Raw genomic sequence first — 115,106 nt, 5'->3', positions numbered from 1 at the left:
TCTGCTGGCGCTGTCATCACGATCCCCACGACAGCTGATCTTTCTCCGCTAGCGCGGCGGGAACTCGATATCTTCCCCCGCGCTGGCATCGTGATAGATCGCCAGGTCCAGCTCGTTTTCGCTGCGGGCGATCAGCACCGACACCAGAATATCCCCCGATACATTGACCGTGGTGCGCGCCATGTCGAGGATCCGGTCAATGCCAGCAATCAGTGCCACACCTTCCAGCGGCAAGCCCACCGCAGTCAGTGTCAGGGTCAGCAGCATGAGCCCGGTGCCCGGGGTACCCGCGGTGCCGATACTGGCCAGGGTGGCGATGCTGATGATGGTCAGGTAATCGACCATGTGCAGATCCACCCCGAATGCCTGAGCCACAAACAGCGCGGTGACCCCCTGATAGAGAGCCGTGCCATCCATGTTGATGGTGGCACCGATGGGCAGCACCTTGGCGGTGATGGCGGGTGAGACTCCCAGCCGTTTCTCGGCGCAGGCCAGACTGATAGGTAGGGTAGAGCTGCTGGAGCTGCTGGTGAAAGCCACCGCCTGGGCATCGACGATGCTCTTGAAGTAGTGCAACGGATTGAGCCGTGCCAGCAGGAGCAGCAGGGTGCTGTAGACCCCGAGCACGTGCAGCAGGCAGCCGAGGTAGACGGCGCCGATCACCTTCAGCAGCGGTAGCAGCAGGTCGAGGCCGTACTTGCCGGTCATCCAGGCCATCAGGGCGCAGACACCGTAAGGGGCGAGCGCCATCACCATCTGGGTCAGCTTGAACATTCCCTCGGCCAGCGAGGTGAAGAAGAGGATGGCGGGACGACCGCGGCGACCGCTGGCGTTGAGGGCCACCGCCAGCGCGACCGCAAAGACGATCACTTGCAGGATCTTGCCATCCACCATCGCCTGCACCGGGTTGCTCGGCACCAGATGGCTCAGCACGCTGGCCAGGGTGGGCGGTTCCGACATGCCGATCCGCTCATAGGGGCCCATGTCGGCGCCCATACCGGGCTCCAGCAGCCAGCCCATCATCAGGCCGATGCAGATGGCGATGGCGGTCGAGCAGAAGTAGAGGCAGATCGCCTTGCTGCCGATGCGATCGAGGGCCTTGCCCTTGAGCAGCGAGGTAAGACCGGCGATGACCGAACAGAAAATGAGGGGCACCATCAGCATCTGGATGGTGTTGACGAACAAGACGCCAAGGGGCTTGAGCAGCAGGGCCTGCTGCTCAAAACCGACGCCCAGACCAATCCCTGTCAGCATGCCGATCAGGGTCTTGAGCCAGAGGGGGCGGCGGGTCCAGATCTGCCAGGGCTTGAGAGCCTCTCCATGGAACAGCATGACGCCAATATCCTTATACATTGTCTGCGATGGCCAAAAAGGGGCGCCAGTGTAGCGATCCCTGACGCGGGTTGCCACATTATCGACAAAGCGGCGGCGGTGACCACTCCCCTGGCCAGGTAATGCGCAATTTATTGGCCTATATCAAGATCCCTCCGGGCGGGGCGATATTTAATTGGCATTAAATATGTTCATTATTGAGGTGAAAGATGTCGCAATCGGTTCATGGTCACGAAGTGATGGAGATGATGCTGGCGCAAGGGGGGCAATTTACCCGTGCCAGCCTGAAACAGGCGATGGCGGAGCGGTTCGGTGCCGAGGCCCGTTTTCATACCTGCAGTGCCAGCGAGATGGATGCGGAGGCGCTGATCGACTTCCTGGCCGCTCGCGGCAAATTTATCGACTCGGCAGAGGGCTTCCAGACCCACGCCGACAAGATCTGCAACCACGGTTAACCCCACAGCGAGCGCATCTGGCGCTCGCTCAATTCTTCGCCCTTTGCTATATTTCGCCCCCTCTCTTTTCCCTATTCAGGGCATAGCCCGGGCGTTGTATGGATACTTTTTCTGCCGCAGTCATGCTGTTTCTGATCATGGACCCGCTGGGCAACCTGCCGGTCTTCCTCTCTATCCTGCGTCATATCGATCCCAAGCGGCGCCGCAAGGTGATGATCCGCGAGCTGCTCTTCTCGCTGGCCATCATGATGCTGTTCCTGTTTGTCGGTCAGCAGATCCTCGGCTTTCTCAATCTGCGGCAGGAGGCGGTCAGCATTGCGGGGGGCATCATCCTGTTCCTGATCGCCATCAAGATGATCTTCCCGAGTGAAGGGGGCGTGACCGGACTGGCGGCGGGCGAGGAGCCCTTCCTGGTGCCGATGGCGATCCCGATGATTGCCGGTCCGTCGATCCTCGCCTCCTTGATGCTGCTGGCCAATCAGGAGCCAGCACGGATGGTGGACTGGTCGCTGGCGCTCTTCATGGCCTGGGCCGCCAGCGCGGTGATCCTGATGTTCTACGAGGTATTCAACAAGCTGCTGGGTGAGCGGGGACTCACTGCGGTGGAACGGCTGATGGGCATGCTGCTGGTGATGATCTCGGTGCAGATGCTGCTTGATGGCGTACATCACTATCTGGCGGTGACCGGTCAGGGCTGACCGGTTTACATGCCGAAATAAATGAAACGGGGCTACGCAGAGCCCCGTTTTTTGTGCCGCCGAGCAGGTGCGCCGTCACCCGTGTGTGGTCGCTGCGGGTTCCAGTTTGCTCATGATGAGGGAGAGCAGCAGCTCCCGCAGCCAGCGGTGGCCCGGATCCTCGCTATGACGTTGATGCCAGATCAGCAGATGGGAGATGCTGTCCAACCCGATGGGCAGCGGCAGTTGCAACAGCGGATAGACCTGGGTGGCGTGGCGGGCATAGAGCTTGGAGAGCGTCACTATCATGTCGGAGTGCATCCCCATCCGCAGCGCCGCCTCGAAGGAGGGCACGGTCGCCTCGATACGTCGGTAGAGATCCTGCTCCGCCAGCTTGTGATCCAGCATCCAGCGATCCCGCCCTTCGCAATAGGTCTGCACATGGGGGTAGCTGAGGTAGTGATCCAGATTCCAGCCGGGCTCCCGCAGCGCGGGGTGGTGCTGCTGCACCAGACAGGTGAGATCATCGACCGCCAGCACCCGCTGGCAGATGCTGTCGGGCAGGGTGTCGAGCCGGTAATCGGAGCTGATGCAGTTCTCCCGCACCGCGAAGGCGATGTCCACCTGTCCCTGACTCATCTCGGTCAGACTGTTTTCGGTCCACTCCTCGTAACGCAAGCGGATCCGTGGTGCCTGCCGCTTCAGCTCGCTCAGGTAGAGCGGGGCAAACAGGGTAAAGGCGCTGTCCATGCTGGCGATGACGAACTCTCGCTCCGAGCTGGCGGGGTCGAACTCGGGCGGCTGGATCAGGTTGTCCAGCGACAACAGAATGGGTTGCAACTGTTGTTGCAGCGCAAGGGCTCGGCCGGTGGGTTCCAGCCCGTAGGCGGAGCGGATGAAGAGGGGATCATTGAAGGTATCGCGCAGACGGCCGAGGGCTTTACTGACCGCGGACTGGCTCAGATGAAGGCGGCGTGCCGCCTTGCTGCCGTTGCGCTCTTCCAGCAGTACCTGCAGGATAATCAGCAAATTGAGGTCGATGCGACCCAGTTGTTCCAGCAGCATGATATGAATCCTCTTCAATTCTAAGATGAATTTATACCATTTGTTTTCATATCTTGGCGATCTTATCCTCGAATGGTCTCAGGTTCGCATGAACCACTGGTACAGGATGTAGCGGTTGAGGGGACATGTAGCACAATCAATATGGCGACCTCAGGGTCGCCCTATTTTTTGGCTATGATTTATTTGCTCACTTGCACCTGCCTTGATTTTGCCCAACAATCCCTGCGCTCTATTTTGATACAAGTAACAGATATCTCTTTGTGAGGGAGTATCCCTATGGGACTCGGTGGAATTCATATCTGGCATATGCTGATCCTCTTGCTGGTCGTTGTGCTGGTCTTCGGCAGCAAGCGTCTTGCCAGTGCAGGTGAGGATCTGGGTACCGCCATCAAAGATTTTCGCAAGGCGATGCGTGACGACGCAAATCATCCGAAATAAGCAGTAGGAGTAGAAAATGTCTGTAGACGAGAAAGTTGAACTGAACGAAACCTGTGACAGCTGTGGCTGTTTTGCCGAGATCGGCACCATCATCGGCGAAGGCGACGATGTGATGGATCTGGTGATTGAAGCCGCTGCCGAGGCTGATGCCCGCGCCAAGCTGGCTGCCTATGAAGCACTGGCCAAACAGGTCACTGCCGAAGCTCAAGTGAGCAGCGAACTGACCCAGGGCGCCAACGGCGTGATCCTGAAAGCCCGCCTGCAATTCACCTGCACTGCTGAAAAACTGATTTTCGAAATGCGGGCCCGCTCTATCTGAGTTGTCTGATAACGCGGCAGGTTTGCCTGCCGTGTTGACCCTTCTGCTGTGGGTCGGCGTTCTATAGTTACTCTATCCCACAGACGTTTTTGCCCGGCGCGAGTCGGCCAACAGAAGGCGTAAACATCATGACGCAGCGATGGATCTCTGCCCCCAATCCCACCTTCTATCGTGATCCGTGCTGCCAACAGGCAGCAGACGTGACCTCAGCACAGGGGCAGCCATCGTGATGCGACGCTGGATTTGGGCTCTGCTGGCCCTCTGCTGTTTTCCCCTGCTCGCGGCTGAACTCAAGCCACAGCGTTTGCCCCAACCCGGGGATCTCGAAAGCATTCTGCAAAAGCGCGAACTCAGGGCTCTGGTGGTCTATGAGCGCGGCTTCTACTTTCTCGATCGCGGCGCCCAGTACGGCATTCTGGTCAATCAGCTGCAAGGGTTCGAGCGCTGGCTGAACAAGACCTATCTCGCCAAAGAGAAGGTCAAACTCAAGGTGGTCTACATCCCGGTGCGCCAAGACAAGCTGCTGGACTATCTGACCGAGGGGCGCGGCGATCTGGTGGCGGCAACCATGACGGTGACTCCGACCCGGCGTGAACAGGTGGCCTTCTCCCGGCCGCTCATTTCATCCATAGAGGAGTGGGTGGTGAGCCAGCAGAGCCTGCCCGCCTTCAGCCGCATTACCCAGCTCTCCGGCAGGCGGGTCTGGGTGCGCGCCAGCTCCAGCTACTACGAGAGTCTGCGCCAGCTCAACTGGCTGTTTCGCGAGCTGGGGCTGCCCCCCGTCTATATCGAGACTGTGCCCGAATATCTGCAGGATGGCGATCTGCTGGAGATGGTGGCCGCCGGCATTATTCCCCTGACGGTGACCGACAGCTACAAGGGGCGGATCTGGCTGGGTGGCATGATCTCCGGCCTCAAGGCCCACAAGTTGATCCCCCTGCGCAGCAACGGCACCAGCGCCTGGGCGCTGCGCAAGAACAGCCCAGAGCTGCTCAAGGCGGTCAATGGCTATCTGGCGAGTGTCAGCCGCAACAGCCTTTACAGCGACATGACCCTGCGCCGCTTGCTGGTTCGCAGCGATCAGATGAGCAATATCCTGGCGCCGGATCCCATAGGGCGCCTCGCGACCATTCGCAAAGTGCTGGAGAAGTACGCCAATCAATACGATCTCGACTGGCTGATGCTGGCGGCGCTTGGTTACAAGGAGTCCGGCCTCAATCCCAAGGCGCGCTCGCCCAAGGGGGCCGTGGGCCTCATGCAACTGCTGCCCAGTACGGGGCGGGAAGTCGGCATCAACGGCGCCAGACTCACCACGCTGGAGGGAAATGTGGAGGCCGCCTGCCGCTACATGCGGTTGATCCTCGATACCTACTTCAATGATCCCAAGCTGGATCGGCTCAACCGCCACCTGTTTGCCCTCGCCGCCTACAACGCCGGACCGAACCGGGTGCAGGCGCTGCGAGGCAAGGCGGAGAAACTGGGGCTCGATCCCAACGTCTGGTTCGGCAACGTGGATCAGCTGGTAGCCAACGAAGTCGGACAGGGGCCGATCAACTATGTCGGCACCATCTACAAGTACTACGTAGCCTATCGTTTCAGCCTGCCCCAGATCGAGGGCAAGGCTGCCGCTATCGAAGCGGCTCAGCCCTGAGCCGGTTGACCGGCAGGGTCGCCTGCACGGTCGGCAATTGCCAGCCACCGTCCCTGTGTTGCAAAAACCAGTGGGCGGGGCCGGTGGCCGGGATGAGATCTGGCTGGCTGAGCTGGCCCAGATAGCGCAACATCGGGGTATCATGCAGTTCCATCAGCAACTCCTTTTGAGTATGTGAGAGGCTCGCCAGCGTTATGACACCCGGCCATGACAGCAGGATGACACCATGATCCCCGGATCCTTTGCCCTGATCGATGATCCCCTGCTGGCGCTCAAGGTGCGTTGCCACTGGATCCGCCATGCCCGAGAGCGGATCCAGGCGCAGTACTACAGCTGGGAGGAGGACAGCAGCGGCAAGCTGCTGCTGAGCGAGCTGCTTCACGCCGCCCGGCGTGGCGTCAAGGTGCAGCTGCTGGTGGATGATCTCTATGCCGGTGACAACCGCTTTCTGGAGATGGTGGCTCACTACCCGGGGATCGAGGTGCGGCTGTTCAACCCCTTCTGGCTGCGGGGCTGGCGCCCGCTGGCATTGTTTCTGGAGGGGATGCTCAGCTTTCGCCGCATCAACCACCGGATGCATAACAAACTGCTGCTGGTGGATGGCAAGCTGGCGCTGATTGGCGGGCGCAACATCGGTGATCGCTACTTCGGTCTGGATCCGCAAGCTCCCTTCGTGGATCTCGATCTCGCCTGTCAGGGGGGGCTGTGCCAGCAGATGGAGCAGGGGTTCGAGCAGTTCTGGCACAGCCGCTGGAGTCACCCCATCCGCCATCTGCTGCGCCGCGAGCTGCTGCCCGCCGAAATAGAGGTGGTCAACGACTTCCTGTTCACCATGACGGATCCGGCTGTAGCGACGGTCTACGATCTGCCCGCGGCGCTGTTTGACGAGCGCGATGTGCCGCTGCAGTGGCATGAGGGGCGGGCCGAGGTGTGGTTCGACCGTCCCGGCAAGGGGCTGATCACCCGTCCCACCACCGCCCGTCAGCTCTGGCGCCAGCTGGCTGACAATCCCGGCTCGCTGGGGTTGGTGACCCCTTACCTCATCCTTACTCGCGGGTTTCGGCACCGTCTGGCGCGGCTGCGCCAGCAGGGGGTCGCCATCGACATTCTCACCAACTCGCTGGCCAGCACCGATGTGCCACTGGTCTATGGCGCCTATCAGCGTTATCTCGGTTGGTTGCTGCGCTGCGGGATCCGGGTCGCCGAGTTTGACCACGGCCACGGCAGCCTGCACGCCAAGCTGATCCTGCTGGGGGAGGAGCGGGCGCTGTTTGGCAGCCTCAACCTCGATCCCCGCTCGCTGTTTCTCAATACCGAACTGATGCTGCATCTGCACTGCCCGCCGATCTGCGAGGCGCTGCGAATGTGGCTGGCTCGCTGGCAGGAGCAGGCGGGTGGATTGCCGCGCAAACCCGAGGGGTGGTCAAGGTGGCTGATAGCCCGCCTGAGCGACTGGTTGCCACTGCGGCGTTGGCTGTGAGGCGGCCATTTTTTGTGCGAGATCTCGCAAAGCCTTGTAAGCCATTGCTGATGCCCTTTGCGGGTGAATAACCACGCATTAATCTATCTTACTGTTTTATAACAATTTAGCGGTGATGATAAGGCTGTTTTTTGTACTCTGATGTGAATGGAATTAGCATAAAAACGTTTTTTATTTTGTTTTTATGCGTAATATTTCAGTTGCAAGGACAAACACGGCGGCTTGTCTGCCGTGTGGACGAAGGTTGTAACGGGTAGCTGGCCAGTTGCATCGCTGCAATTGGCGCTCACTTCAGATGGGGCGCGAACTATCGGGAAGTGAAACAGAGACCCGGCGTGGCCGGACTCCAATATGGAACATGCTATTTGCGAGGGGGTGACATGGACATGTCACCCCACTTTTTTGGCCGCTCGCCACCGTTTACCTTTTTCCATGACTGTTGCTCATTGCAAGAGCCGCAGAGGGCAAGGCAATAAAAAGAGGGCCGCAATAGCGGCCCTCGGTCTCATCTGCCCGGTGGGTTAACCGGCCTTGACGCTGCGGCGACGCTGCAGCCAGACGATCGCCCCGAACAGCAGGAAGCCCGGGATCCACATCCACTCCTTGGTCCAGCGCTCGGTCGGCGCCTTGACGGTGAGGATCTCCTGATCGAACTCCAGTCCCATGGTGGCGGCCGGGCTGCCAAAGGCGACGTTGTCGATCAGCGTCTTGCCATCCTGCTCATAGAGGCTCAGCCCCAGATTGGCCAGCCGCTCTTCGCCATTTGCCCCATCCGGTACGGCGACCAGCAGGGTGAACTTGCGTGGCTTGCCCACTGCATCTTCACCGAGGATCCGCAGCCGCAGGGTGCTCTCCGCCTCCACTTCACCCATGGTTTGGGCCAGCTGGGCAGGCGGGGTCTCGCGATAGGGGTCGTGCACCATGTCCATCCAGAAACCCGGGCGGAACAGGGTAAAGGCGACCAGTAACAGCAGCACGCTCTCGTACCAGCGGCTCTTCACCAGGAACCAGCCCTGGGTGGCGGCGGCGAAGATCAGCATGGCGATGGTCGCCACGATAAAGATCAGCACCCCGTGGGCGAAGTCCACGTCGATCAGCAGCAGGTCGGTGTTGAAGATAAACAGGAACGGCAGCGCCGCGGTACGCAGGCTGTAGTAAAACGCCGTGATCCCGGTCTTGATGGGATCGCCCTTGGAGACAGCGGCAGCCGCGAAGGAAGCCAGCCCCACCGGCGGCGTCACATCCGCCATGATGCCGAAGTAGAAGACGAACAGGTGCACCGCGATCAGCGGCACGATCAGCCCGTTTTGCTGTCCCAGCGTCACCACCACTGGTGCCAGCAGGCTGGAGACGACGATGTAGTTGGCAGTGGTGGGCAGCCCCATGCCAAGGATCAGGCTCAGCAGGGCGGTCAGCAGCAGCATCAGCAGCAGGTTGCCCATGGAGAGGAACTCCACCAGATCCGCCAGCACCAGACCGACCCCGGTCTGGGAGACCGCACCCACGATAATCCCCGCGGTGGCGGTGGCAATGCCGATACCGATCATGTTGCGGGCACCGGCAACCAGCCCTTCCCGCAGATCCACCACGCCATCAGCGACGGTGCCGTAGTCGTGCTTGCCGTCCTTGCGCAGCCAGTTGAGCAGCGGGCGCTGGGTCAGCAGGATGATCACCAGCATCACGGTACCCCAGAAGGCCGACAGCCCCGGCGAGAGGCGTTCCACCATCAGGCACCATACCAGTACCACCACCGGCAGCAGGAAGTGCAGGCCGGAGAGCAGCACGGCGCGGGTGTTGGGCAGCTCGGTGAGCGGCTTGTCGGGATCTTCGGCAGGCAGCGGTTCATTGCTGGCGGCGATCTTCAACAGGGCCACATAGGTGGCAGCCAGCAGTACCGAGATCCCCGGCAGGGCGTAGTCACCCAAAGCAGGTTTGAGCCAGCCGAGGCCATAGTAGACCGCCAGTGACAGGCCGCTGATGAGGGCCGCGCCAAAGGCAAAGCCGGTCAGGCGGCGCAGCCAGGGTTTGGGCTGATGGTTGCCGATGGGCTGCATGCCCAGTTTCAACGCCTCCAGATGGACGATGTAGAGCAGCGCTATGTAGGAGATGGCGGCAGGCAGGAAGGCGTGCTTGATGATCTCCACATAGGGGATACCCACGTATTCGACCATCAGGAAAGCCGCAGCCCCCATCACCGGCGGCATGATCTGGCCGTTGACCGAGGAGGCCACTTCGACCGCCCCCGCTTTCTCTGAACTGAAGCCTACCTTCTTCATCATCGGGATGGTGAAGGTGCCGGTGGTCACCACGTTGGCAATCGACGAGCCGGAGATCAGGCCGGTCAGGCCGGAGGCGACCACTGCCGCCTTGGCCGGGCCGCCGCGCAGGTGACCGAGCAGGCTGAAGGCGAGCTGGATAAAGTAGTGACCGGCACCGGCCCGCTCCAGCAGGGCGCCGAACAGCACGAACAGAAACACGAAGCTGGTGGAGACGCCAAGCGCGATGCCGAACACCCCTTCGGTGGTGATCCACTGGTGGTTGGCCAGCGCGGTAAAGCCTACCCCGCGATGTGCCAGCAGTCCCGGCATCCAGGGGCCCGCCAGGCTGTAGATCAGAAAGACGATAGCGATGACCGCCAGTGCTGGCCCCAGGGCGCGGCGCGCCGCTTCCAGCAGCAGCGGAATGCCGATGCAGGCGGTCACCAGATCGGCGGTGGTGAGGGTGCCGGGACGCAGCGCCAGTGCTTCATACATCACAAACAGGTAAGAGGCGGCGCCAGCAGCGATCAGGCCGAGGGCGATATCACCGAGGGGAACCCGATCCCGCGGCGAGGAGCGAAATGCAGGGAACACCAGAAAAGCCAGCAACAGAGCAAAGGTGAGGTGAATGGAGCGGGTTTCGGTGTCATTGAGTACGCCAAACCCCACCATGAAGGGGAGTGGCGAGGCGATCCAGAGCTGGAACAGGGACCAGGCCAGCGCCAGTGCTGTGATGAGCCAGCCCATGATGCCCAGCGGCAGGCGAGCGCCCACATCCTGGGCGATCAGTTCCTCGGTAGAGAGTTGTTTATCTTGCATAGGGTTAACTTGTGCCAACGAGTACAACAAGAGCGACACCCGCCCCCGCAATCAGGCGGCAGACGGGTGTCGAAGAGAGTGACAAAGGCCCCGGGGCCTTCAATCAGAGCCAGCCGCGCTCTTTGTAGTAGCGGGCAGCCCCTTCATGCAGCGGTGCAGAGAGACCCACCTTGATCATGTCGGCCTCTTTCAGGTCGGCAAAGGCAGGGTGCAGGCGCTTGAAGCGATCCAGGTTGTCGAACACCGACTTGACTAGCTGATAGACCACTTCCGGATCGGTTTTGGCGCTGGTGGAGAGCACAGCTTTGCCACCGATTGAAGGAGTCGGCTTGTCGCTGCCCTTGTAGATGCCGCCCGGGATCTCGGCCTTGCTGTAGTAGCTCTTCTCGGCCAGCAGCTTGTCGATGTCGGCGCCGGTCACAGGTACCAGTACTGCATCTGTGGTGGTGGAGGCTTCCTGAATGGCACCGTTCGGGTGACCCACGAAGTAGCTCATGGCGTCGATGTTGTTGTCACCGAGGGCGGAGGCCTGTTCTGCCGGCTTCAGCTCGGAGACCAGACCAAAGTCACCCTTCTTCCAGCCTTTGACCGCCATGATCTCTTCCATGGTGTCACGCTGGCCGGAGCCCGGGTTGCCGATGTTGACGCGCTTGCCCTTCAGATCGTCGAAGCTGGCGATCTTGGCATCGCGGCGAGCCAGGATGGTGAACACCTCGCTCTGCAGGGAGAAGACGGCGCGCATATCGTCCATGGCCCCTTCGGCCTGGAACGGTGGCAGCCCCTTCATCGCCTTGAACTGGTGGTCGGATTGCATGATGCCGAAGTTGAATTCACCGCTGCGGATGCCGTTGACGTTGGCTACACCGCCGCCACTGGCCGGGGCGTTGCACTTGATCTGGTGATCGGCGGCGCCGCGATTGAGGAAGCGGCAGATGGACTGGCCAGCGACATAGTAGACGCCGGTCTGACCGCCGGTGCCTATGGTCACGAAGCGCTCCTGCGCTTGTACCGGACCACCGAATGAAACACCGACCAGAGCCGCCGACAGGGCGCATGCCAAAGTTAATCCTTTCATTTTTTCTCCCTTTTCTTTGATTTTGTTTATCCGATCCCCGGATAAATTGATGGCAATCCCGTTCTGCGCCGGGCTTGCCCGCTCTTCTCGTTGCGCGAAAGCGGGGGAGTCGATCACCCCCTTTCCGGCAGTCACCCTCATCCTGTGGTGAGGCTACCGACCTCCTGTCGGTCGAAGATAAATTGGCCCCTGAGGGGCCAAATAAAAAGTTGCAAGCACTCCGATTAAGCACATTCACCCAACATAAATCAAACGAAATGGCAAAATAGCGGAGTTAAATCTTGAGAAACATGACCTCGATCATTCATTTTCTTGCCGAAGATTAATTTGATATGGAGGGAAATGGAAGAGGGAAAAACTACGAGAGGATTCTTATGCGGCCCTTGAATGACAAGGGCCGGAGTCATGAGAGATCAGTTGGCCGGGGTGGCCAGATCCAGGATAAAGGCGTATTCCAGCGCGATATCCTCGTAGGCTTTGAAGCGGCCCGACTTGCCGCCGTGGCCGGCGTCCATGTCGGTATTCAGTAACAACTTGTTATCATCTGTCTTCAGTTCGCGCAGCTTGGCGACCCACTTGGCGGGCTCCCAATACTGCACTTGCGAGTCGTGCAGTCCGGTGGTGACCAGCAGGTTGGGATAGGCTTGCGCCTTGACCTGATCGTAGGGGCTGTAGCTCTTCATGTAGTCGTAGTAGCGCTTCTGGTTCGGGTTGCCCCACTCGTCATACTCCCCGGTGGTGAGGGGAATGGACTCGTCCAGCATGGTGGTGACCACATCGACGAACGGCACCTGCGCCACCACGCCGCGATAGAGTTGGGGCGCCTGATTGATGACCGCCCCCATCAGCAGGCCGCCGGCGCTGCCGCCCATGGCGTAGACCTGATCCCTGGCACCGTAGCCTTGCTCAACCAGCGCCTTGGTGACATCGATAAAGTCATTGAAGGTGTTCTGCTTTTTCAGCAACTTGCCATCTTCGTACCAGTGACGGCCCAGCTCTTCGCCACCCCGGATATGGGCGATGGCGTAGACGAAGCCGCGATCGAGCAGGCTCAGGCGCGAGCTGCTGAAGTCGGGATCCATGCTGGCGCCGTATGAGCCGTAGCCATAGACCAGCAGCGGATTCTTGGGCGCATCGGCCTGCTCTTTCTTGAACTTGTCCTTGCGATAGACCAGCGACACCGGCACCGATACGCCGTCGCGGGCAGTCACCCAGAGCCGCTCGCTGGCGTACTGGTCGGCCTTGAAGCCGGCCACCGGTTGCTGCTTGAGCAGGGTGCGCTTGCCACTCGCCATATCCAGCTCATAGGTAGAAGCGGGGGTGGTCATGGAGGAGTAGCCATAACGCAGGGCGCTGGTATCCGGCTCCGGGTTGTAGGCGAGCCAGGTGACATAGGCGGGATCGTCGAAGGCGATCTCCTTCTCGTCACCGCTCTGCCAGTTGATCTGGCGCAGTCGGGTCAGCCCCTTGTTGCGCTCTTCCAATACCAGCCAATCCTTGAACAGGGCGTAGCTCTCCAGCAGCACGTCCGGATTGGGGGCAATCACCGCCTTCCAGCGATCCACCGGGCTCTCTTTGGTCTCGTAGAGGCCGAAGTTCTTGCCGTCCTTGTTGGAACGCACATAGAAGCGGCCGCGGTAGTGATCCAGGCTGTATTCGTGATCCACCTGACGGGGCAGGAACAGGCGGGGGGCGTGCTCCGGCTGGTTGGCATCGATCAGCCGTGCTTCGCCTGTGGTGGTGCTGGAGAGGGCGATGACGATGAAATCTTCCGAGGTGGTGGCGTAGAGGCTGATGTAGAAGGAGTCATCCTTCTCCTCGTAGACCAGCTTGTCCGTGGCCGGATCCGTCCCTAGCGTGTGGCGATAGACCTGATACGGAAGCAGGGTCTGCGGGTGCTTGCGCACATAGAAAACGGTCTTGTTGTCGTTGGCCCATACCAGATTGCCAGAGGTATTTTCCAACTTGTCGGTGGCCCACTGGCCGCTCTCCAGATCGAGGAACTGGATCTGGTACTGACGGCGGGAGAGGAAATCTTCCGCCACCGCCAGCCAGCGGTTGTTACGGCTCACCTCAAGGGCGCCGAGGGCATAGAACTCGTGCCCTTCTGCCCGCTGGTTGCTGTCGAGCAACAGGCTCGACTGCTCTTCACCGAGCTTGGTGCGCGAGTAGATCCCGTACTCCTTGCCCGGCTCATAGCGGGTCTGGTAGCGGTAGCCGTTCTTCACATAGGGTACCGACTCATCCTGCTGGGGGATGCGGGCGACCATCTCTTTGTAGAGCTGTTCGCGCAGGGGTTGGGTCGGCTTGAGGATGGCCTCGGTATAGGCGTTCTCGGCCTTGAGATAGTCCAATACCTCGGGCTTCTGCCGCTCGTCGTCACGCAGCCAGTAGTAGTTGTCGATGCGGGTATCCCCGTGTTTTTTCAGCGTGCGGGGATGTTTGGCGGCCACGGGCGGCTGGATTGGATGTTCGCTTGTCAGCATGGCGGGCTCTTCATTGGCATAAGTGGGGGGGAGAACTGTCAGAAAGGCTAGCAGCAGAACTCCTCGGGAAAAGGTAAACATGTCGCATCCTTGGCGCTGGAAAGGGTTGGTAGACCTGAGCATCGGCTCCATGAATTGGCGTTAAATCTGCCCCTTGTTGCCGGTGGTTGCAAGCAATCCCTTGTTATTGCAGGAAATGTAATCAAAAAAAGCCGCTATCTCGCGATAGCGGCCCTCTTTCTGGCCATGAGCGGCAAGAGTCCGCTCAGGTGTGCCTCACATGATATGGGAGTGCCCTCTCATGGCCAGTTTTCGTCAGCCGGGGTAGCTCGACCAGCGGTTGGTCGCGCCCTCGTTGCTGATACTCAGTACCTCATAGGGATGGCCCGGAATATCCATGCCCGGTGCACTCTGGGGCATGCCCGGAATGGTCAGGCCACGGATCGCCGGTTTTTCCCTGAGCAGCTTCTGCACATCGGCGGCCGGTACATGCCCCTCGATCACATAGCCATTTACGATACCGGTATGGCAGGAAGCCAGTTCCGGCGCGATACCGTATTGCTGCTTCACTGCGCCGAGCTGTTCGGTTTCGATGACCTCCAGTTCGAAGCCATTCTGCTCCATGTGCTCGTTCCAGCTTTGGCAGCAGCCACAATATTTGGATTTGTAGACGGTCATCTTCTCGGCCGCGAGAGCCGAAAAGCTGACGGTACCGGCCAGCATGGCCAGTAACAGGGGTTTGTACATCACTCACCTCAGATTGAAAGAAAAGATGCCCGATACGGGATGGGTTTCAGATCCGGGGGCGTGGGGGACGTTCGAGCCGCTCGCACGGAGCGTCCGGCATAAAGAGAGAGGGGGAGGCGAAGTCGGGGGTATCCGGTTCCAGTACGGCGACCGTCAGGCTGTCGCTGCCTACCAGCGTCATCGAGAGGGCGGTGGTAAAGCTGCCGCAGGGCATCGCTTTTTCCAGGGTACGCTCGCTCTGGCTGCAGTGGGTGGTCAGGGTACAGAGGTCGGTTGCGGCCCGGCTGCCAAACGACATCAACACCAGCACCAGACTCCACAAGGGGAGCCAGCGACGGGCGTGAGCGAGTTGGCGACGGGTGAGAACCATGGAATGACTCGGAAAAAATAAGGGGCACATGGTAACCCTGTGCCCCGGGGGAGGGTCAAGCCCTCCCCATGGTGTCAGTCAGCCAGGATTAAGGTTGCTGACGGGTCGCCGCCAGCACGATCTCGCGCACACAGACGTTGGCAGGCTGGTTCCAGGCGTAGAGCACGGCATCGGCGATCACTTCCGGCGCAATGACGCCACCCATCTGATCTTTCCAGTCGTGGTAACCGGCCTTGATGCTCTCGTCAGTGGTGTGGCTGAGCAGCTCGGTCTCGACCGCACCCGGGGCAATGGTCACCATCCGCACGCCGACATCGGCCACCTCTTCCCGGATGTTCTCGGTCAGGGCGTGCACGGCGAACTTGGTGGCACAGTAGGCAGCATGGTTCGGGAAGGTCTTGCGACCGGCGATGGAGCTGATGTTGATGATGGTGCCGCTGCGGCGCTCCTTCATGCCTGCCAGCACTGCGTGGACGCCGTTCAGCACCCCCATCACGTTGATGTTGAGCATCTGCTGCCATTCGGCGGGATTCTGCACATCGGCCTGACCCAGCAGCATGACTCCGGCGTTGTTGACCATGCAGCCGACCGGGCCAAATTTGGCTTCTGCCTGCTGGACGGCGGCCTTCATGGCAGCGGTGTCGGTGACATCGACCCCGATGCAGAGGGTATCGGGCAGGTTCAGTGCCTGCATCGGCTCGACCCGGCGGGCCAGCAGTAGCAGCGGATGACCGGCGGCAGAGAAGGCACGGGCGATGGCGGCACCGATCCCGGCGGAGGCGCCGGTGATCACGACGAGAGATTTGGACATGGGTCTTTCCTTCTGATTCAAGAGTCGGTTTGAGCAAACAGGTGGCTGGCCAGCACGGAACCCAATCACTATAGTCACTGTATCTATAAGTGATAAATATTGTTTTCCGCTGGTTATCATCTGAAAAAACTATGGTTGGTTTATGCTGGACTTGAGATTGCTGCGTTTCTTCATCGCCATCTATGAAGAGAAGAACATCACGGCGGCGGCCGAGCGCTGCCACGTCAGCCAGCCCTCCCTCTCGGCGGGGCTGCGCCAGCTGGAAGAGGCGCTCGGTGACAGCCTGTTTGCCCGGGGCAAGAAAGGGGTGGTGGCGAAAGATCCGGCCCACTATCTCTATCCTCACGCAGTCAAGCTGGTGGAGGAGGCGCGCCGTCTGCCGGAGCTGTTTCGCCAGAAGGCGACGCGTGCGAGGCTCAATATCGCCATCATGTCGGACTTGAGTCGCCGTCGGGTGGCCGGGCTGCTGCAGCAAGTACAGCGCGTGTTGCCGCAGCTGGATCTCACCCTTTCCGACTACACCACACCCGCCGACTGCCGCTTGACGCTGGATGCCTTGCGCCGGGAGGACGAGATCTTTCTGCCGCTGTGGGAGGAGGATTACGTGCTCTGCGTGCCGGTCGACCATCCCCTTGCCAGTCGCGAAAGGATCGAGCTGGCCGAGCTGCAACATTATGATTTTATTGAGTGCCCGCCCTGCGAAGCCCATCAGCAGACTATCGGCCTGCTGGCCTGTGACCGCCTTACCCTCAATCTGGTGGCCAAGGCCGAGAGCAAGGGGCTGGTGATGGCGCTGGTGCTGGCGGGGGTCGGCATCAGTTTTCTGCCGGACGGGCTGGTCGAGGATGAGGCGGGGCTCTGTACCCTGCCGGTGAGCGGGCCGCGGATGTTTCGCCGGATTGGGCTCTGCTATCCCGCCCACCAGACCCTCAATCCGGCGCTGCGGGAGCTGATACCCGAGTTGGCAGGCTATGGCGCTTCCTGATAAGGTCGCTCTCCTGTGCACCTTTACGATGCAGCTCCCCAGACTCCCCTTTTCTGTTTACCTCGCCTTGCACCGCAAGGCTTTGTTCGGGTGATGTGGTCATGAAACGCATTTTGGTTATTTTTTCCCATCCCGCGCTGCAGAGCTCGCGGGCCAACAAGCAGCTGTTGCAGGCGATTGAGGGGCTGGAGGGGGTCACGGTTCACGACCTCTATCAGCACTATCCCGACATGTTTATCGATGTGAAGCGGGAGCAGGCGCTGCTCTGTGAGCACGACATCATCGTCTTCCAGCACCCGTTTTACTGGTACTCCTGCCCAGCCATCATGAAAGAGTGGATGGATCTGGTGCTGGAGTATGGCTACGCCTACGGCCCCGAAGCCCACGCCCTCAAGGGCAAGCAGTGGCTGAGCGCCATCACCACTGGCGGGGCGCCGGAGTCCTACTGCAGCGAGGGGTACAACAGCCGACCGCTGCTCGATTTTCTGCTGCCATTTCAGCAGGCTGCCACCTTGTGCGGCATGAACTGGCTGCCCCCTTTCGTGCTGCACTCCTTTCACAAGATCAAGGATCCCGCCGCCCTGCGCCGCTGTGGGCAGGACTACCGCCAGCTGCTTTGCGCCCTGCGTGACGATCAGCTGACCCCGGAGCAGCTGGCCGGGCGTCCTTATCTGCGCGACTTGCTGGAGGTGCTCTGATGACACACGGGCAGCTTGTTGGCCGTGCTTATGAGCTGGATCTGATGTTCACACGGAGGGCTGACTGATGGGCCACGGGATCCTGTTTGATGCCTTTATCTATCTCTCCGCCGCCGTTATCGCGGTGCCGCTCGCCAAGCGCTGGGGGCTGGGCTCGGTGCTCGGCTACCTGCTGGCGGGGATCATCATAGGCCCCTTTCTGCTGGGGCTGGTGGGGGAGCAGAAGGATGTGATGCACTTCGCCGAGTTTGGCGTGGTGCTGATGCTGTTTCTGGTTGGGCTGGAGTTGCGTCCGGCCCTCTTGTGGCAGCTGAAGGGGCCGATCCTCGGCACCGGTGGCCTGCAGGTGCTGCTCACTACGGCGGCACTGACCGGCGTGGCGCACCTGATTGGGCTGCCGTTGCAACAGGGGCTGGCCATCGGCCTCATTCTGGCGCTCTCTTCCACCGCCATCGTGTTGCAGAGCCTGCAGGAGCGCAAGCTGATGCAGAGCGAGAGCGCTCGCTCCGCCTTTGCGGTGCTGCTGTTTCAGGATATTGCGGTCATTCCGATCCTGGCGTTGCTGCCGCTGCTGGCCATGGCGCCGGTCGCCAGCAATGGCGGCTCCGAGCTGGCGGGGTGGCAGCACGGTCTGCTGGTGGTCGCGGCCATCTCCGGCATAGTGCTGGGTGGCCACTATCTGATGCGGCCGGTGTTTCGTGCCATCGCCCAGTCCCACATGCGGGAGATCTTCGTCGCCGCCGCCCTGCTGCTGGTGATCGCTATCGCCGTGTTGATGGAGTCGGTGGGGCTCTCGCCCGCTCTTGGCTCTTTCCTCGCCGGTGTGGTGCTGGCCGACAGCGAATATCGCCATGAGCTGGAAGCGGACATAGAGCCGTTCAAGGGGCTGCTGCTCGGCCTGTTCTTTATGTCGGTGGGGGCGGGGATCGACTTTGGGCTGTTTGCCGAGCACCCCTTCCTGATACCAACCCTGGTGGTTGGCCTGATGGTGCTCAAATGGCTGGTGTTGATGGCGCTCGGCTTCATCATCCGTATCTCGCCGAGTCAGCGCTGGACTTTCGCGCTGGCGTTGGCGCAGGGCGGTGAGTTTGCCTTCGTGCTCTTTTCGTTTGCCGCGCAAAATCGGGTGCTGCCCGGCGAGACCATCTCGCTGCTGACGCTGGTGGTGGCACTCTCGATGGCGCTCACCCCGCTGCTGCTGATCCTCAACGATCGGGTGATCCAGCCCTGGTTCGATTACCGTAACCAGAGCGACGCACCGCAGCATGAACAACCCGAGCTGGTGGAGCATCCGGTGATCATCGCGGGCTTCGGCCGCTTCGGTCAGATCGTGGGACGTCTGCTGCATGGTCACGGCATCGGTACCACCATCCTCGAGCAGGATGCCAGCCAGATAGAGACCCTGCGCAAGTACGGCTATCAGGTCTTCTATGGCGATGCCAGCCGGATCGACCTGCTCCATGCCGCAGGGGCGCACAAGGCGAAGCTGCTGGTGCTCTCCATCAACGATCCGGCTACCTCGCTGGCGGTGATCGAGATGGTGCAGAAGCACTTCCCGCACCTGAAGATCCTGGCGCGAGCGCTGGATCGACCCCATGCCCACGAGATCCTGCGCCACGGGGTCGAGAGCGTTCACCGGGAAACCCTGGGCTCTGCGGTCGATCTGGGGGTGGAAGCCCTGACCCAGCTCGGTTTTCGGGCCAACCAGGCCTGGCGGGCGGGGCAGACCTTCAAGCAGCACGATAACTGGCTGTTGCGCGAGCAGGTCAACTATCTGGACGACGAACACACTTATATCAACAAGAGCCTGCAATACCGGGAGATCCTCTCCGATCTGTTGCAAGACGACGAGGAGGGGCAGGAGCGTATCCATGCCCACAACTGGAACAGCGGGCTACCCGACGACGACAAGGAAGCAAAATGATTGCCTATTACCCCATGTTCAAACACCTGCATATGACGCTGGCGCTGGTCAGTCTGCTGCTCTTTATCTATCGCTGGAGTCTGGCGCTGGCCGGCAGCGCTCGGTTGCAGCAGAAGTGGCTGAAGATCCTCCCGCATATCAACGACACCTTCCTGCTGCTGTTTGGTGTGTTGCTGGCGGTGGCCTTGCAGTTGAGCCCGGGGCAACAACCCTGGCTGATGGCCAAGCTGATTGCACTGGTGCTCTATATCGGTCTGGGTGTCATGGCGCTCAAGCGCCCGGCCCGCGGTCAGAAGCTGGTAGCCGGTGTGGCGGCACTGGCGGTGTTTGGCTACATGGTCGGTGCGGCCATCACCAAGTCAGCCTGGTCGTGGCTGATGTGAGCAAAAGGGGAGAGCTATGCTCTCCCCTGAAATCATATTCTGCGATGAATTAATTAATCGGAGTTTTATGCTGACAATAAATCGCAACATAGAACTTTCATTTGAGGGATTTTTGGCTAATTTTAGCCTCTAGCGGCTCCTTTTTTGAGTGCATTGTCTTTGAAAATCAATTGGTTAATGTGTTTTGTATGAAAATGGCGACAGTTGTCGCAGCAAAACTTGCGACATAGACTGTCGCAAGTCACGACTAGCATACAGTCAACGCTAAACCAGTGAAGGCAAGCACCATGAGCAAGAAGCTGTTACGACAACTGACCTTGGCGCGTTGCATCCCGCACCGCCCTTACAAGCTGACCGCCAGCCAACTCCAGGTAAAACTGGAAGAGGAAGGCATCCACGTCAGTCTGCGTACCGTGCAACGGGACCTGGAGGAGATGTCCGGCATGGGACTGTTCGACCTCACCTCGGACGAACGCAGCAAACCCCATGGCTGGTGCTTCGAGCGCCACGGCCTCAACGACTTTGCCAATATCATGCCGCTCTCGCTGGCGGTGGCCCTGAAAACCTGGAGTGATCAGGCGAGCCAACTGTTGCCGGCGAGTGTACTGACCGAATTGAACCCGCTGGTCGACAAAGCGAGCCAGGTGATCCGCGACAGTCAGAGTGAACTGGCCGAACGCTGGCTGGAGAGTGTCCACCAGTCACCGCGTCCGTTTGCCGGCAACCCGGAGATCCGCCGCAGCACCCTGATCCGCGATGCGCTCTGGCGTGGTCGCAAGTTCAGTGCCGAGATCCAGCGCGTGATCAAAGAGCGCACCGTGTGGCTCTGCTACGACCGTATCAACCCGCTCGGCATTCTCAATCAGCCGGACGGTCCGATCCTGCTCTGCACTCTGTCCGAGCTGGATCCCAAGGTTTATGGCATCCCGTTTGACCATATCAAGAACGTGGAGCTGACCAACTTCAGCGCCACCCAGCCGAAGGATTTCAATATCCAGAAGCTGATCCGCGATCAGGGCTATCAGGATGTGAGCGGCCCAATCCGCTTCGTCGGCCGGATCGATGCCAACAGCCAGTCGCTGGTGGATAACCAGATCCCCGGCAACAATCCGCGCATGACCCGCTATGACAAGCGCAGCGTGGTGGTGGAGACTGAAGTGCAGGACACCCCGGAGTTTCGCAGCTGGTTGAACAACATCGGCGGTGAACTGGAGGTGCTGGCACCGGAATCGCTGCGCAAGGCCTATCTCAATCCGGCCAACCGCTTGAGCTGATTAAAAAATTGGAATGTTGAAGAGTCGAGCCTGGTCTCGGCTCTTTTTTTGCGGTTTTTTTAAGCATATTTATTCAACTAATTTTTAAGTCTTAACGTCAGGATTGAACCGTTTTCCTGCCCCGTTTTTGGGGGCGAAACCTGTGTAAGAGATCTGCCATAGCAACTGTAAGAGGCTGGCGCTTTGAGCCGTACGCGAAGCCATGCCAGAATGATCGAGCTTTCCCGTGAAACTAAATAACTGACTGATATTAAAGGGTTAGTTTTTAAGTTCGTTTTTTGAGATGGGAGCTGCATCGGATCTTTATCATCGGATGGCCCTTGTTCGGGGGGCGCATTTCCTTAGTATGGGTCTCACAAGGACGGAGCTGGTCCGGCAGGATGCAGGGCAGCGCATAAAGATGGAATAGTCCGCAGGATGTGGACAAGGGACACCTCAGGATGAGCTCGATAATCAGGATGATTATCGTCACGGATGAATAAAGGAACACCGCGGGATGCGGCAGGACACTCTCGGGATGGGAGCAGAACGAACGGAACCTCGTTCTTCAGGATGAACAGGACCTCGCCGGATGCGAGAGGAATACTTCAGGATGAAGTGAGATAACCCGGATGGTTATCTGTCAGGAAGACGTAAGGAACCCCACAGGATGTGGTAATGGACACCTCCAGGATGGAGACAGTGAAGCAGTTCAGGATGAATTGCCAGGCCAGGAACGCCGCAGGACACGCCAACGGATTGTAAAGGGGATATTCCAAAGGATTAGGATAACGTCAGGGATTGCAGGGAGCATTGCAGTTCTACGGACAGGACGACACGACTCTAGGGGACGGCTACCGCCGTCCCCTTTTCTTTTATGGTTTGTCCGAGAGATTGCCGCGCTGGGCGGCGTTGACGATCTCTTGCAGGCGCTGACGAATGTCGACCATGCCAAACACACCAAAGATCAGCACAGTGACAAATTCGGCCTTGGTGACAGCGAAGTAGCGTTTGCAAGCCGCCTTGATCATGCTGGCCTGCAGCCAGTGCAGCAGGGCGACGATCACGCCGCAGACCGGCAGAAAGCCGTTGAGTTTGCCGGGCAGCGGGGCAATCAGGCTCACCAGCACGCCAAACCAGAAGAACAATATCAGCCCCATCGCCAACAGATTAAAGACTCGCTTCATTGTTTACCTCTCTTAGATAGAGTTGATAGCAGACCTGACCTGCTTGTTTGTCCTTGAGTAACTGCCAGTTGGCGGGCAGCGCCAGATCGGCCATCTCTTTTTCCCGCTCCAGATAGATGAGGGCGTCCGGCGCCAGCCAGCCGCGCTGCTCCAGCAGTTCGCACACTTGCGGCAGCAGCTCGCGGCGAAACGGCGGATCGAGGAATACCAGATCAAACGGCGTGGCCGGGCCTTGCAGCCAGCTCACTGCATCTGACTGGATCACCTGACCCTGACTGCTGCCGAGGGCGGTCAGGTTCTTCTTGATCTGGTCGGCGGCCCCTTTGTCCATCTCGATCAGGGTCACCTGCTCGGCATAGCGCGACAGCGCCTCCAGTCCGAGTCCGCCGCTACCGGCAAACAGATCAAGGCAGTGGGTGCCGCGAATGTGGGGGGCCAGCCAGTTGAAGATGGTCTCCTTGACGCGATCCGTGGTGGGTCTGAGCCCCTCCACATCCTTGACCGGCAATTTGCGGCCTCGCCACTGGCCGCTGATGATTCTTACAAAGCCCGATTTTCCTTGCGGGGCGGGACTCTTGCTCGGGTTGCTACGGCTGGATTTCACTCTGGGCATCGCGTTTCATCGTCAGAAAATAAAGTGGTAGTATAAGGCGGTTCATTTTTATGCCGACCCGCCAAGGGACGGCTATCTTAGCAGTCAGCCTTTGATGTGAGTATTTTTAGATGGCAAAAGGTTTGTTTTCCTGGCTGGGTTTCGGCCGCAAGAAAGAAGAGGCTGAGGCTGTCCAACCACAGACACCCCAAGCCACCCCCGTTACCGTTGAGCCCGAGGTCACTGCTACCCCCGCTCCCGTTTCCGATACCACTGTTTCCGATAGTACGCCGGCTGTTGCCCCCGAAGTGCCTGCTAGCGCACAGAATCCCGTTTTGCAAGATGATTGCTGCCTGCCGACCGAGCTGGACGACCACGGCCCGCTGGTGGTGGAGGAGTGCGCCTCCGATCTGGAGCCGGTGATCGTCAACGAAACGCTGATCGCCGAAGAGGAGCGTGCCGCTGACGCCGCTCGCACTGCCGCAGAGGCGCAAGCTGCTGAGGTCAAGGCAGCCGAAGAGGCTCGTATTGCTGCCGAGGCTCGCGCCGCGGAAGAATCTCGCATTGCCGCCGAGGCTCGCGCTGCGGAAGAGGCCCGCATCGCTGCCGAAGCCCGCGCAGTGGAAGAGGCCCGCATCGCTGCCGAAGCCCGCGCTGCAGAAGATGCTCGTATCGCCGCCGAAGCTCGCGCTGCAGAAGATGCTCGTATCGCCGCCGAGGTTCGCGCCGCAGAAGAGGCCCGCATCGCCGCCGAAGCTCGCGCCGCGGAAGAATCTCGCATTGCCGCCGAAGCCCGCGCCGCGGAAGAGGCTCGTATTGCTGCCGAGGCTCGCGCCGCGGAAGAGGCTCGCATTGCTGCTGAAGCTCGCGCTGCGGAGGAGGCTCGTATTGCCGCCGAAGCTCAGGCAGCTGAAGAAGCCCGTATCGCCAAAGAGGCCCAGCGCGCGGAAGATATGCGCCTGGTCGCCGCGATGGAGGCTGAGGCCGCCGCCCTGGCAGCTCTGCCGCTGGCCGCCAAGGTGGACGACGACACCCAGGACAAACCGCAGCGGGAGGGCTTCTTTGCTCGCCTCAAGCGCAGTCTGGTGCGCACCAAGGAGAATATCGGTTCCGGTTTCTTCGGCCTGTTTCGTGGCAAGAAGATCGACGACGAGCTGTTTGAAGAGCTGGAAACCCAGTTGCTGACCGCCGATCTCGGCGTCGACACCACCACCCGCATCATCGAGGGGTTGGTGCAGCACGCGGACCGCAAGCAGCTCAAGGATGCCGAGGCGCTCTACGGCCTGCTCAAGCAGGACATGGGCGAGATGCTGGCCAAGGTCGAGCAGCCGCTGGTGATCGACACCAGCAAGAAGCCTTATGTGATCCTGATGGTCGGCGTGAACGGCGTCGGCAAGACCACTACCATCGGCAAGCTGGCCAAGCAGTTCCAGGCTGAAGGCAAGAGCGTGATGCTGGCGGCGGGTGACACCTTCCGTGCCGCAGCGGTCGAACAGCTGCAGGTTTGGGGTCAGCGCAACAACATTCCGGTGATTGCCCAGCATACCGGTGCCGACTCCGCCTCCGTCATTTATGACGCCATCGAGGCCGCCCGCTCCCGCGGGGCTGATGTGCTGATCGCCGACACCGCCGGTCGCCTGCAGAACAAGAGCAACCTGATGGAAGAGCTCAAGAAGGTGGTGCGGGTGATGAAGAAGCTGGATGAAGAGGCGCCCCACGAGATCATGCTGACGCTGGACGCCGGCACCGGCCAGAATGCGCTGAGCCAGGCCAAGCTGTTCAGCGAGGCGGTTGGCCTGACCGGCATCACCCTCACCAAGCTGGATGGCACGGCCAAGGGCGGCGTCATCTTCGCGGTGGCCGACAAGTTCCAGATCCCGATCCGCTACATCGGAGTGGGCGAGGGGATCGACGATCTGCGTCCCTTCGTTGCCAACGACTTCATCGAGGCGCTCTTCAGCCGCGATGAATAAGTCCGGCCGCGATGAGTCAGCTCAGCCGTGATGAGTAAGTGTTCCATACCCCGACTCCGGTCGGGGTTTGTCAATTTCAGGGAACCGTTATGATTCGTTTTGACAAGGTCAGCAAGGTATACAGCGGCGGCCATCAGGCGCTGCAAAAGGTCAGCTTTCACCTGCGCAAGGGAGAGATGGCCTTTCTGACCGGGCACTCGGGGGCGGGCAAGAGTACCCTCCTCAAACTGATCAGCGTGATGGAGCGCCCGACCGATGGTCGCGTCTTCTTCCATGGCGATGATGTCAGCCATATCCAGCGCAGCCAGATCCCCTATGTTCGCCGCCAGATCGGGATGATCTTTCAGGATCACCGCCTGCTGATGGACAGAACCGTGTTCGACAACGTGGCGCTGCCGCTAGTGATCGATGGTTACAGCCATGCGGACATCAACAAGCGGGTGGCGGCGGCGCTGGACAAGGTGGGGCTGCTCGGCAAGGAGCGTTACCAGCCGCGGATGCTCTCTGGTGGTGAGCAGCAGCGGGTCGGCATCGCCCGTGCCATCGTCAACAAGCCGCCGCTGCTGCTGGCGGATGAACCGACCGGCAACCTGGACCCCCAGCTCTCCATGGACATCATGCGGCTATTTCAGGAGTTCAACAATTTTGGGGTCTCGGTACTGATTGCCACTCACGATCTGGGGCTGATCGCCCGCATGCGCTATCGCACCCTGACCCTCAAGGCGGGTCGCATGTATTCGGCCGGGGAGGAGCTCTGATGGCTATCGTTCGTCATAAACAACCGCCGCTTCGCCGTCTGATGATGTACGGGGTTGACCATGTGCGGCAGGCGTTTGCCAGTCTCGGGGAGTTGTGGCGCAATCCGCTAGCCTCTCTGATGACGCTGGCGGTGCTCGGCGTCAGTCTGGCACTGCCCTCCTGTTTCCACGTGCTGCTGAAAAACGCCGAGGTGGTGGAGGGAAGCTGGCAGAGCAGTTCCCAGATCTCTCTTTACCTGCGCAAGGATCTGCCGGAGCAGAGCATTCTCGATCTGCAACACCGGATCCTGCTCTATCCCGAGGTGGATTCGGTCACCTACCTGAGCCGTGACGATGCGTTGCGGGAGTTTCGCGAGATCTCCGGCTTCGGCGATGCGCTCGATTATCTGGACAGCAACCCGCTACCGCCAGTGCTGAGCGTCATTCCGGATCCACGCTGGCAGAACCCTGAAGGGGCCGCCGAGCTGCTCAGCAAGCTCAACAACGAGGTGGGGGTCGAGCAGGGCAAGCTGGATCTGCAGTGGCTGACCCGGTTGCAGGGGATCATGAACCTGCTGCGCCACACCATTACCGGTATCGCGGTGCTGCTGCTCTCCGCCGTGTTGCTGATCGTCGGCAATACCCTGCGTCTCAACATCCTCAACCAGCGTTCCGAGATCGAAGTGCTCAAGCTGGTGGGGGCGACCGACTCCTTCATTCATCGCCCTTTCCTCTATACCGGTATCTGGTTCGGGGTGATCGGCGGCATGCTGGCCTGGTGGCTGACCGAAGTGATGGTGATCTGGAGCGAAGGGGTGGTGAAGGAGCTGGCGGGCTTGTATAACAGTAACTTCCGGTTGGTTGGCATGGGAGCGGTAGACGGGATCAATCTGATCTTGCTGGGCGCCCTGCTGGGGCTGATTGCCTCCTGGTTCTCGGTCCATCGCCACATTCGCGACATCGAACCATCCTGATTACTTTATCATCAAAGTAAATCGCTGGATTTTGAGAGGCGGATCAAGTAAAAGAGGGGCCGTTTCTGGCTTGGCCCCCATAGTCAGAGTATTCTGAATAACAATGATCTTCCGGATCTTCGCTAGATCCAGTGAACCTTCTGATTTATAAGCAGTCTATTAAAGCTGAAGCATTTATACGGGTGTGGCCCCTCTGCCTTGCTCGTCAGACTTGGCAAGCATGTGAAGGTTGCGAGCTCCGCAACAATGGACTTAGCATGCTACTTTTCGGGGGTCCTTCATTGTGACCCCCTTTTTTTGACTGTTCATTCATGATTCATCCTGCAGGCTTAAGATAAGCCGGTCTAAAACTGGGCATGTTCTTTGATACACGCCGCAGAATGGCATCCGGTCAGTAGACAGACCCTCTCAGGGTGTTAGACTGATTCGATTGAAAAGTAAGAGGTAACAGATGGGAACTTCATTGCAGCGCACTATGGCTCTGATTCCGCAAGGTAGTCTGGAAGGCTATATCCAGGCAGTAAACTCTATTCCTGTGCTGAGCGCAGAGGAAGAGCGTGAACTGGCTGAGCGTTTGCAGCAGGATGGCGATCTCGAGGCTGCCCGCCAGCTGGTTATGTCGCATCTGCGCTTTGTCGTTCATGTCGCCAAGAGTTATGCCGGTTACGGTCTGCCTCAGGCCGATCTGGTTCAGGAAGGCAACATCGGCCTGATGAAGGCGGTCAAGCGCTTCGACCCGACGGTCGGCGTGCGTCTGGTCTCCTTTGCCGTGCACTGGATCAAGGCCGAAATCCACGAATATGTCCTGCGCAACTGGCGCATGGTCAAGGTGGCGACCACCAAGGCCCAGCGCAAGCTCTTCTTCAACCTGCGCAAATCCAAAAAACGTCTGGGCTGGCTGAACCACGAAGAGGTTCAGGCCGTGGCGGCCGATCTCGGCGTATCTGCCGCTGACGTGACCGAGATGGAAGCGCGGATGGCCAACTACGATCAGGCGTTCGATCTGGTTGGTGATGATGAGGAAGAGGGCGGTTTCGCTCCGGTTCACTATCTGGAGGACAAATCCTCCGATCTGGCAGCGACCATCGAGAATGACAACTGGGACGATCACGCGACCCGTCGCCTGAGCTCGGCCCTCGCCACCCTGGATGAGCGCAGCCAGCACATCATCCGCGCCCGCTGGCTCGATGATGACAGCAAGACCACTCTGCAGGAGCTGGCCGATACCTACGGCGTCTCTGCCGAGCGTGTGCGTCAGCTTGAGAAAAACGCACTCAAGAAGCTGAAAGATGCCATGGAAGCCTGATGCTTCCTCTCATAAAAACAGGGCCTGATGGCCCTGTTTTTGTTTCGCAAGGATCTGGTCGGCCTTGCTTTGGTTACCCTTGAGTGTGTTATGTTGCCGCCACTGCCACATTAGGGAGAGCAGAAGTGAAACTGTTGAACGACCTGTTTACCAACAACCGTGAGTGGGCCGAACGGATCAAAGCCGAAGATCCCAATTTCTTTGCCACTCTTTCTGCCCAGCAGGCCCCCGAATACCTCTGGATCGGTTGTTCCGACAGCCGGGTCCCCGCCAACCAGCTGATGGGGTTGCTGCCGGGGGATGTCTTCGTCCACCGCAACGTCGCCAATCTGGTGGTACATACCGATTTCAACTGCCTCTCCGTGCTGCAATACGCGGTGGAAGTGCTCAAGGTGAAGCACATCATTGTCTGCGGTCACTACGGTTGCGGCGGCGTCAAGGCCGCGATGCAGAACCAGGAGCTGGGTCTCATCGACAACTGGCTGCGCAACATCAAGGATGTCTACTTCAAATATGGTGAAGAGCTCGAGGCCATCGAGGATGAGCATGAGCGCTTCGACTACCTGTGCGAGCTGAACGTGGCCGAGCAGGTCGCCAACGTCTGCCACACCACCATCATCCAGAACGCCTGGCGCAAGGGGCAGGAGCTGGCGGTGCATGGCTGGATCTACGGGATTAAAGACGGTCTGCTGCACGATCTCGATCTTTGCATCAGCGGCCCGGATCAGATCCCCGATGTCTACCGCGCCTGGCCGGACATGCGTCCGCCCCACCGTCGGCGCTAGGGTGCTTCATGGTGGCGCCAGCCCTCTATCTGCAGATCAAACAGCATATTCTGGACGGGATCCGCGAACGTCACTATCAGGCGGGGGACAGGATCCCGACCGAAGCGGCCCTGTGCGAGCAGTTCACCGTGAGCCGGATGACGGTCAACCGGGCGCTGCGGGAACTGGTGGCTGAGGGGTGGCTGGTGCGTACCGCCGGTTCCGGCAGCTTCGTGGCGGACCGGCGCACCGAGTCGCCGCTGCTGGCTATTCGCAATATTGCCGACGAGATCGCCGAGCGTGGCGGTGAGTACAGCGCCCGGGTGATCCGGCTGCAGCGGCTGGCCGCCGACGAGAAGGTGGCGGTACAACTGGGGCTGCGGGTTGGCGCCCCCATCTTTCACAGCCTGATCGTCCATCAGGCCGATGGGGAGCCGTTGCAATTGGAGGAGCGCTTCGTCGATGCCGGGCGTTTGCCGGGCTATGGCGAGCAGGATTTTACCCAACAGACCCCCAACCGCTATCTGATGGATGTCTGCCCCCTCTCCGAGATGGAGCACGTGGTGGAAGCCGTGTTGCCCAGCGCCGGTGAGGCGGGATTGTTGCAGATCCGCGTGGATTCCCCCTGCCTGTTGTTGCACCGGCGTACCTGGTCGGAGGGGCATCTCGTCTCCTACGCCCGTTTGCTCTCCCCCGGTTCCCGCTACAAGCTCAGCTCCAAGACTCAGCTGGAGTGAATGTCTATACAAATCGATTTTTGCAAAGCCCACCTCCTGGTGGGCTTTTTTGTGCTTAAACTCTAAGTTTGATGCTGTTATCAGGATGTGAACGCCGCTCTTTCTTTCGTCATAGAGATCGACTATAAGAATATGTATATACATTTGAGGTCGCTATGAACAAGGAACTGTTGAACTGCGAGCGGGTCTGGCTCAACGTGACGCCCGCTACCCTGAATGATGAGCTGGCCGACTACGGCCTGCTGCCGCTCCACGCCATCGGGGTGAAGGATGGCAAGATCCACGCGCTGGTGCCGATGACCGAGCTTAAGGGGCCCCATCCTGCTCACTGGCAGGATATGCAGGGCAAGCTGGCTACCCCCGGCCTTATCGATTGCCACACCCATCTGGTCTTCGCCGGCAGCCGTGCCGAAGAGTTTGAACTGCGCCAGAAAGGGGTGCCCTATGCGGAGATCGCCCGTCGGGGTGGCGGCATCATCAGCACGGTGCGTGCGACCCGTGCCGCCAGCGAAGAGCAATTGTTCGAGCTGGCGCTGCCGAGGGTGACATCCCTGATCCGCGAAGGGGTCACCACGGTGGAGATCAAGTCCGGCTATGGCCTGACGCTGGATGACGAACTCAAGATGCTGCGGGTGGCCCGCCGACTGGGAGAGGCGTTGCCGATCCGGGTCAAAACCACTCTGCTGGCGGCCCATGCGGTGCCGCCGGAGTATCGCGACGATCCCGACAGCTGGGTCGAGACCATCTGTCAGGAGATTATCCCGGCCGCCGCCGAGGCGGGTCTGGCCGATGCGGTAGATGTCTTCTGCGAGCACATCGGCTTTTCGCTGGCCCAGACCGAGCAGGTCTATCTGGCGGCGGATCAGTACGGCCTGCCGGTGAAGGGGCATATGGATCAGCTCTCCAATCTCGGTGGCAGCACCCTCGCTGCCAACTTTGGCGCCCTCTCGGTGGATCATCTGGAGTATCTGGATCCGGAAGGGATCCTGGCGCTGGCCCACCGTGGCGTGGTCGCCACCCTGCTGCCCACCGCCTTCTACTTCCTCAAAGAGACCAAGCTGCCGCCGGTTGCCGCCCTGCGCAAGGCGGGGGTGGCGATGGCGGTCTCCTCCGATATCAACCCAGGTACCGCCCCCATTGTCTCGCTGCGGATGGCCATGAACATGGCCTGCACCCTGTTTGGACTGACCCCATTGGAGGCCATGGTCGGGGTGACCCGTCACGCCGCCAAAGCGCTCGGTGAGCAGGATCGCCTTGGCCAGCTCAGGGTGGGGATGGCGGCCGATTTCCTGATCTGGCACTGCGCCCATCCGGCCGAGCTGAGCTACATGGTCGGCGTCGATCAGCTGGCAGGCCGCATCTTCAACGGCGAGGAGACCCTCCATGGATAAGTTCAACCCGATCGACATGTCGCTCTGGCAGGGGCGGCAGGATCCGGAAGATGGTGAACTGGCACTGCGCTGGCATGACAAGATGCTGCCCTGGACCGCCGGAGCACAAGACACTGCCGGTGTAGTGCTGCTCGGTTTTGCCTGCGATGAAGGGGTACGCCGCAACAAGGGGCGTGTCGGCGCCGCCGGGGCGCCGATGGTGGTCCGCAAGCTGCTGGCCAATACCGCCTGGCACCTGAATCGTCCCGTCTATGATGGCGGGGATGTGAGCTGCCCCGATGGCAATCTCGACGCAGCCCACGGCCATCTGGCCGAGCGGGTCGCCTCTGCGCTCGATCTGGGCCACTTCCCGCTGGTGCTGGGGGGCGGCCACGAGGTGGCCTTCGGCAGTTGGAGCGGCCTCAACAGTCATCTGGGCGGCAGTGGCAGGGTCGGCATTATCAACCTCGATGCTCATTTTGACCTGCGCATGAAGCAGGAATTGGCAAGCTCCGGCACCCCCTTTTTCCAGATCGCCGAGCAGTGCGCCGCTCAGGGCACGCCGTTTCACTACGCCTGCCTTGGGGTGGCCGAGACCGCCAATACCCAAGCCCTGTTTGCCCGTGCCAAGGCGCTGGGTGTGTGGCATGTGCTGGACGAGGCGATGACCCAGACCGAACTGCCAGCCTTGCTAAGCGGACTGGATGCCTTTATCGCCGATTGTGATCACCTCTATCTGACCATCGATCTCGACGTGCTGCCGGCGGCCGTGATGCCGGGAGTGAGCGCCCCCGCCGCCCGCGGCGTGGAGCTGGCGGTGATCGAACCGCTGATCGCCCATATCCGGGCCAGCGGCAAGCTGCGGCTCGCCGATCTGGCCGAGTATAACCCGACGCTGGATCAGGACAACCGCAGTGCCCGCGTGGCCGCGCGGCTGGTTCATCTGTTGACCCGTTAACCCTTTGGCCACCCATCGCCGAAGGCACCCTATTGATACAACAAGGAGTGTGTATGTCTGTGCAACAGCTGGATCCCCGTCATGATCCTAACCGCGTGATCCGTGCCCCGCGCGGTACCGAGCTGACCGCCAAGAGCTGGCTCACCGAGGCGCCGCTGCGGATGCTGATGAACAACCTGGACCCCGAGGTGGCCGAGCATCCCCAGTCGCTGGTGGTCTATGGCGGCATCGGTCGCGCTGCCCGCAACTGGGCCTGCTTTGACAAGATCGTCGAGGTGCTGACCCGGCTCGAGGAGGATCAGACCCTGCTGGTGCAATCCGGCAAGCCGGTCGGGGTGTTCCAGACCCACAAGGATGCGCCGCGGGTGCTGATCGCCAACTCCAATCTGGTGCCGCATTGGGCCAACTGGGAGCACTTCAACGAGCTCGATAAGAAGGGCCTGATGATGTACGGCCAGATGACTGCGGGTTCCTGGATCTACATCGGCACCCAGGGGATAGTGCAGGGCACCTACGAAACCTTCTTCGCGGTGGCCAACCAGCACTTCAACGGCTCGCCTGCGGGCCGCTGGATCCTCACCGGTGGGCTCGGCGGCATGGGCGGCGCCCAGCCGCTGGCCGCCACCATGGCCGGCTTCTCGATGATCGCCGTCGAGTGCGACGAGACCCGCATCGATTTTCGTCTGCGCACCCGTTATGTGGACAAGAAGGCTCACAGTCTGGATGAGGCGCTGGCCATGATCGAAGAGGCCAAACAGAGCGGCACCGCCATCTCCATCGGTCTGCTCGGCAACGCCGCCGACGTCTTCGCCGAGCTGGTGGCCCGAGGTATCACACCGGATGTGGTGACCGACCAGACCTCCGCCCACGACCCGGTGCACGGCTACCTGCCGCAGGGCTGGAGCGTGGCCAAGTGGCGCGAGCTACAGCAGAGTGCCCCGCAGGAGGTGAATCTGGCCGCTCGTCGCTCCATGGCCCGTCAGGTGGAGGCGATGCTGACCCTGCAAGAGCGCGGCGCGGCGACTCTGGATTACGGCAACAACATCCGCCAGATGGCGCTGGAGGAGGGGGTTGCGAACGCCTTCGACTTCCCCGGCTTCGTCCCCGCCTACATTCGCCCGCTGTTCTGCGAGGGGATTGGCCCGTTCCGCTGGGTGGCCCTCTCCGGCGATCCGGAAGATATCTACAAGACAGATCAGAAGGTGAAAGAGCTGATCCCGGATGATCCTCACCTGCACAACTGGCTCGACATGGCCCGCGAGCGCATCGCGTTTCAGGGGCTGCCGGCGCGGATCTGCTGGGTCGGGGTCAAGGATCGGGTACGCCTAGGACTGGCCTTCAACGAGATGGTCAGGAATGGCGAGCTGAAAGCCCCCATCGTCATCGGTCGCGACCATCTGGATTCCGGCTCGGTGGCGAGCCCGAACCGCGAGACCGAGTCGATGATGGATGGCTCCGATGCCGTCTCCGACTGGCCGCTGCTCAACGCCCTGCTCAACACCGCCGGTGGCGCGACCTGGGTGTCGCTGCACCACGGCGGCGGAGTCGGCATGGGCTTCTCCCAGCACTCCGGCGTGGTGATCGTCTGTGACGGCTCCGATGATGCTGCCAAGCGGGTCGGTCGGGTGCTGCGCAACGACCCGGCCACCGGGGTGATGCGTCACGCCGATGCGGGCTACGAGATTGCCATCAACTGTGCCCATGAGGCGAAACTGGATCTGCCGATGATTGACGGCGCCAACGGTGTCAAAGGAAAGGTGTAACACCATGTTTGAATTGACTATTACTCCGGGCGAGCTGGATCTTGCCACCCTGCGCCGCGTCAGCCGCGAGCCGGTACATGTTTCACTGGATCCGGCCGCCCTGCCGGGGATCCACGCCTCCGCCGCCGTGGTCACCAAGGTGATCGAGCAAAACCGGGTGGTGTATGGCATCAACACCGGCTTTGGCCTGTTGGCCAACACCCGCATTCCGGTGGAGCAGCTGGACGAGCTTCAGCGCTCCATCGTGCTTTCCCACGCGGCAGGGATTGGCGAGTACATGGATGACGCCACCGTGCGGCTGATGATGGTGCTCAAGCTCAACTCGCTGGCGCGCGGCTTCTCCGGCATCCGCCTGACGGTGCTTGAGGCCCTGATGACCCTCATCAACGCCGAAGTCTATCCGGTGGTGCCGAAGAAGGGTTCCGTCGGCGCCTCCGGCGATCTGGCGCCGCTGGCCCATATGAGCTGCTTGCTGATCGGTGAAGGCAAGGCTCGCCACAAGGGCGAGCTGATCGACGCCGCTACGGCGCTGAAAATTGCCGGGCTGGAGCCCATCGCGCTGGCACCCAAAGAAGGATTGGCGCTGCTTAACGGCACTCAGGCGAGCACCGCCTTCGCGCTGGAAGGGCTGTTCCATGCCGAGGATCTGTTCGCTGGTGCCATCACCATAGGTGCCATGAGTGTGGAAGCCGCCCTTGGCAGCCGTCGGCCGTTCGATGCTCGCATCCACGAAGTGCGCGGTCAGCGTGGCCAGATCGATGCGGCCGCCTGCTATCGCCACCTGCTGGTGGATGGCAGCGAGATCGGCATGTCCCATCACAACTGCGAGAAGGTGCAGGATCCCTACTCCTTGCGCTGCCAGCCGCAGGTGATGGGTGCCTGCCTGACCCAGATCCGCCACGCCGCCGAGGTGCTGGTGTGCGAGGCCAACGCGGTCTCCGACAACCCGCTGGTGTTTGCCGATGACGAGGAGATCCTCTCCGGCGGCAACTTCCACGCAGAACCTGTTGCCTTCGCCGCCGATAATCTGGCGCTGGCCATCGCCGAGATAGGTTCCCTCTCCGAGCGGCGCATGGCGCTGCTGATCGACTCTCGGATGTCCGGTCTGCCGGCGTTTCTGGTCAACAACGGCGGGGTCAACTCCGGCTTTATGATCGCTCAGGTCACCTCGGCGGCGCTGGCCTCCGAGAACAAGACCCTGGCCCATCCCGCCTCGGTGGATAGTCTGCCCACTTCCGCCAATCAGGAGGATCACGTCTCCATGGCGACCTTCGCTGGCCGCCGGCTTGCCGATATGGCCGAGAACACCCGCGGCATTCTGGCAGTTGAACTGCTGGCGGCGGCACAGGGGCTCGATTTTCGCGCGCCGCTGCGCAGTACCGCGCTGATCGAGCTGGCCAAGGGGCGACTGCGGGCAGAGGTGAGCTTCTACGACAAGGACAGGTACTTCGCGCCGGACATCGAAGCGGCCGCCGCCCTGCTGGGCCGTGCCAGCTACAACGATCTGATCCCGGCCGGGGTGCTGCCCAGCCTGTAAGCCTTGATCACCCTTCTCCTCTGGCGGGAGAAGGGTGGGGGATGAGGGGAAAGCCGCTTCACTGGCGCCGGTGAGAGCCGGGAGCAGATGACAAAAGACCGCCCATCGGGCGGTCTTTGCGTTTCTGACGTTGGTTGAACGCGGTTATTCGTGTTCGAACATCAGGAACAGATAGACCACAAACAACACCAGATGGGTCGCACCATGGAGCACATTGGTGCGGCCGCTGCTGAAGGTCACTTTACAGACCATCAAGGTCGTGACCAGCAGCACCATATCGGCGGGGGAGAGGCCGAGGCGCACCTCCTGACCCAGCATGGAGCCGATAAAGAGCACGGCAGGCACGGTGAGGGCGATGGTGGCCAGCACAGAGCCGAAGTAGAGGTTCATGGCCCGTTGCAGCTGGTTGTTGAAAGCGGCCTTGATGGCGCCGACTGCTTCGGGGGCCAGCACGATGCAGGCCACGATAAAGCCGCCCAGTGCGGCGGGCGCGTCCATCACATGCACCCCGTAGTTGATGGGGATGGCCAGGGTCTTGGCCAGCAGGATTACCACCAGCAGGTAGGCGAGCAGCAGGATGGTGTGATAGACGTTGCTCTGCAGCGGGCCGTGGTGCTCCTCATAATCCTCGTGATCGCTGTCGACGAAGAAGTGGCTGTGGCTGCGGGTCTGGATCAGCAGAAAGACCCCGTAGAGCAGGATCGAGATGATGATCAGCATCCACGACATGGCGCGCGACATACTGCCGATTGCACCGCCCTCGGTGAAGTTGGGCAGCACCAGACAGAGCAGGGCCAGCGGGATGATGGCCACCAGATAGGATTTGACCCCGTCCAGATTGAAGCTCTGGGTGTGGTAGCGCCAGCCGCCAAACAGCAGGGTGAAGCCCACCAGACCGGTACTCACCAGCATCACTACCGCAAACATGGTATCGCGGGCCATGGTGGGGTTGGGTTCACCGGTCAGCATCACCGAGGAGATCATCACCACCTCCAGTGAGATGACCGAGAGGGTGAGGATCAGGGTGCCGAAGGGCTCGCCCAGCTTGATGGCGAGGGCATCGGAGTGGCGCACCACCGAGAAGATGGCCCAGGTGACGATGGCCAGTAGTGCCGCTGAAACCGGAAGATAGATCCCGAGCGGAGTTGTCTCTGTCAGCAGGTCACTGCCCAGGGTCTTGAAAAAGAGCAGGGTCAGCAGGCCAACGGGCAGGGCAATCTCTTGCCGGATAACTGTCTTCATAGGCAATGGTTCTCTATTGGGGGTCTGGACGACCGGATGACGTAAACAGGCTGCACGGTTATCGGTTGCGCAATAACCGGCTCCTTATGATAAAGGTTGTTATCCCCGTCAGGGCAGATCATTTTGTTGCTGAATGTAAATAAGGGGTGGCAGGAGGTGGTTCGATTTCACCATGGAGCCGGGCCCGGGTCTGCTGGGGGGCTTACCGGCCATCGGCACCTCTTTGGTGATGCCGAGCGTATAGCCAGGCCATTTCGCAGCCAAATCCTGCCATCTCTGTGTTAGCTGGCCTGCTGGTGTTGCAGCTGCCACTCCCGTTGCCAGTGGGTCAGTATCTTCAGCGGCATGGGTTTGCCGAAGAAGTAGCCCTGGATCAGATAGACGCCGTGCTGGCTCAGATAGTCGACCTGCAGCTGGCTCTCGACCCCTTCGGCGATCATCTCCATGCCCGATTCCCGACCGAAGACGATGATGGCATCCAGTACGCTGCGCTTGAGGTCGTTGGTACCTATGGTATCGACGAACATCTTGTCGATCTTGATTTGGCGGATCCCCAGGCTCTGCAGGTAGGCAAAGCCGCCGTAGCCGGTACCGAAATCATCCAGCTTGAAGTGATACCCCATCTGTTGCAGCAGGGTGATCTCCTCGGTGGCCGCCTTGATGTCGAGGATCGGCTTGCGCTCCGTCAGCTCGAAGGTGAGCCGGGTGGGTGAGGGGTTTTGGCTGTGAGCGAGCAGGGTGCGCAGCAGGGGCTGCTCGATATGGGCCGCCACCAGATTGACGCTGACCCACTGCTCCGGTGCCAGCTGCGGCAGGTCGGTGATCACCTGCTCCAGCAACTGTTCGGTCATCGGCAGGATCAGCCCCTGCTCTTCTGCATATTCGATAAAGGTGCCCGGAGGGATCTGCTCGTTTCCCCGCTGCCAGCGCAGCAGCGCCTCGAATCCCACCACTTGGTGGGTACGGGCATCCACTATCGGCTGGTAGAGGGGAATAAATTCCTTGCGTATCAATCCTGTTTGCAGCAGTCCTTTGAGGGAGCGCCGATAGCTGCGCAGCAGCCAGTATGTGACACTTAACAGGGCGCCGAGTGCGATACCGAACCAGAGACCGTAGTGATTGAGTTGGTCATGGGCATATTGCTCCAGCGCTTTTCCCGCCCAGACCGTCTGTTTGGTGAGTTCATTGGGATCGAAGAAACTCAGGCTGATATTGCTCTCTTCCTGTTTGATCTCCTTGTCGCCACGGGGAAAGTGGACTGTGCTTGCATCGGTATCCTGTCGGCTGAACTCCAGATAGAAGCAGTGGCTGCAGGGGTGTTGCAGCAGGTCGTGGCTCCAGCTGTTATCCAGCACCCAGTAGGCGAGGTTGTCACCGGATCGGTAAAAGGCCACCAGCTCCTGTTCGGTATTGTATTTGGCCACTGTGGCGGTGATCCCCAGTTTGCCGAACTTCTGCCCGCTATTCTGGAGCTCTTTGATCAGCGGGATCTCCACCCCCAGGCTGGAGCAGCTGTTGCCGGAGACGAGCTCCAGCCCTTGCAGGCGGATATGAGCGCTGTAGAAGCGCGGATCGCGCAGCAGCTCCATGTCTTTGGCGCCGCAGTTGAACTCAAATTGTGCCAGCTGTTTGTTGATGGCGGCATCCAGCTCCCGGTGGCGTACGGCCATGGCCCCCTTGAGCTCGGCAACCTTCTCTTCCAGCATATGAAAGGCCATCGGCTTGGCAAACCACAGGCCGAGAAACTGGCTGCCCACGACAGGCAGGACGAACAGCAACAGAGCGATCCAGACGGGTGATTTACGCAAAGGAAGTACCTGCCAGTTTCATGAGACACAAATGGACTTAGCCATCATAGAGCATTAGTGCAATCAATTTGAGTCCGAGTTGTCACACTTGTTGATTGATTTTTTAACTGCATGATTTTAAATGTGTTTATTATTAACTTTGGCTAGATTCAATCGCTGACCTGTCATAAATGACAATTGCTCAGCTTATCCGAACTGCATTAGAGTAGCCCTGCGGTTTGACTCACCGTGTGTTCAATACTCCTGTATCTGTTTTTTGTCAGTAGCACAGAGTGTTAGTTTTGATATGAGTGTTCCTTTTGGTCCCCTTTGAGGGACCATTTTTCTGTCTGTCATCCCGCCCTTTCCCGCATCTGTAGCCCGTCATCCTTGGTATTCTCCCTCTGCTTTGGGTTATGCTTGCCCGCTTAAATTGCAGAAGCGGGATCTTCATCCATAGCTGTGGCCCGATCGCCGCTGCTACCATGAGGCGACATGGATGATGCTGGGCATACGGAAAGGCGCATGAAACTTACTACACAGCTTGTCTCATTTATCACCCTTTGCGTGATCGCAGCCATGGCGACCGTGCTGATTGGCGGGGTGTTCAGCTTTCGCGAGCTGGGCATGGAGTTGCAGCAAAAGAAGGTGGATGCGCTGGTCGAGGTGATCGACAAGCAGCTCGATGTTGCTCACGACATGGAAGATATGAGCCACTGGCTGCCCACTCTGCTGCGGGCTGCCCATGTGGTAGAGCTGGAGGTGCGCCAGAATAACCAGCGGGTCTACTGGTTCCGCGATGTGCGCAATCCGGTCGACGAACAGCTGCTGGTGCCATACAGCCACCCGCTGCCCCATCAGGCCGGCATGCAGGCCAACTTCAAACTGGAGCGCCCCTTCAAGGAGGCGGAATACTCCATCAAGGCGATGTCTGGCATCTCGCTGGGCATCTTTATCGTGGTGTTCGGTCTCTGGTACTCCATCCGCTGGCTGCGCCAGCAGTTGCGCGGGGCCGAGCTGCTGGGCATTCGCGCCCAGCTGATCCTCGATGACAAGCTCTCCAAACTGAGTCATGACCCCGCCGAAGAGTGGCCGGTGGCCGCCAGTCAGGCCCTCGATCATTTGCTCGCCGAGCTGGCGGATGCCCGCAAGGAGCGCAGCCGCTTCGACAACTTCATTCGCAGCAACGCCTTCGTCGACAAGATGACCGGCATCGGCAACCGGCTGTTTTTCGACAACCGGCTGGAGAGCGCCATCATGGAGGCGAGTGTGATGAGCGGCGGCGTGCTGCTGATCGATCTCGCCTGTCTGGAGGAGCTGGAGGCCGATCAGTTCGAACTGCTGGGGCATGATTTGATGATGGAGGCGAGCGCCACCATAGGTGCCTTCGTGCGCAAACACAACGGTGCCCTGCAGGCCCGCTATGCCGGTCAGGTTTTTGCGGTGCTGCTGCCCAATATGTCCGAGAGCGAGATGGTGGATAGCGCCAGCCAGCTGCTCAAGAGCCTGCAACGGCTGCATTGGCCGCAGGAGGTCAACCCGGAGACGGCGGTCTATCTCGGCGCCGTCTGTTATCAGGCACAAGACAGCCTGCTCAAGGTGCAGGAGGAGGCGGAGCTGGCCCTCAAGAGCGCCCGTCTGCAGGGCCACAACGGCTGGTTCCTATACGAGAAGCAGCTGGATGAGGAGCAGAGCAGCAAGGGCACGGTACGCTGGCGCACCCTGATCAGCCGCCGTCTCGAAGAGCACGGCATCGAATTTTATACCCAGCCGATCCAGCAGGATCGGGGGCAGGTGGTGCTGCAGCAGGAGCTGCTCACCTATCTGCACGACGAGCAGGGGCGTGCCCTGCAGGCGGGGATCTTCATGCCGATGGCGGAGAAGGTGGGCTTGTTGCTGCAACTGGATCGGCTGGTGGCGGAGCAGACCCTCACCCTGCTGCGCCAGCGCTCCGAGCAGAGCTGCCCCATCAGCCTGACCCTCAGTGCCCAGAGCCTGCTCAACCGCGAGTTCCAGCGCTGGCTCTTCTTCGCCCTGTTCCAGCTGCCGCGCAGCACCAACGAGCGGTTGATCCTGCAACTCTCGGAATCCCAGGTGACCCGCCACTTCGAGGCGCTCAAGCGGCCGCTGCGCTCCCTGCGGATGCTGGGCTGCCAGCTGGCCATCGATCATGCCGGTCAGGATGTGGTGAGCACCCAGTACATCAAGGAGTTCGAGATCAACTTCCTCAAGCTGCACCCTAGTCTGGTGCGGGAGATCCATGCCCGTCAGGTCAACCAGATGGCGGTACGCAGTTTGGTGGGGGGCTGCGCCAATACCCGCACCCGGGTGCTGGCAGTGGGAGTCGAGAGTGGCGACGAGTGGAAGATGCTGCGCCACCTCGGGGTGCATGCCGGGCAGGGGCCCTGGTTTGCCGAACCCCAGCGTCTGGTGCTGGAACCGGCTGGTGATTGAGATAAACAACAGAGGGTCGCCTTGGGGCGACCCTCTGTTGTTTGTGGTTGCCGTCAGATGGGGGTCACAGTCGCCCCTGCTCACGCAGCCCGGCGAGCCCCTGCATGCCGCCAGTGTGGATAAAGACGATTTTGCTGCCGGGGGCGATACGGCCTGCCGCCAGCTCGCGAAATAGCCCCCACATCGCCTTGCCGCTGTAGATAGGCTCAAGGGGCAGATCGGTCGTTGCGCTGAAATTCTGCACCCACTGCCAGAGGGCCGGGCTGAACTTGGCATAGCCACCATCGTGGTGATCGAGCGCGATGCGCCAGCCGGGGATATTGGCAGCCGCGGGATGGAGGCGACACACCTCGTCAGCGATAAAGCCGCCTCCTTTCAGTACCGCAATGGCGAGGATCTGCTCCCGATCCCGTTTGCCAGCGATCAGGCCCGCCAGAGTGCCGCCGCTGGCGCAGGGCAGTACCCAGAGATCCGGCGAGAAGGGCACCTCGCCGACCAGTTCCGCCACGCCGGGGATGGCCAGTGGGCTGCTACCCCCTTCCGGCACGATCAGGGTATCGGGTGCATCGAATTGGGCCAGCCAGTCGGGATCCTGCCGTCGCCGGTAACTCTGGCGGTCGACGAAAACGAGATCCATGCCCCAGCGCCGGGCATCCCGCAGGGTAGAGTTACTGACGGCGTCATATTCGCCCCGTATGATACCGGTAGTACGAAGACCAGATTGGCACCCCGCTGCCGCCAGCGCGTGGATATGATTGGAGTAGGCGCCGCCAAACGAGAGCAGATGCCGTTTGCCGTGTTCTTTGGCATGCCGCAGGTGGTATTTGAGCTTGCGCCACTTGTTGCCGGAGATGGCTGAATGGATCAGATCATCCCGCTTGCACCACAGCTCGACGCCATAGCGGGTCAGCAGCGGATGGTGGAGGTGTTGCAGGGGGGAAGGGAGGATGGCTTGACCCTCTGACTCGGCGGAAAGGTTGGCTTGCAATGGTGAGTCCGTCTTTTAATCTGGAGGCTAATCTGCTGTTTATGTTAATATTTCATACATTTAATCACTATTGATGGGCGGGCTTACATGAAACAACTGTTCAGACGGTCGACGCCAAGCCGCCAGGTCGGGCTCTTGCTGGCCAATGACAGGATCATGCTGGCTGCGGTGGGCAATCCCCCCGTCTTCGCGACGCGCACCATCAACGGCCCACAGGAGTGGGCAGTGGCCATGAACGAGCTGTTCAGCCGCCATGGGCTGGCCAAGTCTACGGTGCGGGTGGCCCTCGCCGCCAGCCTTTATCAACAGATCCAGATCGACAAGCCTGCCGTGCCTGACGCCGAGATGGCGGGGGCGCTTCCCTGGGCCATCAAGGACTATGTCAGCGAACCCGTGCTGCAACTGGCGATGGATTATGTGGACTTGCCCACCCCGCCTGCCGGTCGTCCGCGCATCAATGTGATCTGCTTGCCCAAGAGCCGGGTGCAACAGCTGGCCGATGCCATCAATGGCATCGCTACCCTGCAATCCATCATCAGCGACGAATTGGCGCTCACCTCTCTCTATGACGCGGATGACACGGTGCGCATGCTGCTGTGGCAGCCCAAGGGGCAGGATCTGCAACTGCTGGTCTTCCATCAGGGCGGGCTCTGCTTCTCCCGCCAGCTGCGCGGTTTTACCAGCCTGACTGGCGAACATGAGCCGGACAGCATGCTGCTCGATTCATTGGCGCTGGAGATCCAGCGCTCTCTCGACTATCTGGCGGGCCAGCTGAAATTGCCCGAGCTGGGGCAGATGCAGTTTGCCGTCGCCTCGCCCTTTATCGGTACCCTGGTGCGCCACATGGAGCAGACCTTCGGCTTTGCCGTCTCCGCCATGGCCAACAAGGCGATCCTGGCCGGCGTCGAATACCTCTCGGCCTACGCAGCCGCCATCGGGGAGGATGCGTGATGAAACGTCAGATAAACCTCTATGGCGCCGAGTTTCGCCCCAAGCGGCAGTGGGCCAGCCTCAATCAGATGGCGCTGGTATGGGGCTTTGCACTGCTGCTGATCCTGTTGACGGGTGTCGGTTACAGCTGGCAGCAGCAGCAGGTCAGCCGGGCGCTGGCGCAGCGCTCTGCCGAGCTGGAACTCAAGCGTAGCGAGGCGCAGCGGCTCGATGCCGAGCTGGCGCGCCATCAGGCAGATCCCCGGCTGCAACAGCAACTGGTCAACAAGCAGGATGAGCTGACGGCCAAACAGGGGCTGATGCGCCAATTGGGCAGCCTGACCCTGCAAAAATCCCAGGGCTACGCCAGCGTGATGGCGGATCTCTCCCGCATTCGCAACAGCAACCTCTCGTTGCAGCGCATCGAGATCAACGAAGGGCGGATCAACCTCTCCGGCTTTGCCGGACGCAGTCAGGATGTACCGGCCTGGGTCAACCGCTTCAAGCAGACCCCGAGTCTGGTGGGCAAGGAGTTTGGTGAACTGACCCTCGGCCGTGACAAGGAGGGTCGCCTGACCTTCCAGTTGAGCGGCATTGCGCGGGAGAAACCCTGATGAACCTGAAAGCACAATGGCAGGCATGGGGCCAGCGTATCGCCGTGTTGAGCCAGCGGGAGCGGGTGTTGATCCTGCTGACTGGTTTGGTGTTGCTGGGCGCGGCCGGACTCTACGGCTGGATCGATGGCGCCGATACCCGCCTGCAGCAGGATCGCATGGCCCTGAGTGCCGCCGAGCGTGACCTCGAGATCATGGAGTTGGAAAACCTCGGCAAACAGGCACGGCTCAAGCGGGATCCCAATCAGGGAGTTCGCGACCAGCTGGCGCAGATCGAAGCGGATCTGGCCCGGATCGACGATGAGCTGAAGGCACAGACCGTCGATCTGATCCCGGCGCACGAGATGCCGCTGGTGCTGGAGGCGCTGCTCTCCCGCTCCGCCAACCTTCACATGCTGGCGCTCAGTTCGCTGGAGCCGACCCCGCTGATGGCGGGGGAGCAGAAGGTCAATCTCTACAAGCATGGTATCCGGCTTCAGCTTGAAGGCGGCTATTTCGATGTGTATCAATATCTTAAAGCGCTGGAAGCCTTGCCGCGTCACTTCTACTGGAAGCAGTTCGACTATCAGGTCAAGGCCTATCCCGGCGCGGTGGTGGAGATGGAGATCTACACCCTGAGTACCAGCAAGGAGTTTATCCGTGGCTAGAGTGTTTGCGTTGTGCTGTTGCCTGTTCAGCTTGCTGGTACAGGCGGAGCTGGTCGAAGTATTGCAGGATCCCACCGCGCCACTGGCGGATGTGGCGGTTGGCGCCCGTGCGACCGGCGAGAGCAGCGCCGGTTTGCCGAAGCTGCAGAGTGTCGTGCTGGGCAATGGCCCGGCACTGGCGGTACTTAATGGCAAGAGTTATCGGGTCGGGCAACAGGTGGACGGCTATACGCTGGTGGCCATCAATGCCGATGCCGTGGTGCTGGAAAAGGCGGGAAAACGCCATGCGGTAACACTGTTTGCCAGCAAGATCCGGGTTTGAGTCGTGCTTGCCTCTCGAGAGGTGAATCGGCTTTATCGAGTTTAATTGCAAGTCAGGGTGCCCTAATTACATGAAAAAACACCGTCTCTGTCTGATCACCGTGGCCATGATGGCTGCAGGCTGTACCACGTATCAGCACCCCGAGCCGACCCAGGCGAAGGATGCTCTCAAACAGGCCATGAACGAACAGCAGAAACAGGCTGCCCCTCTGACCGCTTTGCCCAAATCGGTGCAAAGTGAATTGCTGCAGCTGAACCGGCCGCAGATGCCGGTCGGCATGCCGGAGAAACGGCTGCGTATCGCGGCTCACGACGTGGAGGCGGTAGAGTTTTTCGGTTCCCTGTTCAAGGGCTCCCGCTACAGCGTGGCGGTTCACCCCGGGGTGGCCGGGCTGGTCTCCGTCGAGCTCAAGGATGTGACTCTGCCAGAGGTGCTGGCTGTGGTGGGCGACATGTACGGCTTCGACGTGCAGCGCAAGGGCAATGTCTTCCATATCTATCCGGCGGGTCTGCGTACCGAAACCATCCCGGTCAACTACCTGATGATGTCCCGTCGTGGTCTCTCCCGCACCTCGGTCAGCACCGGCGGGGTGACGGCCAATGACAGCAATAACAGCAGCGACAGCAGTTTTGACAGTGCATCGAACAACAACAGCACCAATAACTCCTCCGGCAACAACTCGAACGGCAACAGCAGCAATGGCACCCGTATCGAGACCGATACCAACAGCGACTACTGGACCGATCTGCGCGATTCTCTGCAGACCCTGATTGGCACGGGTGATGGTCGCGCGGTGATCACCAGCCCGCAGGCGGGTCTGGTCACCATTCGCGCCTACCCGAAAGAGCTCAAGGCGGTGCGTGAATTCCTGAATCAATCCGATAGTCACCTCAAGCGGCAGGTGGTGCTGGAGGCGCGGATCATCGAAGTTGCCCTCAACGAAGGGTATGAGCAGGGAGTGGACTGGAGCGGTCTCTCCGCCAGCTGGGATGGCAACAAGGGGATTACCGGTGGCGGTTCACTGGCCAATACCCAGTTACCCACCACCCCTAATCAGATCTTCACTGCACTGGGTGGCGGCGCCGGTTTCAAGGTCTCTGACGGCAACTTCAATGTAGCGGTCAACCTGCTCAAGACTCAGGGCGATGTGAATACCCTCTCCAGCCCCCGTGTCACCGCGACCAACAACCAGAAGGCGGTGATCAAGGTGGGGACGGACGAGTACTTCGTCACCAACGCATCGACAACAACCGTGAGCACGACGAGCGGTGACCGAACAACTCCCAATGTAGAGTTGACTCCTTTCTTCTCAGGTATCTCTTTGGATGTAACACCACAGATCGATGAAGAGGGGAAGGTGCTGCTGCATATCCATCCCTCCGTTATCGATACTGAAGAGCAAACCAAGACCATAAAGGTGACAGACAGCGATACGCTGGTGTTGCCGTTGGCGAAAAGCTCGATCCGCGAATCCGATACCGTGGTGCAGGCCAATAACGGTGACATCATCGTTATCGGCGGCCTGATGAAGACCGACAAGCAGGAGATCGTCAGCAAGGTGCCGCTGCTGGGGGATATTCCCTGGGTGGGTGAAGCCTTTACCAACCGCCGCGAGAGCACCAAGAAGGTGGAGCTGGTGATCATGCTCAAACCGACCGTGGTGGAGAAAGATACCTGGCAAAACGAGCTGCAACGCTCCTCCGAGCTGCTCGACAAGTGGTATCCGGCCAAGGGCTGACCCATGACACCAGATACGGTCACCCCTATCCCGAACGGCCTGTGCTGCCTTGCCTGCACAGGCTGCTTGCTTGCCGTGGCAGGTGAGGTCTCATGTACCTGACCCACTTCGGCCTGCAGGAGGCGCCGTTCAGCCTCACCCCCAATACCGGCTTCTACTACGGCCTGCCGCCTCACGAAGAGGCGCTGCAGGTGCTCAACTGGGCGCTGGCGCAGGGGGAGGGCTTTATCAAGGTGACCGGCGAGGTGGGTACCGGCAAAACACTGCTCTGCCGCAAGTTGCTCAGCGAGCTGGGTTCGGAAGCGCGTCCGGTGCGGCTTGCCTGGTTGCCCAATCCCCACCTCACTCCGGCCGAGCTGCGCATCGCGCTGGCGCTGGAGCTGGGGTTGGCGGTACGGGATCAGAGCGAGCTGGATCTGACCGATCGTATCCATCGTCACCTGATCAGCCTGCACCAGCAGGGCAGTCGGGTTGTTGTGCTGATCGACGAGGCGCAAGCGCTGCCGGACGAGACGCTGGAGGCGATCCGCCTGTTCGGCAATCTCGAGACTGAATCGAGCAAGCTGCTGCAGATCGTGCTGTTCGGCCAGCCGGAGCTGGATGCCAGACTGGCCAAGCCGCATCTGCGCCAACTGCGCCAGCGGATTGGCTTCTCCTACTGCCTGCGGCCGCTACGTTTTGACGAGACCCGCGCCTATCTGGAGCACAGATTGCAGGTCTCCGGTTACCGCGGGGCACCGCTGTTTGCAGGTCGCGCCATGCGTCTGTTGTGGCGCGCCTCGCGAGGGATCCCGAGACTTATCAATATCCTGGCGCAGAAGTGCCTGATGCTGGCCTATGGTCAGGGTGTGCGTCAGATCGATAGCCATCTGGTACGGCTCGCCATTCGCGATACCGACGATGCCCGCCGCTTTGCGCCACGGCACTGGTGGCCCCTGTTACTGTTGCTGGGGTGCGCCCTGGCTTATGGAGTCTGGCCATGAGCGTTATCAACCAGATGCTGAAAGATCTGGACCGGCGCCAGCAAGGATCCGAAGGTGCTGCCGTCTATATTGCCCCTGCGCGCCAGCAGGGATGGTGGATGTTGCTGTTGACCCTGATCTGCGGTCTGGCACTGGGGATCCTCGGTTGGCGAGCCTGGATCTACTGGCAGCAGACCCATACCGTGACGGCTGCCAGCGAAGTGGTCGCCCCCGATGCGGTGACTCCCGATGTGGTGGCAAGGGCCGCCGCGCCAGTCAGCCAGCCCGAGCCGGTCGAGGTGGCGGCCGCGCTGCCGTTGCCAAGTCAGGATGAGGTGAATGATGAGGCAGGCGAGAGTGACTCGGACAGCATGGCCGACGGTGCGCCCTTTGATGCCTCCAGCGATGTTGACGAGACGGAGCCGACCGATGAAGAGCTGCAGCCCGAGCTTTACGCCGAACTGGCGGCAGAGCAGCAGGCCGTCGCCAGCACGCCCCGCAAACCGAGCGTATTGAAGATCGAGACGGTCGAGCTGTCGGCCAAGGAGCTGGCGGCACTGGCGGAGCGCAAGGCGACGACCGCCATGGCCAAGGGAAGCCTGCGGGATGCGCAGGACAACTACTATCAGGTGCTGGCCCACGACCCCTACAACCAGGGGGCGCGCGAGCAGCTGGCGGGGCTGCTCTACGGCGAGGGCCGCCTGACCGAGGCGCGTCAGCTGCTGGAAGAGGGGATCCGGCTCGATCCCCAACAGGCCGATTTTCGTCTGCTACTGGCCCGCCTTGCCATCAGCGAGGGGCAGCAGCAGCAGGCGCTTGGCTGGTTGTCCGGCTATCAGCCGGATCTCGCCAGCAACATGGACTATTACGCGACCTGGGCCGGGCTGACTCAGGAGCTGGGCCAGAATGCCGATGCGGCGGCGCTCTATGTGAAGCTGCTGCGTCAACAGCCGGATCAGGGCCGCTGGTGGCTTGGCCTCGGCGTGGCCGAGGATGGTCAGGGCCACAGCCAGCGGGCGCTCGATGCCTATCGCAACGCCTTGCTGCACGGCAACCTCGGCGAGGCGTCGACCAATTGGCTGGAACAACGAATTGGTCAACTAACCCCTTGATAAACAGCAGGTTCGATTAGCTAAGCCTAATCGGATGCGGCAACGGGTGTGAAGTAATAGAGATCGGAGCAAACATGGCACAACCCAGACTGAAAATGCGCCTCGGCGACCTGCTGGTACAAGAGCAGATCATCTCTGATGATCAGCTGCAGCTTGCCCTGCAGCAGCAGCGTCAGACCGGCCGCAAGCTGGGCACCACTCTCATCGACCTCGGCTTTATCAGCGAGGTGCAGCTGTTGCAGTTCCTCGCCCGCCAGCTGGATGTGCCCTTCTTCGATCTCAACAACCTCACCATCGACGCCGCCGCGGTGCCGCTGCTGCCCGAAGTGCAGGCGCGCCGTTATCGGGCGCTGGCGGTCAACCTTACCGACGACAAGGTGACGGTGGCCATGTCGGATCCGGCTGATCTGAGCGCACTGGATGCCATCGCCGCCCTGCTCAGCCCGCGCATCATGGTGCTGGCGGTGGCGCGGGAAGGGCAGCTGCTGGAGTATTTCGACCGCCTCTACCGCCGTACCCGCGAGATTGAGAGTTTCGCCGAACAGTTGCAGGAGGAGTATCAGGACTCCGGCTTTGAGCTGGGCTCCAGTAACCTAGGGGCCAACGACGAGGGGGAGGCGACGGTGGCCAAGCTGCTGCGCTCCCTGTTCGAGGATGCGGTGCAGGTGGGGGCGTCAGATATCCACATCGAGCCGGACGAGAAAGTGCTGCGCATTCGCCAGCGGATCGACGGTATCCTCCACGAGAACATCCTCAACGAGGTGCGCATCGCCCAGGCGCTGGTGCTGCGCCTCAAGCTGGTGGCGGGGCTCGATATCTCCGAGAAGCGCTTGCCGCAGGATGGCCGTTTCAATATGAAGGTGCGCGGTCGCGATGTGGATGTGCGGATGTCCACCATGCCGGTGCAGTATGGCGAGTCGGTGGTGATGCGTCTGCTCGATCAATCATCCGGCATCCTGTCGCTGACCGAGACCGGCATGCCGCCTGAGATCCTGACCCGTTTCCGTCGCCAGCTCAAACGCCCGCACGGGATGATCCTGGTGACCGGCCCGACCGGTAGCGGCAAGACCACCACCCTCTATGGCGCCCTCTCCGAGCTCAACCAGTCCAGCAACAAGATCATCACGGTAGAAGACCCGGTGGAGTATCGTCTCTCCCGCGTCAATCAGGTGCAGGTCAACCCCAAGATCGGCCTCACCTTCTCCAACGTGCTGCGCTCCACCCTGCGTCAGGATCCGGACATCCTGCTGGTGGGTGAGATGCGTGACAACGAGACGGTGGAGATCGGCTTGCGTGGCGCCATCACAGGTCACCTGGTGCTGACCACCCTGCATACCAACGATGCGGTGACCAGTGCCTTGCGCCTTATCGACATGGGGGCGCCCGGCTATCTGGTGGCGAGCGCCCTGCGGGCGGTGGTCGCCCAGCGGCTGGTGCGGCGGGTATGTGAACACTGCGTTGAGGAGAAGGCGCCCGACGAAGGGCAGGCCACCTGGCTCACCGTGCTCTCCGGCGAGGCGCCTAGTCAACACACCTATCACAAGGGACGGGGTTGCCAGAGCTGCAACTTTACCGGTTATTCCGGCCGGATCGGGGTCTACGAGCTACTGGAGCTGGATCAGCCGATGATGGATGCCCTGCGCCGCAATGATGCGGAAGGGTTCGCCAAGGCGGCCCGTCAACACGAACATTACCGGCCGCTGGCCCTCACTGCCCTCGATTATGCCCGTCAGGGGATCACCTCGGTGGATGAGGTGCTGCGACTGGCCGAGGATTTGGGGTAAGCGATGGCTAACTTTGCCTACAAGGGGCGTGACAGCCAGGGCAACGCCACCAGTGGCGTGGTCGAAGCGGCCAACGAGATGGCCGCCGCCGAGCTGCTGATGCGCCGCGGCGTGATGCCCACCGAGCTCAAACCGGGCAAGGCCAAATCCGCTGCCATCGACTGGTCACTGTTGCTGGAAGGGGGGGTCAAGCTGGATGAGCTGGTGATCTTCAGCCGCCAGATGTATGCCCTGACCCGGGCCGGGATCCCGATCCTGCGTGCCATCGCCGGGCTGGAGGAGAGTACCCACAGCAAGCCGCTTAAGCGGGCGCTTCACTCTCTGGGGGAAGATCTTGGTAACGGTCGCCCGCTGTCGAGCTCGATGCAGGCGCACCCCAAGGTATTCAGCAGCCTGTTCGTCGCCATCATCCATGTGGGTGAGAACACAGGTCAGCTGGAAGAGTCCTTTTTGCAGCTCGCCAACTATTTCGAGCTGGAGCTGGAGACTCGCAAGCGGATCAAGACCGCGATGCGCTACCCCAGCTTCGTGATGATCGCCATCGGTATCGCCATGGTGATCCTCAATATCATGGTTATCCCGGTTTTTGCCGGGATGTTCGCCAAATTCGGGGTGGAGTTGCCGCTGGCGACCCGCATTCTGCTCGCCACCTCGCACTTTTTTGTCAACTACTGGTGGCTGCTGCTCGCCATTCTGGCAGGGATGGTGTTTGGCTGGCGCCGTTGGGTCGCTACACCCAAGGGCAAGCTGACCTGGCACCGTTGGCAGCTCAAGTTGCCGATCGTCGGCACCATCATAGAGCGCTCCCTGCTGGCCCGTTTTGCTCGCAGTTTTTCCATGATGCTCAAGGCCGGCGTGCCGCTGAACACGGCGCTGACCCTGGTGGCCGATGCGGTGGATAACGCTTATATGGCGGGGCGGGTGCGGGATATGCGCGCCGGTATCGAGCGGGGCGAGAGCCTGCTTCGCACTGCCAGCAGCAGCGGCCTGTTCACCCCGCTGGTGATGCAGATGATCGCCGTGGGTGAGGAGACCGGTCAGGTCGATGACCTGCTGCACGAAGCAGCCGAGTATTACGAGCGCGAGGTGGATTATGACCTCAAGAGTCTCACCGCCCGCATCGAGCCGATTCTGATCGGGATCGTGGCAGTAATGGTGTTGATCCTGGCGCTGGGTATCTTCACGCCTATGTGGGACATGATGCGCGCAGTTCGCGGCAAGTAATCTTGCTGGAACTGGATATCTTCACGCCTGAGTTGTGGGACATGATGCGAGCCGTAAGAGGCAAGTGAGCGGTGGAGTCGAGGGCTGGATGAGCAGACAGACGCAGCAGGATGATCGCTGGCTGACCGGATATCGGCGGATCGCCGTGACCATCCTGCTGATGGTGATCGTGGCGACCTTGGTGCGCAGCTATCAGGGCCACCGGGAAGAGGCGCAGCAGCTCACTCTCACCTTGCTGGGGGACCAATTTGCCGAGCGGGCACAGCGTTTGCACGGCATTTGGCTCGATGAGCGGCGCCCGCAGACACTGCATGTCGCCGGCAAGGGGTGGCAGTTTGATGCCCGAGGGTGGCCCCTGGGGTTAGTGCCGCTGCAATCCCCTTCGGAAAATTGCCGTCAGTTGTGGCTGGCACTGATGGGTGAGACGAAGGGGGGCATGCCTCCCCTGCAGGTTCTGGCCCGCCCCGATGGCAGTGGTTGCGAGATGGGGTGGGATGGTTATTGGTTGGTTTATCAGTTTTCTGACGGGCGGGTGATGAAAATGCCTTGAATGAAACTAATCATATGACCCAACTACATGATTTTTTTGGGCCTGCATGAAATAATGTAGGGCATTACGGAGGGAGCATGACAATGAAACCAATGGCACCAACAATGCCGGAAAACGGGATGAGGAGACGGTCTGCCGGCTTCTCCCTCATTGAGCTGGTGATCGTTATCGTGATCCTGGGGATCCTGGCGGTGACTGCGCTGCCACGCTTTCTCGATGTGACCGATGAAGCGAAAAAGGCCAGCGTCGAGGGAGTCTCCGGCGGTTTTGCTACCGGCGTTTCACTGGTGCGGGCGCAATGGGAGGCGGAAGGTCGCGCCAAACAGGACAGCCTCAACACCGTGCTTTATGACGGTAGTCGCTTCTATCTGACCACTCCGACCGATACCCAGATCAGCAACGGCGAGCTGTCTCCCGGCTATCCGATGGATACCATTGCAAGCGGTAATCCCGATGTGGATCCGGCTAATCTGACCGCCGAACGTTGTCTCAATATTTGGGAGGGGTTACTGCAAAACCCGCCCAAGGCTACGGCCAGCTTCAATGAAGTGCGCGGTAGCGGCAATGACCTGAAATACTATGCCACAGTAAGCAGTAATGGACTGGATTCGGTCTGCCGTTACTATCTGGTCAATAGTCTGAGTAAGGGCAGTGATGGCAAGTATCAGGATCCGCAAGGCAAGACTGATGCATTTATGAGTTTCAGTTACCGTCCGGCGTCCGGTCAGGTGACCACAAATATTAATTAACAGAGGAAAGTGAAATGAAAAAACAGGCGGGTTTTACCCTGATCGAACTGGTTATCGTGATCATCATTCTGGGTATTCTGGCGGTCACCGCTGCACCCAAGTTCCTGAATCTGCAGGATGATGCAAAAACTGCAGCGGCAAGCGGAGTACTGGCTGCAGTACAGAGCTCTTCTCAACTGGTATACAGCAAAGCTGCGTTGGAAGGGTTGGAAACTGCGTCTTCTGGTGCTGTATCGAGCTCTGATGGCACAACTATTCAAGTTGTGTATGGTTATCCCAAGGCATCTGCAGACGGTATTGAACAAGCTGTGACTATTGATGGTTCCTGGAAAGGCGTGTCAGCCTCTACTTCCACATTCCGTTTTGCACCAAACGATGCGAAAGAAAAGTCTGATTGTGTTCTTTACACTCAAGCCACCTCTACTACACCCGCTAAAGCGGAATTGGGTAAATTCGACGCAACCAATGCATGTGTTGTAACCCCATAATCCATAATGTTAAAGCGAGGCTTAGGCCTCGCTTTCTCTTTTCCATGATGAGAACCTCCATGCCTGCAACCAAGGGCTTTACCCTGATTGAACTGGTACTGGTGATCCTGTTACTCGGGATTCTGGCCGCCTTTGCCGTGCCCAAATGGCTGGGCAAAGGCGGCTTTGAAACTCAAACCGTACGTGACGAGTTGCTGACCCGCCTGCGGCTGGTGCAGACCGCCAATATGCATGAGCCAGCCAACCGCTGTACCCAGCTGGTGGTGGCCTCTCCCCGTTTTGCCCACCGTACTTATGCTGCGTGTCCCGCCAGCGATGATCTGGATACCAATAGTGGCTGGACTCCCCAGTTGGAGACCCGTGGTCGGCTGGTTACGCCCTCTGCCGGTATGTCTATCTCCCTCAATAACAGCAACAACTTCGTGCTGCGCTTCGATCCGATGGGCAGACCGCTAGGCAGCTGCGCCACCGGTTGTACCTTGCTGGTGAGTGATGGTCGCGAGACCAGTCGTATCAAGATTGAGTCAGAGGGGTTTATTCATGAGATCCCTTAAGCGTGGTTTCACCCTGATTGAGCTGATCGTTGGCATAGTGCTGCTGGCGGTGGCTTTGACTGGCATTTTGGGGTTGCTTATCAATCAGGCGCCGCAGGCGGTAGACCCGGTGCAGCAGGTACGCGCCGCCCAGCTGGCCCAGCGCCTCTCCGGCGAGATCTTGCAAAAGTCGTTTGATGAACATTCGGATCATAACGGTGGTCGTTATCGTTGTGGCGAGCAGGTGGCTGGGGTGACCATCTCTTCCTGCTCCACCAGTTATGGTCCGGATGGCGAGCCCGCATCCTATGCCTATAACGATGTGGATGATTTCGATACCGCAGGTAGCTGGGTGGATGCCAACACGCTGACCCAAACTGAGGTGGGAGTCAGCAGCGAGGAGTATCGCAACTATCAGGTGAAAATTGCGGTGCGTGGAGCCGATTTCAGCGACGGCACCTTCAAGAGTTGTGCCGCCCCCTGCTCTGTGGGCAAGCGCATTGATCTGCAGATCAAGCTACCGGATCAGAGCGTGCTCGATTTCTCCTTTTATCGGGGGAACTACTGATGGATCGCTCCGCTGTTGGGTGTTGCTTACCTGTCCGAATGTCCGCGCCTGTAACCACTTCCGGCGTTCGATTACGCCTGGCGGCCAATCGAACCTACCGTAAACCTCGGGGTAATCGTGGCTTTACCTTGGTCGAGCTGGTGATGGTCATCCTGCTGCTCGGGATAATGGCGACCTTTACCAGCCAGTTTATCGGTATCGGTACCCAGATTTATGGCGATGCCAGCAGCCGTGAGCAACTGATGAGCGATGCCCGCTTCGCCATGGAGCGGCTTAACCGCGAACTGCGCGATGCGGTGCCGGGCTCGGAGCGGATCGAGACGACTGGCGGGACATGGGTCGACACCGGTGCCTGTTTGCGGTTCTGGCCCATCAGCACCTCCAGCCGCTATTTGGCGCTTAACCGCGCCATGTCGGGGAGCACGGCCACCCTTGAGCTGGTGATGGCGACCCCGGCTTCTGCTGCCAATCCGCTGGATGTGGATGCCACCGCCGTTAAAAAAGACGATCAGCTGATTGTATTCCCCGTGCCGGACAAAAATGTCGGTTCGCTTACTGCAGGCTGCGATTATGGCCGTTGTGTAGCCAGGGTTACCGATGTGCTGACGCCCGTATCCGGAGCGCAAACCATCCGCTATACCAGTGCCGAGAGTCTGACTGGCCTCTCTCCAGGCAGCCGGGTCTACTTTGCCAACCAGCAGGTTCGCTACTGTGTGGAAGGAAACACGCTGACCCGTGCCACAGCCCCCATTGGAGCATCCTTACCTGCACAGGGCGTGTTGATGGCGGATTCCCTTCGTATTGGCACCTTCTATCGGGAAACCTCGGCGTTTAACGCCGAAGGGGAGTTTGGCATGCGCTTTGTCTTCGAGCGCAAGGGGGAGTCGGTCACCTTCAACCACAAGATAGAGGTGTTCAATGTGCCCTGATCCACAGGCTTTCGGACGGATGCGAGGCAGCGCCTTGATGATCGCCCTGTTTGTGATTGTGGTGATGGCCCTGCTGGCGGCTGCTATGGGCCGTTTTCTGGTCGACAGTGGTGAGAAAAATACGGTGGAGGTGCGCAGCGTGCGGGCTCTGCTGGCCGCCCAGAGCGGGCTGGAAGTGGCGCTCTATCGGTTGTTCCCCAAGCGCACGCTTGCCCAACCGACCCCACCTGCGGGCTGCCTGGCAAGCAGCCCACTGAGCTTTGCCAGCAATCCAGGGCTGACCAACTGTCAGGCTGTGGTTCGTTGCACCACGGTGCCGGTGACCTACAACGGATCTGTGACCAATGGCTATCGTCTCGAGAGTGTCGGAACCTGTGGCAGCTCGGACCTTAACAGTGCCAACCCTGATTTTGCCGTGAGCCGAACCCTGATGGTCGAAGCTTATGATGGAGGCCAGATATGAGCCAAAAAATGAAGTGTTTTTTGCTATGGCTGCTGCTTTTGGTCTCTCAGTTGGCTCGAGCAGATATTGTTTTACCTGGACAGTTTTTGATTGGTGATAATACAAGTAATGCCCTTCGTCCAACTACCTTGGTTTCGACTCGATTTTCGGCTTACATACCTGTCAACCCTATCCATTTTTATATTAGTCACCCTGTGACCTTATCCGAGCTCCGGCTTGAGAGCGCTACTGGTTTGGATGCAGGAGCTAATTTTGTTATTTGGGACAGCCTAGGAAATGTAGTGCTGAATGAGAGGGCTAATGACTATTCACGGGATAGGGTATCTCGTTATGGCGGATGGTTGCTAAACCCCGGTGAGTACAAGATGGCTGTTTGGGGTGGTTGTTTTTCAAATGGGTACTATTGGGGGGCGTATGACCCTTATTGTAGAGACTGGGATGACTTTTCATTCAAAGATATAAGGTTGGTAACCAATGGTGCTACGACAGCGTTTCATTTTATTGAACGTTCCCATATAGGTGAGAATACTGATGCTACTCGCTGGTATCCCCCCGCGCCAAACGGTACTTATATATTATATCAATTCACGCTTAATAAGCGGTCACAATTGAATGCACTCACGTTATATAACTTGCGTGATTGGGGAGTGAATAACGGTTCACGCATGTTCATCCGTCCAGTTGGTAGTGCATATACACCATTGGTTTATTACTTCAATAGCAATGGGGATGTCAATTGGAATATAAACTATGAGCTTGCTGCTGGTAATTACGAATTATGGATCGAAACAGTAAATGCCAGAGATAGGGATGATATAAGCTGGGATGATATGATCCTGCGTTACACGCCTAAAAATGATATTCCTGTACTTGATGATTTATGTACACAGGTTTTTCCTTATCCAGCCCAAGGTCGAGAAAGTAGCGACAGAATTGACTTCTCAGGGAATACGAATTATACGGCAGGGCAGTTATTTGGTTCTCAAGGGGGTCGCCTTGGATACGGTCCTAATGGTCAGATAAAAGGTACATCTGGTCTAAACTGTGATAATAGCGCTTGTGTTGCTGCAGGTATGGTAAATGGCTGGTCTGGCGCTCCCTCTTCCCAGTTTCCATTAAGTGCAGGTAGTAACATTTCCGTTGGTTTTGCCGAAACGCGTTTTCTCACTGCCGTAGAGGGCAATCAGTTTGGGACAATTAGCACAGCTCATCAGTCACAAATAAATATCGAGAACTCGGGTATTAGCATTAAAGTTCTTGACTTGGGAAGTGGGCGTGGTGGTAGAGATTATACGGTGAAGTTGGCCGCTGGCGATTACTGGATCGAAACATTGAAGATGAATAATGATACATCGATCATTGTTGATGGCCCGGTTCGTATATTTGTTAAAAATCTCGATATGGGATCGGCTAGCTACATTAACAGTCCTGGCTCAAATATTTCCGGTGACATCAGTAAGTTACTGATGGTTGTTTATGATAGTGCATATTTAGCCAATGGTTCAACCCTATCCGGGATGGTCTATCAAGCAGATAGCTCAGCTAAAACTATTAACTTATCTTCTGCTTCATATTTAATGGGGCGCGTGAATGGTAAATCCGTGGTGTTAGGCAATAACTCGCGCATCGATAGCCAATCTTTCCAATGTACAGCTACGGCGGTTGTTGACCATTATGAGGTTTATTATCCTTCTTCCTCATTGACGTGTGAACCCGCACAGGTTCGGCTTGCCGCGTGTCTTGATAACAGTTGTAGCCAACTTTATAAAGGTAACGCCAGTGTCAGTATGACGCCGAGCAACGGATGGAGTAGTAACCCGGTCAGCTTGGGTAGTTCAGGAACAGCTGATATCACATTATCTTCTCTGGCTGCCAAGAGTGTTGTCATTGGGTTATCAAGCGCAAATCCCTCGGCGTTATTACGTTGTTATCGCGACGGTGTGCTTGATAGCAGTTGTTCTATGAATTTTTCCGATGCTGCTCTGCAGTTTGATTTCTCCACCTTTTATGCCGGTAGTTCAACAAACTCGACGATTCGAGCCATTAAATCCAGCGATGTTGGAGCAACCAAGGTATGCGTTCCATTATTGACAGGAAATCAGACCCTGCAATTCGGCTCTACCAAGGTCGTGTCTGATACTGCCAGCAATGCAGTGCCGACGATCAATGGCAGCACAATATCGCCAAGTGGGAACGTTAACGTATCGTTCGATAGCAATGGAGTTGGCCAGTTGACGTTGCAATATCCGGATGCCGGTGTGTTGCGACTGGATACTACTTTCCTTAAGAATGATGTCACAGGCACCCTCAAGTTGACCGGTAGTGATACCGTTGCCGTGATTCCCAAAGCGATCGCACTCCAGGCTCAAGGACAGAGTGTGTGCTCGGGAAATAACGACAGTACTTATGCCACTTGTCCTATCTATCGCAAAGCGGGCGAGCCTTTTACTTTACAAGCCAGTGCAGTCAATACTCAGGATCAGTTAACCCCAGGGTTTACTACCAGTAATAAAACGCTCTCTTGGGCCCTGTTAGCGCCGACAACGGGCGTCAGCGGAGCATTTTCGCCAACCACGATCACGTTGGCGAGCGGGGTAGCAAACGTGACGGCGAATTGGTCTGAGGTCGGGGTGATCCGGTTAGGCGTCAGCAACTTTGTGCCTTATCCCGCTTATCAGGATGAATTGCCCCAACTTGAGACTGTGTTGCGATGGAGCGTACCCATCGGTCGTTTTGTCCCTTGGGATTACAGTTTGAGTAATGGCTTTATCACGCCTGCCTGCAATGCCTTTACATATATGAGCCAGCCCTTTGCCAGCGGTTTTGTCCTCACTGCACGCAATCTGCAGAAAGGGACGACAGAAAACTATAAGGGGGCGTTCGCTAAAGGGGTTGCTGAGATGGTGGCTGCCAATGCTCTGGATGGGGTTGCGCGTGACAAGCGTATTACACTATCTCCCTCGCTCAGCTGGGCAAGTGGTATTGCGAGCGTTAATCAGCAGTCACCTTTGGGGCTGAATACCCGCTTTGATCGTGCAGCGAGTCCAGAAGCACCTTTCGCCACGTTGAGCTTTGGTCTCAAAGTCGATGATAAGGATGGCGGCAATACACTGTTGGCTAATCCAAATATGAATACTGCTGTCGCTGGGACATGTTCCGGATCGGGGTGTAATGCGGTGCTGCTGGGTACTCAAAAGCTGTTGTACGGCCGCCTGCAGGTTGGTACGGCGGCGGGCCTGGCCTCGGCGCCGCTGGCCATTCCACTGCAGATGCAATATTACGAAGGGGGCAACTGGCTGCAAAACAAGGAAGATAAATGTACCCAGCTCTCTTTGGCCAATCAGGGGTTCACTTTCCTCAATCCGAGTCACACCTTTGATGCGGCGACTCGCGAGCTGAATCTGGGGGCGGGTCGCAAGATCAAGCTGGGGGTGGGCAGTTCTGCACCAGGTGGGGATGCTGCACTGGCGAAAGACGGGGAGATCCTGTTCCACTTTGCCAAGCCGGACATCTCGGTGCGCATTCCCTACAAGGTCGATTTGGCAAAACAGCCGTCGCAGCCCCTCTGGTTGTCGGACCCCACGAGTGCCAATGACGGTAACCTGCAAGGTGAGGCCATTTTCGGCTCCAGCCGGGGTAATGACAGAATTATTTATCGGCGCGAAGTATTGCAGTAATTGATGTGTAAGGGGGGTTGGCTCAACAGCATCCCCCTAAATCCTTGTTTATTAGTGTTTGCAAGCGTGTGCGAGTGAGTGATGACTCGCATTTTTGTCGCGCCTGATTGATTGGCGACAGTTTGAGCGCTTGCCCATTGGGGTGGGCATTGGTAAAGTTAGCCGGTTTTCTGCACCTCCAAATTCTTAGGATTTCCCGTAGCCATGTTCAAAAAGCTCAGAGGCGTCTTTTCCAACGATCTGTCGATCGATTTGGGAACTGCCAACACCCTGATCTATGTAAAAGATCAAGGGATCGTCCTTAACGAACCCTCAGTTGTCGCCATTCGCCAAGAGCGCGGGAACGCCAAATCGGTCGCTGCTGTCGGTCATGCCGCCAAGCAGATGCTGGGCCGTACCCCGGGCAACATTTCCGCAATCCGCCCGATGAAAGACGGCGTGATCGCCGATTTCTACGTGACCGAGAAGATGCTGCAGCACTTCATCAAGCAGGTTCACGACAACAACTATTTCCGCCCCAGCCCGCGTGTGCTGGTGTGTGTACCGTGTGGTTCAACCCAGGTTGAGCGTCGCGCCATCAAGGAGTCCGCACTGGGCGCCGGTGCCCGTGAGGTCTACCTGATCGACGAGCCTATGGCTGCTGCCATCGGTGCCGGCCTGCCGGTATCCGAAGCGACCGGTTCCATGGTGGTTGATATCGGTGGTGGTACCACTGAAGTGGCCATCATCTCCCTGAACGGTGTGGTTTACTCCCAGTCCGTCCGTATCGGTGGCGACAAGTTTGACGAAGCGATAATTAGCTACGTCCGTCGCAACTACGGCAGCCTGATCGGTGAAGCGACTGCCGAGCGCATCAAGCACGAGATCGGCTCCGCCTATCCGGGCGAAGAGGTGCGCGAGATTGAAGTCCGTGGTCGCAACCTGGCTGAAGGTGTACCGCGCAGCTTCACTCTCAACTCCAACGAAATCCTGGAAGCGCTGCAAGAGCCGCTGTCCGGTATCGTGGCTGCCGTCATGGTGGCGCTGGAGCAATCTCCGCCGGAACTGGCTTCCGACATCTCCGAGCGCGGCATGGTGCTGACCGGTGGTGGCGCACTGCTGAAAGATATCGACCGTCTGCTGATGGAAGAGACCGGCATTCCTGTCGTCGTTGCCGAAGATCCCCTCACCTGTGTGGCCCGTGGCGGCGGCAAGGCGCTGGAGCTGATCGATATGCACGGTGGCGATCTGTTCCACTACGAATAAGACCCAAAGCCGGCCAGCGTGCCGGCTCTTTTTTGACGACCCATGAAACCCATTTTTGGTAGAGGCCCTTCGCTTCAGTTACGGTTGTTTCTCGCCGTCATCATCTCCATCGCTGCCATCGTCGCGGATTCCCGCTTCGGTGTGTTTACCCATGTCCGCGTCTACCTCAGTTCGTTAGTCAGTCCCCTGCAATACATGGCCAATGCGCCCGGTACCCTGCTCGACACCATGTCGACCCAGGTGCAGACCCGCGCCGATCTCATCGAGCAGACCAAGCAGCAGGAGCAACAGCTGTTCACTCTGCGTGCCCGTCTGCTCAAAATGGATCAGCTGGAGCACGAGAATCAGCGGCTGCGTGAGCTGCTGGGTTCGCCGGTGCACAAGGAGTCCCGCAAGATGGTGGCCGAGCTGCTGTCGGTGGATTCCGACCCCTTCAGCCATCAGGTGCTGATCAACAAGGGGGCGCTGGATGGCGTCTACAACGGTCAGGCGGTGATCAACGATCAGGGTGTGATTGGCCAGGTGCTCCACGTGGGCTCCACCACCAGTCGCGTGCTGCTGATCACCGACTCCAGCCACGGCATTCCGGTGCGGGTGCTGCGCAACGACTTGCGCGCCATTGCCTCCGGCAGTGGCGAGCTCGATAAGCTTGAGCTGCGCAACCTGCCGCGCAACACCGATATTCAGGTGGGTGACCTGCTGGTCACCTCGGGTCTGGGTGGCCGCTTCCCGGAAGGTTATCCGGTGGCGACTGTGACCCGCTCCGAGTATGTGGAGGGCAAGCCCTTTGCCCAGGTCGAGGCCAAGCCGCTGGTGGAGCTGGACAGACTGCGCTATCTGCTGCTGCTGTGGACCGACAAGAAGCCTGAAGTACATGATGAGGATGGCGAACGGGCGGCTCCCGCTGCGTCCGCCGCAGGAGCCACCCGCTGATGCTAGAACCCGCCAGCGGCAGGATCTGGATCTGGATCTCGATCCTGCTGGCCTTGAGCCTGTCGATCCTGCCGCTTCCTTTCGAATTTGACCCCTTCCGCCCGGACTGGCTGGCCATGGTGCTCATCTACTGGGCGCTGGCCTTGCCGCACCGGACCAACGTCGGCACCGCCTGGGTGGCGGGCCTGCTGCTGGATGTGCTGCTTGGCAGTACCCTCGGCGTGCGGGCGATGGCGATGGCCATCACCACCTATCTGGCGGCCTTCCAGTTCCAGAAGATCCGCAACTTCTCCCTCTGGCAGCAGGCGCTGATCATCGGTGGCCTCTCGCTGGTGGGTAAAATGACGGTATTCTGGGCCGAGCATCTGTTCAGCCAAGCCAGTCTCAACTTCGCCTACTTTTGGTCGACGTTGACGACGATGCTAATATGGCCCTGGGTGTTTCTGGTGCTGCGCAAGGTGCGGCGCCGCTTCAATATCAGGTAAATATGAACAAAAACAACGAACCACAACTCTATCTCGCCTCGGCTTCTCCCCGTCGCCGTGAACTGCTGACCCAGATTGGCTACCGCTTCGAGGTGCTGAAACTGGATGTGCCCGAGCAGCGGGAAGAGGGGGAAAAGGCGCAGGATTATGTCTGCCGTCTCGCCCGTGACAAGGCGATGGCGGGCGTGGCGTGTGCGCCGACGGCGTTGCCGGTGCTGGGTGCCGACACCATAGTGGTGCTGGGCGACCGGATACTGGAGAAACCGTCCGACCTGCTGGATGCCAAAGATATGCTGGAGTCCCTCTCCGGCAAGGTGCATCAGGTGATGACGGCGGTAGCGCTGGCCAGCAAGGATCGTTGTGACGTGCGTCTGGTCACCGCCAACGTGGCGTTTCGCAAGCTGGACGAGGCCGAGATCGAGGCCTACTGGCAGACAGGTGAGCCCTGTGACAAGGCCGGGGCTTATGGCATTCAGGGTATTGCCGGCAAGTTTGTCAGCCGCATCGAAGGGAGCTATAGCGCCGTGGTCGGCCTGCCCCTGCTGGAGACAGACCTGCTGATCAAGCATCATCTGGAACAGCTCAAATAATTTCCCGTCAGCTGTGCTCTGCTGCGTTTCTCCCTTGCGCGCGTTGTACCGGATTGGCTCTATAGAATTCAAAACTGGAACAGGCAAGGTTACTTATGTCGGTAGAACTGCTGGTTAACGTTACCCCCTCCGAAACCCGGGTCGCCCTGGTCGAAAACGGTCTGCTGCAGGAAGTGCACGTAGAGCGTCAGGCCAAGCGCGGCATTGTCGGCAACATCTACAAAGGCAAGATCAGCCGGGTACTCCCGGGCATGCAGGCGGCCTTCGTCGATATCGGCATGGACAAGGCGGCGTTTCTCCATGCCTCCGACATCGTGCCGCACACCGAATGTGTGGCGGTGAAGGAGAAGGAGCAGTTTCAGGTCGGCAACATCGCCGAGCTGGTGCGTCAGGGGCAGGACATCATGGTGCAGGTGGTGAAAGATCCGCTGGGCACCAAGGGTGCCCGTCTCACCACCGATATCACCTTGCCATCCCGCTATCTGGTCTTTATGCCGGGCAGTGCCCACGTCGGTGTCTCCCAACGTATCGAGTCCGAAGCGGAGCGGGAGCGCCTCAAGCGCACCGTAGCTGGCTATGTGGACGAGCTGGGTGGCTACATCATCCGCACAGCCGCCGAAGGAGTGGGGGAGCAGGAGCTGGAGCAGGATGCTGCCTTCCTGAAACGCCTGTGGCGCAAGATCCTCGAGCGCAAGCAGAAGTATCCACCCTGCAAGATCCTCTACGAGGATCCCAGTTTGGCATTTCGGGTAGTGCGTGACTTTGTCGGTGCCGAGCTCGACAAGATCCGCGTTGATTCCCGCCAGAGCTTCGATCAGCTCAAGCGCTTCACCGAAGAGTACGTGCCGGAGCTGGCCAGCAAGCTGGAGTACTACCCCGGCGAGTCGCCGATCTTCGATCTTTACGACGTGGAGAACGAGATCCAGCGGGCGCTGGAGCGCAAGGTAGAGCTGAAATCCGGCGGCTACCTCATCATCGACCAGACCGAAGCCATGACCACGGTGGATATCAACACCGGCGCCTTTGTCGGCCATCGCAATCTGGAAGAGACCATCTTCAACACCAACGTCGAGGCGACGGCGGCCATCGCCCGTCACCTGCGCCTGCGCAACCTTGGCGGCATCATCATCATCGACTTCATCGACATGCAGTCCGAGGATCACCGCCGTCGGGTACTGCACAGTCTGGAGCAGGCGCTGTCAAAGGATCGTGCCAAGACCAACGTCAACGGCTTCTCCCAGCTCGGTCTGGTGGAGATGACCCGCAAGCGCACCCGCGAGAGTCTGGAGCATGTACTCTGCTCCGAGTGCCCCGAGTGCAAGGGGCGCGGCCGGGTCAAGACGGTGGAGTCGGTCTGCTTCGAGATCCTGCGGGAGATCATCCGGGTCAATCGTGCCTACGATGCGGATCAGTTCACCGTCTACGCGGCCCCGGCCGTGGCCGACTACCTCCATGGCGAGGAGTCCCACAGTTTGGCTGAGCTGGAAGTGTTTATCGGCAAGCAGGTGCGGGTAGTGAGCGAACCCCTCTGCGGTCAGGAGCAGTTCGACGTGGTGATGATGTAATTGGTCTATCGCTGGCTGAGTCGGGGCTGGTTGGCCCTGGGGGTCCTGTTCGTACTGATGGCCATGCTGGTCACCCTGGTACGGGTCGGGGGCCCTTTGCTGAATCAATACCGGGAGAGTCTGATCCACACTCTGCTGGGTGATTCACAACTCAAGGTCAGCGTGGAGCAAGTGGGGCTGGACTGGACACAGTCCGGGCCCGCCCTCGAGCTGCAGCAACTCGCCATCGCCCCGGATTCGGGGCGTTTTGCCGTACAGCTCGGCAAAGCCTGGGTGCATCTCGACTTCTGGCGCACCATTAACGAGCTAAAGCCGGTGTTTGGCGAGCTGATCCTGAGCGATGGCGATATCACCATCGACTTGCGCCAACCGGCTGACGAGAGCCCCTCCGGCGATCCCCAGCAGGGCGCCCTGCTGCGCTTTCTGCTGACCCAGCTATCTACCTTCGATGTGCACAATACCCGCCTCAGCGTCACCACCTCCCTCGGTGATCTGCGCGCCCTCGACATCGCCCAACTGCGCTGGCAGAACCGTGGCAAGCGCCATCAGGGGGTCGGCAAGGCTTACCTCATCAACGGGGTGGGCGAGAGCACCCTCGATCTGATTCTGGATGTGGACGCCCCGACTGCCCGGCTCGATCGCCTCAAGGGGCAACTTTATCTGGGGGCCCGCCAGCTCGATATCACCCCGACTCTGGCCAAGATCCATGCGGGCGAACCCAAGGTTGCCGGTCAGCTCGACTTCCAGCTCTGGAGCGAGTTTGACAGCGGCAAGCTGGGCAATACCCTGCTGGCGTTTGGCAACAACTACCTGATCTGGAAGGATCCCAAGAAAGGGGAGATGCACCGCTTCGGCCTCGATGGTGGCAAGATCCAGCTGCGCCGTGAGGGCACCGACTGGCAACTGGCGAGCCATAACGTCACCTTCAAGCTGGATGGCAAACTCTGGTTGCAGAGCCGCTTGCAGCTGGAGCGGATCGGGGATCGGGTGCAGGGCTATCTGCCCAGCATAGAGTTCGACAAGATCACTCAGATCAGTCAGCTGGTCTCGGCGCTCTACCCCACACTCTGCGAGACCCTGCGCCAGACCAATCCGCAGGGGGCGGTGCAGGATCTGACGCTGCTGGCCAATGCCAACTGGCAGGAGCTCTCCCTCAGCGGCCGCTTCAGCAAGGTGCGTCTCAAGGCCTGGCAGGATATACCCGGGATGCAGGATCTCAACGGCGAGTTCTGGCTTACCCCGACCGGCGGTAGCGCCAGATTGGCGCTGGCGAACGACAAGGTGGATCCCGCCCGTCACTTCAAGATGCCGATCCCGGTCGACAACTTCTCGGCCCGCCTCGACTGGTGGCGCGAGGAACAGGGCTGGGTGCTGTACGGGCAGGATATCGCGCTGGATAACCCGGATCTGACCCTGTCCAGCCGTTTCCGCCTCGATCTGTTCGAGCACCCTTTCCTCGCCCTGACCGGTCGCATCGATGTGAAGAATGCGGGCCATGCGGATCGCTACTTCCCGCTGCAGGCGATGGACAAGGGGCTGGTGGATTACCTGAGCGGCGCCATCAAGGGGGGCAAGGCCAAGGGGGCCGAGCTGCTCTGGTATGGGGAGTTTCGGGATTTCCCCTACGACAACGGCAAGGGCATCTTCCAGGTGGCGGTGCCGCTGGAGCAGGCCACCTACGAGTTCTTCCCCGGTTGGCAACCGCTCACCGACCTGCAGATCGACCTGTTGTTCCAGAATGCCGGCCTCGATATGCGCAGCCGATCCACCAAACTCGGCAAGGCGAGCTCCGACTCGGTGCATGCCTGGATCCCGGATCTCTCCCCCGGCGCGCACCTCTATGTGGATGCCAAGGTGCAGGGAGAGGGCAAGGCCATCAGCGACTACCTGCAGGACTCCCCGCTGGGCAGTTCGGTAGGTCAGGCGCTGCGGGAGATCGAGATCCGCGGCCCGATGGCCGGTTCGGTCAAGCTCGATATTCCTCTCGATGGCGAGAGCGAGGTGAAGGCGAGCGGTGATGCCACCTTCAGCAACAACAAGGTGCGGGTCGCCAGTCTTGATCTGCCGCTAGAGAAGGTGCAGGGGCGCCTCGAATATGACAACGAACAGACTCGTTTCAGCAACCTCAAGGCGAGCCTGTGGAACCAGCCGCTGACCCTCGACTATCAGGGGCGCCAGCATCCGGATCACTATCAGGTCGACCTCGATTTCAAGGGGCAGTGGGATAGCCGCCGCCAGCCCGCCGCCATCTCTTCATTCGGCATTCTCAACGGCCGCAGTAACTGGGGCGGCAAGCTCGGGTTGACCCTGCCCGACAGCAAGCCGCTGCGCTTCCAGCTGGCGCTCGACTCCAACCTGCAGGGGATGGGGCTGGATCTGCCGCTGCCGCTGGCCAAGAGCAGCGCCAGCCGGCTGCCGCTCAAGGTGATCGCCCGTGGCCGGGATGGCAGCGCCGACATTCGTGCCGTACTGGGGGCTGATGTGGATATGCAGACCCGACTGGTCTACGGCGAAGGGGTGCCTTATCTCAGCCGGGTGCGGGTCGATGTGGGTCAGCCGGGCGCCCGGGTAATGCGCGATGCCCCCATGCTGCTTGCCATCAACCAGCAGGAGGCCGATGTGGGCGGCTGGCTGGCGCGACTCAAGCAGTGGCTGCCAGCGCAGAACCAGACCGGCAATGCGGTGGTCGGCCCCGCCTTCCTGCCGCAGGAGTGGTGGGTGGATGGGCAACTGGCTCGCGCCTATATCGGCAGTGCCACCCTCAAGGCGGCGCGTTTCACCGTGGGGCCGACCAATCAGGCGACCGAAGTGATGATCGACAGCCCCGACGTGATGGGGGTGATCCGCCTGCCCGCAGTGGCCAATCGCCCGGTGGATGCCAAGTTTGCCCGCATCTACTGGTCCGGCAAGAGTTCGGATCTCAGCCCGGATCCCGATGCGCAGCAGGACAACGCCATCATGGCATCCATCCCCTGGTTGAAGGTGAGCTGTGTCGATTGCCGCTTTGGCGAGCTACCTCTTGGTGAAGTGAAAGGGGAGCTGGTGCCCGGCGCCAACAAGGTGACCCTCAAGGGGCTGGATGTGCGGCTGGCGGGGAGTCAGCTCACCGGCAGCGTCGACTGGCTGGCCGATGGCAACCGGATGCAGACCCGCGCCCGTGGCAAGCTGACCAGCAACAACAGCGAACTGCTGCTCAAGCGGCTCGGCTACACCTCGCCCATCGGCGATGCCCCCGGCTCCCTCGCTTTTGATCTGAACTGGCAGGATGTGCCCTATCGCCCGAGCTTGCCGACCCTAGGGGGAAGTGCCAACTATCAGCTGGAGGGCGGCACCCTGCGGGAGGTCAACGACAAGGGGGCGCGGCTGCTCTCCCTGCTCAGTCTCGACTCCCTGCTGCGCAAACTGCGGCTCGATTTTCGCGATGTGTTCGACAAGGGCTTCTACTTCGAATCCATGTCCGCCTCTGCCACCATCAAGCAGGGGCAGGTAAGCAACGATGATTTCTATATGAAGGGGGCGGCAGGCAACCTGCGCGGTGAGGGGATCGCCGATCTGGTGCGCTGGCGGCTCGACTACGAGCTGAGCTTCTCTCCCAATCTGGGGGGCACCCTGCCGGTGGTGGCGGCCTTCTCCATCACGCCGGTCACGGGTCTCTATGTGCTGGCCCTCTCCAAACTGCTGGAGCCGGTGGTGGATGTGGTGACCCGCATCGATTTTCGCATCTCGGGCCCGCTCGACGCACCCAAGCTGATCGAGGCGGGACGAGATCGCGCGCGCATCAAGCTCAACCAGCAGCAGAAAGAGGCGGTAGATGCCGTTGCTCCCAGCCTGCCGACCCAAGAGGTGACCCCTTTCCTGCTGAACCCCAAACACGCGGGGCCCGCTCAGCGCTGAACGAGCGGCCCGGCACTATCACAAGGAGTGAGCCATGATCCGACATATCCTGCTGATCGCCTTCAAGCCGGGCACCCAGCCTGCCCAGATAGATGCGGTGCGTACCGCCTTTCTCGCCATTCCCCATCAGGTCAGCGGCGTGACCGCCGTGGAGTGGGGTCGTGATGACAGCCCGGAGGGGCGAGCCGAGGGGTTTACCCACAGCGTGCTGATGACCTTCGCCGACGAAGCGGCCCGCCAGCGCTATCTGCCCCACCCGGATCACGATGCCCTCAAGGCCATCTTCCGTCCGGTGCTGGAGCGCATCATAGTGCTGGATTACACCCTGCAGGCAGGGGATCGGGTTGTGTCAGAGGGGCCGTTATGATGGTGGATGAGCACTGGGCTGCCATCCCGCCACTGCAGCGCGCACTGCTGGAATCAGTTATGAAACATGGCGCAGCCCATCCTGCGATTGATGCTGGGGTAGTGGTTGGGTCGCTCGCCAAGGGCAAGGCAGACAGGGTATCAGATGTCGATCTCTTGCTGCTGGCCGAGCCGGGCTTCCATAAGCAGGGAGACGAACTGGTGCGCACCATTGTGGGGGATCGGCCCATCTTTCACTGCTGGCAAGGAAGACATGAAGAGGTCTGTTCATACTGGCGCTTCATATTCCTCGACATGTCCAGCATCGAGATCCACATCCTTGATCGGGGGGCTGAGTTCCCCCTTGCCAAACCTTATTTGCCACTGTTCGATAAAACTTTCTCCCTTGGTGCGCTTGAGGTATCTGGCCCTGCCCCAAGCCATTGGGACTTTCCTGCCTATATGGCTGAAGGGGATGGCCTGGTGTGGGAGTTGTTCGATTGCCTCAAATGGGCGGAACGGGGCCAGCGTGGCTTGGTCAGGCATCATCTTCGCAAGCTGCTGGCCGAGATGGATAAAGACCCGAATATTGTGGATCGTGATTAACGCGGACAAGGAGAGAGTCATGTGGTTAGCCGCAATACAGCTGGTATCTGGCCGTCGCTGGCAGGATAACCGGGAGCAGATCGCCGCCGAGCTGGCGGCCTTGCCCAAAGAGCGGCCACTGCTGGTGCTGCTGCCGGAGAACTTTGCCCTGTTTGGTGAACGGCAGGGCTATCTGGATGGTGCCGAGGCAATTGGCCCCGACCCCAGCCCCGATCTGGGCGGAGCCGCGCCCATCCAGCAACAACTGGCCGCATGGGCTCGAGAGTACGGCATCTGGCTGGTGGCGGGGGCTATGCCGACCACCATCGCCGGTTCAGACCATATCCACACCAGCTCGCTGGTGTTTGATCCAAGCGGTGAGCTCAGGAGCCACTACCACAAGATCCACCTGTTCGACGTGGATGTGGCGGACAATCACGGTCGCTACCGTGAGTCGGAGACCTTCAGCCCGGGGGAGGCGCCTGTGCTGGTGGACTCTCCCTTTGGTCCCCTCGCCCTCTCGATCTGTTATGATCTGCGCTTTCCCGAGCTCTACCGCCAGTTGGCCCGTGCCGGTGCCCGCGTGCTGCTGGTACCTGCCGCCTTTACCGCCGTGACCGGCGAGGCGCACTGGGAGCCACTGCTGCGGGCTCGCGCCATCGAAAACCAGTGCTACGTAGTCGCTGCCAATCAGGGCGGCACTCACGAAACGGGGCGCCAGACCTGGGGCCACAGCATGGTGATCGACCCCTGGGGTCGGGTGCTGGCGAGCAAAGAGTGCGGGCGCGGCACAGTGCTGGCGAAGATGGAGCCCGGGCTTATCGACGAATTGAAACGCACCATGCCAGTGCTGCAACACGCCCGTTTGCTCTGATGGTGTGGTGAAAAATTGAAACGCAGCCGTTTGTCCGTGCTGGAGCATGCCCGTTTGTTGTGATGGTGTGGCTTGTTGCCAACCCGTCGGCAAGACGATTTAAAACAGCTCGCTACGAGAGTGGAGAAGAAGATTGAGTCTATTGAGCCAGGTTAGTGCCTCCCTGTTGGCCCCGAACGACCTCGATGAAGGGCGCCTGCAGCAGCTGCTCGGCAGCCTGATGAGTCATCAGGTGGAGTTCGGCGATCTCTATTTCCAGCGCAGCTGGCACGAGTCCTGGATGCTGGAAGATGGCATCGTCAAGGATGGCAGCTACAACATCGATCAGGGGGTCGGGGTGCGCGCCGTCAGCGGCGAGAAGACCGGTTTCGCCTACTCGGACGAGCTGAGCCTGCTGGCGCTGCAACAGTCGGTGACTGCCGCCCGCGGCATCGCCGCAGCAGGTGCTCACGGCAAGGTGAAGGCATGGGCGCGCACCGAAGCGAACCTGCTCTATCCGGCCATGGATCCGCTGCAGACCCTCGACAAGCACCAGAAGATTGCCCTGCTGGAGCAGATGGACAAGTTCGCCAGGAGTCTGGATCCCGCCATCAATCAGGTGATGGCCTCCATCAGCGGGGTCTACGAAGAGGTGCTGGTGGCCGCCACCGACGGCACCCTGGCCGCCGATGTGCGCCCGCTGGTGCGGCTGTCGGTGACCGTGATCGCCGAGAAGGGCGATCGCCGCGAGCGTGGCAGTGCCGGGGGCGGCGGGCGCTTTGGTTACGACTGGTTCCTCGAACTGGACGGGCTGGAGAGCCGCGCCTTTGGCTATGTGCGTGAAGCGGTGCGTCAGGCGTTGGTCAATCTGGAAGCCATCGACGCGCCAGCCGGTACCATGCCAGTGGTGTTGGGCTCCGGCTGGCCTGGCGTGCTGCTGCACGAGGCGGTGGGTCATGGTCTGGAGGGGGATTTCAATCGCAAGGGATCTTCCGCATTTGCTGGTCGCATCGGCGAGCAGGTGGCCTCCAAGTACTGTACCATCGTCGATGATGGCACCCTGCCGGGTCGGCGCGGCTCCGTCTCCATCGATGACGAGGGGACACCGGGTGGCTACAACGTGCTGATCGAGAACGGCATCCTCAAGGGTTACCTGCAGGACAAGCAGAATGCCCGTCTGATGGGGGTACCGCTCACCGGCAACGGGCGCCGCGAATCCTACGCCGCCATGCCGATGCCGCGCATGACCAACACCTATATGCTGGCGGGTCAGTATGATCCGGCCGAGATCATCGCCTCGGTGAAGAAGGGGATCTATGCCCCCAACTTCGGCGGCGGTCAGGTGGACATCACCTCCGGCAAGTTTGTCTTCTCTGCCTCCGAGGCTTACCTCATCGAGGATGGCAAGATCACCGCTCCCATCAAGGGCGCGACCCTGATCGGCAACGGCCCTGAGGCGATGAGCCAGGTCTCCATGGTGGGTAGCGACCTTGCGCTGGATCGCGGGGTTGGCATCTGCGGCAAGGAGGGGCAGAGCGTGCCGGTCGGTGTCGGCCAACCCACCTTAAAACTGGATCAGCTCACCGTGGGTGGCACGTCGTAGGTTGGGTTAGCCGCGCAGCGGCGTAACCCGACACATTCAAACCCCGGCTCTTGCCGGGGTTTTGCTATTCAGGGGATCGCAGACAACAAAAAGCCCCGGTCGGTGGACCGGGGCTGGCGGGTTATTCGGTATCAGTTGACGGATATGGCGCGGGCGTCGATGAAATAGCGAGCGTTACCCTGTTTGTCGATCTGGATTTTGGCAACCAGCTGCTCTTGATCTTTATATTCCCAGCGTTGCTCGATCTTGGCGAGGGATGGGCTCGCAATCCCAACCACGTTCAGGTACTCGTGAAACAGGCTATGGCTCCCTATTTCGGTCAGCATCTTGTCCATCTGCATACTCTCCTGAAGTTGAGTGGGTATTCATCAACAAACCTATCAGCGTCCATCTGAATACAGTCTGTATGAAAAACAAACTAACTCATTTGTGTGTCAATAACATGATCAGGGACAAGATCAGTGCAGATCGTCAGGGACTTTTTGATACCGTTTTCAATCAGAGCCGGTGGGCTTCTGCGGCAACTGATCAAACGTGCCGGAAGCCTTTGGTAGCGCCGGTGCGGTTTGCACGGTCTGGCCGCCGTGGAATACCGGATCCTGTGCCACTTCCTTGATGCCATTGATGCAAAACTGCATACCCATGCAGACCAGCAGGAAGCCCATGATGCGGGTCATGGCATCGATGCCAGTGGCGCCCAGGATCTTGCAGACCGGGTCCGCCAGCTTCAATACTCCCCAGCTGATCAGGCTCATCAGGGCAAACGCCGTTACCACACCGGCGTAGATGGTGAGGCGGTTGTACTCGTCAGGCAGCTCGGCAATCTGGGCGGCTCCGCTTATTACCAGCGCCATGGTGCCCGGTCCGCACATGCTGGGCATGGTGAGCGGTACGAAGGCAATGCTCTGGTTGATATCGACCCCGCTCTGCTGGCTGGGGGCGGGGAACAGCATGCGAAAGCCGATAAAGCCGATGATGAGGCCACCGGCCAGACGCAAGCCCGGAATGGAGATCCCGAACAGATCCAGGATCGAGGATCCGATAAAGAAGGTGATGCAGAGGGTGCAGAACAGATAGATGGCAGCCAGATTGACCTGACGGCGCACGTGTTCGCGCGACATCCCCTTGCTCAGCCCCAGCAGCAGGGTGGCCGTGGTGGGTGGGTTGACCATGGGCAGCAGCGCCAGCAAAGTGAGTAATACGACCTGAAAGAACATCTTGAGCCTCGGATAAAGAGTTGGAAGCCATGGGGCGATGCGGGTGGCAGGCCCCAGAGGGAGGCTATCTTATGCTGGCGAAACTGAACATAAGCAGTACAAAAAAGCCCCGGCAGATACCGGGGCTTGTTGTTCGGGTCAGGCCGCTTGCGGCGCTTGCTGCTGCCGGATGGCCCGTTGCTGGAACCAGAGCCAGAGACCGATGGCGAACCCCAGTACAGACAAGCTCACCACATAGTGGGAGGGGGCCAGCATGTCGCTCTTCATCCAGAGGGTAACCGCCATCGGGGTGAGGCCACCGAAGATGGCGTAGGCCACGTTGTAGGAGAACGACAGACCGGAGAAGCGCACCACCGGCGGGAAGGCGTTGACCATCACGTAAGGCACGGCGCCGACGATCCCGACCGCAAAGCCTGCCAGCATGTAGAGCGGCACCAGCTGGCTCGTACCAGCCGCCAGACCGTGATAGAAGGCGTAGCTGGAGCCCGCCAGCAGCAGGGAGCCGAACATGAAGGTGAGACCGCTGCCCAGCAGGTCGATCAGTCGACCATAAACGATGCAGCCGAGGGTCAGGGCCACGATCGCCAGCGAGTTGGCGGTCAGGGCATCAGCCGGGCTGATGCCATAGACCTTCTGCAGATAGGTGGGGGTCATCAGGATCACCACCACTATACCGGCGGAGAGCAGCCAGGTGAGCAGCATGGAGACCACCACGCTGCTCTTGTGGTTGCGCAGCACCGACTTGAGGGGCAGTTCGTCAGCCAGGGTCTTGTTGGCTTTCATCTCGGCGAAGACCGGGGTCTCGTGCAACCAGCGACGCAGGTACATGGCGACGATGCCGAAGATACCGCCGAGCAGGAAGGGCACTCGCCAGCCCCAGTCACTCACTTCGGCCGGTGTCAGGCTCTTGTTGACCGCAGTGGCGATCAGGGAGCCGAGCAGGATGCCAGCCGTCAATCCCGCCGTGAGCGTGCCGCAGGCGACCCCGACCCGACGGGCAGGGACGTGCTCGGCGACAAATACCCAGGCGCCGGGCACTTCACCGCCGATGGCGGCGCCTTGCAGGATCCGCAGTCCCAGCAGGGCGATGGGGGCGCCGATGCCAAGCACCGCATAGGTGGGCAACAGACCGATCAGCAAGGTGGGCAGCGCCATCATGATGATGCTGAGGGTGAACATCCGCTTGCGACCGATGAGATCGCCAAAGTGGGCCATGATGATGCCGCCGAGCGGTCGGGCCAGATAACCGGCTGCGAAGATGCCGAAGGTCTGGAACTGGCGCAGCCACTCGGGAATATCTGCCGGGAAGAACAGCTCGCCGATGACCACGGCGAAGAAGACGAAGATGATGAAGTCGTAAAACTCCAGCGCGCCGCCGAGGGCAGCCAGACTCAGGGTTTTGTAATCCTGTCGATTGAGGGGGCGGGCGTGATCGTGCTGTTGTGTGGTCGTGGTCATATCCGTATGTTTCCCATCGGTTTTTTTAGTTATTGTCACCCCGTGCAAGGGGCATATACAGGTGATCGAGAGTATGCTGCCTGCCTCTTGTGTGTAAATCGCGCAATTCGCAACACTGTCTTGCATCTTTTTGGGGCAATCCGAGAGCCCCGCTGGCGGAGGAATGATGGAAAAGAAACGGGTACTGCTCTCCTGGAGCAGCGGCAAGGATTGCGCATGGGCACTGCATCAGTTGCGGCAAGATCCCGCCATCGAGGTGGTGGGGCTGTTTACCACCCTCAATCAGGCATTCGAGCGGGTGGCGATGCACGGGGTGCGCAAGCAGCTGTTGACCGAGCAGGCCGCCTGTGTCGGGCTGCCCCTCATCACCATCGATCTGCCCTGGCCCTGCAGCAACGAGGATTACGCCCGCATCATGACCGGCTTTATCGCTGATGTGGTGGCACAGGGGATCCGCCATATGGCCTTTGGCGACTTATTCCTCGAGGATGTGCGCGCCTACCGTGAAAAGCAGCTGGCAGGCACCGGCATCGAACCACTGTTCCCGCTGTGGGGCAGCAATACCCGTGAACTGGCGCCGCAGATGGTGGCCGCCGGGTTGAAGGCGCGGATCAGTGCTCTCGACCCGAACAAGCTGGATGCCAGCCTGGGGGGGCACGATTTTGACGAGGCACTGCTGGCGGCGCTGCCGGAGGGGGTCGATCCGTGCGGCGAGAACGGCGAGTTTCACACCCTGGCCTATGATGGCCCCATGTTCTCCCGTCCGCTCGGCATTCGGGTCGGCGAGACAGTGGTGCGCGACGGCTTTGTCTTTACCGATTTGTTGCCAATCAAGGATTAATTATCGGGTGTCAAATGCTCCCTTTTGCAGGAGCATTCACAGATTTGATAGGCGGGATGGGGGCACTATTGGCCCCCTCTTTTGATTCAAGATGACAACCTGCCTTATGAAACACCTCTCTCGTCCGGCGCTGCTTGCCTCCTTGCTGGCTGCTGCCCTCTCTCTGCCTGTAGTCGCGGGTCAAGCCGCTACCGTTCAGCCGATCCCTGCCGGTGTCACCACCGTCACCTTGGCCCAGCAGGCGCCAATCCACTGGGTATCAGTGGAGCAGATTGCCAAGAGTCTGGATGGCCTGCCCCCGATGGCGGTCGGGTTTGATATCGACGATACCCTGCTCTTCTCCAGCCCAGGCTTTTATCGCGGCAAGCAGGAGTTCTCCCCCAACGACGAGAGCTATCTGAAGAACCCCGCCTTCTGGGAGAAGATGAACAACGGTTGGGATGCGTTCAGCATGCCGAAAGAGGTGGGCAAGGCGCTCATCGCCATGCACCTCAAGCGCGGTGACCACATCTATTTCGTCACCGGTCGCTCGGCCACCAAGACCGAAACCGTGAGCCAGACCTTGCAGCAGACCATGAATATTCCGGCCGACCAGCTCAATCCGGTGATCTTCGCCGGTGATCAGCCAGGCCAGAATACCAAGGTGCAGTGGCTCAAGGATAAGCAGATGAAGATCTTCTATGGCGATGCCGATGGCGACATCAAGGCGGCGCAGGAGATCGGCATTCGCGGCATTCGTCTGCTGCGCGCCGCCAACTCCAGCTATCGGCCACTGCCGTTGGCAGGGGCGCTGGGGGAAGAGGTGATCATCAACTCCCAGTTCTGATCCGGAGCGGATCCATGCAAAAGGGCGGGGCCATTGGCACCCGCCCTTTTTGCATCCGTTATCCAGCTCGGGTCAGTCGTCGGCCCACGGCATCTCGGGCAGGCTGTCGAGGAACTCGCCGTAACGGGTCAGATTGAAGGGGCCCTGATCTGCCTCCATCGCCATCAGCTCGGCCCCGAGGGCGCAGGCGATATATTGCAGCGCCTCTTCCCGCGGGGTGCCCTTCATCACCAACCGCATCAGGGTCGCCTTCACATGGGGCGGGTGACCATCGTTGAGCTGGTTCTCCACCATCTCCAGCAGCGTCTCTTCGTCAAAAAATTCCTGAGTGTCGTTCATGGGATATCCGCAACAGTGAATGTGGCGGCCAGTATAGCCTGAATGGGGCTAACACCTTGAACGGCCTGCGAATAAACAATCCGATGGGGAGGCCATTTGTTACCCATAATTAACGGGAGTTTGCCGCGGCAAACAGGTTGGAACACAGATAACATGGATGGACACGCCTATGCCCACGATAGATTCCCTGCTGGCTGAGCCCAAGCTACTGCCCCAGATCCCGGAAGTGATGCGCGATTTGATCCAGACCTTCAATGAAAAGGATCCGGATCTGCTCAAGATCAGCAAGCTGATCAACAAGGACCCGGTCATCTCCGCCAAGCTGCTGCGTCTGGCCAACTCGGCCAAATTCGGCAGCAGTCGTCAGATTGGCACCGTCAATGAGGCCGCGGTGCGGTTGGGGTTGGCGATGGTGCGCAACATGGTGCTGGCCTGCGGGCTCACCGAATCGGTCACTTCGGTGCCCGGCATTGATCTCAAACATTTCTGGGGCTGCGTGTTCAACGTGGCGGAGCTGGCGCGTCGTCTGGCGGTGAAGAAGGGAATGAAGGGGGATGAGGTCTTTACCTGCGCCCTGCTCTATGACCTTGGCCGACTGGTGATGCATGTAGGCTTGCCGGAAAACACTGTCCATCACATTCACGACCTGGAGCTGCACAAGGGACGGGCCAAGGCGGAAGAGTTGGTGGTTGGTTTCAACTATGCCCAGGTAGGGGCGGCCATGGCACGTTACTGGAAGTTCCCCGAGACCATCAGCAATGCGGTGGAGTATCACTACAACCCCATGCTGGCCAAGGAGTTCTCTCCCGAGGCCGGGTTTATCCATCTGGCGATCGTGCTGGCTGCGCAATCCGATGTGGGGGAAGAGGCGCCACCCGAGTGGCCCCACAAAGTGGCAGATGCGCTGGGGCTGAGCTGGGCCGATTGCGCCGCCCAATTCACTGCGCTGCGCGAGCAGGGTAATGGCTACGCCGGGTTGCTGGCTGCCTGAGCCCGTTTATCCCATCTCATCAGGGGCCAACGCGGCCCCTTTTTCATGGCTGATGGTGCCACAGGCTTGCCAGCCCGTGAGTGGCGGGGCACTCTTTGCCCTTCACTTTCCGTTTGAGAGCCCTTGCCATGATTGCCTCCTCCCGCCTGATCCTGCGCGAAATGATCGTCACCGACGCCCCCTTCATCCTTGAGCTGCTCAATGACGGCGACTTTTATCGTTACATCGGTGATCGGGGCATTCGCACCTTGGAGCAGGCGCAGGAGTATATCCAGCAGGGGCCGGCGGTCAGCTATGCCCGCTATGGTCACGGACTCTATCTGGTGGAGCGCAAGGAGGACGGTGCCAGCCTCGGTATTTGCGGCCTGATCAAGCGCGACACCCTGGAGCAGGTCGATATCGGTTACGCCTTCATGCCGCAATATCGCGGTCAGGGCTACGCCATTGAAGCGGCGCAGGCCGCACTTGCCGATGGCAAAAGCCGGTTGGGGATCGGGCAGGTAGTTGCCATCGTCACTCCGGGCAACGAGCGATCCATTGGCCTGTTGGCCAAGCTGGGGCTGGTGCGCAGTCGACTGGTCAAGTTGAGCGAAGATGCCGATGAGTGCCTGCTGCTGGAGCAGTGATCAAGGTCAGAGAGCGGGAAAGCGAATGGCGAGGTGGCTGTCAGGCTGAGTGACAAGCAAGAGGCCGGGTCTGGCTAAAGGCGTGAGAGAAGCAAAGAGGCCGCCGTGAGTTGCGGCCTGTCTGCATCGGGCGCTGCCGGAGGGCAGGCAGGATCAGTTGAGGTCTTCGATGGAGAACTCGCCAGCGATACCATCACAGGAGATGGCGAAACCGCCGCTGAAGCGGGTGCTGAACTGGATCAGAAACGCATCATTGTCGTGCTCTTGCACAGGCAGGTTGATGGGCTTGCTGCGACGCAGGGGCTTGTGTGTTTGTACTGCTTTCATCATGGTATTTCTCTATATAAATTAGGTGTTTGCTCCTTGTATTGGCAAATGTCAGGTCAATGGGCGCGGTCGATTGGGTGAACGACAAGCGCGCAGGAATACCCAGCCCGGTTAAGGGGCGTCTGCACTTTCAAGGAATATGCTGATGCATAAATCAAATTGGGTGGGCAGATCGGGTCTGCACCGTGAGAGCCGGGCAACGCAGGCAGACAGCCTGACGGTTCTCAAGGCGAGTAAATCAGAAGAAGGTTATGCGGGTACTGGCAGGATTCATCGTGAGGTGAAGCATTGCAGGGTAAACATAAACAGGGCTGATTAACTAGCCGACGCGCATTCTCTCCTCGAAATGAATAAAAAGCAAACAATAATTTGCCGATGTTGAAGCCAGTACGCTTTTCCTCTGTGTAATCAAGGTGCTATCAGCAGCAAATATTCGCAACTATCCGCCATAAAAAGAGGGCTCCCGACGGGAGCCCTCTCTCATTCTGCAATCAGCACAGTGGGCCGACTCAGTAGTCGCCACAGGCCTTCTTGGCAGCCGTGATCATCGGGGTGATGGTCATGCCTTGCACCACGATGGAGAACATCACCACCGAGTAGGTCATCACCAGGATGACCTGACGCAGGTCGACGCCATGTTCCGGGATCATCATGACGCCGGAGGGGAGTGCCAGTGCCATCGCCATCGCCAGACCACCGCGCAGGCCACCCCAGGTGAGGATCCGCACCGAGAAGGTGTTGTAATTGCGGAATCGGCGGAAAGCCACATAGGGCAGCGACACGCTTATAAAGCGGGCGCCCAGGCAGAGCGGCACCGCAATGACCAGCAGGATCCAGTCACGCCAGGCGAGATCCAGCAGTACCAACGCCAGACCGATCAGCAGGAACAGCAGGGCGTTGAGGAACTGGTCCATCAACTCCCAGAAGTGATCCAGGTGATGGCTGCTCTGCTCGGAGAAGCCGGAGTGACGGGTCCAGTTGCCGATCATGATGCCGGTGACCACCATGGCCAGTGCGCCGGAGACGCCGATCATGTTGGCAAAGGCAAAGCCGGCGGTCGGGATACAGAGGGTCAGCAGCAGCTCCAATGAACCGTCATCGGTGGCGCTGATCATCACGTGGGCGATGAGGCCCAGCACGGCACCGAACAGGATGCCACCGAGGGCTTCGTGCAGGAACAGACCGGCCACGCTACCGAAGGTGGGTTCGACCCCGCCAAAGGCGACGGCAAACACGGTAGCGAAGATGACGAGGCCAACACCGTCGTTGAACAGGGATTCCCCTTCGATCTGGATGGCGATCTGGGGTGGCGCTTTCATCTTCTTGACGATGGCCAGTACGGCAATCGGGTCAGTGGGGGAGATCAGCGCGCCGAACAGCATGCAGTAGACCAGCGGCAACTCCCAGCCCAGCAGCTTGGCGATAAACCAGAAGCCGTAGCCGATGAGGAAGGTGGAGAGCAGGGTGGCAATGATGGCCAGAATGGTGATCTCCCACTTCTGGCTACGCAGCGCCTTGAGGTTGATGCCAAGGCCACCGGCGAACAGCAGGAAGCCCAGAATCCCCTTCAGCAGGAAGTTCTGGAAGTCGATGCTCTCCATGGTCTTGACGGCAAGAGGTTCCAGATTGAACCAACCCAGTTTGCCAAACAGCACCAGCAGTGCGGAGATCAGCATGGAGCCCGCAGTAATGGCGATGGTGGTCTGGATCTTCACAACATACTGGTTGGCAAAGGCGATAAAAATCGCCAACGCTGCCAGAAAACAGAGTGTGTAGTAGACGCTCATAGTTATTTTTTTCTCGTTGGTAGACAGCAAGCACGTATCCCTATGCAGGACGGGCATAGGTTACTCTCGGGCCCTATGTTACTCATTACCCATAAATGAGTATATGGTGGCGCATTTGGACTGATAGACGGCTAGATTTCCATTTTATTTGTTTGCTGTTAGGATGCTATTTACGCAGTTGCATGGATGTAAGAGGAACACGCGGTGTCGAACGTAATGTCGAGCAGAGAGCCGAGCAAGCAGTCGGACGTAACAAATAAGCTGGAAGCCTGCCTCAGGGAGCGGATCCTGATCATCGACGGGGCCATGGGCACCATGATCCAGGGCTACAAACTCGGGGAGGCGGATTATCGGGGTGAGCGGTTTGCCGACTGGCATACCGACATCAAGGGCAACAACGATCTGCTGGTGCTGACCCGTCCGGCGGTGATCCGCGAGATCCACGAGCAGTATTGCGCTGCCGGGGCCGACATTCTCGAGACCAACACCTTCAACGCCACTCGCATCGCCATGGCCGATTACGAGATGGAAGAATTCTCGGCCGAGATCAACCGTGAAGCCGCCCGTCTGGCCCGCGCCGTGGCCGACGAGTGGACGGCAAAAGATCCCGCCAAGCCGCGTTTCGTGGCAGGGGTGTTGGGCCCCACCAACCGCACCGCCTCCATCTCGCCGGATGTGAACGATCCCGGCAAGCGCAACGTCACCTATGACCAGCTGGTGGCCGCCTACACCGAATCGACCCACGCCCTGATCGAGGGCGGCGCCGATATCATCCTGATCGAGACCATCTTCGATACCCTCAACGCCAAGGCCGCCGCCTTCGCGGTGGAAGGGGTGTTCGAGGTGCTGGGCTACAGCCTGCCGGTGATGATCTCCGGCACCATTACCGATGCCTCCGGCCGCACCCTCTCCGGCCAGACCACCGAAGCCTTCTACCACTCGCTGCGCCACGTCAAACCGGTATCGTTCGGCCTCAACTGTGCGTTGGGACCCGATGAGCTTCGCCAGTATGTGGAGGAGCTGTCGCGCATCAGCGAATCCTGCGTCAGCGCCCACCCCAACGCCGGTCTGCCCAATGCGTTCGGCGAGTACGACCTCGATGCGGGTGAGATGGCAGAGCATATCCGCGAGTGGGCCCAAAGCGGCTTTCTCAACCTGGTCGGTGGCTGTTGCGGCACCACCCCGACCCATATCCGCGCCATGGCCGACGCCGTGGCGGGCATCAAGCCGCGTGTGCTGCCCGAGCTGCCGGTGGCCTGCCGCCTGTCGGGCCTCGAGCCGCTGATCATCACCCCTGAATCCATGTTCGTGAACGTAGGGGAGCGCACCAACGTTACCGGTTCGGCCAAGTTCAAGCGGCTGATCAAGGAAGGGCTCTACGACGAGGCGCTCGATGTTGCCAAGCAGCAGGTAGAGAACGGCGCCCAGATCATCGACATCAACATGGACGAGGGGATGCTGGACGCCGAAGCGGCCATGGTGCGCTTCCTGAACCTCATCGCCGGTGAGCCGGATATCGCCCGGGTGCCCGTGATGATCGACTCCTCCAAGTGGGAGGTGCTGGAAGCGGGCCTCAAGTGCGTGCAGGGCAAGCCGGTGGTCAACTCCATCTCCATGAAAGAGGGGGAGGAGAAGTTCATTCAGCAGGCGAAACTGCTGCGCCGCTACGGCGCCGCCGTCATCGTGATGGCGTTCGATGAAGCGGGTCAGGCCGATACCCGCGCCCGCAAGTTCGAGATCTGCCAGCGTGCCTACCGGATCCTGGTGGATCAGGTCGGTTTCCCGCCGGAAGACATCATCTTCGACCCCAATATCTTCGCGGTGGCGACCGGCATCGACGAGCACAACAACTACGCGGTGGACTTCATCGAGGCAGTGAAGGACATCAAGGCGCATCTGCCCCACGCCATGATCTCCGGCGGCGTCTCCAACGTCTCGTTTTCGTTTCGCGGCAACGAGCCGGTGCGGGAAGCCATTCACGCCGTCTTCCTCTACCACGCCATCAAGAACGGCATGGACATGGGGATCGTCAACGCCGGTCAGCTCGCCATCTATGAAGACATTCCGGCGGAGCTGAAAGAGAAGGTCGAGGCGGTGGTGCTCAATCTCAATGACAACGCCACCGAAGAGCTGCTGGCCATCGCCGAGAAGTATCGCGGTGCCGGAGCCCAGGCTGAGGATCCGCGGGATCAGGAGTGGCGCAGCTGGCCGGTAGGCAAGCGGCTGGAGCACGCACTGGTCAAGGGGATCACCGACTTTATCGAAGAGGATACCGAAGAGGCGCGCGCTGGCGCGGAGAAGCCGCTGCACGTCATCGAAGGGCCGTTGATGGATGGTATGAACGTGGTCGGCGACCTGTTCGGCGCGGGCAAGATGTTTCTGCCGCAGGTGGTGAAATCGGCGCGGGTGATGAAGCGGGCGGTGGCTTATCTGCAGCCCTATATCGAGGCGGAAAAATCAGGCGGCTCCAGCAATGGCAAAATCGTGCTGGCGACCGTGAAAGGGGACGTGCACGACATCGGCAAGAACATCGTCGGGGTGGTGCTGCAGTGCAACAACTTCGAGATTGTCGACCTCGGGGTCATGGTCTCCTGCGAGACCATTCTCAAGACTGCGCGGGAGGTCGGTGCGGATATCATCGGGTTGTCGGGTCTCATCACCCCGTCGCTGGATGAGATGGTGCACGTGGCCAAAGAGATGGAGCGTCAGGGCTTCAAGCTGCCGCTACTGATCGGCGGTGCCACCACCTCCAAGGCGCACACTGCGGTGAAGATCGAGCAGAACTACTCGGAGCCTGTGGTCTATGTCTCCAACGCCTCCCGCGCGGTGGGGGTGGCCCAGAGCCTGCTCAGCCCGGATCTGAAGGAGGCGTTTGTCGCCCGCATCGACAAGGAGTACGAGATCGCCCGGGATCAGCATGCCCGCAAGCAGCCGCGCTCCCGCCCGGTCAGTCTGGCTCATGCCCGCGCCAACCGGCACCAGCTGGATTGGGTTGGCTACCAACCCCCCAAGCCCCGCGAGCTTGGGGTGCAGAAGTTCGAAGATGTGGCCATTTCGGTGCTGCGCCCCTACATCGACTGGACGCCGTTCTTCCTCAGCTGGGAGCTGGCGGGCAAGTATCCGCGCATCCTCGAGGACGAGATCATTGGCGAGGAGGCAACCAAACTGTTTGCCGACGCCAACGCCATGCTGGACCAGCTGGAAAAGGATCTGAGCGTGCGCTGCGCCGGGGTGATCGGCCTGTTCCCGGCCAACGCGGTAGGAGACAGCATCGAAGTTTACAGTGACGAGTCGCGCACCGAGGTCATCAAGGTGCTGCACCACCTGCGCCAGCAGAGCGAGAAGCAGGGCTTCCCCAACTACTGTCTGGCGGACTATGTGGCGCCGAAAGAGAGCGGCAAGCCCGACTGGATCGGCGCCTTCGCGGTGACCGGCGGTATCGGTGAGGAGGCCATCGCCAGGGCCTACAAGGCGCAGCACGATGACTACAACGCCATCCTTATTCAGGCGGTGTGCGACCGTCTGGCCGAGGCCTTTGCCGAGTACCTGCACGAGCAGGTGCGCAAGGTGCACTGGGGTTATGCCCCGGACGAGGCCCTCAGCAACGAGGAGCTGATCCGCGAGAACTATCAGGGCATCCGCCCGGCTCCCGGTTATCCGGCCTGCCCGGAGCACACCGAGAAGGGGAGCATCTGGGAGCTGCTGGAGGTGGAGCAGGCTATCGGCATGCAGCTCACCGAATCCTACGCCATGTGGCCGGGGGCGGCGGTGTCGGGCTGGTACTTCTCCCATCCCGAGAGCAAATACTTCGCGGTGGCGCAGATCCAGCAAGATCAGGTGGAAGATTACGCCGTTCGCAAGGGGATGACGCTGGCAGAGGCCGAACGCTGGTTGGGGCCAAACCTGAACTGACTCCCGCGTGACATCGGTTGATCTTTAACGAGAAACGGCGGCATCCTTGCTCGGGTTGAACAACCTGCGCAGAGCCGCCGTTTAACCTGTTGGTCACAGTGATGTGGTAGCGTGCGGTTTGGTGTGGTTTGTCTTGTTGTCAGGATAAACAATTGGCGTTGTCTTGGCGCTGTGGCACCTTATACTCTCCCGCCCCATCCTGCCCAGGCACAGCCTTCTAGCGGAATTGTCATGAAGATCGCCATTTTATCCCGTGAGCCGAAAAACTACTCCACCCGCCGTCTGGTCGAGGTGGCACAGGCGCGCGGTCATCAGGTAGAGGTGCTCGACACCCTGCGCTGCTATATGAACATCGCTTCCCACAACCCCTCCATTCACTACGAGGGTGGGGAGCTGGGAAGTTATGACGCCGTGATCCCCCGGATCGGTGCCAGCATTACCGCCTACGGCACCGCCGTGCTGCGCCAGTTCGAGATGATGAACACCATGGCCCTCAACAGCTCGGTGGCCATCAGCCGTTCCCGCGACAAGCTGCGGGCGATGCAGCTGCTCTCCCGCCACGGTATCGGCCTGCCCATCACCGGCTATGCCCACAGCACCCACGACGTGCCCGACCTCATCACCATGGTGGGCGGGGCGCCGCTGGTGGTGAAACTGCTGGAGGGAACCCAGGGGATTGGCGTGGTGCTCTGCGAGACCCAGAAAGCCGCCGAGAGCGTGATCGAGGCCTTTATCCAGACCAACAACAACATTCTGGTGCAGGAGTATATCCGCGAGGCCAATGGCGCCGATATCCGCTGTCTGGTGGTCAACGGCAAGGTGGTTGCCGCCATGCGCCGCCAGGCCCAGCCGGGGGAGTTTCGCTCCAACCTGCACCGTGGCGGCACCGCCGAGGCGATCAAGATCACCCCGGAAGAGCGCGCTACCGCGGTGCAGGCCGCCAAGATCATGGGGCTGGATGTGGCGGGGGTAGATATCCTGCGCAGCGCCCGCGGCCCGCTGGTGCTGGAGGTCAACTCTTCCCCCGGCCTGCAAGGGGTGGAAGCCGCCTCCGGCAAGGATGTGGCCGGCAAGATCATCGAGTTCCTCGAACTCAAGGCGAGCCGCAAGAACAAACCGGCGGAGTGAGCCTCGGGCTTGCAGCCGTCAGATAGAAACAGGGCGCCCTCGGGCGCCTTGTTGCTATCTGGCTGGTGGGTTGGCGGTGCCACTGCGCCCTCACCCTAATCCTCTCCCAAAGGGAGAGGGAACTCTCCGGCGGCGATCATCGCCAGCCGAGCGCTAAATACGCCATCCTCCAGCCGGGTGTCGATCTGCCAGCCCAGCTTCTCGCAGATGCGCTGGATGATGGTGAGGCCACAGCCGTAGCCGAGGATCTGATCCGGTGCCGCCGCCGTCGGGTTGCTGATGGTGAGCACTGGGCCACACAGCTCGATGTCGATATGTCCCTCGGCGTAGCTCAGGGCATTTTTCAGCAGGTTGCCGAGGGCGATGGCGAGCAGGGAGAGGGGGGCGTTTACTTCGCTGCTCTCGTCCAGATTAAGCCGGATATCGAGTGCCTCCCGCTGCAACAGCGGAGCGAGGCGGGCCAGCTCCTGACGGATCAGCGGGGTCACCTGCTGCAGCGGTCGCTCCACTGCCTCCTTGCGGCCCAGCAGCAGGAAGGTCTCGGTGAGCAGTGCCATCTCGTCGGCGGCGGCGCGGATGCGGGTGGTGGCGCGGGCGGCCGGTGCGGGCAGATCCGTCACCTTGCCAAGCAGCGCGGCCGAGCCCTGGATCACCATGTTGGGGGTGCGCAGCTCGTGGCTAGCGAAGCGACTGAACTCCTGCTCGCGAGCGAATACGGCGCTCACCTCCTGCTTGCCGGCCAGCAGCGCCAGCTCGATGTCCCGCAGCTCCTGCCAGGGGGCATCGGGTTCGAAATCCGCTTGATCCGGGGTGAGGTGGGCGACCCTCTGTTGCAGCCGTTGCAGCGGCCCCGTGATATGGCGCACCAGCCAGATGCCGAAGCCGAGGCAGCCCAGCAGCAGGGTCACCCCGATCAGCCGGGTCGCCAGATGCAGCTTGTCCTCGTAGGGGTCGAGGTAGTCGTCGGCGTCGTCGTTGAACACCAGATAGAGCAGTCCCTCGCCGGAGGGGTGACGGGCCACCAGAAAGTGTTTGTCCTCCTTGCCCAGTTGGTGCTCGAAAAAGCCGGGAGTCTGGTAGGGCTTCAACCACTTGGGCAAGCGGCCCGCCTCGGTCCAGTAGCTGGAGAACTGTCTGGGGCTCGGAGCCGCCGCAGCCGGGCCGAGTCGCAGCCAGTCATCGCTGTAGCGGGTCACTTCGGCTTCCAGCCAGTGGCGCAGGCTCAGCTCTTCCATCTTGTCTTCGGCCACCAGCATCAGGCCGGAGAGCAGGATCAGCAGCACCACCCCGGCGCCACCGAGCGCCATGATCAAGCGGCGGCGCAGGCTCGGCAGGCTCATGCGCTCACCAGTCGGTAGCCCTGGCCGTGCAGGGTCTCCAGCATGGGAGTGGGGAAGGGTTTGTCCAGCGCGTTGCGCAGGGCGTAGATATGGCTGCGCAGGGCATCGGAGTCGGGCTCCTCATCGCCCCAGACGGTGTCGAGTACTTCCTGACGGCTGACGATGGCGGGGGCGCGGCGGGCTAGCAGGGCGAGGATCCGGAACGGGATCTTGCCGAGCTTGAGGGGCTCACCGGCGCGGGTGGCGCGGCCGCTGGCGACATCGACCGTCAGATCGCCAAAGCTGATGGCCCCCACATCGCCGCGAGGGCCTCGCAGGCTCAGAGCTTGCAGCCGCACCTCCAGCTCCTCCATGGCGAACGGTTTGACCAGATAGTCATCCCCTCCCGCCTTGAAGCCTGCCAGCTTGTCTTCCAGGCTGTCGCGGGCGGTGAGAAACAGCACGGGAGTGGCAATCCCCTGCTCGCGCAGGCGCACCACCGTGCTGAGGCCATCGAGGCGCGGCATCATCACATCCATGATGATGACGTCGAAACGCTGATCCTCCAGCAGTTGCAGCGCCGCCTGACCGTGATAGGCACAATCGAGGCGGTGACCGGCCAGCTCCAGATAATCCATGATGGTTTCCGCCACCTGAGGATTGTCTTCCACTACCAAAATCTTCATGCTTTGCTCTCCTGGTTGGCGAGCGTTTCACGCTCTTTTCACACCGGATTCGGCATCCTGTTTGCCAGTGTAACCCCGAGGATCCCTGATGAAGAAGTCTCTCTGCGCCCTCCTGTTGCTGATCTTGTTGCCACTTGGCACCGCACAGGCGACCGAATTCAAACTGACCGGCCGCACTACCTGGCAGCTTGGCCAGTTGATGGTCAACGGCATGCCGTTCGTGATCGACGACCAGACCCGCTTCAAGGATTGGCTCAACGAGGATGATCTCGGCGGTACCTGGGTCGAGATGAAGGGGGTGGTGGAGAACGGCGTGCGCTATGTACGCAAGGTCGAAGCCCTCGACGAAGATGACAAGGACGAGATGGATCTGGAGGGGCTGGTCGAAGGGGGGCGGATCTGGGGCTACACCACCTCGGACAACAGTCTGGCGCCGTTTGAAGGGCGCTGGCTCGAGCTGGAGTGCAAGTTTGACGGCATGCGTCTGAGCCGCTGCCGCGAGGATGACTGATCCGATCTCTGCGTTCCGATTAGAAATGCTCCCGAATGAAGCCCATGCTTGTCCAGCATGGGCTTTTTGTTCAGGGACGAACGAAGATGGAACAATCGAGAAAGTGGTGTGCATGGATGCTGGGTGTGCCGCTCTGGGCGGCGCAGGCGGGAGCCGACGAATTGTGGCTGGTGGAGCTGGAGCACAGCGATGGCATCCGCCTGCAATTTCAGGGGGCCGAAGTGGAGCAGGGCAGTGCCGCCGTCTGGCGGCAGGGGGAGATTTGGCCACAGCCACTCAAACCCGGCGACCAGCTCGCCCTGCTGGTGGCCGATGGCGTTGCCACCCGGATTGAGCTGCTGGCCGCCAGAGCCCCGCTGGCCAATCTGCCCTGGCAGCGGGCGCAAGATCGCCTGCAATCCTTCGATGACCGGCAGCTCACGCTGGCAACCCTGGGCACTGTGCCACTCAATCCGCTGGTGCGCTGGGTTAACGGTTCGGCCGCCGATCTGCATGCCGGGAGCGAGCTGGTATTGATCCGTTCGGCGGATGGAATATTGCAGGGAATTGAAGTGATCAATCCGGAAGAGTAATTCAGCATCTTCTTATTTAATATGGTTTCACCATATTGCGGCAGCCATTAAATAATGGCTGCCACAATATTTATGATTTATTCCTCAATAAAGTCATCACTCTAATTATTTTCTTATACCACCATTATTTTGTTTGTCATGGATGTTTTTTGGTGGTTTATTTTATTTGTGTCAGGTTTTGTCGGAGTCCATACCTGTCAAATGAAAAAGGATATTTCTACACAATAACAATTATCGTATGTCTGAAAGAGGGATAAATGATGAATAGAATAATTACCGCCAATCTGGCGTTTTTGGCGTCTTCATTGATGCTCGCTCAGGTGCAGGCGGCTGAACCTGTCTACCCTGATCAGGTCAAGTGGGCTGGTCTTGGCACGGGCGTCTGTGCCAGTGGTTACCGTCCTCTGACCCGCGATGAAGCCATGAGTATCAAGGGTAATCTGGTCAGCCGCATGGGGCAGTGGCAGATCACCGGGCTGGCTGATCGCTGGGTGATTATGGGGCCGGGATATAATGGCGAAATCAAACAGGGCACTGCCGGAGAAACCTGGTGCTATCCAAATTCACCGGTTTCAGGAGAAATACCAACACTCTCTGACTGGAATATTCCGGCGGGTGATGAGGTCGATGTGCAATGGCGGCTTGTCCACGACAATGATTATTTTATCAAGCCAGTCAGTTATCTCGCCCATTATTTGGGATACGCCTGGGTGGGTGGAAATCATAGCCCCTATGTCGGGGAAGATATGGATGTTACCCGGGTTGGCGATGGCTGGCTGATAAAGGGAAATAATGATGGCGGCTGCTCCGGATATCGTTGCGGGGAGAAGAGTTCCATCAAGGTAAGCAACTTCTCATATACCCTGGAACCCGACTCCTTCAGCCATGGTCAGGTCACCGAGAGCGGCAAGCAACTGGTCAAGACCATCACGGCCAATGCGACCAACTACACGGATCTGCCTCAGCAGGTGGTGGTGACCCTGAAGTACGACAAGGCCACCAACTGGTCGAAGACCGACACCTACAGCCTGAGCGAGAAGGTGACCACCAAGAACAAGTTTCAGTGGCCGCTGGTGGGGGAAACCGAACTGGCCATCGAGATCGCTGCGAGCCAGAGCTGGGCTTCCCAGAAAGGGGGGTCGACGACCGAGACCGTCTCGGTTGAAGCACGCCCCACGGTGCCGCCTCACTCCAGCCTGCCGGTGCGGGTTGCGCTCTACAAGTCCAACATCTCCTACCCCTACGAGTTCAAGGCCGAGGTCAATTATGACCTGACCATGAAGGGCTTCCTGCGTTGGGGCGGCAATGCCTGGTATACCCATCCGGAGAATCGTCCGACCTGGGAGCACACCTTTGCCGTCGGCCCGTTCCGCGACAAGGCAAGCAGCATCCGTTACCAGTGGGACAAGCGTTATATCCCGGGTGAAGTGAAGTGGTGGGACTGGAACTGGACCATCAGCGAGTATGGTTTGTCGACCATGCAGAATAACCTGGGTCGTGTGCTGCGCCCGATCCGTTCGGCAGTGACCGGTGACTTCTATGCCGAGAGCCAGTTTGCCGGCGATATCGAGATTGGTCAGCCCCAGACTCGTTCCGCGAAGGCTGCCCAGCTGCGCAGTGCCTCTGCCGATGAGGTGGCGCTTACCGGTGTGGATCTGGACAGCGAGGCCCTTGCCAACGAAGGGTTTGGCAACGTATCCCTGACCATAGTTCCGGTTCAATAACCTCCCTCGCAGGCCCCTTTCATAGGGGCCTGTTTCTGTTCTGCGCAAGACGCTGCTCTTGCTCTGTGTCCCTCGATTTTCCCTCTTTTTGTCCTCTTGTCCCTGAATGATCACAGCGGGAACCTGTGGCGTGCCAAGGTGATGCCAACGCAGGTTTGACCTTTGTTTGGGGTGGCCCCGTGAGCGAGGCATCGTTCACTCATTTGTTGAAAGAGGCGTGTTGGCCAGATTGTTAACGGCTTGTGCTTTAGATTTTCCCCCTTATACTGGCGCCATCTTGTCGGAGTGCTGACCGTCGAACGACGTGAAGCTGAGACCGTTAATTCGGGATCCGTGGAACCTGATCAGGTTAAAACCTGCGAAGGGAACAAGGGTAACTTGCGGGTTACCGCGCCGGAGGAGGGACAAGCCTCTTCCGCTCATCGAAGGGGTAACCCTGATGGGTCAGGGCGCACAGGAGGGAGTCTGTCCCGTCCGGTTGTCCAGCACGTGGGGCGTCTTGCCCACAGCGTGCAGAGAGCGGGAAATGGCAGAACAGCAGCGCGGAGATCCATCCCGCGCGCACTCCCTCCCGAGATAAACACCCCGCCGCAAGTTCATCTTCTCCTCGAACTCCAGACAAGCAAACACCCATAACTTCAACCAGTTAATGTGAGTTTTGCTATGTCTACTTCCGTATCTGATATCGCCAAATCCAGCCGCCGCGAGCAGCGCTCCAGCGCCCAGGCCTTTATCGACAGCCTCAAGGGGATAGCTCACCCCAACTCCCGCCGCATCTTTATCGAAGGCTCCCGCGCAGATATCCGTGTCCCGCTGCGGGAGATCCAGCTGGCCGACACCTTCGTCGGCGGCACCAAAGAAGATCCCCGGTTCGAGCCCAACGAGCCGGTGCCGGTCTACGACACCTCGGGCCGTTACGGGGAGGAGGGGGTCGCCATCGATGTGCGCCACGGCCTGCCGCGCCTGCGGGAGAACTGGGTGCTGGAGCGGGATGATACCGACGAGCTGCCGGGGCTCAGCTCCACCTTCACTCAGGAGCGGCTGGCCGACGAGGGGCTGGATCACCTGCGCTTCGAGCATCTGCCGAAACCGCGTCGTGCCAAACCGGGCCGCCGGGTCACCCAGCTCCACTACGCCCGTGCCGGTATCGTCACTCCCGAGATGGAATTTATCGCCATTCGCGAGAACATGGGGCGCGAGCGGGTGTGCTCCGAGCTCCTGCGCACCCAGCATCCGGGCCGTGATTTCGGTGCCCGTTTGCCCCAGAACATCACCCCCGAATTCGTGCGTGATGAGGTGGCCGCCGGTCGCGCCATCATCCCCAGCAACATCAACCACCCGGAAGCGGAGCCGATGATCATCGGCCGCAATTTTCTGGTGAAGATCAACGCCAACATCGGCAACTCGGCGGTCACCTCCAGCATCGAAGAGGAGGTGGAGAAGCTGGTCTGGTCGACCCGCTGGGGCGCCGACACCGTCATGGATCTCTCCACCGGCCGCTATATCCACGAGACCCGCGAGTGGATCCTGCGCAACAGCCCTGTCCCCATCGGTACCGTGCCCATCTATCAGGCGCTGGAGAAGACCAACGGCATCGCCGAAGACCTCACCTGGGAGCTGTTCCGCGACACCCTGCTGGAGCAGGCCGAGCAGGGGGTGGACTATTTCACCATCCACGCCGGCGTCCTGCTGCGCTTCGTGCCGATGACCGCCAAGCGCCTCACCGGCATCGTGTCGCGTGGCGGCAGCATCATGGCCAAGTGGTGCCTCTCCCACCATAAAGAGAACTTCCTCTACCAGCACTTCCGCGAAATCTGCGAGATCTGCGCCGCCTATGACGTGGCCCTGTCGCTGGGCGACGGTCTGCGCCCCGGCTCCGTCTATGACGCCAACGACGAGGCCCAGTTCGCCGAGCTGCGCACCTTGGGCGAGCTCACCAAGATTGCGTGGGAGTACGACGTGCAGGTGATGATCGAGGGCCCCGGCCACGTGCCGATGCACATGATCGAGCGCAACATGACCGAGCAGCTGGAGCACTGCCACGAGGCGCCGTTCTATACGCTGGGCCCGCTCACCACCGACATCGCGCCCGGTTACGATCACTTCACCTCCGGCATCGGCGCCGCGCTCATCGGCTGGTATGGCTGCGCCATGCTCTGCTACGTCACTCCCAAGGAGCATCTGGGACTGCCCAACAAGGAAGACGTGAAGCAGGGGCTGATTACCTACAAGATCGCCGCTCACGCTGCGGATCTGGCCAAGGGGCACCCGGGCGCCCAGATCCGCGACAACGCCATGTCGAAGGCGCGTTTCGAGTTCCGCTGGGAAGATCAGTTCAACCTAGCGCTGGATCCCGACACCGCCCGCGCCTACCACGACGAGACCCTGCCGCAGGAGTCCGGCAAGGTGGCCCACTTCTGCTCCATGTGCGGGCCCAAGTTCTGCTCCATGAAGATCACTCAGGACGTGCGTGACTACGCGGCGAAGCTTGAGGCGGTGGAGATCAAGCTGGTCGGTATGGATGGCCGGCAGGAGCAGGTGGTGGCTCAGGTGGAGAGCGGCATGGCCCGCATGGCCGAGACCTTCAAGGAGACCGGTGGCGAGATCTACCATCAGGCGGCTGCGCTGAAACAGGCCGCAGGGGAGGAGGCGTGAGTAGCGCAAGCGGGGCTGTCAGCCCCGCCGACCTGTCGCCCGTGACCGACTCTCGCCCAGTTGTCTGGACCATAGCGGGTTCCGACTCCGGCGGCGGCGCCGGCATTCAGGCCGACTTGCACACATTGCACGACCTCGGCGTGCACGGCTGCTCGGTCATCTCTGCCATTACCGCCCAGAACTCGGTGGCGGTGAAGATGGTCGACCCGGTGCTGATGCAGACCTTCACCGCCCAGATCGACGCCCTTGGCGTCGATCTGCCGCCTGCCGCCATCAAGATCGGCCTGCTGCCAACCCGGCTTCACGTCGAGGTGCTGGCCCGCCGACTGGCTGCCATCGAGGCGCCCTTCGTGGTCTACGATCCGGTGGCCATTGCCAGCACCGGCACCCCGATGGCGGAGCCCAATATGCTGGAGGCGGTGCGCGAGCAGCTGTTGCCACGTCTGTCGCTCATCACCCCCAACGGCCCCGAGCTGGAAGCCCTGACCGGACTGCCGGTCAGCAGCCCCGAACTGGTGCGCCTCGCCGCCCGCCGCCTGCGCGAACTCGGCGCCCGCGCCGTGCTGGTCAAGGGGGGCCATCTGGAGTGGAGCGGCGATCTCTGCCTCGATTACTACCAGGACGAGACCCGCGAGTTCTGGCTGGCGGCGCCGCGCCTGAATACCCGCCACGGCCACGGCACCGGCTGCTGCTACGCCAGCGCCATTGCCGCCGTGGTAGCGCAGGATTATCCGGTGGAGGACGCCATCACCCTGGCGCGAGCCTACCTGCAACAGGGGTTGGCGGCGGCGCAGGGGGTGGGGGAAGGCCCGGGCCCCATCGCCCATCTCGGCTGGCCCGCCGAGATGGCTCACTTCCCCTGCGTCGTGCTGGCGGGATCACCGCTCGACCGTCGTTTCGGCCTTTATGAGACAAGCTGCGCCCGCCTGCCGGATGGCCCCTTCGCGCCGACCGAACACAACCTCGGTCTCTATCCGGTGGTCGATTCGGTCAAGTGGCTGCGCCGCCTGCTGGGGCTGGGGGTCAAGACCATCCAGCTGCGGATCAAGAATCTGCCTGCCGCTCAGGTGGCACCGGCCATTCGCGATGCGGTAGCGCTCGGTCGCCGCCATGGGGCGCGGCTCTTTATCAACGACTACTGGCAGCAGGCCATCGAGGCGGGGGCTTGGGGCGTGCACCTGGGGCAGGAGGATATGGAAACCGCCGATCTCGCCGCCATTCAGGCGGCCGGGCTGCGCCTTGGCATCTCCACCCACGGCTACTTCGAGCTGATGCGGGCGCGCGAACTGGCCCCCTCCTATATGGCGCTGGGTCATATCTTCCCGACCAACACCAAGGCGATGCCTTCGCGCCCGCAGGGGCTGGTGCGGCTGCATCGCTACCGCGCCCTGATGGCGGAGTGGCCGACGGTGGCCATTGGCGGCATCAGCGAGGAGCGGGTGGCGGCGGTCAAGGCAAGTGGGGTCGGCAGTATCGCGCTGGTCTCGGCCATCACTGCCAGCGACGACTGGCAGGGGGCGACCGAACGGCTGCTCGCGGCCGTGGGGGCAGGGGATGAGCCACGCTCGGCCTCAGCCATAAGGGAGGTGGAACATGCTCTCTGATGTTGAGTATTTGCGATACGGCCGTCAGCTGATGCTGGCGGAAGTGGGTGAAGAAGGGCAGGCGCGGCTCAAGGATAAATCGGTGCTGATCGTGGGCCTCGGCGGGCTCGGCTCGCCGCTGGCCCTCTATCTGGCTGGCGCCGGTGTGGGCACCTTGTGGCTCGCCGATGGCGATACGGTCGATTCCAGCAATCTGCCGCGCCAGATCCTGTTCGACTCCGAGGCAGTTAACCACTCCAAGGCGGAGCTGGCCCGCGAGCGGTTGGCCGCCCACAACCCGCTGGTGGAGCTGATTGCCATCAACCAGCGACTCGATGCCGCCAGCCTGCCGGAGTTTGTGGCCGAGGTAGATCTGGTGATCGACTGCTGTGACAACCTTGCCACCCGCCAGGCCATCAACGTCGCCTGCGTGGCTCAGGGCAAGCCCTGGATCTCCGCCGCCGCAGTGGGTTGGCAGGGGCAGCTGATGGCGCGAACCAGCAGTGAGCACGCCTGCTACGCCTGCCTCTATCCGCTGGATACCAAGCTCGCCCAGAGCTGCGAGACCAGCGGCGTCACCGGCCCGCTGGTCGGAGTGATGGGCTCTTTGCAGGCGCTGGAGGCACTGAAACTGCTGCTCGGGATGCCAAGCCCGGTCGCGGGCACATTGCGCCGTTTCGATGCGTTGACCCATCAGTGGCAGACCCTCACGCTGGCCCCCGATCCCGATTGCCCGGTTTGTGGGCAGCGCCGATGCGCGACACTCGATAAGGAGATCACCCCATGACCCTCACCATTCGACTCAACGATAAAGCCCAGCCGCTGGCGGCAGGACAGAGCGTGGCCGACCTGCTGGCGGCGCAAGACGTTAATCCCCAAGGAGTGGCGGTGGCCCTTAACGGCGCCGTGCTGCCCCGTGGCCGCTGGGCCGAGACCCGTCTCAATGACGGGGACGAACTTCACCTCTTTACCGCCATAGCGGGAGGCTGACCCATGATGCTCACAGTCCCATATTCGAGCGTGCTGCCTTGCGGTGGAACTTCATCTCTTCTTACCACTGTGGCCGGAGGCTGACATGCTGAAAATTGCCGATCACACCTTCTCTTCGCGCCTCTTTACCGGCACCGGCAAGTTTGCCCGCCCGGATCTGATGGCCGCCGCCATCGAGGCGAGTGGTTCCCAACTGGTCACCATGGCCATCAAGCGGCTCGAACCGGGCAAGGCCCACGACGATATCCTCAGCCCCTTGCTACAACTCGGGGTCAAGCTGCTGCCCAACACTTCCGGCGCCAAGACCGCCGCCGAGGCGGTATTTGCCGCCCATCTCGCCCGCGAGGCGCTGGGGACGAACTGGCTGAAGCTGGAGATCCACCCCGACCCGCGCTATCTGCTGCCAGACCCCATCGAGACGCTGAAAGCCGCCGAGCAGCTGGTGAAAGAGGGCTTTGTGGTGCTGCCCTACTGCGGTGCCGACCCCGTGCTCTGCAAACGGCTCGAAGAGGTGGGCTGCGCCGCCGTGATGCCGCTCGGCGCGCCCATCGGTTCCAATCAGGGGCTGGTGACCCGGGAGTTTCTCTCCATCATCGTCGAGCAGGCCAATGTGCCTGTGGTGGTGGATGCGGGGATCGGTGCGCCGAGCCACGCCGCCGCCGCCTTTGAGCTGGGCGCCGATGCCGTGCTGGTCAACACCGCCATCGCGGTGAGCGGCGATCCGGTCGCCATGGGCCGCGCCTTTGCGCTGGCTTGCAGTGCCGGCCGCAGCGCCTATGAAGCTGGCCTTGGTGCCCGCGCCCTGCAGGCCCAAGCCTCCAGCCCGCTGACCGATTTTCTGGGGGCGTTATGAACCAGGGTTTAGAGGAGATAGATGCTTCGGCTATGGGCTCCGTACCAGATGATCAGCTAAGTGTTCGCCCCCCTCTCCCTCTGGGAGAGGGGCTGGGGGTGAGGGCACTGGGTGTAAGGGCTAAGGAGCCTTCCTTTCTCGACCGCTGGTACGAACTTGAGTGGGACGATATCGGCATGCAGATCCGCGCCAAGACCGCCGCCGATGTAGAGCGGGCGCTGAGTGCCCCCCGCCGCACCCTGAGCGATTTTATGGCGTTGATCTCCCCAGCCGCCGAAGCCTATCTGCCGCAGATGGCTGCCGAGGCCGAGCAGCTGACCCGCCAGCGTTTTGGCAACACCATCGGCTTCTATGTGCCGCTCTATCTGTCGAACCTGTGCGCCAACGATTGCACCTACTGCGGCTTCTCCATGAGCAATCGCCTCAAGCGCAAGACCTTGAATAAAGAGGAGATTGAGCGCGAGTGTCTGGCCATCAAGGCGCGCGGTTTTGACAGCGTGCTGCTGGTGACCGGCGAGCATGAACACAAGGTGGGGCTCGCCTATTTTCGCGAGGTGATGCCCATCATTCGCCGCCACTTCAGCACGGTGGGGATGGAGGTTCAGCCCCTCTCGCAGGCCGACTATGCCGAACTGAAAACCCTCGGCCTTGATGCCGTCATGGTCTATCAGGAGACCTACCACGCCCCCACCTACGCCCGCCATCACCTGCGCGGCAACAAGCGGGACATCGCATGGCGTCTCGCCACGCCGGATCGGCTCGGCCGTGCCGGTATCGACAAGATCGGGCTGGGGGCGCTCATCGGCCTCTCCTCGGACTGGCGTGCCGACAGCTACTTTGTCGCCGAGCATCTGAGCTGGCTTGAGCGTCACCACTGGCAGAGCCGCTACTCGCTCTCCTTCCCGCGCCTGCGCCCCTGCACCGGTGGGCTGGAACCTGCCGTGGTCATGTCGGATCGCCAGCTGGCCCAGCTTATCTGCGCCTGGCGTCTCTTCTCGCCCACGCTGGATTTGTCACTCTCCACCCGCGAGTCAGCCACCTTTCGCAACGGCGCGGTGCGCCTTGGCATCACCCAGATGTCTGCCGAGTCGCGCACCCAACCGGGTGGCTATGCCGAGGGGGATAAAGAGGAGCTGGAGCAGTTCGCCATCCACGACGACAGGCCGGTAGGAGAGGTGGCCGCCGCCGTGCGGCAGGCGGGGTTGCAGCCGGTGTTCAAGGACTGGGAGCCCTTCTTGGGCCGATAGGGGCGGCCATGCCCCCCTTTGCCGGTGGCATCCCAGCGTCCAGCCAGACTCCGTGCCTGTGGCAAGCAGGCACGGCTGCGCCGTGCAATCGTAGGGTCGATTAGCCGTCAGGCGTAATCGTCCGAGGAGATTGTCGATGGCACGGCTTCGCCGTGCAGGACGCGAGGCCGCTGGCCTCGACGGGGTTTCGCCCGCCCTTCGGGCCGGGGCGAGTGACTTTGGAAAGACCCAAAGTCACCAAAGGTCTTCTCCCCCGCTTATTCGCCCGACTTCGTCGGGTTCCTTCGGCTCACCCGCTTGTCCGACGGCACGCGCCGACGGGCCATCCATGGCCCGGCGCCGCTCGCTCGACATCCTGTCTCGCGGCCTGGACAAGCGGACTCGCCTCAGCGAATAAGAGGGGGAACCAAAACCGTGCCCGCCATAACCTCAGGGAGTGGTCGTAGGGTGCAATAAGCGAAGCGCATTGCACCGCGATTGTGACGAGAGGTGCAATTCACTTCGTTCATTACACCCTACGTTTTGCTTCGTTTGAACCACATTTAACAACATGTTTGATTGTGGGTTGGGTAAGGCATGGCAAATTACAAACGGGCATGGCAACCGGGGGGAACCTGGTTTTTTACGGTCGTGCTGGCTGAGCGTCAGAACAACCATTTACTGGTCGAGCGGATCGATCTGCTGAGGTCGGTTGTCAGAGAGGTGCAAGAGCGTCATCCATTCCGGATCCACGGCTGGGTTGTCTTGCCCGAACATCTGCATGCCTTGCTGGAGTTGCCGGAAGGGGATACCAATTTTCCGTTGCGCTGGCGCCAAATCAAAAGCAAGTTTTCACGAGCAATCCCCAATTCGGAGACTCGCTCAGAATCTCGTTGGCAGCGTGGCGAGCGGGGTATTTGGCAGCGACGTTATTGGGATCATCTGATCCGTAATCAGGAAGATTTCAATCACCATCTTGATTACATCCATATCAATCCCGTCAAACATGGATTGGTAACAGCCCCGAAAGATTGGCCATATTCCACTTTCCATCGTTGGGTACAACAGGGCCGGTATCCATTATCTTGGGGGGATACCGCCACGTCAGAATATGAAGTGCCACACGACAATAAATAAACGGCATTAACGTGGTTAACGTAGGGTTAAATAAGCGGAGCACATTGCACCACTTTCGTTATGATCGTTATGAAGGTAGAGGTGCAATTCACTTCGTTCATTGCACCCTACGCCTACTACGTCTACGTTGTTGAGCATGAGTGGTAGGTTTCTTCAAAAATCAAGGCGAATTCATGCTTGCTTAAACTAGCTTGATAACAAGGTATTCTATTAAATAATGTATTTTCGCAAGCTACTTCACGTAGCGTTGACTTGTCTGATTCCGTTAATCTACAGCCTAAAAATATTCCAGTGATACATTCTATTGGTATATCAAAAAGAAAAATGGAGGTTGGTGTTGCTGCGATAAAAGAAAGTAGTTCGTTTAATATAGTATTGCTTGGAGAAAATCGCATCTCTTCCATATCGTCAGTGGAGCTGCCATCTTTTTCTTGCTGATCCATTAAGTGGCATGCTTGATGATTGATGGAGATCTTTATCATCCCTTTGTATTTCTCGACATTAAGCAGTTCAAGGTAGCTTTCATCATAGAAATCAAGAATATATTCATAGGCTTCTTTATTAATGACAAAGTAATCTGCATTCGATACTTTAGTTATTACTCGATGTTCTTTTTCATAAATCCAATCATCACTCTTAGTTAATAAGTTTCTTTTGGGTGAAGTGGTACATGGTAGTACCTCATGTCTTTATCTATTATATAATACACGTTCAATAGAGTTGCTCACGGATAGTATTTTATTGAAGTGAGTCTTCAAAGCATGGTAGTCAAACTCAATAACAATACCCTTATGCTCGTCAGCGTAGTGAGACCACATCAATAAGTTATTATAACTTTCCGTGAAAGAGATGATCCCTGTATCATCAAATCCTTCATCACTTGCATATTCAGAAATTTGCTGGAAGAAATCCTCTCGATGAGCATCTTCTAATATTTTATCTAGTGTATCTTGGTCCGGGCTGAGCTCAAAAGGGTCATTCAATGCACAGCGTTGACTTAACCTAAGGCTAGGTTTTTTAAAAAAATCAGGTCTGAATTTCATGTATTTGTAAATTTTATTCATTACAAATGCCTTGCTTCTTCAAAAAATAACTCACATGCCCCGGCGGCATATCGGGCAGCTGGCCAAAGACTTCGTAACCCTGCTTCTGGTAGAAGGGGAGGGCCTGAAAACTGGTGGTTTCCAGATGGTAGTTGGTGATGCCTTTGCTTTGGGCGTACTGCTCCATGGCGCCGAGCAGGCGGCCGCCCCAGCCGTCGCGGCGGATGCTTTCGTCGATCCAGAGCCAGTCGACGTGCAGCCAGCCCCACTTGATGTCGGCGATGATGCCGCCGTGTACCTTGCCCTCTTTATCCTTGATAAAGCTGGCGATCCGCTCGTGCCGAAGTTCGTACAGTTGAGGGCCTGCCTGGCTTACGTTGTAGCCCGTCAGGCCAATGCGCAGCGCTTCAACATCATCGTCCTGAGGCGGTTGGGGTAGGGTTAGTTGCATATGGGCTCCTGCGGTATGGGTTGTGGCGGCGTCAAAGGGTTAAAGCAATACCCGTTTGGACTCTGTTTGGTCAAGTGTTCTGGTCGCTCGCCGCCAGCGTGCATGGCATGGCGGCCAGTCAATGGCCCTTGCAACTTCCATCCCCCCTTGCATCACCCCAGAGTGAGGAGCAGACTGTTTGGCCTTGTTTTTATGCGATTCGATTCAAGGCAACCATCATGACTCCTGCCATCAGCCTGCTGAAGAAGCTCAAAATCCCCCACAAGCTCTACCCCTACGAGTGCGAAGCCCACGACGATTTCGGCAAGCATGCCGCGACCCAGCTCGGGCTGCCGGAGGCGCAGGTGTTCAAGACCCTGGTCGCCCATCACGACAAGCAGGCGGTGGTGGCCATCGTTCCCTCATCCGGCATGTGCAGTCTGAAGCAGCTGGCCAAGGCGACTGGCCTCAAGAAGGTGGAGATGATGAAACCGGCGGAAGCGGAGAAGCTGACCGGTTACAAGGTGGGTGGCATCAGCCCGCTGGCCCAGAAGAAACTGCTGCCCACCGTGCTCGACGAGTCGGCACTGCAGTTTGACGAGATCCTGGTGAGCGGCGGCAAGCGTGGTCTCTCGGTCGGCGTGGCGCCGCAGGATATGCTGACGCTGATGAAGTGGATCGCCGCTCCCATCGGCGAAGAGTAGTGCCGGGCACGGTGTGAACCTGCCCTCCGGGCCTGTGGTGGCCTGAGGGCGATGTGTCTCGTGAGGATATCTGCCCGCGTCCCCCTGTTTGTCGTGTTGCTTATCCTCGCACAGGCCGCGCCACGGTTGGGCACCCACGCTCAGGGCTACACTGAAAGTACCCTTTCAGCCAAGGCGCGGTTTATGTCACCCCTGCATCTGCTGGCTGCCGCTCTGCTCTGCGTGTTGTCGCTGACCGGACAGGCGGCCACCCGGTTTACCCATATCAGCCCGGAGAGCGAGCGGGATCCGCGTACCACTTATGATCGGGAGCTGCTGCGGCTCGCCCTCGACAAGACCCGTGAGCAGTTTGGCGACTATTTGCTGGAGCCTGCGCCGCCCATGACCAAGGCGCGCGAGCGGCTCAGCATGCAGCTCGACAGCTATCCCAACCTCTTTGTAATGGACAGCTACAGCAGCACCCGCGAGGATCTGGGGCTCGCCTATGTCCGTTTTCCCATCCATCTGGGGATCGTCAGCTACCGCATCTGTTTTGTCAGCCCGCAGCAAAAGGGGGCGGTGAGCAAAGTGACCGACCTCAAGGGGCTGCGCCAGTTCACCTTCGGTCAGGGCAAGGGGTGGCTGGATGTGGACATCCTGCGTTACGCCGGGATGGAGGTGGTGGAAGTGGAGGGGTACGAGAAGCTGTTCAAAATGGTGGCGCGGGGCCGCTTCGATCTCTTCTGCCGCGGGGTGAGCGAGCTGCGCAGCGAGCAGCTGACCCACAAGGAGATGACGGACCTGCTGGTGGATGACGCGCTGGTGATCTACTACCCGCTGCCCCGGGTTTTCTACACCAATCCCAACAATCGCGAGGCGTTGCAGCGGGTCGAGCGGGGGTTGCAGTTGGCGTGGCAGGATGGCTCGCTACAGGCGCTGTGGCGCAAGAGCTTTGGCCCGGCCATCACCTTTGCCAAACTCTCCCAGCGCCGACTGTTGCGACTGGATAATCCCTTCCTCGACGGGATCAGCTTCGATTACCGCCCCTACTTCTACAATCCGCAGACCGATCGCTTCGGCGATTACTGAGGTGCCTGCCGCTGGCGGCAGAGGGCCAGCCAGGCCTCGGCGGTGCGCGACAGATAGCGCTCGCTCGGCCAGATCACCCCGAGTCGCCAGCTCAATTCGGGCTCCAGCGGCCGCAGCACCAGACCATCCGGGGTCAGCCGGTGGCAGACCGGCTCCGGCAAGAAGGCGACCCCCATGCCGCTGCGCACCATGGCGGTGAGAAAATCCCACTGGCTGCTTCGCGCCGCCACCTGCGGCACAAAGCCCGCCTCCTGACACGCCTGCTCCAGCCGCTCGCTCAGGGTAAACGCCTGGGTATAGAGCAGGAAGGGCTCCTCTTGCAGGGACTCCAGCCGCAGCGGCGCCTCGCCATGCCAGCGGGGTTGATCAGGCAGCACTACCCGGATCGGGTATTGATCCAGCTCCAGCGCACTGAGGGCGCCCCCCTCTTTGGTCGGCAGCATGGTGATGGCGAGATCCAGCTCCCCCTCCAGCACCGCCTGTTCGATGCGGCGACCGCCGTACTCCACCAGGGTCAGCTCCACCTTGGGATAGCGGCTGCGGTAGGCGCGGATCAGATCCGCATAGACGTGACCCACCATGGGGGGAATGCCGAGGGTGAGGCGACCATGTTGCAGGCTCTGCAGATCCGCCAGTTCGGCCTCCAGCTGCTGCATCTCCGCCAAGATGGTCTGGGCACGGTTGAACAGCACCTGGCCGCTGTCGGTCAGGGTGAAGCGGCGCCCTTCCCGGTTGAGCAGGGGTTGGCCCAGCTCCTCCTCGATATTGCGGATCATCTTGCTGATGGTGGGCTGGGTGACGAACAGCTTTTCAGAGGCGCGGGTGAAGCTTTTTTCCCGCACCAGTTCGACAAAATAGCGCAGGGCGCGAATATCCATGGACTCTCTCGACTCGTGTTGGCGGGTGCGGGATGAAGTATGCCTATGCGGCATGAATTTGATAATTTTAATTCATTTCTGGCAGGTTTTGCTCAACTCTATACTGTGAGCCGGTTCACAGAAAGACGATGATCATGAAAGCCCTCTGCTTGCGCTGGTTACAGACTCCCTTCCAGATTGTGTTGCTGGCAGCCATCTGGCTGCTGGCCGATACCGCGGTGCGTACCCTCCATCTGCCGCTGCCCGCCAACCTCACCGGCATGCTGTTGCTGCTGGCCTGCATCCTGCTCGGGGTGGTTAAGGCCGAGTGGTTCAGCGCGGGTGCTCGCTGGCTGCTGGCCGAGATGCTGCTCTTCTTCGTGCCCGCTGTGGTGGCGGTGGTCAACTATCAGGATCTGCTGTTGCAGGAGGGGTGGCGCATCATGGTGGTGCTGCTGGTGAGCACCACGCTGGTACTCGGCACCACGGCGCTGGTGGTGGACCGGGTCTACCGCCTCGAACTGAAACTGGCCCGCCGGAGTCGCCGTCATGTCTGATACCCTGCTCGGGCTGATCTGCTTCGCCCTCACCCTGCTCTTCTACTACGCCAGCAAATGGCTCTATGGCAAAAAGCGCATTCTGCCGCTGATGCCGCTGCTGCTGGCGCCGACCCTGCTGGTGGCGGTGGTGCTGCTGTTCCACATCCCCTATCAGGATTACATGGCGGAATCCCACTGGCTGCTCTGGCTGCTGGGCCCCGCCACCGTCGCCTTCGCGGTGCCGGTCTACGAGAACCGCCAGCTCATCCGCCGCCACTGGTTGTCGCTGTCGGTGGGGGTGGTTGCCTCGGTCATCATGGCGGTGGGCAGTACCGTGCTGCTGGCCCGCTGGCTGGATCTCTCCGACATGCTGCAGCGCAGTCTGGCGATGCGCTCTATCACCACCCCTTTTGCGGTGGAGGCGACCCGCGCCATCGGCGGTCAGAGCGATCTTACTGCGCTGTTTGTGGTGCTGACCGGCGTCATCGGCATGGCGGTGGGGGAGAGCGTACTGACCGTGCTGGCCATTCGCAGCCGTCTCGGCAAGGGGGCGGGGTTTGGTGCCTCGGCCCACGGTGCCGGTACCGCCAAGGCCTATCAGATGGGCAACGAAGAAGGGGTGGTCTCCAGCATGGTGATGATGATCGCCGGTATGGTGACCGTGCTGCTGGCACCCCTGCTGGGCCGGATGTTCTGGTAGGCCAGGCTTCCCTTTAGAAGGCGGCTCGTCCCGGCGCTACACTCTAGTGAGCCTGTATTTCCGGGATGAGCAGTATGACCTTTCATCGCCTCGCTTCCTGCTTGCTGCTGTGCAGTCTTTCTCTCCTTGCCACTCCCCTAAGGGCGAGCGACGTCATCACTCATATCAGCCCCGAGAGCGATCGGGACTTGCGTACCCTCTATTTTCGCGATCTGTTGCAGCTGGCGCTGGAGAAGACCCGCGACAGCTTCGGTGACTACGAGCTGCGGACCGCACCGCCGATGAACCGTATCCGGATGCGACAGGTTGTGCAGACTCAGCAATACCCCAATCTGTTTGTGGCCGACAGTCTGCGCCCGGCCGCAGAGAGCGGAGCGCTGGATTACGTTCGTTTTCCGGTGGAGCTGGGTATCCTCGGTTATCGCATCTGCTTTGTCAGCCCGCAGCAGGCCGACGCGGTGGCAAGGGTCAATACCCTGACCGAGCTGCAGCAATTTCTGCACGGGCAGGGGCGTGGCTGGCAGGATGCGGAGATCCTGCGTCATGGGGGATTCAAGGTGCAGGAGATCGACGGTTACGAGCGGCTGTTCAAGCTGGTGGCTCGCGGTCGCATCGATCTCTTCTGCCGCGGGGCCAACGAGCTCTTTATCGAGCAGGAGCAGCACAGTGATCTGCCCGGCCTCACCGTGGATCGGCGAGTGGCGCTGCACTATCCCTTCCTCCACCTCTTCTACACCCACAAGGATAATCAGGCCGCCATCCGCCGCCTCTCGGTCGGGCTCAAGCTGGCGTGGCGGGATGGCTCGCTGCAACAGCTCTGGCTGCGCCACTTCAAACCTTCCCTCGAGCAGGCGCAGCTCCCCAGACGCCTGTTGTTCGAGTTGACCAATCCGCGCCTTGATAAGGTGGACTTTGACTATCGGGCCTACCACTACAACCCCGTCGACGGGACGTTCGGGCCCGGGCTGCCTTGATCCTGATGGTGCTGTTCCCGGATAAAGGGCAGTATCTGCCGATGTGCTCATGCATGCCAAAAAGGCATGTTTTTTATTATTTAAATTCATTTTTTGAAGGTTGGCGCGCTGCATATACTGGGGGTCGCTTCACGGTTCAGGTTTGCTCCTGCCCGCTTCTGGCTTGCGCGAGTGAGCCTGAATCGTCCTGCTGCGGCGTCTTGATGTTCTGCATGAAGGCGTCCATCACTGGGCCGGGATCGATCCCGGCAGGTATTACAGCTGACGGAGCCTTGTTATGTTTAATCCCCACTCTTGCGCCCTGATTGTCGAAGGGGGCGCGATGCGCGGCATCTTTGCCAGCGGCGTGCTCGATGCGTTTGTCGAAAGTCACTACTACCCGTTCGATTTCGTCATGGGCGTCTCGGCCGGTGCCACCAATCTGGTCTCTTATCTGAGCGAGCAGCCGCGCCGCAGTCACCACATCATCACCGAGCTGGCTTGCAGCTCCCGGTTTCTCGATCCCCTGCGTTTCGTCAAAGGGGGCGATCTGGTGGACATCGGCTGGCTGTGGCAGGCCAGTCGCCATCGCTTCCCGCTCGATCTCGACACTTTCTGCGCCCGCGACATTCCCTTCTACGCGGTGGCGACCGATGTGGCGAGCGGCAAGGCCATCTATCTGCCGGTGCGGCCCGACAACATGGATGAGGTGCTGACCGCCACCTGCGCCCTGCCGGTGGTGCAGCACGATACCCCCTGCGTCGATGGTCGCCCGATGGCCGATGGTGGGATCAGCGACTCCATCCCGGTGATCGAGGCCTATCGGCGCGGGGCGCGGCGGATGACAGTGGTGCTGTCGGAACCCTGGGGATATCGCAAGAAGCCGGCCCGTTTCTGCTGGATGGTCAAAGCCTTGCTGAAAACCCAGCCGGCGCTGGCGCAAGCCATGCTGGAGCGGGATCGCGCCTACAACCGGGCGCTCGATTTCATCGCCAATCCCCCTGCCGATTGCGACATCGAGGTGATCGCGCCACCAGCCGATTTCATGGTCTCCCGTTTTACCCAGGATCCGGTCAAGCTGGAGTCCGGTTATCTGCAGGGCTACTGGCAGGGGCGCCAGAGCCTGCTGCGGGCCCGTGGAGAGGCGCGAGCGGTGGCCTGACTGGTTTGCCGGGTGCTGAATATAAAAAGGGGAACCTCGCGGTTCCCCTTTTGCATGCTTGTGCGGCAGTCGCTGGTTACAGCATCTGCTTGAGGCGATAGAGCAGGTCCAGCGCCTGCCGCGGGGTGAGCTCGTCCGGGCGCACCGCTTCCAGCTCTTCCACCACCGGATGAGACTGCGGGGCGAGGGCCACCGGGGCCGGGCGGCTTTCACCGGCGGCGACCGGAGTGGCGCTCTCCAGCTCGTGCAGTTTGTGACGGGCCTGCTGGATCACAGATTTCGGCACCCCGGCCAACGCCGCTACTTGCAGGCCGTAGGAGCGGCTGGCCGCCCCTTCCTGCACTGCGTGCATAAAAGCGATGGTGTCGCCGTGCTCCACCGCATCGAGGTGGACGTTGGCCAGCCCGCTCATCAGCTCGGGCAAGCGGGTCAGCTCGAAGTAGTGGGTGGCAAACAGGGTGTAGGCGCCAATCTTGCTCGCCAGCTGTTCGGCACAGGCCCACGCCAGCGAGAGGCCGTCGTAGGTGCTGGTGCCGCGGCCAATTTCGTCCATCAGCACCAGACTGCGGGCGGTGGCGTTGTTGAGGATGTTGGCGGTCTCGGTCATCTCCACCATAAAGGTGGAGCGGCCGGAGGCGAGATCGTCCGATGCTCCGATGCGGGTGAAGATGCGGTCGATGGGGCCGATGCGGGCGCTGTCGGCGGGCACGAAGGCGCCGATATGGGCCAGCAGCACGATCAGCGCGGTCTGGCGCATATAGGTGGATTTACCGCCCATGTTGGGACCCGTGATGATCAGCATCCGCCGCTCCCGCTCCAGCCGGATAGGGTTGGCGATAAAGGGATCGGTCATCACCTGCTCCACCACCGGATGGCGGCCCGCCTCGATGATGATCTGATCTTCGTCGATGAGGGTCGGGCAGCGGTAGTCGAGGGTCTCGGCCCGCTCGGCCAGGTTGGCCAGCACGTCCAGCTCCGCCAGTGCGGCGGCGGAATCCTGCAGATCGCCGAGGTGAGGCAGCAGGGCATCGAGCAGCTCTTCGTAGAGCCGTTTCTCCAGCGCCAGCGCCTGGGACTGGGCGGTGAGTACCTTGTCCTCGTACTTCTTCAGCTCATCGATGATGTAGCGTTCGTTGTTCTTGAGGGTTTGACGGCGGATGTAGTGGGCCGGCACCAGATGGCTGTTGGCGCGGCTCACCTCAATGTAGAAGCCGTGCACCTTGTTGTAGCCCACCTTGAGGGTATTGATGCCGGTCAGCAGCTTCTCCCGCTCCTCGATGCGGGCGAGGCTGGCGGTGGCGCCGTTGGCGAGATCCCGCAGCTCGTCCAGCTCCTGATTGAAGCCGTCACGGATGACGCCACCATCGCGGATCAGCACTGGCGGCACCTCCATCACCGCGCGCTCCAGCAGGTCGAGCAGCTCGGGGAAGGTGCTGGCCCGCTCGGCCAGTTGTTGCACCGCTTCGTGCTCGTTGTCCGCCAGCAGGCGCTGCAACTCGGGTAACTGGGCGAAGGACTGCCGCAGCCGGGTGAGGTCGCGCGGGCGGGCCGAGCGCAGGGCGAGACGGGCCAGCACCCGCTCCACATCACCCACCTGACGCAGCAGGTTGCCCAACTCGTCGTAGAGGTTCTGCTCGATGAGCTCCTTGATGGTGCTCTGGCGACCTTTCAGGATCACCCGATCGCGGATCGGCTGGTGGATCCAGCGCTTGAGCAGGCGGCTGCCCATGGGGGTGGCGGTGCGATCCAGCACCTCGGCCAGGGTATTTTCATAGCCACCGGCCAGATTCTGGGTCAGCTCCAGATTGCGGCGGGTGGCGGCATCCATGATGACCGCGTGATCCGGCTGCTCGAGGCGTACATTGCGGATGTGGGGCAGGGCGGTGCGCTGGGTATCTTTCACATACTGCATCAAGCAGCCGGCGGCGCACAGGGCGGTCTCGCTCTTGTCGACGCCAAAGCCCACCAGATCCTGGGTGCCGAACTGCTGGCAGAGCAGCTTGCGGGCGGTGCCCAGCTCAAACTCCCACTCCGGGCGGCGACGCAGGCCGCGGCGACCCTCGATATGGTGCAGGAATTCGAACGATTCGGGATAGAGCAGCTCCGCCGGATTGGTGCGTTGCAGCTCTGCCAGCAGGGTCTCTTCCTTCTCGAACTGATTGATGAAGAAGCGGCCAGAGCCGATGTCCATGGTGCCGTAGCCGAAGCGGCGGCCATCGTGATAGACGGCGGCGATCAGGTTGTCTTGGCGCTCGCTGAGCAGCGCCTCGTCGGAGACGGTGCCCGGGGTGATGATGCGAATGACCTTGCGCTCCACCGGCCCCTTGCTGGTGGCGGGATCCCCCACCTGTTCGCAGATGGCGGCGGATTCGCCGAGCTGCACCAGCTTGGCCAGATACCCTTCGATAGCGTGATAAGGCACCCCCGCCATCGGGATGGGGCTGCCCGCCGACTGGCCGCGTTTGGTCAGGGAGATATCGAGCAGTTGGGAGGCCTTGCGGGCATCGTCATAGAACAGCTCGTAGAAGTCGCCCATCCGGTAGAACAGCAGGATCTCCGGGTTCTCGGCCTTGAGGCCAAGGTACTGCTGCATCATGGGCGTGTGGGCGCTCAGATTTGCGCCGGGAGCGGAGCTTGTGGCGCCGCTGGCTTGGTGTTGTGCGGTCATGTTCTGTTCCAGAAGGGGCCTCTGTGGGCCAGTGTCTGCGGTGATGAGCCTTGAGCTTGATGGTGCCATTCTACACATAAGCGCCGCGGCGGGGGAGCGGGTGTTCCGGGCGCGGTTGTTCTGCACTATTGAAGGCATGACACAGGTGCGGCACCTCACATTGCGGCAGGCAAGGGCGGTCTGCCGTGGTTGCGGGCGGCGCTAGCGGGATCGCATAATGTGCCTCTTGAGCGGATCAGAAGGAGTCGTGATGAAACTGGATGCAGAGATAGAGCACCTTGCCATCGAGTTGGGACGGGCCCTTGGCCAGCGGGGCTGGCTGGCGGCGACCGCCGAATCCTGTACCGGCGGTGGGGTGGCCTGCGCCATCACCGACATAGCGGGCAGCTCCGGCTGGTTCGATCGCGGATTTGTCACCTACACCAACGAGGCCAAGCAGCAGATGTTGGGGGTGAGCAGCGAGAGCCTTGAACAGCACGGTGCAGTGAGCGAAGCGGTGGTGCTGGAGATGGCCCGCGGCGCGCTGGCGCACTCGTCTGCCTCCATCAGCGTTGCCATCAGTGGCATCGCCGGCCCCGGTGGCGCCACCGAGGGCAAGCCGGTCGGCACCGTCTGGTTCGCCTGGGCCGACCGCAACGGCCGTCACCACTCCCTGCTCGCCCGCTTCGACGGGGATCGCCGACAGGTGCGCCAGCAGGCGGTGAGACAGGCCTTGTCGGGTCTGTTGGCCCTGCTCAGATAAATTGGGCTTGATACTGTATGAATAGACAGTATACTTAGCCCAACTTCACTTCTTACTCACGATTTCCAGCGGAGATTGGCATGGATCAGAACAAACAGAAGGCACTGGCGGCTGCGCTGGGTCAGATTGAAAAGCAGTTCGGCAAAGGTTCCATCATGCGTCTGGGCGACAGCAAGACCATGGATATCGAAGCCATCTCTACCGGTTCCCTCTCGCTGGACGTGGCGCTGGGCATTGGTGGTCTGCCGTGTGGCCGTATCGTCGAAATCTACGGCCCGGAATCTTCCGGTAAAACCACCCTCACCCTGCAGGTGATCGCGGAAGCCCAGAAGAAGGGCAAAACCTGTGCCTTCGTCGATGCGGAACACGCCCTCGACCCTATCTATGCTGCCAAGCTGGGCGTCAACGTCGACGACCTGCTCATCTCTCAGCCGGATACCGGTGAACAGGCGCTGGAGATCTGCGACATGCTGGTTCGCTCCAACGCCGTTGACGTCATCATCGTCGACTCCGTGGCGGCCCTGACGCCGAAAGCGGAAATCGAAGGGGAGATGGGTGACTCCCACGTTGGTCTGCAGGCCCGTCTGATGTCCCAGGCGCTGCGCAAGCTGACTGCCAACATCAAGAACGCCAACTGCCTGTGCATCTTCATCAACCAGATCCGGATGAAGATCGGCGTCATGTTCGGTAGCCCGGAGACCACCACAGGTGGTAACGCGCTCAAGTTCTACGCCTCCGTGCGTCTGGATATCCGTCGTATCGGCGCTATCAAGGAAGGTGACGAAGTGGTCGGTAACGAGACCCGCGTCAAAGTGGTCAAGAACAAGGTGGCCCCGCCCTTCAAGCAGGCTGAATTCCAGATCTTCTACGGTGCCGGTATCTCCAAAGAGGGCGAGCTGGTGGATCTCGGCGTCAAGCACAAGCTGATCGACAAGGCCGGCGCCTGGTACAGCTACAACGGCGAGAAGATCGGTCAGGGTAAGGCCAACGTGATGAAGCTGTTCGCCGAGAACAAGGTGATGGCTGGCGAAGTGGAAGCCCGCCTGCGCGAGCTGCTGCTCTCCGGTGCCGTGCCAGTCGATGACAAGGCTGCTCCGGTTGAGGCAGACGAGTTCGATGCCGAAAGCGAACAAGAGTTCGAGTAAGGAACAAAGGAAGGCCGGGTAGATACCCGGCCTTGTTATTTATGGTTGATGAATCCGTTACCGAACCGGTCGAGCCTGCCGAACCGACCTTTGCAGAGCAGCTTACCGCCGCCCGCGCCTTTGCCATGCGCAGTCTGGCCCGCCGCGAGAGTGCCGAGTCCGAGCTGGCTAACCGGCTGCGCCAGCAGGGCTTCAATGAAGAGGTGATCGAGGCGGTGGTCGACTACTGCCGCGGTTACAACTGGGTCAATGACGAACGTTACGGCGGTATGGCTGTACGGGCCGGTGCCGCCAAGGGCCATGGCCCCATCAAGATCCGTTTCGATCTGCGCCGCAAGGGGCTCGACGATATGCAGATTGATGCCGCATTCGATCAGCCGGAGCTGGACTGGTTCGAACTGGCGTTTGCCCTGCTCGAACGGCGCGCCCGAGTGGCCGATCTGGCGGATTTCAAGCTGCGGATGAAGTGGCTCAAGTATCTGCTGGGGCGCGGCTTTACCCAGGATCAGGCACGTTACGCCATCTCGGCCCTTCAGGAGCGGGAGGAGTAACGCCACTGCGTGGCAAACATCGTTTCACCTCTCCTTGCGGCAGGTTTTTCCTGCCCGTTCAGTAGCTTGCGCGCACAATCCCGAAAAAGCGGCCTTTTGTTCATCTCATCCCTCTTTATGCGCTGCTTTTTTGCCTCTCGACAGTGAAAAAAGCCACTGTGGGCAGTGGTGCTCTTTTCTGGCCCGTTTATGTGCGCTTTTTCACCCGTGGCGGCCCTGTCCGTTTTACTTTACCCCGCAGAAAACTTACATTAATGCGGTTAAAAGTCCGTATTCGAATCAAGCAGGATTTTCCATGTATATGTCCACGTCAGAGATTCGCGCTGCGTTTCTCGAGTATTTCCGTTCCCAGGGGCACCAGGTTGTCTCCTCCAGCTCGCTGGTACCGCATAACGACCCGACCCTGTTGTTTACCAACGCGGGTATGAACCAGTTCAAGGACGTGTTCCTTGGCGCAGACAAGCGTGCCTACAATCGCGCGACGACTTCCCAGCGTTGCGTGCGTGCCGGCGGTAAGCACAATGATCTGGAAAACGTCGGCTATACCGCTCGTCACCACACCTTCTTTGAAATGCTGGGCAACTTCAGCTTCGGTGACTACTTCAAGCAGGATGCCATCAAGTTTGCATGGGGCTTCCTGACCGAGGTGCTGCAGCTGCCGAAAGATCGCCTGCTGGTGACCGTCTACGCGACTGACGATGAAGCTTTCGACATCTGGGAAAAAGAGGTTGGTGTCCCGGCCGATCGCATCGTGCGCATCGGTGACAACAAGGGCGCGCCGTATGCCTCCGACAACTTCTGGGCGATGGGCGATACCGGCCCGTGCGGTCCCTGCACCGAGATCTTCTATGACCACGGCGATCACATCTGGGGTGGCCGTCCCGGCTCACCGGAAGAGGATGGCGACCGTTTCATCGAGATCTGGAACGTGGTGTTCATGCAGTTCAACCGTCAGGCTGACGGCACCATGGAGCCGCTGCCGCGTCCGTCCGTGGATACCGGCATGGGTCTGGAGCGTATCTCCGCCATCATGCAGGGGGTGCACTCCAACTACGAAATCGACATCTTCCAGGCGCTGATCAAGAAAGCGGCCGAGATTGTCGGTACCACCGATCTGAGCAACCAGTCCCTGCGCGTCATCGCTGACCACATCCGCTCCTGCGCCTTCCTGGTGGCAGATGGCGTGATGCCGTCCAACGAAGGTCGTGGCTATGTGTTGCGTCGCATCATCCGCCGCGCCGTGCGTCACGGTCGCAAGCTGGGCGCGACCGATGTCTTCTTCTACAAACTGGCTGCCGAGCTGGCAGTGCAGATGAAGGATGTCGCTGCCGAGCTGATCGCCCAGCTGCCGCTGGTCGAGCGCGTGCTGCGCATCGAAGAGGAGCAGTTTGTCCGCACCCTGGATCGCGGTCTGCTGCTGCTGGAAGACGCTCTGGCTAACCTGGGTGATGCCAAGGTTATTCCGGGCGAAGTGGTGTTCAAGCTCTATGACACTTACGGCTTCCCGGCCGACCTGACTGCCGACGTGGTGCGCGAGCGCGAGATCGGCATCGACGAAGAGGGCTTCAAGGCCGAGATGGAGAAGCAGCGTGCTCGCGCCAAAGAAGCCTCCAGCTTCGGCGTGAACTACAACGAGATGCTCAAGCTCGACTTCGAGACCCCCTTCACCGGTTACAAGACCTTGACCGAGCGTACCCGCGTGGTCGGTATCTACAAGGGTGTGGAAGAGGTGAGCGGTCTTATCGCCGGTGACGAAGCGGTCATCGTGCTGGAAGAGACCCCCTTCTACGCCGAGTCCGGCGGCCAGATCGGCGATAGCGGTACCCTGAAAGTGGACGACGGCATCTTTGCCGTGACCGACACCCTGAAAGCGGGCAAGGCGATCATCCACAAGGGTTACATGGAGCTGGGCACCCTGGAGAAAGGGGCCGAGGTCGAGGCCGTGGTAGACGCTGACCGTCGTCAGGCCATCGCCCTGAACCACTCCGTGACTCACCTGCTGCACGCAGCCCTGCGTCAGGCACTGGGCGAGCATGTCACCCAGAAAGGTTCTCTGGTTGGGGCCGAGCGCATGCGTTTCGACTTCTCCCACTTCGAGGGGCTGACCATGGCGACCATTCGCCGGGTCGAGGAGCTGGTAAACAACCAGATCCGCGCCAACCATGAAATCACCACCCAGCTGATGGATCTGGAAGCGGCCAAGTCCGCCGGTGCCATGGCGCTGTTTGGTGAAAAATATGAAGACGACGTGCGTGTCGTGCGCATGGGCGACTACTCCACCGAGCTGTGCGGCGGTACTCACGCCAAGCGCACCGGTGATATCGGCTTCTTCAAGATCATCGCCGAGAGCGGCATCGCAGCTGGCGTGCGCCGTATCGAAGCGGTGACCGGCAAAGCTGCCATCGACTTCATGCATCAGGTTGGCGAGCAGATCGAAGAGGCTGCCGCTCTGGTGAAAGGTGACCAGTTCTGCATCGCCGACAAGGTTCGCCAGATGCTGGACAAGGCCAAGATGATGGAGCGCGAGCTGGAGCAGCTCAAGGCCAAGCTGGCCGCTCAGGCCGGTAACGACCTGCTGGGTCAGGTGATCGAGATCAACGGTCAGAAGGTGCTGGTTGCAGCGCTGGAAGGGGCCGATCCGAAATCCCTGCGCGGCATGCTGGACGAGCTGAAGAACCAGATGAAGTCCGGTGTTGTACTGCTGGCCACCTGTGCCGACGGCAAGGTTAACCTGATCGCCGGTGTCACCAACGACCTGACCGGCAAGGTCAAGGCCGGTGAGCTGGTCAATCTGGTTGCCCAGCAGGTGGGTGGCAAGGGCGGTGGCCGTCCGGACATGGCACAGGCGGGTGGTACCCAGCCTGAGGCGGTGCCGGCAGCGCTGCAATCCGTTCATTCCTGGCTGGAAGAGCGCCTGTAATCGGGCGAGGTGATCTGTGGCACTCTATGTACAGAAGTACGGCGGCACCTCGGTCGGCACACTGGAGCGGATCGAGGCGGTAGCTGAGCGGGTCGAGCAGACCCGCGCCCAGGGACACGACGTGGTGGTGGTAGTCTCCGCCATGTCGGGCGAAACCAACCGGTTGCTGGGCATGGCCCAGCAACTGGATCCTGATGCCAACCGGCGGGAGATGGATGTACTGGTCTCCACCGGTGAGCAGGTCACCATAGCGCTGCTGGCGATCGCGTTGAACAAACGCGGTTGTCCTGCGGTCTCAATGACCGGTGATCAGGTTCGGATTCACACCGATTCCGCCTATGGCAAGGCGCGCATCACCCACATCGACACCGAGCTGGTTCATGCCGAACTGGCTGCGGGCAAGGTGGTGGTGATCGCCGGTTTCCAGGGCCGTGACGAGCATAACGCCATCACGACGCTGGGCCGCGGCGGTTCGGATACCACGGCGGTTGCCGTGGCGGCGGCCATCAAGGCCGATGAGTGCCAGATCTTTACCGATGTGGATGGGGTATACACCACGGATCCGCGCATCGAGCCCAAGGCGCGTCGTCTCGACACCATCACCTTCGAGGAGATGCTGGAGATGGCCAGTCTCGGCGCCAAAGTGTTGCAGATCCGCTCGGTGGAGTTTGCGGGCAAGTACCGCGTCCCGCTGCGGGTGCTGTCGAGCTTTATCGATGGAGAGGGAACCTTAATCACATATGGAGGTGATAGGATGGAAGCTCCCCTGGTATCCGGGATCGCTTTTAACCGCAACGAGGCCAGCCTGACCATTCTGGGCGTGCCGGACAGACCAACCGTTGCCGCGCAGATCCTGAATCCGATCAGCGACGCCAACATTGATGTCGACATGATTGTGCAGAACACCCTGGGAGATGGCACCGCCGACTTCACCTTCACGGTGAATCGTGATGACTATCGCCGCGCCCGGGCACTGCTGGAGGAGACCGCCACCGAACTTGGCGCCTCCTGCGTGCAGGGAAATGGCGAAATTGCCAAGGTTTCCATTGTCGGTGTCGGCATGTGGAACCATCCCGGTGTTGCGCGCACCATGTTCAAGGTATTGGGCGAGGAGGGGATCAACATGCAGTTGATCTCGACCTCTGAAATCAAAATCTCTGTGGTGATTGACGAGAAGTATCTGGAGCTGGCGGTGCGAGCCCTGCACGCGGCTTTCGGGTTGGATCAGGCACCGCAAGAGCAGCCCTTGGGCTAACAATCTCTGATTGATTTAGTTTCAACCATTTACCATATCGGTATCTTTGTTAGATAATGTCGCATATCGATATAAAAACAAAACAGGATACAGGAGCAAGCGAATGCTTATTTTGACTCGTCGTGTTGGGGAAACCCTGATGATTGGTGATGAAGTGACTGTCACCGTACTGGGCGTTAAAGGCAACCAGGTCCGTATCGGTGTTAACGCGCCGAAAGAGGTCTCCGTACACCGCGAAGAGATCTACCAGCGCATCCAGGCCGAGAAAGTTCCGGGCCAACCGGGCTTCTAAGCCACTTTCATGGCTGTGACAAGGCGACACCTCATGTGTCGCCTTTTGTTTTTCCGGCCCCCTGAAATCGCCCTGCAGGGCGCGAAACTGCGGGATAAGTGCCGATATTGTTTGAATATTCCACGCTTTGACCAAATGCTGAGCGAACGCACTTTTTTCTCCAAAAAAGTGTTTGACTAAAAATCCCTGTGAAGTATTATCAGCCCCGCAAACGGAGAGGTGGCCGAGAGGCTGAAGGCGCTCCCCTGCTAAGGGAGTATGCGGCTTATACCCGCATCGGGGGTTCGAATCCCCCCTTCTCCGCCATTTGCGCCCGTAGCTCAGCTGGATAGAGTACCTGGCTACGAACCAGGTGGTCAGAGGTTCGAATCCTCTCGGGCGCACCA

Annotated in this window: 105 protein-coding genes, 2 tRNA genes and 1 riboswitch (1 of these 108 cut by a window edge); of the genes, 80 read left to right on the top strand and 27 right to left on the bottom strand. The window is 60.1% G+C overall.

Going from position 1 to position 115,106, the window contains the following annotated elements; translation table 11 throughout:
• Positions 1-38: the final stretch of a putative signal transducing protein gene (locus OKC42_RS13075; protein ID WP_182970220.1), read on the top strand. The gene continues 277 nt to the left of window position 1, outside the view; 38 of the gene's 315 nt are visible here — the last part of the coding sequence; its start codon lies beyond the left edge, outside the window; the stop codon is at positions 36-38.
• Positions 39-48: 10 nt separating this feature from the next.
• Here the strand turns inward: OKC42_RS13075 and OKC42_RS13070 are convergent, their stop codons facing one another.
• The gene (locus OKC42_RS13070; protein WP_139409338.1) at positions 49-1,332 is read right to left on the bottom strand and encodes a dicarboxylate/amino acid:cation symporter; all 1,284 of its coding nucleotides are present in this window, start codon (positions 1,330-1,332) and stop codon (positions 49-51) included.
• A 209-nt stretch (positions 1,333-1,541) separates the two neighbouring features.
• Between OKC42_RS13070 and OKC42_RS13065 the strand changes: the two genes are divergently transcribed.
• Together OKC42_RS13065 and OKC42_RS13060 are read left to right on the top strand one after the other, a co-directional pair.
• On the top strand, positions 1,542-1,787 hold the full coding sequence (locus OKC42_RS13065) for a YecH family metal-binding protein (RefSeq protein WP_042057059.1): 246 nt from the start codon (positions 1,542-1,544) through the stop codon (positions 1,785-1,787).
• Between the two features lie 98 nt (positions 1,788-1,885).
• Positions 1,886-2,485: a YhgN family NAAT transporter gene (locus tag OKC42_RS13060; RefSeq protein WP_042057060.1), complete on the top strand. Its 600-nt coding sequence runs from the start codon at positions 1,886-1,888 to the stop codon at positions 2,483-2,485.
• Between the two features lie 75 nt (positions 2,486-2,560).
• Here the strand turns inward: OKC42_RS13060 and OKC42_RS13055 are convergent, their stop codons facing one another.
• Positions 2,561-3,529, bottom strand: coding sequence for a LysR family transcriptional regulator (locus tag OKC42_RS13055; RefSeq protein WP_042057062.1), 969 nt, complete (start codon positions 3,527-3,529; stop codon positions 2,561-2,563).
• A 276-nt stretch (positions 3,530-3,805) separates the two neighbouring features.
• Between OKC42_RS13055 and tatA the strand changes: the two genes are divergently transcribed.
• The 3 genes from tatA to OKC42_RS13040 all read left to right on the top strand — a co-directional run bounded on the left by tatA (position 3,806) and on the right by OKC42_RS13040 (position 5,937).
• Positions 3,806-3,967, top strand: coding sequence for a twin-arginine translocase TatA/TatE family subunit (gene tatA / locus OKC42_RS13050; protein WP_005339944.1), 162 nt, complete (start codon positions 3,806-3,808; stop codon positions 3,965-3,967).
• A gap of 16 nt (positions 3,968-3,983) precedes the next feature.
• On the top strand, positions 3,984-4,286 hold the full coding sequence (locus tag OKC42_RS13045; protein ID WP_005339945.1) for a YfcZ/YiiS family protein: 303 nt from the start codon (positions 3,984-3,986) through the stop codon (positions 4,284-4,286).
• Between the two features lie 229 nt (positions 4,287-4,515).
• Positions 4,516-5,937, top strand: coding sequence for a lytic transglycosylase F (locus OKC42_RS13040; protein WP_081042906.1), 1,422 nt, complete (start codon positions 4,516-4,518; stop codon positions 5,935-5,937).
• Here the strand turns inward: OKC42_RS13040 and OKC42_RS13035 are convergent.
• Complete coding sequence (locus tag OKC42_RS13035; protein WP_005339947.1) at positions 5,915-6,091, bottom strand: hypothetical protein; 177 nt, start codon at positions 6,089-6,091, stop codon at positions 5,915-5,917. The two genes, OKC42_RS13040 and OKC42_RS13035, sit on opposite strands and share 23 nt — an antisense overlap.
• A 72-nt stretch (positions 6,092-6,163) precedes the next feature.
• Here OKC42_RS13035 and OKC42_RS13030 point away from each other — a divergent pair, with 72 nt between their 5' ends.
• Complete coding sequence (locus OKC42_RS13030; RefSeq protein WP_201954054.1) at positions 6,164-7,417, top strand: phospholipase D family protein; 1,254 nt, start codon at positions 6,164-6,166, stop codon at positions 7,415-7,417.
• A gap of 521 nt (positions 7,418-7,938) precedes the next feature.
• Here OKC42_RS13030 and OKC42_RS13025 read toward each other — a convergent pair.
• From OKC42_RS13025 to OKC42_RS13000, 6 genes are all read right to left on the bottom strand, one after another.
• Positions 7,939-10,494: a TRAP transporter permease gene (locus tag OKC42_RS13025; protein ID WP_005357644.1), complete on the bottom strand. Its 2,556-nt coding sequence runs from the start codon at positions 10,492-10,494 to the stop codon at positions 7,939-7,941.
• 103 nt (positions 10,495-10,597) lie between these two features.
• Complete coding sequence (locus OKC42_RS13020; protein ID WP_005339950.1) at positions 10,598-11,569, bottom strand: TAXI family TRAP transporter solute-binding subunit; 972 nt, start codon at positions 11,567-11,569, stop codon at positions 10,598-10,600.
• A 413-nt stretch (positions 11,570-11,982) separates the two neighbouring features.
• Positions 11,983-14,136 carry a S9 family peptidase gene (locus OKC42_RS13015; RefSeq protein ID WP_270819889.1) on the bottom strand — a complete coding sequence of 718 codons (2,154 nt, stop codon included), beginning with the start codon at positions 14,134-14,136 and terminating at the stop codon, positions 11,983-11,985.
• A gap of 234 nt (positions 14,137-14,370) precedes the next feature.
• A complete protein-coding gene (locus tag OKC42_RS13010) occupies positions 14,371-14,802 on the bottom strand; it encodes a DUF411 domain-containing protein (protein WP_005339953.1) in 432 nt (143 codons plus the stop codon).
• 46 nt (positions 14,803-14,848) lie between these two features.
• On the bottom strand, positions 14,849-15,172 hold the full coding sequence (locus tag OKC42_RS13005) for a hypothetical protein (RefSeq protein WP_005348554.1): 324 nt from the start codon (positions 15,170-15,172) through the stop codon (positions 14,849-14,851).
• 88 nt (positions 15,173-15,260) lie between these two features.
• Positions 15,261-15,983, bottom strand: coding sequence for an SDR family oxidoreductase (locus tag OKC42_RS13000; RefSeq protein WP_064337502.1), 723 nt, complete (start codon positions 15,981-15,983; stop codon positions 15,261-15,263).
• Between the two features lie 142 nt (positions 15,984-16,125).
• Between OKC42_RS13000 and OKC42_RS12995 the strand changes: the two genes are divergently transcribed.
• The 5 genes from OKC42_RS12995 to OKC42_RS12975 all read left to right on the top strand — a co-directional run bounded on the left by OKC42_RS12995 (position 16,126) and on the right by OKC42_RS12975 (position 21,247).
• Complete coding sequence (locus tag OKC42_RS12995) at positions 16,126-16,968, top strand: LysR family transcriptional regulator (RefSeq protein ID WP_201954060.1); 843 nt, start codon at positions 16,126-16,128, stop codon at positions 16,966-16,968.
• Positions 16,969-17,069: 101 nt separating this feature from the next.
• Complete coding sequence (gene kefF, locus OKC42_RS12990) at positions 17,070-17,666, top strand: glutathione-regulated potassium-efflux system oxidoreductase KefF (RefSeq protein WP_005339958.1); 597 nt, start codon at positions 17,070-17,072, stop codon at positions 17,664-17,666.
• A 67-nt stretch (positions 17,667-17,733) separates the two neighbouring features.
• The gene (locus OKC42_RS12985; RefSeq protein WP_270819888.1) at positions 17,734-19,590 is read left to right on the top strand and encodes a monovalent cation:proton antiporter-2 (CPA2) family protein; all 1,857 of its coding nucleotides are present in this window, start codon (positions 17,734-17,736) and stop codon (positions 19,588-19,590) included.
• A complete protein-coding gene (locus OKC42_RS12980; RefSeq protein WP_042052535.1) occupies positions 19,587-19,973 on the top strand; it encodes a SirB2 family protein in 387 nt (128 codons plus the stop codon). The genes OKC42_RS12985 and OKC42_RS12980 overlap by 4 nt, the downstream gene beginning before the upstream one ends.
• 287 nt (positions 19,974-20,260) lie before the next feature.
• The gene (locus tag OKC42_RS12975) at positions 20,261-21,247 is read left to right on the top strand and encodes a helix-turn-helix transcriptional regulator (RefSeq protein ID WP_005339987.1); all 987 of its coding nucleotides are present in this window, start codon (positions 20,261-20,263) and stop codon (positions 21,245-21,247) included.
• A gap of 854 nt (positions 21,248-22,101) precedes the next feature.
• On the opposite strand, the gene OKC42_RS12970 is transcribed toward OKC42_RS12975, so the two are convergent.
• Positions 22,102-22,413, bottom strand: coding sequence for a DUF1145 domain-containing protein (locus OKC42_RS12970; RefSeq protein ID WP_005342853.1), 312 nt, complete (start codon positions 22,411-22,413; stop codon positions 22,102-22,104).
• Positions 22,397-23,026: a 16S rRNA (guanine(966)-N(2))-methyltransferase RsmD gene (gene rsmD / locus OKC42_RS12965; protein WP_201954063.1), complete on the bottom strand. Its 630-nt coding sequence runs from the start codon at positions 23,024-23,026 to the stop codon at positions 22,397-22,399. The genes OKC42_RS12970 and rsmD overlap by 17 nt, the downstream gene beginning before the upstream one ends.
• Positions 23,027-23,136: 110 nt before the next feature.
• On the opposite strand from rsmD, the gene ftsY reads away from it, so the two are divergent.
• The 10 genes from ftsY (at position 23,137) to hutH (ending at position 35,124) form a co-directional block, all read left to right on the top strand.
• Entirely contained in the window at positions 23,137-24,978 is a 1,842-nt protein-coding gene (gene ftsY, locus OKC42_RS12960; RefSeq protein ID WP_201954066.1) for a signal recognition particle-docking protein FtsY, read from the top strand.
• 89 nt (positions 24,979-25,067) lie between these two features.
• Positions 25,068-25,736, top strand: a complete 669-nt coding sequence (ftsE, locus tag OKC42_RS12955; protein ID WP_005339995.1) for a cell division ATP-binding protein FtsE — start codon at positions 25,068-25,070, stop codon at positions 25,734-25,736.
• Positions 25,736-26,689, top strand: a complete 954-nt coding sequence (gene ftsX, locus OKC42_RS12950; protein WP_005339996.1) for a permease-like cell division protein FtsX — start codon at positions 25,736-25,738, stop codon at positions 26,687-26,689. Before ftsE ends, ftsX begins: the two co-directional genes overlap by 1 nt.
• A gap of 451 nt (positions 26,690-27,140) precedes the next feature.
• The gene (gene rpoH / locus OKC42_RS12945) at positions 27,141-27,995 is read left to right on the top strand and encodes an RNA polymerase sigma factor RpoH (protein ID WP_005339997.1); all 855 of its coding nucleotides are present in this window, start codon (positions 27,141-27,143) and stop codon (positions 27,993-27,995) included.
• 125 nt (positions 27,996-28,120) lie between these two features.
• Positions 28,121-28,780 carry a carbonate dehydratase gene (gene can, locus OKC42_RS12940; protein WP_042076162.1) on the top strand — a complete coding sequence of 220 codons (660 nt, stop codon included), beginning with the start codon at positions 28,121-28,123 and terminating at the stop codon, positions 28,778-28,780.
• Positions 28,781-28,791: 11 nt separating this feature from the next.
• Entirely contained in the window at positions 28,792-29,496 is a 705-nt protein-coding gene (hutC, locus tag OKC42_RS12935) for a histidine utilization repressor (protein ID WP_041202413.1), read from the top strand.
• A 155-nt stretch (positions 29,497-29,651) separates the two neighbouring features.
• A complete protein-coding gene (gene hutI, locus OKC42_RS12930) occupies positions 29,652-30,887 on the top strand; it encodes an imidazolonepropionase (protein ID WP_234922529.1) in 1,236 nt (411 codons plus the stop codon).
• Positions 30,880-31,824, top strand: coding sequence for a formimidoylglutamase (hutG, locus tag OKC42_RS12925; RefSeq protein WP_201954069.1), 945 nt, complete (start codon positions 30,880-30,882; stop codon positions 31,822-31,824). The genes hutI and hutG overlap by 8 nt, the downstream gene beginning before the upstream one ends.
• A 53-nt stretch (positions 31,825-31,877) precedes the next feature.
• On the top strand, positions 31,878-33,587 hold the full coding sequence (gene hutU, locus OKC42_RS12920) for a urocanate hydratase (RefSeq protein WP_270819886.1): 1,710 nt from the start codon (positions 31,878-31,880) through the stop codon (positions 33,585-33,587).
• 4 nt (positions 33,588-33,591) lie between these two features.
• Positions 33,592-35,124 (top strand): histidine ammonia-lyase, encoded by a 1,533-nt coding sequence (gene hutH, locus OKC42_RS12915; RefSeq protein ID WP_265783896.1) that lies wholly within the window; start codon positions 33,592-33,594, stop codon positions 35,122-35,124.
• A gap of 144 nt (positions 35,125-35,268) precedes the next feature.
• On the opposite strand, the gene OKC42_RS12910 is transcribed toward hutH, so the two are convergent.
• Both OKC42_RS12910 and OKC42_RS12905 read right to left on the bottom strand, forming a co-directional pair.
• Positions 35,269-36,366 carry a calcium:proton antiporter gene (locus tag OKC42_RS12910; RefSeq protein WP_005357691.1) on the bottom strand — a complete coding sequence of 366 codons (1,098 nt, stop codon included), beginning with the start codon at positions 36,364-36,366 and terminating at the stop codon, positions 35,269-35,271.
• A gap of 281 nt (positions 36,367-36,647) precedes the next feature.
• Complete coding sequence (locus OKC42_RS12905) at positions 36,648-38,174, bottom strand: EAL domain-containing protein (RefSeq protein ID WP_265783897.1); 1,527 nt, start codon at positions 38,172-38,174, stop codon at positions 36,648-36,650.
• 504 nt (positions 38,175-38,678) lie between these two features.
• Between OKC42_RS12905 and OKC42_RS12900 the strand changes: the two genes are divergently transcribed.
• Positions 38,679-40,607: an EAL domain-containing protein gene (locus OKC42_RS12900; protein ID WP_058059990.1), complete on the top strand. Its 1,929-nt coding sequence runs from the start codon at positions 38,679-38,681 to the stop codon at positions 40,605-40,607.
• 64 nt (positions 40,608-40,671) lie between these two features.
• Here OKC42_RS12900 and OKC42_RS12895 read toward each other — a convergent pair whose 3' ends face one another.
• Positions 40,672-41,595, bottom strand: coding sequence for a 1-aminocyclopropane-1-carboxylate deaminase/D-cysteine desulfhydrase (locus OKC42_RS12895; protein ID WP_144715979.1), 924 nt, complete (start codon positions 41,593-41,595; stop codon positions 40,672-40,674).
• Between the two features lie 87 nt (positions 41,596-41,682).
• On the opposite strand from OKC42_RS12895, the gene OKC42_RS12890 reads away from it, so the two are divergent.
• From OKC42_RS12890 to tldD, 27 genes are all read left to right on the top strand, one after another.
• Positions 41,683-42,546: a hypothetical protein gene (locus tag OKC42_RS12890; RefSeq protein ID WP_040069497.1), complete on the top strand. Its 864-nt coding sequence runs from the start codon at positions 41,683-41,685 to the stop codon at positions 42,544-42,546.
• Positions 42,546-43,139 carry a PilN domain-containing protein gene (locus OKC42_RS12885; protein WP_005348605.1) on the top strand — a complete coding sequence of 198 codons (594 nt, stop codon included), beginning with the start codon at positions 42,546-42,548 and terminating at the stop codon, positions 43,137-43,139. Before OKC42_RS12890 ends, OKC42_RS12885 begins: the two co-directional genes overlap by 1 nt.
• Complete coding sequence (locus tag OKC42_RS12880; RefSeq protein WP_144715980.1) at positions 43,139-43,786, top strand: MSHA biogenesis protein MshJ; 648 nt, start codon at positions 43,139-43,141, stop codon at positions 43,784-43,786. The genes OKC42_RS12885 and OKC42_RS12880 overlap by 1 nt, the downstream gene beginning before the upstream one ends.
• Entirely contained in the window at positions 43,779-44,108 is a 330-nt protein-coding gene (locus tag OKC42_RS12875) for a SctD/MshK family protein (protein ID WP_144715981.1), read from the top strand. Before OKC42_RS12880 ends, OKC42_RS12875 begins: the two co-directional genes overlap by 8 nt.
• A gap of 70 nt (positions 44,109-44,178) precedes the next feature.
• Positions 44,179-45,846: a pilus (MSHA type) biogenesis protein MshL gene (gene mshL, locus OKC42_RS12870; protein ID WP_043826241.1), complete on the top strand. Its 1,668-nt coding sequence runs from the start codon at positions 44,179-44,181 to the stop codon at positions 45,844-45,846.
• Positions 45,847-45,938: 92 nt separating this feature from the next.
• Positions 45,939-46,829, top strand: a complete 891-nt coding sequence (gene mshM / locus OKC42_RS12865; RefSeq protein ID WP_144715982.1) for an MSHA fimbrial biogenesis protein MshM — start codon at positions 45,939-45,941, stop codon at positions 46,827-46,829.
• Positions 46,826-47,920: a tetratricopeptide repeat protein gene (locus OKC42_RS12860; protein WP_270819883.1), complete on the top strand. Its 1,095-nt coding sequence runs from the start codon at positions 46,826-46,828 to the stop codon at positions 47,918-47,920. The genes mshM and OKC42_RS12860 overlap by 4 nt, the downstream gene beginning before the upstream one ends.
• A 74-nt stretch (positions 47,921-47,994) precedes the next feature.
• Positions 47,995-49,704 (top strand): MSHA fimbrial ATPase MshE, encoded by a 1,710-nt coding sequence (mshE, locus tag OKC42_RS12855; RefSeq protein ID WP_201954081.1) that lies wholly within the window; start codon positions 47,995-47,997, stop codon positions 49,702-49,704.
• 3 nt (positions 49,705-49,707) lie between these two features.
• On the top strand, positions 49,708-50,928 hold the full coding sequence (locus tag OKC42_RS12850) for a type II secretion system F family protein (protein ID WP_201954084.1): 1,221 nt from the start codon (positions 49,708-49,710) through the stop codon (positions 50,926-50,928).
• Between the two features lie 88 nt (positions 50,929-51,016).
• Positions 51,017-51,478, top strand: coding sequence for a hypothetical protein (locus OKC42_RS12845; protein ID WP_201954085.1), 462 nt, complete (start codon positions 51,017-51,019; stop codon positions 51,476-51,478).
• Between the two features lie 77 nt (positions 51,479-51,555).
• Positions 51,556-52,227, top strand: coding sequence for a prepilin-type N-terminal cleavage/methylation domain-containing protein (locus tag OKC42_RS12840; RefSeq protein WP_064337483.1), 672 nt, complete (start codon positions 51,556-51,558; stop codon positions 52,225-52,227).
• Positions 52,228-52,241: 14 nt separating this feature from the next.
• Positions 52,242-52,715, top strand: a complete 474-nt coding sequence (locus OKC42_RS12835; RefSeq protein ID WP_149153727.1) for a prepilin-type N-terminal cleavage/methylation domain-containing protein — start codon at positions 52,242-52,244, stop codon at positions 52,713-52,715.
• 59 nt (positions 52,716-52,774) lie between these two features.
• The gene (locus OKC42_RS12830; RefSeq protein WP_265783899.1) at positions 52,775-53,269 is read left to right on the top strand and encodes a prepilin-type N-terminal cleavage/methylation domain-containing protein; all 495 of its coding nucleotides are present in this window, start codon (positions 52,775-52,777) and stop codon (positions 53,267-53,269) included.
• Positions 53,256-53,816, top strand: a complete 561-nt coding sequence (locus tag OKC42_RS12825; RefSeq protein WP_201954087.1) for a prepilin-type N-terminal cleavage/methylation domain-containing protein — start codon at positions 53,256-53,258, stop codon at positions 53,814-53,816. Before OKC42_RS12830 ends, OKC42_RS12825 begins: the two co-directional genes overlap by 14 nt.
• The gene (locus OKC42_RS12820) at positions 53,816-54,745 is read left to right on the top strand and encodes a PilW family protein (protein WP_201954088.1); all 930 of its coding nucleotides are present in this window, start codon (positions 53,816-53,818) and stop codon (positions 54,743-54,745) included. Before OKC42_RS12825 ends, OKC42_RS12820 begins: the two co-directional genes overlap by 1 nt.
• A 37-nt stretch (positions 54,746-54,782) precedes the next feature.
• The gene (locus tag OKC42_RS12815) at positions 54,783-55,208 is read left to right on the top strand and encodes an MSHA biogenesis protein MshP (protein ID WP_201954089.1); all 426 of its coding nucleotides are present in this window, start codon (positions 54,783-54,785) and stop codon (positions 55,206-55,208) included.
• Complete coding sequence (locus OKC42_RS12810) at positions 55,205-58,885, top strand: DUF6701 domain-containing protein (protein ID WP_201954091.1); 3,681 nt, start codon at positions 55,205-55,207, stop codon at positions 58,883-58,885. Before OKC42_RS12815 ends, OKC42_RS12810 begins: the two co-directional genes overlap by 4 nt.
• A gap of 204 nt (positions 58,886-59,089) precedes the next feature.
• Positions 59,090-60,130: a rod shape-determining protein gene (locus OKC42_RS12805; RefSeq protein WP_005340051.1), complete on the top strand. Its 1,041-nt coding sequence runs from the start codon at positions 59,090-59,092 to the stop codon at positions 60,128-60,130.
• A 42-nt stretch (positions 60,131-60,172) separates the two neighbouring features.
• Entirely contained in the window at positions 60,173-61,063 is an 891-nt protein-coding gene (gene mreC, locus OKC42_RS12800) for a rod shape-determining protein MreC (protein ID WP_005340053.1), read from the top strand.
• Positions 61,063-61,548 carry a rod shape-determining protein MreD gene (gene mreD / locus OKC42_RS12795; RefSeq protein WP_159142880.1) on the top strand — a complete coding sequence of 162 codons (486 nt, stop codon included), beginning with the start codon at positions 61,063-61,065 and terminating at the stop codon, positions 61,546-61,548. The genes mreC and mreD overlap by 1 nt, the downstream gene beginning before the upstream one ends.
• 2 nt (positions 61,549-61,550) lie before the next feature.
• Positions 61,551-62,138: a Maf family protein gene (locus OKC42_RS12790; protein ID WP_159142881.1), complete on the top strand. Its 588-nt coding sequence runs from the start codon at positions 61,551-61,553 to the stop codon at positions 62,136-62,138.
• Between the two features lie 95 nt (positions 62,139-62,233).
• The gene (gene rng / locus OKC42_RS12785) at positions 62,234-63,703 is read left to right on the top strand and encodes a ribonuclease G (RefSeq protein WP_005340056.1); all 1,470 of its coding nucleotides are present in this window, start codon (positions 62,234-62,236) and stop codon (positions 63,701-63,703) included.
• Positions 63,704-67,597 carry a YhdP family protein gene (locus OKC42_RS12780; RefSeq protein ID WP_201296145.1) on the top strand — a complete coding sequence of 1,298 codons (3,894 nt, stop codon included), beginning with the start codon at positions 63,704-63,706 and terminating at the stop codon, positions 67,595-67,597.
• 34 nt (positions 67,598-67,631) lie between these two features.
• Positions 67,632-67,964, top strand: coding sequence for a Dabb family protein (locus tag OKC42_RS12775; protein ID WP_058056309.1), 333 nt, complete (start codon positions 67,632-67,634; stop codon positions 67,962-67,964).
• Positions 67,961-68,548, top strand: a complete 588-nt coding sequence (locus OKC42_RS12770) for a nucleotidyltransferase domain-containing protein (protein WP_139740294.1) — start codon at positions 67,961-67,963, stop codon at positions 68,546-68,548. Before OKC42_RS12775 ends, OKC42_RS12770 begins: the two co-directional genes overlap by 4 nt.
• Before the next feature lie 19 nt (positions 68,549-68,567).
• Positions 68,568-69,401, top strand: coding sequence for a carbon-nitrogen hydrolase family protein (locus tag OKC42_RS12765; protein WP_270819873.1), 834 nt, complete (start codon positions 68,568-68,570; stop codon positions 69,399-69,401).
• A 133-nt stretch (positions 69,402-69,534) separates the two neighbouring features.
• Entirely contained in the window at positions 69,535-70,983 is a 1,449-nt protein-coding gene (tldD, locus tag OKC42_RS12760) for a metalloprotease TldD (protein WP_201943971.1), read from the top strand.
• 131 nt (positions 70,984-71,114) lie between these two features.
• Here tldD and OKC42_RS12755 read toward each other — a convergent pair whose 3' ends face one another.
• The 3 genes from OKC42_RS12755 to OKC42_RS12745 form a co-directional block, all read right to left on the bottom strand.
• On the bottom strand, positions 71,115-71,318 hold the full coding sequence (locus OKC42_RS12755; protein ID WP_005340062.1) for a hypothetical protein: 204 nt from the start codon (positions 71,316-71,318) through the stop codon (positions 71,115-71,117).
• A gap of 159 nt (positions 71,319-71,477) precedes the next feature.
• Positions 71,478-72,200, bottom strand: coding sequence for a MarC family NAAT transporter (locus OKC42_RS12750; RefSeq protein ID WP_005348656.1), 723 nt, complete (start codon positions 72,198-72,200; stop codon positions 71,478-71,480).
• Positions 72,201-72,338: 138 nt separating this feature from the next.
• The gene (locus OKC42_RS12745; protein ID WP_019446502.1) at positions 72,339-73,658 is read right to left on the bottom strand and encodes an MFS transporter; all 1,320 of its coding nucleotides are present in this window, start codon (positions 73,656-73,658) and stop codon (positions 72,339-72,341) included.
• A 166-nt stretch (positions 73,659-73,824) separates the two neighbouring features.
• Here OKC42_RS12745 and OKC42_RS12740 point away from each other — a divergent pair, with 166 nt between their 5' ends.
• Together OKC42_RS12740 and aphA are read left to right on the top strand one after the other, a co-directional pair.
• Positions 73,825-74,499 carry an adenine nucleotide alpha hydrolase gene (locus tag OKC42_RS12740; RefSeq protein ID WP_139461664.1) on the top strand — a complete coding sequence of 225 codons (675 nt, stop codon included), beginning with the start codon at positions 73,825-73,827 and terminating at the stop codon, positions 74,497-74,499.
• 106 nt (positions 74,500-74,605) lie between these two features.
• Complete coding sequence (gene aphA / locus OKC42_RS12735; protein WP_270819870.1) at positions 74,606-75,325, top strand: acid phosphatase AphA; 720 nt, start codon at positions 74,606-74,608, stop codon at positions 75,323-75,325.
• Between the two features lie 72 nt (positions 75,326-75,397).
• On the opposite strand, the gene OKC42_RS12730 is transcribed toward aphA, so the two are convergent.
• A complete protein-coding gene (locus tag OKC42_RS12730; RefSeq protein ID WP_019446505.1) occupies positions 75,398-75,664 on the bottom strand; it encodes a hypothetical protein in 267 nt (88 codons plus the stop codon).
• A 169-nt stretch (positions 75,665-75,833) separates the two neighbouring features.
• Here OKC42_RS12730 and OKC42_RS12725 point away from each other — a divergent pair, with 169 nt between their 5' ends.
• Positions 75,834-76,655, top strand: coding sequence for an HDOD domain-containing protein (locus tag OKC42_RS12725; RefSeq protein ID WP_270819869.1), 822 nt, complete (start codon positions 75,834-75,836; stop codon positions 76,653-76,655).
• Positions 76,656-76,783: 128 nt separating this feature from the next.
• On the top strand, positions 76,784-77,281 hold the full coding sequence (locus tag OKC42_RS12720; protein WP_201954106.1) for a GNAT family N-acetyltransferase: 498 nt from the start codon (positions 76,784-76,786) through the stop codon (positions 77,279-77,281).
• Between the two features lie 153 nt (positions 77,282-77,434).
• Here the strand turns inward: OKC42_RS12720 and OKC42_RS12715 are convergent, their stop codons facing one another.
• Both OKC42_RS12715 and OKC42_RS12710 read right to left on the bottom strand, forming a co-directional pair.
• Entirely contained in the window at positions 77,435-77,611 is a 177-nt protein-coding gene (locus OKC42_RS12715) for a hypothetical protein (RefSeq protein ID WP_005340085.1), read from the bottom strand.
• Between the two features lie 506 nt (positions 77,612-78,117).
• Entirely contained in the window at positions 78,118-79,395 is a 1,278-nt protein-coding gene (locus tag OKC42_RS12710; protein ID WP_021231596.1) for a cation:proton antiporter, read from the bottom strand.
• A gap of 216 nt (positions 79,396-79,611) precedes the next feature.
• On the opposite strand from OKC42_RS12710, the gene metH reads away from it, so the two are divergent.
• Both metH and rimK read left to right on the top strand, forming a co-directional pair.
• On the top strand, positions 79,612-83,307 hold the full coding sequence (metH, locus tag OKC42_RS12705; protein WP_270819899.1) for a methionine synthase: 3,696 nt from the start codon (positions 79,612-79,614) through the stop codon (positions 83,305-83,307).
• Positions 83,308-83,538: 231 nt separating this feature from the next.
• Positions 83,539-84,435: a 30S ribosomal protein S6--L-glutamate ligase gene (rimK, locus tag OKC42_RS12700; protein WP_005340088.1), complete on the top strand. Its 897-nt coding sequence runs from the start codon at positions 83,539-83,541 to the stop codon at positions 84,433-84,435.
• A 95-nt stretch (positions 84,436-84,530) separates the two neighbouring features.
• Here rimK and OKC42_RS12695 read toward each other — a convergent pair whose 3' ends face one another.
• Together OKC42_RS12695 and OKC42_RS12690 are read right to left on the bottom strand one after the other, a co-directional pair.
• On the bottom strand, positions 84,531-85,775 hold the full coding sequence (locus tag OKC42_RS12695; protein ID WP_270819868.1) for a sensor histidine kinase: 1,245 nt from the start codon (positions 85,773-85,775) through the stop codon (positions 84,531-84,533).
• Positions 85,772-86,440, bottom strand: coding sequence for a response regulator transcription factor (locus OKC42_RS12690; RefSeq protein ID WP_151287139.1), 669 nt, complete (start codon positions 86,438-86,440; stop codon positions 85,772-85,774). The genes OKC42_RS12695 and OKC42_RS12690 overlap by 4 nt, the downstream gene beginning before the upstream one ends.
• An 88-nt stretch (positions 86,441-86,528) precedes the next feature.
• Between OKC42_RS12690 and OKC42_RS12685 the strand changes: the two genes are divergently transcribed.
• The 10 genes from OKC42_RS12685 to OKC42_RS12640 all read left to right on the top strand — a co-directional run bounded on the left by OKC42_RS12685 (position 86,529) and on the right by OKC42_RS12640 (position 97,691).
• On the top strand, positions 86,529-86,951 hold the full coding sequence (locus OKC42_RS12685; RefSeq protein WP_151287138.1) for a hypothetical protein: 423 nt from the start codon (positions 86,529-86,531) through the stop codon (positions 86,949-86,951).
• A gap of 86 nt (positions 86,952-87,037) precedes the next feature.
• On the top strand, positions 87,038-87,523 hold the full coding sequence (locus tag OKC42_RS12680) for a hypothetical protein (protein ID WP_201954111.1): 486 nt from the start codon (positions 87,038-87,040) through the stop codon (positions 87,521-87,523).
• 260 nt (positions 87,524-87,783) lie between these two features.
• A complete protein-coding gene (aerA, locus tag OKC42_RS12675) occupies positions 87,784-89,247 on the top strand; it encodes an aerolysin AerA (RefSeq protein WP_162838993.1) in 1,464 nt (487 codons plus the stop codon).
• Between the two features lie 271 nt (positions 89,248-89,518).
• Positions 89,519-89,631, top strand: a riboswitch (TPP riboswitch).
• A 279-nt stretch (positions 89,632-89,910) separates the two neighbouring features.
• Positions 89,911-91,902, top strand: a complete 1,992-nt coding sequence (gene thiC, locus OKC42_RS12670) for a phosphomethylpyrimidine synthase ThiC (protein ID WP_234922530.1) — start codon at positions 89,911-89,913, stop codon at positions 91,900-91,902.
• Entirely contained in the window at positions 91,899-93,506 is a 1,608-nt protein-coding gene (gene thiE / locus OKC42_RS12665; RefSeq protein ID WP_201954113.1) for a thiamine phosphate synthase, read from the top strand. The genes thiC and thiE overlap by 4 nt, the downstream gene beginning before the upstream one ends.
• Positions 93,496-94,272, top strand: coding sequence for a HesA/MoeB/ThiF family protein (locus OKC42_RS12660; protein WP_201954115.1), 777 nt, complete (start codon positions 93,496-93,498; stop codon positions 94,270-94,272). The genes thiE and OKC42_RS12660 overlap by 11 nt, the downstream gene beginning before the upstream one ends.
• Positions 94,269-94,475, top strand: a complete 207-nt coding sequence (thiS, locus tag OKC42_RS12655) for a sulfur carrier protein ThiS (protein ID WP_005357774.1) — start codon at positions 94,269-94,271, stop codon at positions 94,473-94,475. The genes OKC42_RS12660 and thiS overlap by 4 nt, the downstream gene beginning before the upstream one ends.
• 85 nt (positions 94,476-94,560) lie before the next feature.
• Entirely contained in the window at positions 94,561-95,328 is a 768-nt protein-coding gene (locus OKC42_RS12650; RefSeq protein ID WP_100646989.1) for a thiazole synthase, read from the top strand.
• A gap of 32 nt (positions 95,329-95,360) precedes the next feature.
• The gene (gene thiH, locus OKC42_RS12645) at positions 95,361-96,575 is read left to right on the top strand and encodes a 2-iminoacetate synthase ThiH (RefSeq protein ID WP_265784332.1); all 1,215 of its coding nucleotides are present in this window, start codon (positions 95,361-95,363) and stop codon (positions 96,573-96,575) included.
• A 576-nt stretch (positions 96,576-97,151) separates the two neighbouring features.
• Positions 97,152-97,691, top strand: coding sequence for an REP-associated tyrosine transposase (locus OKC42_RS12640; protein WP_201954117.1), 540 nt, complete (start codon positions 97,152-97,154; stop codon positions 97,689-97,691).
• Positions 97,692-97,813: 122 nt separating this feature from the next.
• Here OKC42_RS12640 and OKC42_RS12635 read toward each other — a convergent pair whose 3' ends face one another.
• The 3 genes from OKC42_RS12635 to OKC42_RS12625 form a co-directional block, all read right to left on the bottom strand.
• The gene (locus tag OKC42_RS12635) at positions 97,814-98,134 is read right to left on the bottom strand and encodes a hypothetical protein (RefSeq protein ID WP_270819867.1); all 321 of its coding nucleotides are present in this window, start codon (positions 98,132-98,134) and stop codon (positions 97,814-97,816) included.
• A gap of 246 nt (positions 98,135-98,380) precedes the next feature.
• A complete protein-coding gene (locus OKC42_RS12630) occupies positions 98,381-98,755 on the bottom strand; it encodes a DUF2971 domain-containing protein (RefSeq protein WP_270819866.1) in 375 nt (124 codons plus the stop codon).
• Positions 98,748-99,185, bottom strand: coding sequence for a GNAT family N-acetyltransferase (locus OKC42_RS12625; protein WP_201954119.1), 438 nt, complete (start codon positions 99,183-99,185; stop codon positions 98,748-98,750). Before OKC42_RS12625 ends, OKC42_RS12630 begins: the two co-directional genes overlap by 8 nt.
• Before the next feature lie 218 nt (positions 99,186-99,403).
• Here OKC42_RS12625 and ybaK point away from each other — a divergent pair, with 218 nt between their 5' ends.
• Positions 99,404-99,868 carry a Cys-tRNA(Pro) deacylase gene (ybaK, locus tag OKC42_RS12620; RefSeq protein ID WP_144716002.1) on the top strand — a complete coding sequence of 155 codons (465 nt, stop codon included), beginning with the start codon at positions 99,404-99,406 and terminating at the stop codon, positions 99,866-99,868.
• A gap of 183 nt (positions 99,869-100,051) precedes the next feature.
• Positions 100,052-100,936, top strand: a complete 885-nt coding sequence (locus OKC42_RS12615; protein WP_201954120.1) for an ABC transporter substrate-binding protein — start codon at positions 100,052-100,054, stop codon at positions 100,934-100,936.
• On the opposite strand, the gene OKC42_RS12610 is transcribed toward OKC42_RS12615, so the two are convergent.
• Positions 100,930-101,814 carry a LysR family transcriptional regulator gene (locus tag OKC42_RS12610; protein ID WP_047434749.1) on the bottom strand — a complete coding sequence of 295 codons (885 nt, stop codon included), beginning with the start codon at positions 101,812-101,814 and terminating at the stop codon, positions 100,930-100,932. The genes OKC42_RS12615 and OKC42_RS12610 overlap by 7 nt on opposite strands.
• Before the next feature lie 134 nt (positions 101,815-101,948).
• Between OKC42_RS12610 and OKC42_RS12605 the strand changes: the two genes are divergently transcribed.
• The 4 genes from OKC42_RS12605 (at position 101,949) to OKC42_RS12590 (ending at position 105,147) form a co-directional block, all read left to right on the top strand.
• Complete coding sequence (locus OKC42_RS12605) at positions 101,949-102,350, top strand: CidA/LrgA family protein (protein ID WP_040069042.1); 402 nt, start codon at positions 101,949-101,951, stop codon at positions 102,348-102,350.
• Positions 102,343-103,032, top strand: coding sequence for an LrgB family protein (locus OKC42_RS12600; RefSeq protein WP_041210813.1), 690 nt, complete (start codon positions 102,343-102,345; stop codon positions 103,030-103,032). The genes OKC42_RS12605 and OKC42_RS12600 overlap by 8 nt, the downstream gene beginning before the upstream one ends.
• Positions 103,033-103,106: 74 nt before the next feature.
• A complete protein-coding gene (locus tag OKC42_RS12595) occupies positions 103,107-104,006 on the top strand; it encodes a hypothetical protein (RefSeq protein WP_201954122.1) in 900 nt (299 codons plus the stop codon).
• Positions 104,007-104,283: 277 nt separating this feature from the next.
• Entirely contained in the window at positions 104,284-105,147 is an 864-nt protein-coding gene (locus OKC42_RS12590; protein WP_201954124.1) for a patatin-like phospholipase family protein, read from the top strand.
• Positions 105,148-105,223: 76 nt separating this feature from the next.
• Here the strand turns inward: OKC42_RS12590 and mutS are convergent, their stop codons facing one another.
• Positions 105,224-107,815, bottom strand: a complete 2,592-nt coding sequence (mutS, locus tag OKC42_RS12585) for a DNA mismatch repair protein MutS (protein WP_407705820.1) — start codon at positions 107,813-107,815, stop codon at positions 105,224-105,226.
• 250 nt (positions 107,816-108,065) lie between these two features.
• On the opposite strand from mutS, the gene pncC reads away from it, so the two are divergent.
• From pncC to OKC42_RS12545, 8 genes are all read left to right on the top strand, one after another.
• Positions 108,066-108,557, top strand: coding sequence for a nicotinamide-nucleotide amidase (pncC, locus tag OKC42_RS12580; RefSeq protein ID WP_201954125.1), 492 nt, complete (start codon positions 108,066-108,068; stop codon positions 108,555-108,557).
• Positions 108,558-108,637: 80 nt separating this feature from the next.
• Positions 108,638-109,702 (top strand): recombinase RecA, encoded by a 1,065-nt coding sequence (recA, locus tag OKC42_RS12575; RefSeq protein WP_005348744.1) that lies wholly within the window; start codon positions 108,638-108,640, stop codon positions 109,700-109,702.
• 41 nt (positions 109,703-109,743) lie between these two features.
• On the top strand, positions 109,744-110,253 hold the full coding sequence (locus tag OKC42_RS12570; protein WP_139742581.1) for a regulatory protein RecX: 510 nt from the start codon (positions 109,744-109,746) through the stop codon (positions 110,251-110,253).
• Positions 110,254-110,548: 295 nt separating this feature from the next.
• The gene (gene alaS, locus OKC42_RS12565; protein ID WP_005336056.1) at positions 110,549-113,173 is read left to right on the top strand and encodes an alanine--tRNA ligase; all 2,625 of its coding nucleotides are present in this window, start codon (positions 110,549-110,551) and stop codon (positions 113,171-113,173) included.
• A gap of 16 nt (positions 113,174-113,189) precedes the next feature.
• Positions 113,190-114,428, top strand: a complete 1,239-nt coding sequence (locus OKC42_RS12560; RefSeq protein WP_005336054.1) for an aspartate kinase — start codon at positions 113,190-113,192, stop codon at positions 114,426-114,428.
• 103 nt (positions 114,429-114,531) lie between these two features.
• The gene (gene csrA / locus OKC42_RS12555; RefSeq protein ID WP_005336053.1) at positions 114,532-114,720 is read left to right on the top strand and encodes a carbon storage regulator CsrA; all 189 of its coding nucleotides are present in this window, start codon (positions 114,532-114,534) and stop codon (positions 114,718-114,720) included.
• 213 nt (positions 114,721-114,933) lie between these two features.
• A tRNA-Ser gene (locus OKC42_RS12550) sits at positions 114,934-115,026 on the top strand.
• 3 nt (positions 115,027-115,029) lie between these two features.
• Positions 115,030-115,106: transfer RNA gene (locus tag OKC42_RS12545), tRNA-Arg, on the top strand.

Source organism: Aeromonas sp. Y311-2 (assembly GCF_027706025.1).
Lineage (GTDB): Bacteria > Pseudomonadota > Gammaproteobacteria > Enterobacterales > Aeromonadaceae > Aeromonas > Aeromonas veronii.
The sequence above is the reverse complement of the archived record's forward strand: the minus strand, read 5'-3'. Positions and strand labels throughout refer to the sequence as shown.

Bases quoted from the DNA above. Each gene is read 5' to 3' on its own strand.
- OKC42_RS13070 (WP_139409338.1), bottom strand. From the start codon at position 1,332: ATGCTGTTCCATGGAGAGGCTCTCAAGCCCTGGCAGATCTGGACCCGC.
- OKC42_RS13065 (WP_042057059.1), top strand. From the start codon at position 1,542: ATGTCGCAATCGGTTCATGGTCACGAAGTGATGGAGATGATGCTGGCG.
- OKC42_RS13060 (WP_042057060.1), top strand. From the start codon at position 1,886: ATGGATACTTTTTCTGCCGCAGTCATGCTGTTTCTGATCATGGACCCG.
- OKC42_RS13055 (WP_042057062.1), bottom strand. From the start codon at position 3,529: ATGCTGCTGGAACAACTGGGTCGCATCGACCTCAATTTGCTGATTATC.
- tatA (WP_005339944.1), top strand. From the start codon at position 3,806: ATGGGACTCGGTGGAATTCATATCTGGCATATGCTGATCCTCTTGCTG.
- OKC42_RS13045 (WP_005339945.1), top strand. From the start codon at position 3,984: ATGTCTGTAGACGAGAAAGTTGAACTGAACGAAACCTGTGACAGCTGT.
- OKC42_RS13040 (WP_081042906.1), top strand. From the start codon at position 4,516: ATGCGACGCTGGATTTGGGCTCTGCTGGCCCTCTGCTGTTTTCCCCTG.
- OKC42_RS13035 (WP_005339947.1), bottom strand. From the start codon at position 6,091: ATGGAACTGCATGATACCCCGATGTTGCGCTATCTGGGCCAGCTCAGC.
- OKC42_RS13030 (WP_201954054.1), top strand. From the start codon at position 6,164: ATGATCCCCGGATCCTTTGCCCTGATCGATGATCCCCTGCTGGCGCTC.
- OKC42_RS13025 (WP_005357644.1), bottom strand. From the start codon at position 10,494: ATGCAAGATAAACAACTCTCTACCGAGGAACTGATCGCCCAGGATGTG.
- OKC42_RS13020 (WP_005339950.1), bottom strand. From the start codon at position 11,569: ATGAAAGGATTAACTTTGGCATGCGCCCTGTCGGCGGCTCTGGTCGGT.
- OKC42_RS13015 (WP_270819889.1), bottom strand. From the start codon at position 14,136: ATGTTTACCTTTTCCCGAGGAGTTCTGCTGCTAGCCTTTCTGACAGTT.
- OKC42_RS13010 (WP_005339953.1), bottom strand. From the start codon at position 14,802: ATGTACAAACCCCTGTTACTGGCCATGCTGGCCGGTACCGTCAGCTTT.
- OKC42_RS13005 (WP_005348554.1), bottom strand. From the start codon at position 15,172: ATGGTTCTCACCCGTCGCCAACTCGCTCACGCCCGTCGCTGGCTCCCC.
- OKC42_RS13000 (WP_064337502.1), bottom strand. From the start codon at position 15,983: ATGTCCAAATCTCTCGTCGTGATCACCGGCGCCTCCGCCGGGATCGGT.
- OKC42_RS12995 (WP_201954060.1), top strand. From the start codon at position 16,126: ATGCTGGACTTGAGATTGCTGCGTTTCTTCATCGCCATCTATGAAGAG.
- kefF (WP_005339958.1), top strand. From the start codon at position 17,070: ATGAAACGCATTTTGGTTATTTTTTCCCATCCCGCGCTGCAGAGCTCG.
- OKC42_RS12985 (WP_270819888.1), top strand. From the start codon at position 17,734: ATGGGCCACGGGATCCTGTTTGATGCCTTTATCTATCTCTCCGCCGCC.
- OKC42_RS12980 (WP_042052535.1), top strand. From the start codon at position 19,587: ATGATTGCCTATTACCCCATGTTCAAACACCTGCATATGACGCTGGCG.
- OKC42_RS12975 (WP_005339987.1), top strand. From the start codon at position 20,261: ATGAGCAAGAAGCTGTTACGACAACTGACCTTGGCGCGTTGCATCCCG.
- OKC42_RS12970 (WP_005342853.1), bottom strand. From the start codon at position 22,413: ATGAAGCGAGTCTTTAATCTGTTGGCGATGGGGCTGATATTGTTCTTC.
- rsmD (WP_201954063.1), bottom strand. From the start codon at position 23,026: ATGCCCAGAGTGAAATCCAGCCGTAGCAACCCGAGCAAGAGTCCCGCC.
- ftsY (WP_201954066.1), top strand. From the start codon at position 23,137: ATGGCAAAAGGTTTGTTTTCCTGGCTGGGTTTCGGCCGCAAGAAAGAA.
- ftsE (WP_005339995.1), top strand. From the start codon at position 25,068: ATGATTCGTTTTGACAAGGTCAGCAAGGTATACAGCGGCGGCCATCAG.
- ftsX (WP_005339996.1), top strand. From the start codon at position 25,736: ATGGCTATCGTTCGTCATAAACAACCGCCGCTTCGCCGTCTGATGATG.
- rpoH (WP_005339997.1), top strand. From the start codon at position 27,141: ATGGGAACTTCATTGCAGCGCACTATGGCTCTGATTCCGCAAGGTAGT.
- hutI (WP_234922529.1), top strand. From the start codon at position 29,652: ATGAACAAGGAACTGTTGAACTGCGAGCGGGTCTGGCTCAACGTGACG.
- hutG (WP_201954069.1), top strand. From the start codon at position 30,880: ATGGATAAGTTCAACCCGATCGACATGTCGCTCTGGCAGGGGCGGCAG.
- hutU (WP_270819886.1), top strand. From the start codon at position 31,878: ATGTCTGTGCAACAGCTGGATCCCCGTCATGATCCTAACCGCGTGATC.
- hutH (WP_265783896.1), top strand. From the start codon at position 33,592: ATGTTTGAATTGACTATTACTCCGGGCGAGCTGGATCTTGCCACCCTG.
- OKC42_RS12910 (WP_005357691.1), bottom strand. From the start codon at position 36,366: ATGAAGACAGTTATCCGGCAAGAGATTGCCCTGCCCGTTGGCCTGCTG.
- OKC42_RS12900 (WP_058059990.1), top strand. From the start codon at position 38,679: ATGAAACTTACTACACAGCTTGTCTCATTTATCACCCTTTGCGTGATC.
- OKC42_RS12890 (WP_040069497.1), top strand. From the start codon at position 41,683: ATGAAACAACTGTTCAGACGGTCGACGCCAAGCCGCCAGGTCGGGCTC.
- OKC42_RS12885 (WP_005348605.1), top strand. From the start codon at position 42,546: ATGAAACGTCAGATAAACCTCTATGGCGCCGAGTTTCGCCCCAAGCGG.
- OKC42_RS12880 (WP_144715980.1), top strand. From the start codon at position 43,139: ATGAACCTGAAAGCACAATGGCAGGCATGGGGCCAGCGTATCGCCGTG.
- mshL (WP_043826241.1), top strand. From the start codon at position 44,179: ATGAAAAAACACCGTCTCTGTCTGATCACCGTGGCCATGATGGCTGCA.
- mshM (WP_144715982.1), top strand. From the start codon at position 45,939: ATGTACCTGACCCACTTCGGCCTGCAGGAGGCGCCGTTCAGCCTCACC.
- OKC42_RS12860 (WP_270819883.1), top strand. From the start codon at position 46,826: ATGAGCGTTATCAACCAGATGCTGAAAGATCTGGACCGGCGCCAGCAA.
- mshE (WP_201954081.1), top strand. From the start codon at position 47,995: ATGGCACAACCCAGACTGAAAATGCGCCTCGGCGACCTGCTGGTACAA.
- OKC42_RS12850 (WP_201954084.1), top strand. From the start codon at position 49,708: ATGGCTAACTTTGCCTACAAGGGGCGTGACAGCCAGGGCAACGCCACC.
- OKC42_RS12845 (WP_201954085.1), top strand. From the start codon at position 51,017: ATGAGCAGACAGACGCAGCAGGATGATCGCTGGCTGACCGGATATCGG.
- OKC42_RS12840 (WP_064337483.1), top strand. From the start codon at position 51,556: ATGACAATGAAACCAATGGCACCAACAATGCCGGAAAACGGGATGAGG.
- OKC42_RS12835 (WP_149153727.1), top strand. From the start codon at position 52,242: ATGAAAAAACAGGCGGGTTTTACCCTGATCGAACTGGTTATCGTGATC.
- OKC42_RS12830 (WP_265783899.1), top strand. From the start codon at position 52,775: ATGCCTGCAACCAAGGGCTTTACCCTGATTGAACTGGTACTGGTGATC.
- OKC42_RS12825 (WP_201954087.1), top strand. From the start codon at position 53,256: ATGAGATCCCTTAAGCGTGGTTTCACCCTGATTGAGCTGATCGTTGGC.
- OKC42_RS12820 (WP_201954088.1), top strand. From the start codon at position 53,816: ATGGATCGCTCCGCTGTTGGGTGTTGCTTACCTGTCCGAATGTCCGCG.
- OKC42_RS12815 (WP_201954089.1), top strand. From the start codon at position 54,783: ATGATCGCCCTGTTTGTGATTGTGGTGATGGCCCTGCTGGCGGCTGCT.
- OKC42_RS12810 (WP_201954091.1), top strand. From the start codon at position 55,205: ATGAGCCAAAAAATGAAGTGTTTTTTGCTATGGCTGCTGCTTTTGGTC.
- OKC42_RS12805 (WP_005340051.1), top strand. From the start codon at position 59,090: ATGTTCAAAAAGCTCAGAGGCGTCTTTTCCAACGATCTGTCGATCGAT.
- mreC (WP_005340053.1), top strand. From the start codon at position 60,173: ATGAAACCCATTTTTGGTAGAGGCCCTTCGCTTCAGTTACGGTTGTTT.
- mreD (WP_159142880.1), top strand. From the start codon at position 61,063: ATGCTAGAACCCGCCAGCGGCAGGATCTGGATCTGGATCTCGATCCTG.
- OKC42_RS12790 (WP_159142881.1), top strand. From the start codon at position 61,551: ATGAACAAAAACAACGAACCACAACTCTATCTCGCCTCGGCTTCTCCC.
- rng (WP_005340056.1), top strand. From the start codon at position 62,234: ATGTCGGTAGAACTGCTGGTTAACGTTACCCCCTCCGAAACCCGGGTC.
- OKC42_RS12775 (WP_058056309.1), top strand. From the start codon at position 67,632: ATGATCCGACATATCCTGCTGATCGCCTTCAAGCCGGGCACCCAGCCT.
- OKC42_RS12770 (WP_139740294.1), top strand. From the start codon at position 67,961: ATGATGGTGGATGAGCACTGGGCTGCCATCCCGCCACTGCAGCGCGCA.
- OKC42_RS12765 (WP_270819873.1), top strand. From the start codon at position 68,568: ATGTGGTTAGCCGCAATACAGCTGGTATCTGGCCGTCGCTGGCAGGAT.
- OKC42_RS12755 (WP_005340062.1), bottom strand. From the start codon at position 71,318: ATGGACAAGATGCTGACCGAAATAGGGAGCCATAGCCTGTTTCACGAG.
- OKC42_RS12750 (WP_005348656.1), bottom strand. From the start codon at position 72,200: ATGTTCTTTCAGGTCGTATTACTCACTTTGCTGGCGCTGCTGCCCATG.
- OKC42_RS12745 (WP_019446502.1), bottom strand. From the start codon at position 73,658: ATGACCACGACCACACAACAGCACGATCACGCCCGCCCCCTCAATCGA.
- OKC42_RS12740 (WP_139461664.1), top strand. From the start codon at position 73,825: ATGGAAAAGAAACGGGTACTGCTCTCCTGGAGCAGCGGCAAGGATTGC.
- aphA (WP_270819870.1), top strand. From the start codon at position 74,606: ATGAAACACCTCTCTCGTCCGGCGCTGCTTGCCTCCTTGCTGGCTGCT.
- OKC42_RS12730 (WP_019446505.1), bottom strand. From the start codon at position 75,664: ATGAACGACACTCAGGAATTTTTTGACGAAGAGACGCTGCTGGAGATG.
- OKC42_RS12725 (WP_270819869.1), top strand. From the start codon at position 75,834: ATGCCCACGATAGATTCCCTGCTGGCTGAGCCCAAGCTACTGCCCCAG.
- OKC42_RS12720 (WP_201954106.1), top strand. From the start codon at position 76,784: ATGATTGCCTCCTCCCGCCTGATCCTGCGCGAAATGATCGTCACCGAC.
- OKC42_RS12715 (WP_005340085.1), bottom strand. From the start codon at position 77,611: ATGATGAAAGCAGTACAAACACACAAGCCCCTGCGTCGCAGCAAGCCC.
- OKC42_RS12710 (WP_021231596.1), bottom strand. From the start codon at position 79,395: ATGAGCGTCTACTACACACTCTGTTTTCTGGCAGCGTTGGCGATTTTT.
- metH (WP_270819899.1), top strand. From the start codon at position 79,612: ATGTCGAGCAGAGAGCCGAGCAAGCAGTCGGACGTAACAAATAAGCTG.
- rimK (WP_005340088.1), top strand. From the start codon at position 83,539: ATGAAGATCGCCATTTTATCCCGTGAGCCGAAAAACTACTCCACCCGC.
- OKC42_RS12695 (WP_270819868.1), bottom strand. From the start codon at position 85,775: ATGAGCCTGCCGAGCCTGCGCCGCCGCTTGATCATGGCGCTCGGTGGC.
- OKC42_RS12690 (WP_151287139.1), bottom strand. From the start codon at position 86,440: ATGAAGATTTTGGTAGTGGAAGACAATCCTCAGGTGGCGGAAACCATC.
- OKC42_RS12685 (WP_151287138.1), top strand. From the start codon at position 86,529: ATGAAGAAGTCTCTCTGCGCCCTCCTGTTGCTGATCTTGTTGCCACTT.
- OKC42_RS12680 (WP_201954111.1), top strand. From the start codon at position 87,038: ATGGAACAATCGAGAAAGTGGTGTGCATGGATGCTGGGTGTGCCGCTC.
- aerA (WP_162838993.1), top strand. From the start codon at position 87,784: ATGAATAGAATAATTACCGCCAATCTGGCGTTTTTGGCGTCTTCATTG.
- thiC (WP_234922530.1), top strand. From the start codon at position 89,911: ATGTCTACTTCCGTATCTGATATCGCCAAATCCAGCCGCCGCGAGCAG.
- OKC42_RS12660 (WP_201954115.1), top strand. From the start codon at position 93,496: ATGCTCTCTGATGTTGAGTATTTGCGATACGGCCGTCAGCTGATGCTG.
- thiS (WP_005357774.1), top strand. From the start codon at position 94,269: ATGACCCTCACCATTCGACTCAACGATAAAGCCCAGCCGCTGGCGGCA.
- OKC42_RS12650 (WP_100646989.1), top strand. From the start codon at position 94,561: ATGCTGAAAATTGCCGATCACACCTTCTCTTCGCGCCTCTTTACCGGC.
- thiH (WP_265784332.1), top strand. From the start codon at position 95,361: ATGGGCTCCGTACCAGATGATCAGCTAAGTGTTCGCCCCCCTCTCCCT.
- OKC42_RS12640 (WP_201954117.1), top strand. From the start codon at position 97,152: ATGGCAAATTACAAACGGGCATGGCAACCGGGGGGAACCTGGTTTTTT.
- OKC42_RS12635 (WP_270819867.1), bottom strand. From the start codon at position 98,134: ATGGATCAGCAAGAAAAAGATGGCAGCTCCACTGACGATATGGAAGAG.
- OKC42_RS12630 (WP_270819866.1), bottom strand. From the start codon at position 98,755: ATGAATAAAATTTACAAATACATGAAATTCAGACCTGATTTTTTTAAA.
- OKC42_RS12625 (WP_201954119.1), bottom strand. From the start codon at position 99,185: ATGCAACTAACCCTACCCCAACCGCCTCAGGACGATGATGTTGAAGCG.
- ybaK (WP_144716002.1), top strand. From the start codon at position 99,404: ATGACTCCTGCCATCAGCCTGCTGAAGAAGCTCAAAATCCCCCACAAG.
- OKC42_RS12615 (WP_201954120.1), top strand. From the start codon at position 100,052: ATGTCACCCCTGCATCTGCTGGCTGCCGCTCTGCTCTGCGTGTTGTCG.
- OKC42_RS12610 (WP_047434749.1), bottom strand. From the start codon at position 101,814: ATGGATATTCGCGCCCTGCGCTATTTTGTCGAACTGGTGCGGGAAAAA.
- OKC42_RS12605 (WP_040069042.1), top strand. From the start codon at position 101,949: ATGAAAGCCCTCTGCTTGCGCTGGTTACAGACTCCCTTCCAGATTGTG.
- OKC42_RS12600 (WP_041210813.1), top strand. From the start codon at position 102,343: ATGTCTGATACCCTGCTCGGGCTGATCTGCTTCGCCCTCACCCTGCTC.
- OKC42_RS12595 (WP_201954122.1), top strand. From the start codon at position 103,107: ATGACCTTTCATCGCCTCGCTTCCTGCTTGCTGCTGTGCAGTCTTTCT.
- OKC42_RS12590 (WP_201954124.1), top strand. From the start codon at position 104,284: ATGTTTAATCCCCACTCTTGCGCCCTGATTGTCGAAGGGGGCGCGATG.
- mutS (WP_407705820.1), bottom strand. From the start codon at position 107,815: ATGACCGCACAACACCAAGCCAGCGGCGCCACAAGCTCCGCTCCCGGC.
- pncC (WP_201954125.1), top strand. From the start codon at position 108,066: ATGAAACTGGATGCAGAGATAGAGCACCTTGCCATCGAGTTGGGACGG.
- recA (WP_005348744.1), top strand. From the start codon at position 108,638: ATGGATCAGAACAAACAGAAGGCACTGGCGGCTGCGCTGGGTCAGATT.
- OKC42_RS12570 (WP_139742581.1), top strand. From the start codon at position 109,744: ATGGTTGATGAATCCGTTACCGAACCGGTCGAGCCTGCCGAACCGACC.
- alaS (WP_005336056.1), top strand. From the start codon at position 110,549: ATGTATATGTCCACGTCAGAGATTCGCGCTGCGTTTCTCGAGTATTTC.
- csrA (WP_005336053.1), top strand. From the start codon at position 114,532: ATGCTTATTTTGACTCGTCGTGTTGGGGAAACCCTGATGATTGGTGAT.